Below are 115,343 nucleotides of genomic sequence, written 5' to 3'. Positions count from 1 at the left end.
CTGGCCCATTCATAGATACGATCGATGAATGCTGGATGTCGTGCGCCTTCGCGTTCTCGTCGCGGTCGCCCGCAAGGGCTCGCTGACCGCCGCCGCCAAGGAGCTCCACTACTCGCAGCCTTCGGTCAGCCACCACCTGGCCCGGCTGGAGGCGGAGACCGGGGCCCGGCTCGTCCAGCGTGTCGGGCGCGGCGTCAGGCTCACGGAGGCGGGCCGGCTGCTCGCCGAGCGGGCCGCCGAGATCATCAGCCGTCTCGACGCCACCGCCGAGGAGCTCGCCGCGCACGTGGGGCTGCGTTCGGGGCGTGTGCGGCTGGCCGCGTTCCCCTCGGCGCTCGGCACGTTCATCCCGAAGGCGGCGGGGCTGCTGTCGGCCGCCCATCCGGGGCTGCGCCTGCAGCTCACCGAGATCGAGCCGCCGGAGGCGCTCAGGCTGCTGCGGTCCGGACGCGTGGACGTGGCCGTGATCTTCCGGTACGACGACACCGCCCCCGAGGACGACGACATCCGCATGATCCACCTCCTCGACGACCCCAGCTACCTGGTGGCCAGGGGTCCGGCGGGCGGGCTGGCCGACCACGCGGACTCGGCCTGGATCGCGGGATGCGACCGGTGCCGGAGCCATCTGCTGGACATCTGCGAGAAGGCGGGATTCACCCCGCAGATCTCGTTCACCAGCGACGACATCGTGGCCGTGCAGGCCCTGGTGGCGGCCGGGCTGGGCCTGACCATGCTGCCGGGGCTGGCGCTGCGGGCCCACCGCAACCCGGACGTGCAGGTGGCCGAGGTGCCCGGCTCGACCCGGCACGTGTACGCCGCCGTCTACGGCGAGCCGCCCCACCCACCGGCCACGGAGGCGCTGCTGGCGGCGCTGCGGGAAAGTCTTTTGACGCCGCCTCTACGATGACCCCATGCCGGAAATTTCGACTCTCGCGCTCTTCTGCGTGGCCACTCTCACCCTGCTCGTGGTCCCCGGACCGGCGGTCCTCTACATCGTCACCCGGAGCGTCTCCCAGGGCCGTGGCGCGGGCGTGATCTCGGTGCTCGGCGTGCACACGGGCTCGCTCGTCCACATCGCGGCGGCGGCGCTGGGCCTCAGCGCGCTGCTGGCGGCCTCGGCCACGGCGTTCACCATTGTGAAGTACGTGGGCGTGGCCTACCTGCTCTACCTCGGCGTACGCAAGCTGATGCAGCGCGAAGAGGGCGAGCAGGTGCTGGAGCTGCAGGTGCAGTCGAAGCGGCGGCTGTTCTGGGAGGGCTTCGTGGTGAACGTCCTCAACCCCAAGACGGCCATCTTCTTCGTGACGTTCCTGCCGCTGTTCACCCACCCGGACGTGGGGCCCATCGGCCCGCAGATCCTGCTGTTCGGGGCGCTCTGGCTGGTGCTGGGGATGGCGTCGGACGGCGCGTACGCGATGCTCTCGTCGGCACTGGCGGGCCGGCTGCGCGGGTCCGCCCGTGCGCGCCGCCGCCTGAACGTGAGCAGCGGGCTGGTCTACCTCGGGCTGGCGGCCTGGCTCACAACCGAGAAGGCCTGACAAGCCAGGAAATTTCTGGCTCATAGTGCGATAGTGAGATCAGATCAGGGGGACGGCACGTCGGGACGTAGCTAAGAGGCGGACCTCATGGACACGCCACCGCACCGCCTCGGGCTCGAACGGGTCGTCGAGGTCTACTCGGGTCACGACGACCTCGTCGGCGTGACCGGCTCCGGCTATGCGATCGGTGCCGATCTGGTGCTGACCTCGGGCCTGGTGGTGGCCCCCGGCCTGCCGTGCCAGGTACGCGCGGCCGATTCGGGCCACTGGGCCGAGGCCGAGCAGGTATGGCGCGGGCGGGCGGGCGCGGTGCTCCTGCGGGTCGCCGGAGCCCCCTGGGCCGGCGTCCCCGGCATCGAACACGTCCGCTGGGCCAAGGTGGCCGCCTCCTCCGGCGCGGCAACGGGCTTCAGGGTGCGCTGCGTGGCCAGAGGGTTCCCGTGGCTGGGGCGGCGGGCCGGGATCCGGGACGCGGAGACCGTGACGGGCCTGGTCGACGCCCCCACCGGCGCGGTGTCGAAGGTCCTGGCGGTCAGCGTGCTGAGCCCCGGGCCCGAGTCGCCGCCGGGCGGGCTCACGCAGGGTCTGTCGGGCGCCGTCCTGCTCGCCGAGCCGGCCGGGCAGATCATCGGCGTGGTCGCCACCGGCCCGTCCGGGACCGCGCCGCACGAGCTGGACGCGGTGCCCGCGACCGCGCTGCTGGGCGACGAACGGTTCTGCGAGCTGGCGGGCGTGGCGCCCGGCCGGATGGAGGCCGTGGCGGAGGACGACCCCTCGGTGATCCTCGCCGACCTCCTGACCCCCGCCCGCGAGAGGCTGCCCCAGGACTGCTCGGACTGGACGCTGCTGATGGCGCGGCACGCGGTGGTGCCGTTCCTGGGGAGGGACGAGCAGCTGGCGGACCTGCGCGCGTGGGCCGCCGAACCGGCCGCCCTGTCGATCGCGGTGCTGACCGGCCGGAGCGGCACGGGCAAGACGAGGCTGGCGGGCGAGCTCTGCGCGGAGCTGACCGAGGCCGGGTGGGACACAGGGTTCCTGCCGCTGGACTCCGCCGGCCACCCGCTGGCCGGCCGGGCCCTGGAGGCGTTACGCCCGACACTGCTCGTGGTCGACCATCCTGACCCGTCCCCGCCCCTGGTGGGCGAGCTGGTACGGCGCCTGGCCAAGCACGGGCGCAACCCCCGCGTACGGCTCCTGCTGCTGGCCCGCGAGCTCGGCGAGGCGGACTGGTGGCGGCGGCTCGACACGGCGGCGGGCGGCTGGCTGAGACGGCTCACCTCCACGACGGTCCAGCTCAACGCCCACCCGCTCACCCTGGCGGAGCGCACGGACCACGCGCTCGCCGCCATGAAGGCCTTCGCCCCCAGCCGGGCCGCGCTGCCCGCCCCGCCGCGCCTCGACGACCCGGAGTACGGCCTCCCGCTCCACGTCCACCTGGCGGCCCTGCTCCGGCTGTGCGACGACGAGCGGCCCGCCCCCTCCCACGACGGCGAACCGCCCGCGCACGCACGCGACCGCGACGCCGACCTGCGCACGCAGCCGATGCGTCCGCACGGGGGCGGCCTGCTCCACCGGTTCCTGGCGCGGGAGAGCGACCAGTGGGCGCGGGTGTGGCCCGCCGAGCACGAACGCGTGGACGACGTGACGGCACGCCAGGCCGTGGCGGTGCTCACGCTCACCGCGCCGGCGCCTGCCGAGCTGCCGGGCCTGCTGACGGCCGTACCCGGACTGCGCGGCGGGACCGGGCTCCACGGGCACACCACGAACGCGGCCCGCTGGCTGGGCACCGTCTTCCCGAGCGGCGAGCTGGGCCCCGACCTGGTCGCCGAGGAGCTCCTGGCCGAGACGGAGGGTCTGGACGAGCTCGTGCTCGCCCTCCACGATCACGAGGGCCGCACGGTCCACCACCTCGTCCACCTGCTGCACGTCCTGCGCCTGTCCGCCGACCGGGCGCGGGTCGGGTCGGCGCTGCGCTCCCTGGTGGGGACCAGGATCGGCGCGATGGTCACCGAGGCCGCCGCGAACCCCGCCACCCGGCTCGGGGACCTGCTCAACGCCGCCCTCACGCTGTTCCCCGCCGACCGGGAGCTCGCCGAGGCCGCGTCCGGCCTGCTGGAGAGCGGGCGGGGCGCGGCGCTGGGGCTGCGGGCGTTGCACGTCACCCTCGGCGAGCTGGCCGTACGGCACCGCCGGGCGAGTGGCGAGCGGATCGCGCAGGCCGCGGGGTTGTCCTGGCTGTCCGGTCGGCTGGTGGCCGTCGGGCGGGTCGGCGAGGCGGTCGTGGCGGCGGCGGAGGCCGTCGAGATCTACGCGGCCGCTCCCCCGTACGAGGCGGCGGCCGGGCGGGCGGAGGCGCTGTTCAGCCTGGGGGCGTGCCTGCTGCTGGCGGGTGAGGCCGGTTCGGCGCTCAAGCCCGCGCAGGAGGCGGCGGCCAGGTTCCGCATCCTGGCCGAGGAGGACCCGGGGTACGCGGCGGAGGCGGCGCGGGCGCACCACAATGTCGCGTGCGCGCTGCTGGAGCTCGGGCGGCTGGACGAGGCCGTGGCGGCCTTCGAGGCGGCGGGCGGCGACCCGGACGTCGCGGCCCACCTGGCGGCACTCGCCTCCGCACCTCCGCAGTCGGGGCCGTCCGTCACCTCATGGCCGGGGCCCGAGCCGACCACGCGGCCCCAGCCGACCTTCTCGCCGGAACCGGGGGCCGGGTTCCGGCCGGACGACACGCCGCCGATGAGGTTGCTCGCCGCACCGGCCCTCGCGCCACTTCCCGGAGCACTCCCGGTCCCGACCGTCGCGCCGCCTCACGGCGCGCTCACCATCCCGACCGTCGCGCCGCCTCACGGCGCGCTCCCCGTCGCGGCCGTGGGGCCGCCCAAGGGGACTGCCGAGCCGGTGCCGGTGCCGGGGCCGCTGGTGCCGTTCGAGGAGGCGGACGGCGGCGCGCTGCCCGAGCTGGCCGCCTGTCTCGCCGTCGCCGCCACCGTGGCCGTCAAGGGCGTGGCCCCCACGAACACGGATCTGGCCCACCGCCTCCACCTCCTGGCCGCCTGGCTCGAAGGACAGGGCAGGCCGGCCGACGCGGTCGTCCCCGCCTCGGAGGCCGTCGTACGGCTGCGCGGCCTCGCCGCCCACGAGCCCGGCCTGCGGTCCATGCTCGCCGACTCCGCCGGGCTGCTGGCCGGGCTCCACACCCGGCTGGACGACCTGGACGCCGCCGTGCGGTCCGCCGCCGAAGCCGTTCGCAACCTGCGCGCCCTGGTCACCCTGGAGCCCGACGAGCACGGTCACACCCTGACCGGGCGGCTGCTGGAACTGGGCGAGCTGCTGCTGGTCGACGACCGGCCCGAGGCGGCGCTGGGGCCGTTGCAGGAGGCCATGAGCGTGGCGGCCGACCGGCGCCCGGCCACGGAGGCGCGGGCCAGGCGGCTGCTCGGCCTGTGCCTGGACGAGCTCGGGCGGCCCGCCGACGGCCGGGCACAGCTGGAGCTCGCAGCCGAGCTGTACGACGGGCTGAGCTCCGAGGACCTGACGGCCGAGAACGGCTCCCCCGCGCGGCACGCCTCCGAGGCGCGAGCGCGAGCCCGACGGCCGGAGCCGGCGGGCGGCCATATGGGTGGCCGGCCGTGGCAGCCGGAACTGGGAGCCGACCGCATGGGTGGCCGGCCGTGGCCGCCGGAGCCGGCGGCGGGCCGCGTGGGTGGGCGGCCGTGGCTGCTGGAGCTGGTCACCTCGCGGCCGGAGGAGGCCGTGGTCGGCGCGGAGCGGCGGCTGGTGGAGTGCCGGCAGGCCGCCGAGGCGGGCGGCACGCCGGAGATCCACGCCTACATCTCCGCGCAGGCCGTGCTCGCCCGGGCCTGGACGGACGTGGGACGGGCCGGGGACGGGCTCGTGCTCGCGACGCAGGCCGCCGAGCTGCTGCGCCGCCACCCCGTACCGGACGCGCCGCAGCGCGAGCCGGGCCCGGAGCGGCCGCACGCGATCGCCGTGGGGATGGTGGCGGCGGCGCTCGGCAGGGCGCTCGTGAGCCTGGGGCGGGCCGAGGAGGCCAGGCCGCACCTGCGCACCGCCGTCGAGTCCTACGAGCCGATGGCCGAGACGAGCGTCGTGTTCCGTACGGAGCTGGCCGAGCTGCTGATCCTGGAGACGGCCGCGCTACCCCGGGCCGGCGCGGAGGCTGCCGCCGATCGGCTCGTCGAGCTGTACGACGGGCTCGTGTCGGAAGGGCTCGCGGCCGCCTCCGCCCTCGCCGGGGCGCTGTGCCTGCAGGGCGGCGCCCGCCTCGCCGGGCAGGACGTCGAAGGCGCGCTCCAGTCGGCCACCCGAGCCCTCGATGTCATGACGCCGGCGGACGATCGGGTGCTCACCGCCGCCTGCCTGGAGCTCGCCGGCCTGTGCCTGGCCGAGCTGCACGAGCCGGGCGCGGCCGGGCCGAAGCTGGCCGAGGGCGTCGAGCTGATGACCGACCCGCCGCCGGAGCTCGCCGGCGTGCACCTGCCGGCCCTCGCGCGGCTGGCCAGGATGCGGGTCGAGGAGGAAGGACCGGCCGCGGGCATCGCCCTCTACCGCCGGATGCTCGACACGCGGCCGCTTCCCGGGACGGATGTGCTCGGAACGCTCATCGAGGAGGTCTCCGGCTATCCGGGCGACCCGTCCGAGCTGCTTGCGTCGCTCGCGTCCTTCACGGACGCGCTGGAGCGGGAGGTGCCGCTGAGCGGCGGTGGCGGCGCCGAGGTGCACGACCGGTACGGGCGCTGCCTGACGCGGCTCGGCGCCGCCACCGCCGCGAAGAAAGGCACAGCGCGGGAAGGCACAGCGCAGGAGGGCGCGGCTCGGGAAGACGCGGCGGTGCTGTGCGCGGAGCTGGCCGTCCAGGTCTACCGAGGGCTGGCCGCCTTCTCCGGCGACCACCGCGGACGGCTCGGCCTGGCGCTGGCCGCGCTCGCCCGGCACGGCCAGGCCGATCCCGCCGTCCTGGAGCAGGCCGTCCACCTCCTCGCCGGGCAGCCGGGCGACGTGCTGGCGGACGTCCTCAACCGCTACGCCGTCCTGCTGCTCGAACAGGGCCGCCCCGTGGAGGCGCTGGCGCACTGCGAGCGGGCCGCCGACCTCTGCGACGAGCTCGACGACCCGGCCCTGGCCGCCGTCACGTACGCCCGGCTCGGCGCCGCCCTGGCCATGCTCGAACGCCCCCAGGCCGCCCTGGAGGCGATCACCTGGTCCCTGGCCGAGCTGGACCGGGCCCCGGAAGCCGGCCCGGAGCTGCGCCGCGTCCGCGCTCAGGCGATCCAGGTGCGCGGGCGGGCGCTGCGGGCCGCCGGCAGGGAGCAGGAGGCGCTGGCGCACCTCATGGAGGCGTTGCGGCTCTACACGGACCTCTCGGAGCAGCGGGCGGCCGCCGAGACCGCCGCGGTGATCGCCGATGACCTGCTGGCCGCCGGGCGACCGGAGGAGGCCGCCGAGTACGCCGGGATCGCCGCCGCCGGACAGCCGCCGGGCACGCTCAAGCACACCCTGGCCACCCAGCGGCTCGTCCGGTGCCACATGATGCGCGGCGAGCTCGCCGAGGCCAACGCGCTCGTCGAGGAGCTGATCCCGCGGGCCCGGCGGTCGCCGGACGATCTCACGTACCGGGCCGTCCTCGCCGACTCCCTGGCGCAGAGCTCCGAGCTGCTGCCCCTGCTCGGGCTGGACGAGGGGAGCGAGGCCGAGGCCAGGGCCCGGGAGGCCATCGGCATCTACGACGAGCTGCTGACCACCGGCGTGAACGCGCAGGCCCTGCACACCAGCCGGGCGGGCGCCTGCCTCACGCTGGCCTCCGCGCTCAGGATGCGAGACCTGGCCGCCGAGGCGATCCAGCCGCTGCGGGAGGCGGTGGCGGCGCTGGAGCGGTTCGACTCAGGAAGCACCGTGGAGCAGCGCTCCGGCCAGGGGAACCCGACGCAGCGCGAGCTGCTGTCCAGGGCGATGCTCATGCTGGGCGACGCCCTCATGGAGGCGGGCCGGGCGCTGGAGGCGGGGCTCGTCTTCCACCGCGCCACGCAGGTGACCCGGGACGAGCTGTCCAGGGCCGTGGCGCACGCCCGGCTCGGCCTGTGCCAGCAGGAGCTGGGCAGGGACGACGCCGCCGACGCGGCGCTGCGCGTCTCAGCGGGGCTGCTGCGGGACCTGACGGCCCACGACGGCGTCCCCGACCTGCTCCGCGACGTGCTGCGGGGCAGGCTGACGCTGCTGGAGAAGACGGGCAGGCGCGACGAGACGGCGGCGATCGAGGAGGAACTGCAGCGACTCTAGGCGTCGTTGGCCTGGACCGTCTCGCGGGCCCACCGGTAGTCGGCCTTGCCCGCGGGCGAGCGCACCATCTCCTCCACGAACGCGTACGTACGAGGCACTTTGTACCCCGACAGCAGCGTCCTGCAGTGCGCGTCCAGCTGCTCGGCCGTGACCTCGACGCCCGGCCGCGGCTCCACCACGGCCGCGACCCGGTTCCCCCATCGCTCGTCCGGCACCCCGGTCACCACCGCGTCGAACACCGACGGATGCCCCTTGAGCACCGCCTCGACCTCCTCGGGGAAGACCTTCTCCCCGCCGGTGTTGATGCACTGCGAGCCGCGGCCGAACACGTTCACGGTCCCGTCGGTGTCCACGGTCGCCAGGTCGCCGGTCAGCAGCCAGCGGGTGCCGTCCGCGTCGGTGACGAACGTGCGGGCCGTCTTGTCGGGGTCGTTGTAGTAGCCGAACGCCACCCGCCCGGCCCTGGCGACGGTCCCGAGCTGTCCGGAGCCGGGCTCGACGGGCCGGTGCCGCTCGTCGAGGACGGCCAGCTTGACCACGGAGTTCGGCTGGTAGCGCAGGCCCTTCTCCGGCGAGGACCCGGCCACGCCGGACGCGGTGAAGCCGGACTCGGTGGAGCCGAAGTTGTCCAGGATCCCGATGTTCGGGAGTGCCTTCTGGAGCCGGTCGCGTACCGCGCCCGACAGGATCGCCCCGGTCGAGCTGACCACGAACAGCGAGGAGACGTCGTAACCGCCCTTCTCCAGCGCCTCGGCCAGGGGCCTGGCCATGGCGTCGCCGGTGATGTTCATGGTGAACACGCGCTCGCGCTCGACCGCCCGCCACACGTCCTCGGCGTCGAACTTGCGCACGTACACCATGGTCGCGCCCATCCACCAGGCGATGAACGTGGCCATCTGCGCGGCCCCGTGCATCAGCGGCGGCGCGGCCATCATCACCATCGGGCCGGCCTTGACGGCCTCGTCGATCACCTCGCGCGGGGTGGCGCGCGGCTCGCCGTACGGGTTGCCGCCGCCGAAGGCCATGAACAGGTCCTCGACGCGCCACATCGCCCCCTTGGGCATGCCCGTGGTGCCACCGGTGTAGATGATGTAGACGTCGTTGCCCGAGCGCGGCGGGAAGCCGCGTTCCGGCCGGCCGCGCTCCAGAGCGGTCTCGTACGGCACCGCCGAGCCGATCGCCGACGGCCCGCCCACCGAGATCAGGTGCTCCAGCAGCGGCGCCCGGTCCGCCACGGCGGCCACCCGCGCGTCGAACTCCACGTCGTAGACCAGCGCCCGGAGGTCGGCGTCGCGGTAGAGGTAGAGCAGCTCGGCCTCGACGTAGCGGTAGTTGACGTTGATCGGCACGGCCCGGATCTTCAGCGCGGCCAGCAGGCCCGCCACGTACTCGATGCCGTTGTAGAGGTGGAGGCCGACGTGCTCGCCGGGCTGGACGCCCAGGTCCATGAGGTAGTGGGCGAGCCGGTTCGACTCGGCCTCCAGCTCGGCGTAGGTGCGCCGGTCCGGGCCGCAGACGACGGCGGTCCTGTCCCCGATCGCGTCCGCGAGCCCTTCGAACAGGTCAGCATGGTTGAACTCCATCAGGGTCTCTCCCGTCCGACGATCCACATCGCGAAGAACTGGGCTCCCCCGCCATAGGCGTGGCCGAGCGCCGTGCGGGCGCCGTCCACCTGGTGCTCGCCCGCCATCCCGCGCACCTGCAGCGCGGCCTCGGCGAACCTGATCAGTCCCGACGCCCCGATCGGGTTGCTCGACAGCACCCCGCCCGAGGCGTTCCACGGGGTGTCACCGTCGAGCGCCGTCGCGCCCGACTCGGTGAGCTTCCATCCCTCCCCGTCCGCCGCGAACCCCAGGTTCTCCAGCCACATCGGCTCGTACCAGGAGAACGGCACGTACGTCTCGGCCACGTCGATCTGCCGCCGCGGGTCGGTGATGCCGGCCTGGCGGTAGACGTCGGCCGCGCAGTCCTTGCCCGCCTGCGGGCTGACCGTGTCGCGCCCGGCGCGGAAGATCGGCTCGGAGCGCATGGCGGTGCCGTGCACCCAGGCCGGGGTGCCGGTGACCTTCGACTCGGACGACAGCACCATCGCGCAGGCGCCGTCGCTGGACGGGCAGGTCTCCAGGTAGCGGATCGGCTCCCACAACATCGGCGTGGACTCGACCATCTTCTGGTCGATGCCGGGGATCTTGAGGTGCGCGTACGGGTTCTTGAGCGCGTTGAGCCGGTCCTTGACCGCCACCAGCGTCCCGATGTGATCGGGCGCGCCCGATCTGCGCATGTACTCGCGGATGTGGGGCGCGAAGTAGCCGCCCGCCCCCACGACCAGCGACGCGCTGAACGGCAGGTGGGTGGACAGCGCCCAGGTGGCGTTCGACTCCGACTGCTTCTCGAACGCCACCACCAGCACCCGGTCGTGCACGCCGCCCTGGATGAGGCTGGCGCCGACCAGCGCCGTGGAGCCGCCCACGCTGCCCGCCGTGTGCACCCGCATCATCGGCTTGCCCGCCGCGCCGAGGGCGTCCGCCAGGTACGACTCCGGCATCATCACGCCCTCGAACAGGTCCGGCGCCTTGCCGATGACCACGGCGTCGATGTCCTTGAACGACAGCCCGGCGTCCTCCAGCGCCCGCAGCGCCGCCTCGCGCACCAGCCCGGCGATCGACACGTCCCTGCGCTTGGTCGTGTAGTGCGTCTGCCCGACGCCGATGACCGCACAGCGGTTGCCCATGTCACGCCTCCAATACGGTGACGAGGTTGTGCTGCAGGCAGGGCCCGCCCGCGGCGTGCCCGACTGTGCGACTCGCGTCGCCGTCGAGGATGCGCCGCGCGGCCTCGCCGATGCGGATGAGACCCGTGGCCATGACGGGGTTGGCGGCCAACGGGCCACCGGACGGGTTGATCACCGTTTCGCCGGGCAGCTCCAGCGCGCGGCGCAGGATGATCTCCTCGTGCGGGAACTGGGCATGCAGCTCGGCCACCTCGACGGGCCCCTTGCCGACCCCGGCCGCCCGTGCGGCGTCGGCCGCGGAGGCCGAGGCGGAGAGATCGCGCATGCCCAGGTAGTGGGGCTCGATGCGGTGGGCGATGCCCCTGATGTAGGCCGGGTTCGGGCACAGCTCCCCGGCCAGGTCACCGGCCGCGAGCACGATCGCCGCCGCGCCGTCCGTGATGGGCGGCACGTCCGTCTTCTTGAGCGGTTGCACCGCGAAGTCCTCGCCGTCCGGATCGGGCAGGTCGAGCGCGTACGGGTTGGCCCGCCCGTCCGCCCGGCTCCTGCGGACGATCTCGTCGAGCTCCTTGCGGTCCGCGCCGACCGCGCCGGCCTGGAGCGCGGCGTAGGAGAGCAGGTCGAGGCCGAGCGGCGCCAGGTAGTAGGGGTCGAGCTGGATCGTCATGATCGTGTTCAGGTCGCCGAGCGACGACTTGCCGAACCCGTAGACCAGGGCCGAGTCGATGTCGCCGTGCTGGAGCCGGACCCACGCCTCGTACAGGGCCCAGGCGCCGTCCATCTCCACGTGGCTCTCCGAGATGGGCGGCCAGGCGCCCAGCGCGTCGAGGGCCGACACGAACGAGAACGGGGCGCCCGCGAGGTAGTCGCAGCTGCCGGAGCAGGTGAAGCCGAACCTCTTGAGCCCGGTGCGCTCTTTGACCTCGTCGATCACGGGCAGGATCAGCTCGGGCTCGGTCTGCCCGGCGTCGTGGTCGGTATGCCGGGTCTGGGCGAACGCGACGATCGCGACATCTCTCATGACAGCTCCACGTCGGGCTCGCCGGTGGGGGCGAACCAGCGGATGTTCGACATTGACGCCGTACGCTCGCTCTCCGGCACCCAGACCGCCCTGACCCGCATGCCCTGGCGCACCTCGTGAGCGGGTATGTCCCCGATGAGCGCGATCATGGGGATGTCGGCGTTGTCGAGCAGGATGTACGCCGACACGAACGGCACCTGCGGGGCCCGGGGATCGGGCAGGTTGTTGATGGCGAACGTGGTGATCGTGCCGGTGTCGGGCAGTTCGAGCGTCTCCGCGATGCCGCTTCCGCATTCGGGGCAGGACTGGCGGTAGGGCACGTACACCTTGTCGCAGGTCTCGCACCGCCCGCCGAGGAAGACGCCGCGCCGGACGCCTTCCAGGAAGACGCGGAGCGCGCCGCCCGCCTGGAGGCGGTATTCGGCGCGCACATTGGAGACGATCTTCGTGACCTCGGGGGCGAAATGGGAGATGTCGCGGATGTGGCCGGTGGGCCGGTCGCTCCAGACCGGCCAGACGCGCGCGCCCACGGCCAGCGCCTTGGCGTTGCCCGCGTCCACGGCGTGGAGCAGCGCGGTGTCGGCGCCGTCCAGCTTGATCAGGGCCCAGGCGAAGGGGCGGTCGAGCGGGTGGCCTTCGAGCGGCTCGTCCACCCACGCCCAGGTGGTGACCGTGCCGGCCGGGCCGACCTCGACGTACTCGGCGGTCACCGGCTCGCCGGTCGCGGGGTCGTACTCCAGGGGCGGCACGAGCACCTTGCCCTCGTTCGTCCGCACCCCGACGATGCGCCGGCCGCGCAACTCGCTCAGGAACCGGCCGATCACGGGGCCTGTGGTTCTCGTGTAGCCGCCCGGGAACTCCAGGACGTGCTGGGCGACCAGCGGATCAGATGGCACGGTCTCGTCCCTCCCAGTACGGGGCGCGGAGCTTGCGTTTGAGCAACTTGCCGTTGGGCTCTCGGGGCATCTCGGCGATGAAGTCGACGCTCTTGGGCCACTTCATCCTGGACAGGCGGCCCTCCAGCGACGCGAGCAGCTCGCGGGCCAGCTCGGGGCCGGGTTCGACGCCCGGCGCGGGCTCGACCACGGCCTTGATCTGCTCGCCCCACTCCTCGTCCGGGATGCCGAACACGGCCACGTCCGCCACCTTCGGGTGGATCATGAGCTCGTTCTCGATCTCGGCGGGGTAGATGTTCGCTCCCCCAGAGATGATCATGTCGGCCTTGCGGTCGCAGAGGTAGAGGAAGCCGTCCTCGTCCAGGTATCCGATGTCCCCGACGGTGAAGTACTCCTTGAGCCGGTTCGCGGCGGTCTTGGCGGGGTCGCCCTTGTACTCGAACGGGACGCCCATCATCTTCATGTAGATCGTCCCGGCGGTGCCGGTCGGCACGGACTCGCCCTGATCGTCGGCGATCAGCAGCTCGCTGATGGGCCAGGCGTTGCCGACCGTGCCCGGATGCGCCTTCCAGTCCTCGGGCGTGGCCAGGGTGCCGCCGCCCTCGGTGGCCGCGTAGTACTCGTACACGCAGTCGCCCCACCACTCGAGCATCGCCCACTTGACCGGGACCGGACAGGGGGCGGCGGCGTGGATCATCCACTTGAGCGAGGACAGGTCGTACCTGGTCCGGGTCTCCTCCGGCAGCGCGAGCAGCCGCTTGAAGTGGGTCGGGACGAGGTGGGAGTTCGTGACGCCGTGGCGCTCGCAGAGCCGGAGCAGCTCTTCGGCGTCCCACTTGTCCATGTAGACGAGGGTGTGTCCCATGTGCAGCGCGGTGCCGCCGAACTGGGTGACCGCGGTGTGGTAGTTCGGGGAGGTGACCAGGTGGGCGTTGGGGCGGCCCGGGGTGATGCCGAACAGTCCGAGCAGGAACGTCATGAGCTCAGCGGAGTCGTCCGGATCGAGGCCGTTCAGCCGGCGCTTGACCCCTTTGGGCTTGCCGGTCGTGCCCGAGGTGTAGTGCATGGTGGCGCCCGCTGTGCGGCCCTCGGGCGCGGTGTCCGGCTGGCCGTCGGTCAGCTCGCTCACCGGGCGGAAACCATCCGTCTTGTCCTCCCCGACGAGGAAGCGGCGGTGCGGCTCGATGGCCTCGGCCGCCCTGATGCCCTCCTCGAGGTAGCGGGGGTGCACGAAGAACGCCTTGGCCTCGCTGTCGGAGACGATGTACGCGATCTCGGGGCCGGTCAGATGCCAGTTGACCGGGGTGTAGTACCAGCCGGCCTGCATGGCGGCGAGATAGAGCACGAGCCCGTCCGCCCCGTTCGGCACCAGGCCGCAGATGCCGTCGCCGGGTTGGAGCCCGAGCCCGCGTAAGCCGTGGACGAGGCGGTTGGCCCGGGCGAGCAGATCGCCCGCGCGATGCTCCGTGCCGTCGGGGTCCACGGCCGCGATCCACTCGGGATCCGCCTGCGCGAGCCTCCAGAAACCGAGCGTGCCCATCTGCACTCCCTCGTGGCGCGAGCAAAAACAGGAACCTGTTCTCGTTTGCTGCTGGGAGCGTATCCTGGGGCCGAAGTTCGTAGCAAGCGCTTGATTAGACACTTCGGAGGCGTACGTGGAGCTCCTGCCGATCAGCACTCCCCACTGCCGGATCGAACGCGACGGCCATGTCCTGATCGTCACCATGAACCGGCCGGAGGCGCGCAACGCGCTCTCCTCGGACATGCTGATCGGCCTGGCCTCGGCATGGGCGTACGCGTCGGCCGAGGCCGGGATCAGGGTGGCGATCCTGACGGGCGCGGAGGGCACGTTCTGCGCCGGGGCCGACCTCAAGGCCATGGGACAGCCGTCCACGGACCCGGAGGTCCAGGCCAGGGCCGCGCAGATCCCCAACTTCCACTGGAAGGGCCTGCTCAGGGAGGAGCTGCCCACCAAGCCGATCATCAGCGCGGTCGAGGGCTACGCGGTGGCGGGCGGCACGGAGCTGCTGGTGGGGACGGACCTGCGGGTGGTGGCGGAGTCGTCCACGCTGGGACTGTTCGAGGCCAAGCGGGCGCTCTTCCCCATGGGCGGCAGCGCCGTACGCCTGCCCCGGCAGATCCCGTACTGCCACGCCATGGACCTCCTCCTGACCGGCCGCCCGATCACGGCGGCGGAGGCGCTGTCCATGGGGCTGGTCAACCGTGTGGTGCCCGACGGCCAGGCGCTGGCCTCGGCCCGGGAACTGGCCGAGGACGTCGTCTCCTCGGGGCCGCTCTCCGTGCAGGCGATTCTGCGTACATACCGGGACACCCTGGGCATGCCGGAGCCGGAGGCGCTGAAGGTGTCGGACGAGATCGGCTGGCCGGTGATCGGGTCGGAGGACGCCAAGGAGGGCACCCGGGCCTTCCGCGAGAAGCGCCCCCCGACCTACCACGCGCGCTAGTCGCCGGTGAGGCGCTCCAGCCGGTCGAGCGCCTCACCGTACTCCTCCACCAGGCCGAACATGACGTCCTTGGTCGAGCGGACCTGGTTGGTGATGCCGATGACCTGGCCGGCCGGGAAGGTGGCCAGGTCCGACACGTCGGAGCGGCCGATGCGCCGCAGGGCGTCCGACACCAGCATGAACTGCAGGGGCATCGGCAGCGTGCCGGGCGACTCCTCCGACTCCCACGCCTCCGTCCAGGCGTTCTTGAGCAGCCGCGCGGGCTTGCCGGTCCAGCTGCGCGAGCGGACGGTGTCGCGGGAGGTGGCCTCCAGGATGCGGCGCTTGGCCATCTCCGGGGTGTCTGCCTCCTCGACCGTGAGCCAGAGCGAGCCGGTCCAGACGCCCTCGGCGCCCAGCGCCATCCCCGCCGCCATCTGGCGGCCGTTGCCGATGCCGCCGGCGGCCAGGACGGGCACGTCCACCGCGTCCACCACCTGCGGGATCAGCACCATGGTGGAGATCTCGCCCGTGTGGCCACCGGCCTCGGTGCCCTGGGCGACCACGACGTCCACGCCGACCTCCACCTGCTTGAGCGCGTGCCGGGGCGTGGAGGCCAGGGCGGCGACCTTGACCCCGTGCTCGTGGGCGAGGTCCACCACGTCGGCGGGGGGCGGGCCGAGCGCGTTGGCCAGCAGCGCGATGGGGTGCCGCAGGGCGACCTCGACCTGGGGGCGCGCGGTGGCGTCCGTCCAGCCGAGCAGCACCTTGCCGGGGTCGGCGTCCGACGACAGCGGCGGGACCCCGTGCTTGGCCAGGAGGTTCTCGACGAACCCCCGGTGGCCGTCGGGGATCATCGACTGCAGGCGGCCCACCAGCTCCTCGGGCGCGAAGTCGGCGCCCTCGTAGGAGGCGGGCATGACGACGTCCACGCCGTACGGCTTGCCGTCCACGTGGTCGTCGATCCACTTGAGCTCGGTCTCGAGCTCCTCGGGGGTGAAGTAGAGCGCACCGAGCACACCCATGCCGCCGGCGCGGCTCACGGCCGCGACCACGTCCCTGCAGTGGCTGAAGGCGAAGATCGGGAGCTCGATTCCGAACATGTCCGTGACACGTGTCCGCATGAGCCGACCATAAGCCGCGAAACCAGCGAACTGCAACGCGTTCTACTCTAGAACCTTTGCTCTAGTCACGAGTTCGGCCCGGCTGCTCGCGCAAGCCGGGCCGAACTGCAACCTGTTCCAGCAGTTACGCGTCGACCGGCTCCTTGACGACGGCGCGCGGCGTGCGGCGGCGGGCGACCACCAGCGCGGCGCCGAACGCGAGCAGGCCGGACGCCAGCAGCGCGATCGGGATCGTGGTCTTCACCAGGGTGATCTGGTTCTTGGCGTCCCTGGCCGTGGCCACCAGGTTGGAGATGGTCTTCGGAGTGAAGGAGGCGGTGGCGACCAGGGCCTTGGCCCGCTCGACGCCGTCCTGGCTCTTGAGCGTCTCGTTCCTGCTCACTTCCTGCTTGACCGGCGCGCCGCTGGTGGGCTCCACCCAGTACGTGTCCACGCCCTCGTACCAGCGGTCGACCTGGACGTCACCGGTCCCCGTCATCCCCATCATCGAGGCGGGGGCGCTCAACGTCGCGATCTTGGTCGGCGGCACCTTCAGCTGGAACTTGTAGACGGGCAGCCCGTCCACGGTGTCCTCGCCGACGAACGTCGCGTCGAAGGCGTGCTTGGCCGTCTGGTTGAAGTACTTGTAGGTCTTCTTCTCCACGCCGAAGGGGAACAGGTAGATCTGCCCCTCCAGGGTCACGGGCTCCTTGTTGACGCTCACCCCGCAGCAGTTGACGCCCACGCCGGTGTGCCGGTCGAAGGCGCTGCGCCGCTCGGAGATGTTGATCTGCGGCTTGTTGTTGGTGACGTCGTCCACCACGGTGAACTCGTCCCAGACGACGCGCGAGTCGGTGGCCTGCGAGACGTCGCCGCGGGTGGTGACCAGCATCTTGAGGTTCGCGGTCAGCACCTTGCCGTCGGCGACGGAGAAGTACTGGGACGACGGGGCCTCAAGTTCGTAGGTGTTGTACTGGCCGGCGGGCGCGGAGATGATCCTTTCCGCCATCCAGAATTTCACCATTCCCGCCAGCACGACCAGGAACGCACCTACGGCGACGAGAGCGAGTACAGGTGTGCGCTGCATTCAAGATCCTCCTGGCGTCGAAGGTGCGAGAACCGGTTACATACTCAGCGCCCTGCCCCCCGGACTTCAAGTCGCGCGTGTGATGTACGTAACATGATCGTTACTGGAAAGTAGCATCCGGCGAGACGTCTTCACAGCCACATCCGAGTAACAAATCGGAACATGTTCTACGAACGGCGGCGCTCAGAGCGGGATGTTGCCGTGCGCCCCTCGGCGAGGCGCCGCCTCCGCCAGCGCCCGGCGGATCGCGCCCCGGGTCTTCTCCGGCTCCACCACCTCGTCCACCACGCCGAGCTCGAGCGCGCGGCCCAGCCCGCCGGCTCGTACGGCATGCTCCTCGGCCAGCCGGTGCTCCAGCGCGGCGCGCTCCTCCTCGTCCGCGGCGGCCAGCTCGCGCCGGTGCAGCACCCGCACGGCGGCGACCGCACCCATGACCGCGATCTCCGCCTCCGGCCAGGCGAACACCCTGGTGGCCCCGAGCGAGCGCGAGTTCATGGCGATGTACGCGCCGCCGTACGCCTTCCTCGTCACCAGCGTGACGCGCGGCACCGAGCACGCGGCGAAGGCGTGCAGCAGCTTGGCTCCCCTGCGGACCACGCCCTCGTGTTCTTGCCTGATCCCCGGCAGGTAGCCCGGCACGTCCACCAGCGCGATCAGCGGGACTCCAAAAGCATCGCACATGCGCACGAAACGGGCCGCCTTCTCGGCCGAGAGCGCGTCCAGGCACCCGCCCAGGCGCAGCGGATTGTTCGCCACCACACCTACGGTCCGGCCCGCGAACCTGCCGAGCGTCGTGACCACGTTCGGCGCCCATCGAGGCTGCAACTCCACGCCCGGCTCGTCCAGCAGCCTCGCAACCAGGGACCGTACGTCGTAGGCGCGGCGCGGCGACTCCGGCAGCAGCCCCGACAGGTCGCATTCCGGCACCTGCTCGCCGACCCCGCCCTGTGCCCCGAGCAGCGCCGCCAGACGGCGGGCCTGCCGGTACGCCATCTTCTCCGTGCCGGCGACCACGTGCGCCACGCCGCTGTGCCTGCTGTGGGGTTCGGGGCCGCCGAGCGTGGCCATGTCGTACCACTCGCCCGTTACGGTCTTGACGACGTCGGGGCCGGTGACGAAGACGCGGCCGGCGTCGGCCATGATCACGAGATCCGTCAGCGCCGGGCCGTAGGCCGCACCGCCCGCCGCCGGGCCCACCACCACGGAGAGCTGGGGGACGCGGCCGGACGCCCGCGTCATGGCGGCGAACACTTCACCCACGGCGTTCAGCGATTCGACCCCCTCGGCGAGTCTGGCACCGCCGGAATGCCAGACGCCGATGATCGGCACTCGTTCCCGCACGGCCAGGTCGTAGGCCTGGACCAGGCGCGCGCAGCCCGCCCTGCCCATGGCCCCGCCCTGCACCCGGGCGTCGCCGCAGAAGGCCACCACCGGCACCCCGTCGGCTCGTCCCCGCGCCACCTGGATGCCGCCGCCCGCCGGGTCGGCGGCGCGCACCGTGCCAGGATCCAGGAGCGCGGCCAGGCGGTCGTCCGGGTCGCGGGGATCGGCAGTGGGAGACCGATCCGCGAGGGTGTCACGCATGTGACTCCTCCAGGGGCGACAGCCGTACGGGGAGAGACCTCACGCTCCGCACGCCGCCGGTGTTGTGCCAGCGCAGCCGCTCCGGCGGACAGGCCAGGGCGAGGCCGGGGAAACCGCGCAACAAGGCGCTGAACGCGATCCGCGCCTGCAACCGGGCCAGCGGCGCACCCAAGCAGAAGTGGATGCCGTGGCCGAAGCTCAGATGAGGGTTGTCGGTCCTGGTGACGTCGAAGGCATCGGGGCGCGGGAAACGTTCCGGGTCGCGGTTGGCCGCGTTGATGCACACGGACACGACCTCGCCGGCCGGTACCGTGCCGCCGGGGAAAGAGACGTCCTCCGTCGCGAAGCGCAACGTGGCTCGATCCGCCGCACCGCCGACGCGCAGCAGCTCCTCGATGGCGCTGGGCATCAGGTCGGGTCGCGCCCGCAACAGGGCCGCCTGCTCAGGGTGGGCCAGCAGGGTCAGCACCCCGGTGGTGATGAGTCCCGCCATCGTTTCGTGCCCCGCGACCACCAGCAGGCGGATCATTCCGAGCAGCTCGCGTTCCGACAGCCCGCCCTCGCCCTCGGCGGCCAGGATCAGCGCGCGCAGCAGATCGGGCTGCTGGTCGGGCGGCAGGTTCCGATCGAGCTCCCGCCGCGCCGCGGCGATCAACTCGATCATGAAGCTCTCCATCGCCCGCCTGGCCCTGCGCCGCTCGGCGGTGCCACGCCTGCCCGGCGCGGGACTCAGCAGGGCCGCGGTCCACGCGTGCAGATCGTCGCGGTGAGCGGCGGGCACGCCGAGCATCTCGCAGATCACGATGATGGGCAGCGGGACGGCGAACGCCTTGACCAGATCCACTTCGGTCTGCACGGCCATCTTCGCGACGAGGTCGTCGGTGATCTCGCGGATCCGCGGCTCCAGCGCCTCCACCCGGCGGCGGGTGAAAGCCCTGCTGACCGACCGGCGCTGCCTGGTGTGATCGGGTGGATTGTTGTTGATCATGTTGGTGCCGGTCGGGCCCTCGCCGCCTGTCATGATCTCCATCCGGCGCACCCATCCAGGGGCGTGCCGCGGGTCCTTCGACAGCCTGGGGTCGGTCAGGGCGGCGCGGGCGTCGTCGTACCGGGTGATGATCCAGGTGCCGGGGCCGCCGGCCGAGTGGATCGGGGCCTCCTCGCGCAGCCTGGCGTAGACGGGGAACGGGTCGGCGTGAAACTCCTCGCTCCACAGGTCGGGGACGTTCACCGCTCCTCCTCGACACCGAAGCGCCGCACATAGCCGGCGAACTCCGCACGCCGCTCCGGGCCGTACCCGAGCTGCCGGGGGTCGTAGGCGACCCGGCCGTGCCGGCCCGGGGAGTGCCCGGCCACGTACGCGCCGACGGCCTGCCGCGCCTCGGCGGTGAACGGCTGCCCCGCCCGCTCGTAGACGGCCTCGGCAATGGCCAGGTTGTCCGCCGTCAGCTCGGCGAAGCGCACATCGATCGAGCGCTCGGCGGGAACGAGGTCCCGGTCGGCGGTGCAGGCGGTCAGGAAGTCCCTGGTCCGGCCGGCCCAGTACGCGCCCACCGCGGGCAGATCCACGACGTCGACGAACATGCGGGCGGTGTAGGCCACCATCGTGGCGAAGGAGGTGGTGACCGAGAACGGATCGCGATGGGTGACCACCACTGTGGCGTCGGGGAACACTGCGGTCAGCGGGCCCAGCTGCTCCAGGTGCTGGGGCGACTTGAGCACCCATCTCGTGCCGCCGCGCAGCCGGATGAGCACCTGCAGCACCTTGCGCAGGTAGCGGTAGGCGAAGGTCTGGTCCGCCGACCGGTACCAGTCCCGGTAGGTCGGCAGCCCGCCCGCCCACATCTCGAAGAAACAGGTGGAGAACACCATGGCCATGAGATGGACCTCCTCTGGCCGATGGCCGACGGTCATCTCGTGCATCTGCCGCAACCGCGGCATGCACGTGTTCAGCAGGCTCACCACTTGCTTGGTGCGCGCGATGCGCGGATCCGGGCGGCCGTTCAGCCCGCGCTCGGCCGGCGGCGGGACGGGCTCGTTGGCCTCCCAGAAGGGGACGGAGCGCAGCGCGGGGTCGGCGGCGAGCATGTTGTGCAGGTGCGTGGTGCCGGAGCGGGGCATCCCGGCGATGATGATCGGCCTTTCCACGGGGATGTTCAGGATGCCGGGGTCTGACCGGACCAGATCCTCGATGAGCAGCCGGTTCATCAGCAGCCGGGTCAGCTGGTTCCAGGCGTACACCCGGCCGAAGGGGCTGAGCGACACGTCCTGGCGCAGTGCCTCGCACAGGACGACCAGCGGTTCGAAGAACTCCGGAGCGCCGAAGTCCGACAGTCCCGTCTCGGCCATGGCCGCGTCCATCAACGCCCGCGGCTCCAGCGCCGGCGGGGGCGCGGTGCGGGCCATCTGCTCCCGTACCGGCTCGACCACCGGGGAGAAGCGCGGCCGTGCCAGGTCGGCGATGGCGGTGACCTCGGTCATATCGTCCTCACCTCGTCCTCATGATCGATCGGCGGTACAGAAGGAGCGCCAGGGACGTCACGGCGACCCCCATGACGGTCAGCACGGCAAGCGGCGTGGCCAGGCCGTCCAGGCCGCGCAGCGGCAGAGCGAGCAGCGCGTCCATCGCCCAGGCGTGCGGGAACGCGTGCCCAGCCGCCCGGAGGAACGGCGGAACGATGAGCAGCGGCCACATGCAGCCGCCGAGCATACCCAGGACGATGCCGACGGGCGGCGCGAAGGCCGCCGCCTGCAGCCCCGTCTTGACATAACTGCCCACCAGCATGGCGACCCCGGTCGAGACCAGGCAGAAGGCTGCCACCACGGCCAGCACGCCCAGTGGCGGCCCCCACTCCACTCCGAACAGCAACGCGGTCACCACGACGACGAGCAGGGCCTGCGCGAGGGCGATCAGATAGCGGCTCAGCGCCTCCCCCGCGAGCAACAGCGACGGCCTGACCGGTGCGGCGAGGCTGCGCCGGCTGACACCCAGTCGCCGGGTCTCCACCAGCGCCCCGGCCAGGGCCGCAGAGTTGATGAACGTGAACAGCACGAGATTGGCCGGGCCCGTGTAGGCGAAGCCGAGCCGCAGCGTCTCGGCGCCCTGGACGGTGCGCACTTCGGCGAAGATCGGGTCGGTCTCGGCCACCGCGGCGCCCACCCGCGCCGGGTCGGCGCCGGCTCGGCCGGCCGCCTGCCTGGCCTCCAGCACCGCGCTGTGCCGCCCGAGAACGGCGTACAGGTTGTTGCGCACCACCGCGGCTTCCCCACTGTTCTCCACCATGTAGAACGGCATCCGCAGCGAGGCGACCGAGTCGGCTCCTCCGGGCACCACCAGGCCCGCCACCAGCGAGCCCTGCCCGATCTGCCGGCGCAGCTCGGCCACCCCGGCGACCCGCGTGACGCTCAGGCCGGGGTGCTCCTCCAGTTCCTTGACCAGGTCCGCGGACCCGGACCCGGCCTCCACCAGGCCCAGCCGGAACCGCTGCGACTCGCCCGCGTGCCCGCCCAGCGCCAGGCCGACGACGGCGATGATGACGAACGGAAGGATCGCCACGAAGAACAGCCCGATCCGGTCCCGGCTCTGCCGACGCAGGTTGGCCGCGACCAGCGCAAAGATGATCATGTGAGCCCCTTACGGAAGCGGATGACGACCACACCGGCGAAGGCCGTCGCGATCGCCGCCAGGGCGAGCAACGGGACGCCGAGATCGGCCAGGCCGCCGTCGCCCGCGGTGAGGATGGAGAACCCCCGCGTGGCCCACCCGTTCGGGGTGAGCAGCGAGACCCACTGCATGAACTCCGGCATCCGGTAGAGGCTGATCATGTTCCCGCCGAGGATGGCGAACGTGAACGCCACCACGAGCAGCGAGCCCTCGGACTCCCCGCCCGTACGCGGCCCGGAGACCAGCGCCATCGTGATGCCCGTCGCCGCCAGCGCGAACACCGCGAACAACGCCACGACCGCCACCGGATCCCCCCAGTCAGCGCCGAACAACAGCACGGAGGACAACCAGGTCGTCAGCATGCTGAACAGCGCGAAGACGACACCCACCAGCGCCTTTCCGGTCAGCACGGCCAGCGGTGGCACCGGGGTGGCGCGCAGCCTGGCCAGCGTGCCCTGCCGCCGTTCGGCCAGCAGGCTGCGGGCGGCCGCGGCGACCGCGAAGAACCCGAAGAGCAGCGCCATGCCCGGCCCGTAGTACGCCGCCGCAACCGCGGATCCGCCGGGCAGGTTCTCGTTGACGAGGGAGAACCTGGAGAACTCGGCGTGGTTGCGCTCGACGAAGGACTTCACCTTGTCCTCCGGCATCCCGGCGGCCACGGCGACCTTGGCGGACAACGTCCTGGCGTACACCTCGGCGGAGATCCGTTCCACCACGCCTTTCGCGGCGATGCCGCCGCGCGCGCCCTCGGCCGGGCTGAGGATCCGCATCGTCTGCCCGCCCGAACGCTCCACGTTGCGGCTGAAGCCGCGCGGGAAGACCACCGCCGCGCCGACCTCGCCGGCCCTGAGCGCCTGCGCGGCCGCCTCCTCGGTGGGCAGCCGGCGCAGCTGGACGGCCTTGGTCAGCTCGGGCGAGCGGCCGAGCTCATCGATGATCGTCCGGGAGACCTCCCCACCGTCCAGGTCCACCACGCCGAGCACCCCGCCCAGCGGCGGGTCGGCGCGCCCGAGCGCGAAGCTGAACAGCGAAGCCAGGAGGACGGGCGCGACCAGAATGATCACGAGGGCGGTCCGGTCACGCAGCCGGGCGGTCAGCTCCCGGCCGGCGATGACGAGAATCGTACGCATCGCCTGCTCCGTTCAGTCGCGTAAGGAGGTGCCGGTCAGGTGCAGGAAAACCGTCTCCAGAGTGGGCCTGACCGCTTCGGTGCGGATCACGGTGGCCACCCCGTCCAGCGCGGACAGCACGCCCGCCAGCCGGTCCGCGCCCTCCGTCCAGGAGACCTGGAGCTGCGAGCCGTGGCCGGCGACGGAGACCCCGGGCAACTCGGCGACCGCCGCCGCGGCGATCTTCACGTCGCCCTCGATGTCGATCTCGACCCGGCCGCCCTCGGCCAGATCGGCCACCAGCTCGCGCGGGGTGCCCTGGGCGATGATCCGGCCCTGGTCGATGATGCCCACCCGGTCGCAGATCCGCTCGACCTCCTCCATGTAGTGCGAGGTGTAGAGGACGGTCATGCCGTCGGCCACCAGACGCTCGACGCTCTCCAGGATCGCGTTGCGGCTCTGCGGGTCGACGCCGACGGTCGGCTCGTCCAGGACCAGCACCGACGGCTCGTGCACGAGGCCCGCGGCGATGTTGACCCGCCGCTGCATGCCGCCCGAATACCGGCCGACCAGCTCGTCCGCCCTGTCGGCGAGCCCGATGAGGTCCAGCAGGGCCGTCACCCGGTCCTTCGCCTCGCGACCGCGCAGGCCGTAGAGCCGGCAGAAATACCGCAGGTTCTCCCTGCCGGTCAGGTCGGGGTAGAGCGCCACCTCCTGCGGCACGTAGCCCAGCAGGGTCTTGGCCTGCCGGGGATGCCGGTCCACGTCGTGGCCGTGCACGCGGACGGTGCCGGCGTCCGGGGTCAGCACGCCGACGATCATCGAGATCGTGGTGGATTTGCCGGAGCCGTTCGGGCCGAGCAGCCCGTACGCCTCCCCTCGGCCGATCGAGAACTTCAGGTCGTCGACCGCCAGCAGGTCGCCGTACCGTTTGGTCAGTCCCTCGCACTCCAGTGCCGATGTCAGCACGAATCCTCCTCTACGAGCACCGCGACGGCCACGATGAGATCGGCGTGCTCACCCCACAATGCCGCCCCCGACCTGGATCCGACAGCGCAGGCGGTCGAGTGGAATCGCGTGACGCCGAGAGCCGTCCCGAGCGCGCGCCCGGCCTCGGCCACGAGCGCGGCGGCCGCACCACCGGCCGGGCCGCCGACCCGGAGCGCGTGCCAGTCGAACGGGTGCGGCCGGCCGCCGACCGCCTTGATCAAGCACTCCTTGACGGCCAGGCAGGCGGCCACACGGACCGGGCCGGCCGCCCATTCCGCCCGCTCGGCCGGCGCGCAGATCCGCCCGGAGTAGGCCGCGCCCCAGCGGGACAGGGCGCGTTCGACGCGCTCGGTCCTGAGCGCGTCGATGCCCATGAGCACGTTCACGCGGCGGCCGGGGCGTACTCGTCGACGAAGCCGCGCAGGAGCTCGGTGTACTCGTACGGCTTCTCCACCATGGGCACGTGGCCGCACCGCTCCAGCAGGGCGAGCCGGTGATTAGGATGCGTCTCGACCACGTCCTTCCACACCTCCACCGGCGTGGTGCGGTCCTCGGCGCCCCAGATGTTCATGATCGGGCAGGTCACGTGCTTCAACGCGGCCTTGATGTTGTACCGCCTGATCGCCCTGATGCCGCGGCTGATGCCCAGCATGCTCTGCTTGTCGGTGAAGACGGCCTCGACCCGCTGGAACTCCTGCGCGCTGGAGGCGGCGACGCCTCCGTAGACGAGTGAGTCGGCCAAGCGCGTGGGGAAGTCGTCGGAGAACATGAGGCTGCCGCTGCGATGGTCGGGCGCGATGCCGAGATCGGGATCCGGCGTCAGTCCTGGCGTGCCGGTCAGCACCAGCGCCCGCACTCGGCCGGGCTCGGCCATCGCCAGGTCCAGCGCGACGGCGGCGCCCATCGAGACTCCGCACAGGATCATCTCCGAGATCCCCGCCGACGCGCACGCCTCCTGAAGCGCCGTTCGCACCTTGGCGACGGACCCGGAGATGTCGGGCAGTTCGGCGATCGGCTCGACGATGCGCGCGACCGGCCAGCCGTCGGCCGCGAGCGCTTCATAGGGCATCTCCCAGATCCATGACCCGGCGAACATGCCCGACATCAGGACGACGGCCGGCCGGTCGGCGTCGCCGGGCCGGTGCTCCAGGGTGAAGCCGTTCATCAGTCACTCCTTCGTTCACAGCAGGGGCCGCCCGTACGGGATCCAGCCGCAGGCGCAGGGCTCGGCGGCGGGCACCTGGCTCAGGGCGCCGCACTCGGGGCAGCGGACGTATTCGGATATGCGGATCGGGGTCCAGACGCTGACGGCGCCGCCCGTGCAGAGCCCCGAGTGGAAGAACCGCCGCACCGCCCGCTGGTGCGGTTTCAGGTTGACGGCTCGGGTGGACTCGGGCCGGTCGAAGGCGCTCAGCGTGTACATGCGCCCGCCGACGTTCATGGCGGCCGTACCGAGGAAGCCACGTGCGGCCCGCAGGCTGGCGGCCACCGCCGCGCTCAGCATGCCGACCTGCTCCTCCTCCTGCCGGTCCGCGGCGTCGAGCCGGGTCAGCACGAGCGCTCCCGGATGTTCCGTGCGGGTGGTGACCAGGCGGGAGCCCAGCCCGTTCTCCCATCCGCGCACCGGCACGGGCTGCAGCGCGACCTCGATGCCGAGCTGCCCGAGCAGGGCCATCCGGTCGAAGGCACGCAGCACGCGCACCTCGTCCCCGACGACGCGGACGGTGTCGGTGCCGCTGATCCTGACCGTGGCCCGGGTGGGCGGGGCGCCGAGGTAACGGCCGAGCTGCTCGGCGTCGAGGGCCCACGACAGCACCACGTGGTCGCGTCCCACCGCCTCGTCCTCGACGCCGAACTTCAGTCCCGGAAATGCCTCGAACAGCTCCTCGGCGTGATCGCGCAGCGCCTGGCCGGACACAGGCCCTTCGGTGCCCGGGGCGTCGAACGAATCCGCCGTGGCCACCACTGCGGCGGGGTCATGGCCGTTCCAGGCGTCCAAGTGCCGTGCGGCCGCCTTGTACGCATCCACCGCTCATCCTCCGTCCTTGACCCATGTCACCAGCGCGATCGCGACGGCGATGTCCGAGGTGTGGCTCACCGACACCTGAATCGACCGGGCCCGCGCCGCCCGCCTGGCCAGGGTCCCGGCGAGGGTGACCGCGGGCGGATGCCCGTGCGCGCACTCGTGCGACCGGCGGCACGCCGGTGACGGGCGGGGCAGGATCTCCACCTCGGTCAGCGGCCCCGGCGGGCTGTCATAGCCGAGCGCCCCGACCACCGCCCGCTTGGCCGCCAGCCGCCCCGCCCACGACTCCAGGGCCGTCCCGGCCTTCGAGCGCAGGCGTTCCCGGCGGGTGAAGACGCTTTCCAGGGCGGCCGGGCGGACGAGCTCGGCCGGGTCGCGGATGCCGGCGAAGGCCACCCGCGAGCACGACCACCCACGGCCTGCCGCCGCGCCCATCACGCCTCCGCCCGCGCCGCGGCGCCCGCGTCCGCCCGGACGTGCCGCAGGCCGGACACGAGGCGCGTCCAGGCCGGGTCCGACATGGTGACGCAGCGCAGGCCGGCGGCTCTGGCCAGGCCGGTGAGCGCCTTGCTGTCGCCCACCTCGACGCAGCCGCGCACGCCGGACTCCCCCATGGCGCGCAGCGTCGCCGCCCACATCACGCGGCCGGTGAGCTGCGCGATCAGCGCGTTCCTGATCTCCTCCCGGTCGGTCGAGGGCCGGCCCGTGACGTTGAGCAGGACCGGGCGGACCGGGTCACGTAGCGGTTCGGCCCGCACCCGGTCGGCCCACTCCTCGGCCACCTCGGCCATCAGCGGGCTGTGGAAGGCATGGCTCACGTTGAGCGGCACGATCTTCCTGGCGCCCGCGGCCCTGGCCAGCGGGGCGAAACGCCGCAGAGCGTCCGGCGTGCCGGACACCACGACGTGGTCGGGACCGTTCTCGACGGCCACGGCCAGCGACGAGGCGGGGGCGGCGGATCGGACGAGCGCGCCCACGGCGGTCGGGCCCAGCCCGATGACGGCCCACATGCCACCCTCGCGCCCGACCCGCGCCATGAGCGTGGCCCGGAAGTCGACCAGGCGTAGCGTGGCGGCGAAGTCCAGCACGCCGGCAGCATGCAGGGCGCTCAGCTCGCCCACGCTGTGCCCGGCCACCAGGTCTGGCTCCAGCCCCTGGGCTTTGAGCGCGGCCAGGCCGGCCAGGTTGCACGCGGTCACGGCAGGCTGAGCGTTCTCGGTCCTGACCAAGGCGGCCAGCGGGCCGTGAGCGCACAGGCCGGCCACGTCCCTGCCGAGCACGTCCGCGGCCTCGGCCAGCGCGGCCGCGGCGGCGGGATGCCGGCGGAACGCCTGGCCCATGCCCACGCGCAGCGTGCCCTGCCCGGGAAAGAACCATGCCAGCATGACGTTTCCTTTCTCTTCGTGATCGGCTCCATGCCACCCGTTCGCCCCGCTTCGCGGGCTCAGCGGCGGCGCCGGGGCACGGGCGCCGTCCGGTGGCTGCCGAGGAAGCCCAGCAGCAGGCCGGTGACGAGATCGGGGGCGTCGAGCGGGATCCAGTGGCCGCAGCGGTCGATCCGCTCGTAGCGCCAGGGACCGCGGACGAAACCGGCCGAGCCGGTCATCGTCTCCTCCGTGAGCAGGTGGTCGCCCGACGACCAGACGCCCATGGTGGGGGCGTACACCGGCAGGTCGGGTGGGGCGGGCCCGAGCTCCAGCTCGGGGGCGAGGTTGGCGCGGTACCAGTTGAGTGCCGCGGTCAGCGCCCCCGGCCTGGCAAGGTCGGCCAGATACCGCTCGGCGTCGCCCGCGCCGCCCAGAATGTCCCTGAACAGCCTCCAGTCGTCGGCCCGCAGCAGCTCCTCGCTCACGCCGGCGAACTGGAAGAGCAGCACGTACCACGACCTGGCCCGCTGCTCGGGCGACGGGAAGGCGCGGGCGGCCGGGTGACCCACGGACATCGCGACCAGGTGGTCCACCCTGCGCGGCCGGAGCGCGGCGTACATCCAGGCCACGGCGGCGCCCCAGTCGTGACCCACCACGTGCGCGCGGTCCACCCCGAACGCGTCGGCGACCCCCGCCACATCGCTCATCGCCAGCGCCAGCCGGTACGCCGGCACGCCTGCTGGCCTGTCCGACGCTCCGAACCCGCGCAGGTCCGGCGCGATGACCTGGTATCCGGCGGCCACCAGGGCGGGGATCTGGTGCCGCCACAGGGCCGCGGAGTCGGGGAACCCGTGCAGCAGGATCACCGGCATCCCCTCCCCCGCGACGGTGACCGCGAGACTCAGCTTGTTGACCTCGACCGTGCGCACGCTGCCGCTCATGGCACCTCCTCGGACCCCCATCTGTTCCAGAAGGTGCGTTCGGCGGCCGGAGTTCGCTGGGCCGGCTTGAAGTCGGTGCCGATCGTGTAGGCGACCGGCAGCACGCAGATCGGCGTCACGACGTCCGGCAGCTGGAGCAGCTCCGCGAAGGGCCGCGGGAACATCAGGTTCATGCAGGTGATCGTGCTGCCCAGGCCCCTGCTGCGGAGCGCGAGCTGGAACGACCACACCGCCGGGTAGATGGAGCCGTAGAAGTTGCTGGCCATCATCTCCCCCAGGCGGGCGTGCGAGCGCACGTCCTCCCGCTCGAACCGGGCGGCCCGGCGGCGCCAGTCGCTATCGATGCGCCCGATGTCCGGCGCCTTGCCCATGACACAGGGCACCACCAGCACGGGGACCTTGGCGATGGTGTCCACCAGGGCGGCCACCGACTCCTCCAACCGCTGGATGTCGGCGGTGTGCCGGCGCCGGCCCGAGCGGCCGGAGATCCGCGTCTGGTTGAAGTACCACGCCTTGCGGAACAGCTCGGCGATCTCCAGCCGCACCTTCTCCTCGGTGATCACCATCCAGCGCCAGCTCTGGTGGTTCTGCGAGGTGGGCGCCTGGATGGCCAGCTCCAGGGCCTGCTGTATCACCTGCACCGGCACCGGCCTGCTGATGTCCAGGCGCTTGCGCACCGAACGGGTGGTCGTCAGCAGGCGATCGACCTCGTCGAGGTCGAAGGGCGCTGGTTCCTGTCGGTACACGGTCATCCCAGCCTTCCGAGTAGGACGGCTCCGCGGACGGAGCCGGTCGCGGCGGTCAGCGCCAGGGCTGAGTCGACGCGCGGGACGGAGCGGGACCGGGTCACGTAGCGGGACAGCGCGCCGACCACCGGCTCAGCCAGTGCGTGGATCGGCGGGACCACCCCTTCCTTGACGGCCAGCGCCGCCACCGCGAGGTTCATGGCGCCGGAAGCGGCCTGGCAGTCGCCGCTCAGCGCCGCCGGCGCGGTCACCGGCGCCGCGGACAGGTACATCTCCAGCACCGCGGCCTCCAGGGCGTCCTCCGGGCTGCCGTCGGCGGCGCCGACGACCAGCCCCGGCCGCCCGGCGCCGGGCCGGAGCGCGGCCACCACGCTGCGTCGCACGGCCTCGCCTTCCCCGTCCGGCCCGCACCGGGCGTGGGCCGTGCTCGCGACATGCGCGTACGAGGTCCCGCCGCGCGCCGCGCAGTGCTCGGCCGACTCCACGATCAGCGCGACGGCGGCCGTTCCCGGTACCGTCCCGTCCCTGCCCCGGTCATAGGGCAGGACCCGGCCCCGGGCGGAAAGCCGGCCGCCAGCGGCCAGACCGCCGAACATCAGATCGTTGAAGCTGTCGGCGGCCAGCACCACGACGACCTCGGCTTTGCGGGCCTGGATGAGCTCGAGCGCGCAGTCCAGGGCCAGCGAGGCGGACACACCGCCGTGGCAGATCGTGGTGGTCTCGCCGCGCAGGCCCAACGCCTGGCAGACGGCCCCGCCGGTGGCGTTGAGCACCACGCTGGAGAAGTCCAGGACGGAGGCGTGCCGAGGGTCGGACTCCACGCTGCGGTCGAAGTTCTGCACGCTCTCCATCGACCCGCCGGCCGTGGCGAAGATCAGGCCGACGTCGTCCAGCTCGGACCTGCGCAGCGCGAGCCCGGCGTCCTCCCAGGCCAGCCTGGTGGCGGCGGTGGAGAGCCTGGACAGGGTGTTCATGTGCCGCCACACGCCCCTGGCGGCGTACGTACGGCCCGCCAGCGAGGGTGCCTCCGCCCCCATGCCCGAGGGGAAGCGGGAGGTGTCGAAGGAGGTGATGGGACCTATGCCCGACCTGCCCTCCAGCAGGGCGGCCCGCCACGCGTCCACGCCCACACCCATCGTGGACACGGGGCCGAGCCCGCTGATCACCGCCGGTCTCGGCGGCGGCGCCGGCCGCCCGCCGCCGCGTGGCTTGGAGAGGATCACCGAAACGTTGTTGCCGCCGAAGGCGTAGTTGTTGGAGACGACGACGTCGATGCGCATGGCGCGCGGCGCGTTCGGCACGAAGTCCAGGTCGGCGGCGTCAATGGCCTCCTGGTCGAACCCGGCCGTGGGCGGCGCGGTGTCCTCGTTGAGCGCGATCACGCTCGCCAGCGCCTCGACCGCGCCGGACGCGCCGAGCGTGTGCCCGATGAACGATTTGACGCTGCTCAGCGGCACGGAGGCGGCGCGCTCGGCGAAGACCGCGCGCATCACCTTGCGTTCCATGGCGTCGTTGGCGGGGGTGCCGGTCCCGTGCCCGCAGACGTAGTCGACGTCCTCGGTGGCCAACCCGGCGTCGGACAACGCGCGTCGCACGGCGCTCGCGCCGCCCCGGCCCGAGGGGTCGGGAGCGGTCGGATGGTGGGCGTCGGCCGACAGGCCGTAGCCCGCCACCTCGGCGAGGATCTCCGCGCCTCTGGCCCGTGCGTGTTCCTCGGACTCCACCAGGAGGAAGGCCGCGCCCTCGCCCAGGCTGAGCCCGTCGGACCTGCTGTAGGGCCTGGTGGGCCCGGGGCTGAGCGCCTGCAGGCCGTTGAACCCCGCCGTCACGTCGAACAGCAGCGGGTCCAGGCCGCCCGCCAGCATGACGTCCGCCTCGCCGGTGAGGATCTTGTCGCGGGCCAGGCCGACGGCGTTGCCACCGGCCGCGCACGCGGTCGAGACGAGGACGCGCGGGCCGAATGCCGCGACCCGGCCCGCGATGAGGTCGAGCGAGGCGTGCATCGGCCGGTACTTCCAACCGCCCTGCTCGTCGCGCGCCTTGAGGTTGCGGGCCGCCACGCACCTGCCCAGCACGACGCCGAAGCGGTCCGCGGCCGCCTCGTCCGGGAGGAGGCCGCCGTGCGCGATCGCCTGGCGGGCGGCGACGAGGCCCATCTGCGAGTCTCTGTCGAGCTCCAGATCAGCGCCGGACAACTGGTCGAGCAGCCATTCGTCGGGGATTTGCCCGGCGTAGGCGGACTCGAAGACCGCATAGGCCGGGTCGCGGACGGGCGTGATGCTGGTCTCCCCTGAAAGGAGTTGCGACCAGAACTCCTTCGGGTTCCTGCCGCCCGAGCAGATGATCCCGAGGCCGGTCACCACAACGGATCGAGACTCCACGAGTGGCCCTTCCTACACGATGGGGGTGATCCAGCTCTTCGGCAGGACGTACGGGGTGCTCAGCGTCTCGACCTCGAGCGTCGTGCCGTCCCCGCACTCCACGGCGAACGGCAGGCCGGCCGCGGCCAGCGAGGCGTCCATTCTGATGAGGCCGAGCACGGCGCCCAGCCCGAGGCTGTCGACCGCGTGCACCACCGAGCCCACCGCCTGCCCGTCGGCCAGCACGCGCGCGCCCACGGAGGGGAGCCCGCCACCGGACTCGCCGGCGAAGCCGATGGTCCGGATCACGGCCGGGCCCTCGAACTCGGCCATCAGCGCCGCGCGCCCGACGAACGACTCCTTGGCGCTGTCGACCAGCCAGCCCAGCCCCAGCGCGATCACGCCGTGCTCGGCCGACACCTCGCGGTGCATGATCGGCTGGCGGACCTCCAGCATCGTCATCTCCACCGCGGCCATGCCGACCGGGGTGGCGTCCTGGGCCGCGGACCGCCAGAACTCCCTGGCCGTAGCGTGGCCGGTGACCACCTTGTACCCGTACTCGCCGGTCACGCCGGTCCTGGCGAGCAGCACGTCGGCGCCGTCGAGATCGACGTCGGCCATCGACTCGAACGGCATCGCCGTCAGCTCCTCGCCGAAGACGCGGCCGATGATCTTCCATGAGTTGGGGCCCTCCAGGCCGACGACCGTGAGATCGGCGCTCCGGTCGATGATCTCCACCTCGTCGCCGGCCAGCTTGGTCACGTGGGCCCAGAGCCGGTCGCCGCCGCCGGTCGAACTCTCCAGCAGGACGCCCTCGTCGCGGCCGTACACGGTGACGATGTCGACCACCCGGCCGCTCTCGTCCAGGACCAGGCTGCAGACCGAGCGCTCACTGGAGAGGTACTCCACGTCTCTGGTGAGCAGGTTCTGGAGGAAGTCGGTGGCCTCGCCGCGGACCTCCATGACGCGCGAGGCCCCCCAGTCGATGAGGCCCGCGTCCTGGCGCAGGGCCTCGTACTCGGCCTCCGTGGTGGAGAACCGCCAGGCGACCCCCGCGCCGGCGACAGTGCGCGACTCGGCGCCCTCGGCGTACGCCTGCCGCAGCGGCGATACGTCCTTGATCACGATGGTCATCTGCTGCCTCCTTCAGAGGTCATGCTTTGGATGTGGTGGGCGTACTCGGAGTCGGCCGCGGTGAGGGCCCCGGTCACCGCGACGATTCCGTTGACCGTGGCCTCGCCACGGAACTCGCTCACGCCGGAGGCGCCGGCCGTGCGCTCGACGGTGAGGATCATCCGGTCCCCGGGCACGACCAGCCGGCGGAAGCGGAAACTACGCAGGCCCGTGAGATAGCCGATCGTGCCGGGCCGGCGGCCGCGCCGCACGCCTTCGGCCGCGCAGACCAGCAGCGCGAGCTGGGCCAGGGCCTCCACCGCCAGGACCCCGGGCAGGACGACCTTGCCCGGGAAGTGGCCGACGGTCCACGGCTCTCCGTTGGAGACGTTCTTGATCCCCGTGGCCCGGAGGCCGGGCACCACCTCGGTGACGGCGTCCAGCATGAGCATCGGCCACCGGTGTGGCAGCAGCACGGCGATCTGATCGGCGTCGAGAGACTGCACTGTCAGGGTGTCGTTCATGCCTGCGGCTGGGGCTCGGGCTGCCAGCGGCTGCGCAGCAGCTCGGGGTGGACCGCGTTGGCCAGGGTGGAGACGGAGCCGAACACCGAGATCTGGCTCTCGTACAGCGCCACGTCGAACTCGACCTCGACGCCGACGGCGAGCTCCAGGAAGTCGAGGCTGTCCAGCTCCAGGCCGCGGCCGAACAACGACTGGTCGTCGGTGATCCACTCCGGGTCCATGGTCAGGTCCAACCGGTGAACGATCATCTTCTTGATCCGGGAGCAGGTGTCGCGCCGCCGTTCGACCTCGGCGCGCATCTCCTCGATGTTCATGGGTGTACTCCTTGTCTGCGGTGCCTCTACTGGGGTCGCGCTACTGGATGTCGCCCGCCTCGAAGCCACCGCCGTGCACCTCGAAGACAGAACCGGTGATGTACGAGCCGCGGCTGGAGGCCAGGAAGCTCACCAGGTAGGCGACCTCCGCGGGCTGCGCCATGCGGCCCAGGCCGATCCGCGACGTGTATTCCTTGCGCCGCTCGACGGGGAGCGCGTTGGTCATCTCCGTCTCCACGAATCCCGGGGCAACGGTGTTGACCCTGATCCCGCGCCGGCTGACCTCGTGTGCCAAGGTCTTGGAGAAGGCGATGATGCCTCCCTTGGAGGCGGCGTAGTTCGTCTGGCCGGGCAGCCCGCCGTAGATGCCGATGGCGGAGGAGATGGTGACGATGGAGCCACAGCGGCGGCGCTCCATGAGGCGCACCGCCTCCCGGCAGGTCAGGAACGTGCCGATCAGGTTGACGTCCATGACCTCGCGGAACCGGTCCACCCCCATCGTGATGAGGTGGCGGTCGCGGGCGACGCCGGCATTGGCCACGAGCACGTCGAGCCGCCCGTACTCCTGCCTGATCCGCCGGAACATCTCGCTGACCGACTTCTCGTCGGAGATGTCGGCCCGTAAGGCGGTCGCCTGCCCGCCCGCGGCCTCGATGAGACGCACGGTCTCCTTGGCGGCTTCCTCGTCCTGCCGGTAGTTGACGATCACGTTGGCGCCCTCATGGGCCAGGTCCACGGCGACGGCCCGGCCGATCCCTTTGACCGCGCCGGTGACCAGCGCCACCGTGTCCGCTGGGAAGAGCATCGAGACTCCCCTCGATTGCTGGAAGATCGAATGTGCGCCCGGCACGGGCGCCGGGCCGGGGGTGGGTGCAGCGATCGCCCACTGCACCCACCCGGCGAGCCGCAGGATGCCTCGACGGTCCCGGTGCGAGCGCGGAACCGCCTGGCCGGCCTAGCGCCTGTAGATCACGGTGCTGCTCAGCACCGGGCTGGGCGAGGGGAAGCAGCTGGACGGGGCAATGATCGGCGGGTCCGGGTCCAGCGGAACCACCGACGTGACCCGAAGGCCGGGGTCGGCGTAGCTGGTGCCCGCCACCCGCAACTCGACGGTGCCGGTCGTACTGGCGGCCACCGCGTTGATCGTGATGGTGGGCAGGGTGACCCAGGTGCCGGCGGTCAGCGGTCCGGGAACCTTGAGTGTCACGGTGGTGGCCGTGGTGGTCACCGAGGGGATGCCGGGTCCCAGGTTGGCGCCGCCGGAGTAGGACGCGCCGGTGACGCTGGCGGGTCCGGAGAGCTGCATGGTCAACGTGAAGTCACGCAGCTCCCGGTTGGCGATGCCGTTCACCTCCGTGGGCACGTAGTAGGGGTCCGCGGTGCCGGAGCCGGAGAACGCGGTCCCGACACGGACGCGCGACGGCACGTTCGTGGTGATCGTCTGCTCGGTGGCGAAGACGACCGACTCGAACGGCGGATCCGCCCGGCAGTCGAACGTGACGGGGACGGTGGCGGCGGTGAGAGCGGGACTGGCGTCCGCGGCGGACGCTCCGCCGGCCACCAGCGCCATTCCCAGCGCCATGCTTGCGATCATGCGCGATTTGACTATTCGCATTTCTACCTCCTGCGAAGGAGCATGCGAGGGCGAGATCCACGCGGTGTACACACGCAATCCACAAGCGGTCCACGGCCGATACACGCCAATAGAATGCGATTCTGCCGGAGCTAATATGCGCTATGGATATTTTTGAAGCGCTTTACACGACGCGAGCGATGCGCCGGGTCAAACCGGAGCCGATTCCGGCGAAGGTCCAGGAGAGCATTCTCGACGCCGCCGTCCGGGCGCCGAACGCGGGCAATCTCCAGGACTGGCGATTCCTCCTGGTGGACGACGCGGCGACCAAGGCGCAGCTCGGGCCACTTTACCGGGACGCGCTGGCCCGGTTGTTCAACGGCCCGTACCGGGAGGTCAGAACAGCCCCCGCGGAATCGGGCGCACCTGCGATGCTGGCCTCCGCCCAATATCTGGCCGACAACTTCGAGACCTATCCCCTGCTGTTGTTCGCCTTCTCCACCGACCCCTCCGGGGCGTCCGTGATGCCCGCGGTGTGGAGCGCCCAGCTCGCCGCCCGGGCGCATGGCGTGGGCAGCACGTTGACCACCGTGCTCTCGCGCTACCACGCCACCGCGGTGATGCGGATCATGAGCGTGCCGAAGACCGAGGGCTGGCGGCCGGCCTGCATGGTGACCTTCGGCTACCCCTCCGGCCGCTGGGGGCTGGCCGTGCGGCGGCCGGCCGGCGAGGTGAGCTACCGCAACCGCTGGGGCGTGGGCACCGGCCTCGATCTCGCCGCCCCGCGCTGGGAGGAGTTGTGAACCGGCTGGCCGGCGCGCACGCGGTCGTCACCGGGGCGGCCTCGGGCATCGGCTGGGAGATCGCCCGGCTCTTCCACGCCGAAGGCGCCCGCGTCGTCCTGCTCGACGCCAACGCCGAGTCGGTCCAGGCCCGCGCCACGGAGTTGGGCGAGCAGGCACTGGCCCGGACGGTGGACGTCACCGACGAGGACGGCCTGGAAAAGGCGCTCGACGACGCCGTGGCGGCCTTCGGCCCGGTGCGGGTCGCCGTCAACTCGGCCGGTGTGGGCGCCTTCGGCCCGATCACCGAGCTGGCGCTGGACGACTGGCGGCGGGTGGTGGACATCTGCCTGACCGGTGTCTTCGTGTCGGTCAAGCACCAGGCGCGGCGCATGCCCGAGGGCGGCTCCATCGTGAACATCGCCTCGCTGAACGCCCGTCAGCCGGCGGAGGGCTTCGCCGCCTACTGCGCCGCCAAGGCCGGGGTGGAGATGCTGACCCGGGTGGCGGCCATGGAGCTCGGGCCGGCGCGCATCCGGGTCAACGCCCTGGCGCCCGGCCTGGTGGAAACCCCGCTGTCGGCCGCCTTCACGAACTCCTCACTGCGCCGCGAGTTCGAGGACAACATCCCGCTCGGCCGCATCGGCGAGCCCGCCGACGTCGCGGCCGCCGCGCTCTTCCTCGCCTCGGCGGAGTCGTCCTGGATGACGGGCGACCTGCTGATGATCGACGGCGGAGCGCACACCAAGCGTTACCCCGAGCTGATCAGGCACTTCCAGGGCAGGGACCGCAGGCGGCGTAGATAGGACCGCGTGATCGTTTCACCTCTTCACGCCGCAAATCAGCTCTGGGGCAAGGCTGTCATGCGCTCCTGCACGAAAAGAGCCTCTTTCACCCGTCGCTGAGCGTGGAGCAGGTCGAGCGATTGCTGCCAGGCATGGCAGGCGTCGGCATAGTGGCCGAGGGCCGCGTAGACCTGGCCGAGACTGTCAAGGGATTCGGCCTCTCCTCTTGTGTTGCCGACTTCCCGATACATCCCTAATGCTTGCTGGTAGTACGTCATTGCTTGGGCGTGTTTGCCGTTCTGGTGGGCTATGAGGCCGAGGCTGTGCAGGGTGTCGGCTTCGCCGTCCGGGTGCCCGTGTCGGCGAAAGAGGCCCAGGGCGTTCTGACAGTTCGCCTCAGCCTCGTCGTAGCGGTGCAGCTTGGCCTCCAGCCAGCCGATCGCGTTCAAGGCCCGGGCTTCCTCCACGGGGTTGGCGAGACCCTGGAACAGTGTCAGAGCCTGGCGGGCGTGTGGGAGCGCCTGGTGGAGATCGCCGTGTCGTTCCCAGCCGACGGCCAGCGCATAGTGGGTGCGTGCCTCCTCGCCTGTGTCACCGCCCTGTCGAGCGCAGCGTAGAGCCTGGCGAAGGTGGTCGAAGGCGTCGTCGTCGTGGCCTTCCGCCGTGTACGCCTGGCCCAGATACCGGTGTGCGAGTGCCTGCGCGGCCACGTCCTTCGAATCCAGCGCTGCGGCCAGGCCGGCATGCCAGACGGTCAGCTGATCCCGGCTTCGCCTGCGACGCGCGTGGAAGGTGACCAGCGTGCGAGCGAACTGCCAGACCTTCGGATACCACCGTTGTCGCATGGCGACCTGCTGCATCTCAATGAGCTGGGCATGCTCGAGGTCGAACCAGACCATCGCCTGGGCGGCGTCGCCAAGGGGATAGGCCGCGCATCCCGCCTCCGGTGCCTCCAGCGCCACCGGTGGGCGGCGCGGATCCAGCAGCCGGTCCGCGGCATAGGCGGTGTGCAGGTAGAAGTCGGCCAGCCGTCGCAGCGCCGCGTCCATGCGCTTGCGCCGTGACCGCGAATGAGCCTGCTGCGCACTGTACAGGTGGACCAGGTCGTGCATCCGGTATCGGCCCGGCACAGGCTGCTGCACCAGCGAGGTGTCTTCCAGTTGCCGCAGCAGCTCCCGGCACCTGCCCACGGGCGTAGCGGCCAGACTCGCCACGGCGGCAAGGCCGAGATCCACGCAGGGAGCCATGCCGAGCAGGTCGAAAATCATCCCCGCCGGCGACTGCAACGCACGAAGAGACCAGGAGAAGACCGCGCGCAGATCGGTTGTCGCGTCGCCCGCACTCAGGGCGTCGAGCCGGGCCGTGGTGTCACGCAGTTCCGCAGCCAGCGCGTCGAGCCGATGGTCGGGATGCGCGACGGCTCGCGCGGCGACGATGGCGAGCGCCAGCGGCAACCCGCCGCAGTGCTCGATGAGTGCGTCGAGTGCCCGCTGCTGGTCGGCGACGCGGTGCCGGCCCAGACGTCCGGCCAGCAGTTCACGGGCTTCCGCGGCTGAAAGGCGGTCCAGAGCGAGCAGGCGCGCGCCGTGTGTGACAGCCAGGCTGCGAAGCGGATGGCGGCTGGTGACCAGCACGGTGCAGGTCGGGCTCCCGGGCAGGAGCGGGACGACCTGGCTGGTGTCCCGGGCGTTGTCCAGCATGATCAGCATGCGGCGTCCGGCTATGACGCTGCGAAAGAGCGCCGCCTGAGCGTCGAGGTCTCGCGGCATGGAGGCCGGCGGAACCCCCAGGGCCTCAAGGAAGTTGCGCAAGGGCACATCCGGTGGCAGCGGTGCCGGATCCGGACCGAAACCGCGCAGGTCGGCGTACAGCTGACCGTCCGGAAAACGATCGAGGCGCATATGCGCCCAGCGCAGCGCGAGCGACGTCTTACCGATCCCGCCGACGCCACCGATCGCCGAGATCACCACAGTCTGACCTGGCGCGTCCCGGTTCTCGGCCGCCGCATCGAGATGGGCGAGCTCATCAGCCCGGCCCGCGAAGATCGCGGGGCGGGCGGGAAGCTGGCGGGCAACGATCGCCTGCCCGAACGGCGCGTCGCCGGTCCCGGTGTGAGATACCTCGCCTGGCGCGGGTGAGGTTGCGGTGGTCGTGCGAGGCCGCGTGGGCGCCGCCCGGCCTGCGAGCCGGTCTCTGACCTGAAGCCAGGCCTGAACTTCCTCCTCCGGTGCGCAGGCGTGCAGGAAGGCGACCAGCGTCTCAGGCCGTGGCAGTGCCTGCCTGCGCAGCGTGTCGGCGATGGTGCTGCGCGCCAGCACATCGCCTCGCCGCGCGGCGCGTTCCTCCAACTGGCGGTACGTGTAGCCGGATCGTTCCTTGAGCTGACGCAGGAGAGCGATGAAGCCAGCTACATCGTGTGCCCGGCGCGGGTCACCGGTTGCCGCGGTCATTTGCATCATGATCTTGGGCAGCCGGACGGCCGTCAACCGTCTGACACGTTGTCCTGTCCCGGTGAGCGCGAACGATCCCGGACAACGCCAGGACCAGGGCTTTCGCGGCTTCGTGTCCGGGACAATCCGCACTTCTTGTCGCCGCCCCAGGACCACGCGGAAGCTGGCACCTACATGATCGATCGACGTGGGAGCGACGATGGCAGGTCCATGGAAACGAACGGCGGTCTTGGTGGCGATGGTTCTGAGCGTCTACGGTCTGCCGTGGCCGCAGGCAACGCAGACAGGACTGCAATCCAACTGCGATCAGCCGCTGCTGAATACGTTTACGACGGTGCAACATGCGCCAACGTGATTGCAATCGAGCCAATCCGGCCGGGAATCGCCAGGAAGAGCGCCGGTGACGGACACTTCAACCCCTTGACGCCTCCCCATTGGGCCAATATCTTCATGATCGGATGATCATTGGAAAACATTCGACATTACGGCGAATGTTTCTCGGGAGTGGCGCACTATATACCGGCCTTTCCGTTTTGCGCCATTCCTCGGCTCCATCAACCCCTCAGCGGCTCGCCCCCTTCCAGTGGCATGCGTCCAGTCTGGTCGTGGCAGCGAGATATGTGCACAGGGAAGGAGAGGTGCGGTGCTCACACTGCCGTCATCAAACGACCCGAAGAAGCAGCACCCCGCGTTTCCCAGAAAGATCGAGTTCCAGCTGCTGGGAAATCTTGATGTTCGCCTGGACAACGGCGACTACCTGCCGATCTTGCGTCCGAAGCACCGCCAGCTGCTGGCGCTGCTGCTGTTGCAGGCCAACGTGGTCGTGCCGGTCGACGCGCTGATCGACCGCCTGTGGGACGGCACGCCCCCCGCTTCGGCTTTCGGCAATCTGAAGACCTACATTTGGGAACTGCGCAGATCCATGTCGCCGGACGTACCGGCCGACTCTCCGATCGACACCGTCTCCAACGGCTACCGAATCCGGGTGGAGCCCGACGGCCTGGATATCACCCGCTTCAAGCGGCTGGCCAAGGAGGGACATCGGGCGCTGCACCAGAAGGAGCACGAGACCGCGTGGGACCACTTCGAGCGGGCGCTGCGGACTTGGCGCGGGCGGGCACTCCAGGACACCCGGGCGATCAGGACCCTGCGTAACGCGGCCGCGCACCTGGAGGAGCAGCGGATCAGCGTGGTCGCCGAGCTCGTCGAGCTGTTGATCGCCCGTGGCGAGCATGCCGAGGCCATCGAACAACTGCGGTCCGTCATGGATCTCGTGGAAGTCGAGGAGCCCAGGGAACGGCTCTGGGGTCAGCTCATGCTCGCCCTCTACCTCGACGGCCGGCAGGCCGAGGCGCTGAGCACCTACCAGCGGCTGCGGCGGCTGCTCATCAACAACGTGGGGGTCGAGCCCACCAACGCGATCCAGGAGCTCCACCAGCGCATCCTGTCCGCCGATTTCTCTCTTGACGTCACCTGCTGATTGCCTGTACCCAGACATTGGAACACGTTCTATTCTGGATGCCTTCGCTACGAACGGAGTCGTGGGCATGCGTGCCGATCTGGCCAGGTCCATCCGGCTGTTCCGCGCGTTCAGGACAGAGCAGGCCAAGCCGGACGCGTACTACACCACCCTCGCCACCGACACCGCCGCCCAGCTCGCGGACCGCGTGTCCCTGGCCGGCGCCACCGTGCTCGACGTGGGCGGCGGTCCCGGATACTTCGCCGACGCCTTCAGGCGGGCCGGCGCCCGGTGCGTGTGCGTGGACGTCGACGCGGGAGAGCTGACCGGCCAGGGCGCACCGGGCTCCGGCGTGCTGGGCAGCGCCCTGGAGCTGCCGCTCGCCGACGGGTCGGTCGACGTGTGCTTCTCGTCCAACGTGCTGGAGCACGTTCCGGACCCGTGGCGGATGGCGGCCGAGATGGCCAGGGTCACCCGCGAGGGCGGGGTGATCTTCCTCGCGTACACGAACTGGCTCTCCCCGTGGGGCGGGCACGAGACCTCGCCCTGGCACTATCTGGGCGGCGAGCACGCCGCCCGCCGGTACGCGCGGGTGCACGGCAGGCAGCCCAAGAACCGCTACGGACGCTCGCTCTTCCCCGTCTCCGTCGCGCACGGCCTGCGCTGGGCGCGGTCCGCACGGGACGTCGAGCTGGTCGACGCCTTCCCGCGCTACCTGCCGTGGTGGTGCCGTCCGCTCGTCAAGGTCCCCGTCGTCCGGGAGTTCGTCACGTGGAACCTCGTCCTGGTGCTCAGGAAACTCGGGTGACGGCCGCCGTAGAAGGCCCCGGCACCCAGCGGGACGCCGCGCTCGACGGCATCCGGGCCCTGGCCGCGCTCGGCGTCTGGGTCCTGCACGTGGGCGGCAACACCGGGATGATCTACCAGGAGGGCATGTTCGCCTGGATGACGTCCCGGCTCGGCATCGCCGTGCCGATCTTCTTCCTGCTGTCCGGGCTGCTGCTCTACCGGCCGTGGGCCCGTGCCGTGCTGGAGGACGCGCCGTCGCCGCGGGTGGGCCGCTACCTGTGGCGGCGGGCGATGCGCGTGCTGCCCGCCTACTGGCTGGTCACGGCGGTGGCGCTCTGGGCCTGGGGGCAGCTCGACTGGACGGGCTGGCTCAAGTGGCTGTTCCTGCTGCAGAACTACTTCGAGCAGGGGCGGGCGCCCGACGGGCTCTACCAGATGTGGACGATGCCCATCGAGATGGCCTTCTACCTGGTCCTGCCGGTGCTCGCCTGGCTCCTGCACCGGTGGGCGCGCGGCGGCAACCGGCCCCTCCGGCTGCTCGGCGGCATCGCGGTGCTCCCGGTGATCTCGCTGGCCGGCGTGGTCGTCTCGCACGTGCTCGACCAGCCGGAGCTGGCGCTGTGGCTGCCGAACCACCTGATCTTCTTCGCCGCCGGCATGGCGATGGCCGTGCTGTCGGTGTGGATCAAGCGGCGCGAGGTGGTGGACGCGCTGGCTCCGCAGCTCCTGGTGCTGGCGCTGCTGGCGTTCGCAGTGCTGAGCACGGAGCTGGCCGGGCCGCGCACCCTCACGCTGCCCAGCCTGTCGCAGTCGCTGTGGCGGATGATCCTGGAGACAGCGGTGGCGGTGCTGCTGGTGGCCCCGTTCGCGCTGGCCTCCCGGCGCGACACGCTGCCGCACCGGGTGCTGGGCAACCCGGTGACCGCCTATCTGGGACGCATCTCGTACAGCTTCTTCCTGTGGCACGCGCCGGTGATCACGCTCTTCTACAAGCTCACCGGCCGCCCGGTGTTCAGCGGCGACTTCGTGGGCGTGGCGGTGCCCACGCTCGTCGGCTCGCTGCTGGTGAGCGCCTTGAGCTACCACCTCGTCGAGGAGAACGCGCTGCGGGTCAGCCGCCGGTGGCGGTCAGCACCTCCTGCTCGGCCGGAACCTCAGGCTCCGGTGTCGGCTCCGGCGCCGTGACGAGCTGGCCGAACAGCGACCCCATCGCCGCGCACGACAGGAGCTGCGGCACCTGGTCGAGCAGCGGATCGACGTCGACGCCCCGGTTGCGCAGGAACACCCCGGCGGCCAGCGCCACCGTCGCCGCGCCGAACAGGCCCGCCGTCGCCCAGTGCGTGTGCGGCCGGCGTACCCGCAGCCAGAGGGTGGCCACGACGGCGGCGAGCGCCACGAGCATGCCGGGCCAGTTCGCCACCCAGCCGCCGAACGCCAGGCCCAGCACCACGACGTAGGGCACCCGCCAGCGCGACAACCGCGACTCCGCCGCGGCGGCGGTCTCCTTGACGTGCTCGGGGCGGGGTCCGTGCATCACCAGGGAGAGGAGCGCGAGCAGCGCGATCCCGGCCAGGCCCAGCCCGAGCGCGAGCCGGTAGGGCTGGTCGGGCTCGTACGTCAGCCGCACCGTCCCCGCGGTGCCCGCGGGCAGCTGCCAGCCCTGCTTCCACCCGTCGATCCGGATCGGGCGCAGTTGCCGGCCGTCCAGCTCGGCCCGCCAGCCGGCGTTGAAGTTCTCGTTGACCACGAGGAAGGAGTCCTCCGGCGCGCTCACCCGTACCTCGCGCTCGACGGAGGACCAGGCGCCGCGGGCGGCGGAGCTCTCCACGGCCTCGCGCCGGGGCGGGAACGCGCCGATCGCGAGGTTCTCCACCGCGAACGGCTCCCAGCCGGCCGCCCGCACCCGGTTGTCCCCCGCCCGCAGCGTGACCCGGTCGCACGCGGTGATCTGCACGGGCCGCCCCTCCAGCAGGTCGGCATAGACGCCGGTGACCTTGGTCCGCACGGCCGCGCCGTTCACCTGGAGGGTCGGGCCCAGCCCGCAGGCCAGCCGGAACTCCGGCCCGGCCGGCCGGCTCGCCGGGCTGACGCCGGGGATCACCAGCTCGGTGACCTGGAGCCGGCGCGAGGCCGGGTAGAAGCGCAGCTTCAGCCGCGTCGTGGTGAGCGGCTTGAACCGCAGCGTCCCGCCGGCGTCCACCCGGCCGCCGCGGACCTCGCCCTTGGCGCCGGTCACGACCACGTCGAGCGCCTGCCGGTCGCCGCCGGGGCGGGCGACCTGGATCTGCGAGACGGTCCGCCGGCCCTTCCAGCCCAGCGTGAGCGTCGGCTCGGCGTCCTCCGGCGAGGGCACCCACGTGGTGGCGGAGTCGGCGTCGAACGCCGACCTCGGCGCGACCACCGCGTCCTTGCTCATCGCCGACGAACCGGTCACCGTGGTCAGGTCGCCGCTCAGCCGGGTGAACCGGTCGACGAGCGCGACGTCCCGCAGCACCGCCGAGCCCCGGAGGGTCGTCTTCCGGCCGGAGTCCGAGGTGAACGTCCGGTCGAACCCGGCGCCCTCCTCACCCGACCTGACCAGCAGCGGGTTGCACACCCAGCGGGCCCAGTTGCGCATGCAGCGCGGCCGTTCGTCCAGCCCGCGGTCCATGACGAAGACGTCCCCGTCCCGGCCCGGCATTCTGATGGTGCGGCCGGGCAGGACCCCGGGGATCGCGACCTCGGTGATGCCGACCCGCTGCACGAAGCTCCACTCCGCGTTGTACGTGCCCAGCACCCTGATCCGCACCCAGCTCGTCGGCCCGGCGGGGACGCGGAGCGTCTGAGCGTCGTTGGTCTTGGCCACGTCCTGGACCAGCCGGCCGCTCTCGGTCTCCACGGCCACCTTCCTGACCGACTGGCTGATCAGCAGGTTGTTGGTGAAGGTCACCCGCAGCCGGGGGATCTCCCGGGGCTGGCGGAGGTCGATGCGGAGCCATTCGTTCTCCGGCCGCTTCCAGCCGCCGCTCTCCCAGCCGGTGTCCAGGTCGCCGTCCAGCGCGGCCCAGGGGCCGCGGCCGGGGGTGCTGAGGCCGGGCACGGCGTCGGCGTCGGCGACCGAGGAGGAGGCCGTGACGTCGGCGATGCCGTCGTACTCGGCGGTGGCCGTCTCCTCCAGCCAGCCGTCCTCCAGCAGGTCGAGCTCCTTGACGCCGGTGAAGTCGTCGCGCCGGTCCGCCGTCAGGGTGGGCGACCAGTTGGACCTGATCTCGCCGAACTGCCGCTCGCGCAGCCGCAGCCCGTCGCTGACCACGGTGGGCAGGCCGGAGTCGGCCCCGTCGCCGTTCACCAGCGCCGGGCCCTCGCCGAGCAGGCCGAGGTCACCCATCGTCAGCAGCGAGTCCGGGCCGCCGCGCACCTCCAGCGCGTCCGCGGCGGGCTCCACGCTGACCATGTCGGTGCTCTCCGACACCTTGTACAGCTCCAGCGCAGGGAAGGGCCAGTCCACCGACTCGATGGCGTCGTCGGTGCCGGTGTCGCCCACCTCGCCGCCGAACGAGGTGACCTTGGTGATGCCGGGCGACTCGCGCAGCGCCTCGTAGACGCGCGACGGCCAGGCTCCCTGCAGGTTGGCCCGCATCAGGTCGTTCCTGACGAGCAGGTAGTGCACGCCCATCCTGCGCAGCACCTCGGTCAGCCCCACCGAGCCGTGGCCCGCGGTGAGCCGCTGGTCGATGACGTCGAGCAGCCTGGTCATGCCCACGGAGCCGGCCGCCGTGACCTGCCGGGCGGTCCAGCGGACGGCGGACAGCGGCTGCAGGGGGTCGTCCATGGGCCGGCCCCACAGGTACTCGCCGAACTTGGAGCCGGGCACGACGAGCACCCCGTCGTCGCCGGCGTTCTGGTTGAGCCACGTCGCGGCCTGCCGCCAGTAGAGCGGCACCTCCTTGAACTCGCCGGGCGGGGCCAGGCCCTGGTTGAAGACCGGCAGCACCAGCGCGGCGAGCGTCGCCACGGCCACCGACCGGATCGGCAGCCGCGCCCGGGCCGTCACGTGGGCCAGCAGGTGCGCCAGTCCGAGCGCCAGCGGCAGCCGGACGAGGGGGTCGAACTTGCGCAGGTTGCGCAGCGGCGCGAGCGGCCCGTCGAGCAGCCAGCGCACGGGCTCGGCGACGACCGGCTCCAGCGCGCTCATGTGCCCGGCGACCAGCGCCGCCGTGCCGATCAGGAACAGGGTGACGACGAACCCCTTGGCGGGCAGGTCGCGCCGGGCCAGCCCGGCCAGGCCGAGCGCGGCGAGCAGGCCGGTGACCAGGACCATGGCGGCCGCGGTGGCGATCTCGTACCCGGGCGGCTGCGTGGCGACGCCGTTGACGGTCAGGTAGCGCACCCAGTCGGAGGCGCCGCGCAGCACGTTCGTCAGCGAGGTGACCTGCGTGGTGGTGGAGGCGGTCTCGGTGTACGGCAGGAAGGAGAACGCGTAGCGGCCCACCAGGAGCAGCGGCAGCCACCAGAACAGCGTGGCCACCGACACGGTGCCGGTCCACCAGGCGAGCAGCCGCCAGCGGGGCACCGGGCGCGGCCGGGTGAGGATGTAGACGACGGGGGCGACCAGCACGGCCAGCACGGCCACCGCGTTCACGCCGCCGCACAGCGCCACGGCCAGCCCGGACCTGATCGCGCCGCGGGCGCGCTGACCCGTCTCCGCGGCGGTGAGCAGCGGGATCAGGATCCACGGCAGCATCGCCGCGGGCAGCCACTCGATCGAGATCTCGCCGAGGATCGACAGCGTGCGCGGCGCCAGCGCGTACGCCAGCGCGGCGGCGATCGCGGTGCCGGGCCTGCCGACGCCGAGCTGCCTGGCCAGCCGCTCCACGCCCAGGAACGCCAGGCAGAGCAGCGCCGTCAGCCAGAGCCGCTGGATCACCCAGGCGTCCAGCCCGGCCAGCTCGCCGAGCGCGAAGAACGGCCCCATCGGGAACACGTAGCCGGCGGCCTGGTTCTGGAGCTGCCCGAAGTGCTGGAGGTCCCACAGGTGGGCGACCCGCTCCAGCCAGCCGATCGGGTTGAGCGCGAGGTCGAGCTTGGTGTCGGAGATGATGCTGCCGGGCTTGGTGGTGAACGACAGCACGGCGAAGCCGAGGCAGCAGATCGCCAGCCAGAGCCGATGCCTGGCCCGCTCGGTCACCGTTCCTCCCACTCAAGGACGACAGAGGTGGCGGGAGCGCCGGGGGGACGGCGGACGAGGGCGGAGAGCCGCTCGGCGCTGCCGTCCCAGGAGAACTGAGCCGCCCATTCCCGACATTTCGCGCTATAGGTGTCGGAGGTCACCGCGAGCTCGTCGAGGGCCGCGGTGATGCCCTTGGCCAGGTCCCCGCCCTCGGGCAGCAGCCAGCCGGTCTCGCCGGGCCGCACCGCGTCCCGCAGCCCGTCCACGTCGTACGCCACCGTCGGCACCCCCAGCGCGGCCGCCTCCAGCACGCACAGCCCCCACCCCTCGCCTTGAGAGGTGTTGACCTGCAGCCAGGCTGCGGACACCAGCCGCTCCTTCTCCTCCTCGGTCAGGTAGCCGTGCAGGACAACGCCCTCGGGCGCCGCGGCGCGCAGCCGCGCCTCCTCCGGCCCCCTGCCGACGACGTCCACGACCAGGTCCGGCCAGCGCTTCCTGAGCTCGGGCACGGCCTCCAGCAGCAGCTCCACCCGCTTGTGCGCGACGAGCCTGCCGACGCACACGAGCCGCGGCCGCCGGCTCCGCCCGGCCCTCGCGCGCGGCGCTCGCAGCCGGCCGGGCACCCCGTTCGGGACGAGGTGGATGGGCCCGCGCCAGCCGAGCCGCTCCCGCATGGCGCGCACGGTCGACGGCGAGACGGCCACGCACTCGCGCCCCCGGTACGCCCACCGCGACACCGGCCCCTCCAGGAACCGGCCGAGCGCGGCCAGCCACCACGGCAGGTGCACGTCGAACTGCCGGTCGTGCACGTGGTGCACCACGCACAACACCCTGGTACGCCGCCCCACGACCAGCGGCGTGAAGAACGGGATGCCGTTCTGGCAGTCGAGGACCACGTCGAAGCGGTTGCGCCGGACCGACATCCAGAGCAGCACCAGGGGGTAGACGGTGAACGGCCCGCCCATGCGGACCAGCCGCACCCCTTCGACGGTCTCCTCGCGGGCCTGCCCGGGGGCGCGGGCCGTGACGAACCACACCCGGTCCCCGTCGGCCGCGAAGCGCCGGGCCAGCTCCCAGGCGTAGACCTCGGCGCCCCCCGCGGCCGGATGCCACGGGTCGCGCCAGTTGACGATGGCGATGTTCACGGATATCCGAGGGAGTCCAGCGGTTGCTTCACCCTGAGCGCGCCGCGCGACTCCGCGCGCAGCCGCGCCCAGATCCGGCAGAGCTCCAGCACTATGCCCAGGCTGTGCCGGGCCGGGGAGAACCGCGAGCCCGGCATGTCATGCCACGTCACCGGGATCTCCAGGACCGAGGCGCCGTCCGCGACGCAGCGCGCGAGCAGCTCGACGTCGAAGGCGAAGCCGTCGGTACGCAGCCGGGCCGCCATCTCGCGGGCGAGCAGCCCGTCGAAGAACTTGAACCCGCACTGCGTGTCGCTCACCCCGGGCACGAGCACTCTGGCCAGCGCGCGGAATCCGAACGCGCCCAGCTCGCGGATCGGGCTGTGCCGGTGCTCCACCTCGGCCAGGGGATGCGCGCGCGAGCCGATGACGATGCGCTCGCCGGAGAGCAGCAGCCCGAAGGCGCGCTCGACGGCCCGCAGGTCGGTGGCCATGTCGGCGTCACAGAAGCCGACGAAGGGCGCGGTGGTCTCCAGCAGCCCGGCGCGCACCGCCGCGCCCTTGCCGGGCGTGGGGCACTGCGCGAGGCGTACCGGGACCGGCTCCTGCGGCCAGGTACTGACGATCTCCGCGGTGCGGTCGGTGCTGGCGTTGTCCACGACGATGACGGCTGTCGGGAACGGAAGGCGGGCAAGCTTCGCGCACAGCTGCAGGAGCCCCCCAGGAAGTCGCCGTTCCTCGTTGTACGCGGGAACGATGATCTCAAGCAGTGTCGGTCGGCTCGTCCTCTCGTTCCCTTGACGGGAGGGCGGCATGGCCCGTGTTACCGGTCGCCGTAGTTGTAGAGCGGCCGGTTGACCGGTGTCGCCGTGGCACCGGTGAGTGACACGGTCGTGACGGTCGCCACCAGTGCGGCCAGGGCGACGCCAATGATCGCTGCTAAGAGGATCTTTATCACCGGGAATTCCTCCTTTGAGGCGGCAATGACCCGGGCGCACCCAACTTAGAACCAATTCTCCTTACTCGCTAGTAGCCAGGCTGAATTTTCACAAAGTCGCCGATCAAGTAGGGTGATCGTTCCCGGCAGGCGCTTGAATTCTGTACAACCGCAGCTCAGGCCGATCGACGACCAGGGTGGCCCCCTCGGTCCACCGGGCGAACCCGGCACGCTCCTCGAGCGTCCCCGCGTCCACCACGACGTACCGGAAGCCCGCTGCCGCCAGGTCCGGTGAAGATCCATCTAGTACGCGTTCCACCTCGCGCACCCGGCGGTCCTCGGCCGCGACGACCATGCTGCCGACCCGCACGGAGTCGTTGGCCACCACGTCGCGCCCCGGCGCGGCGAAGAAGCGCTGGGCCGGGTCGAGCACCGCCCGCCCGCCGTTCCAGGGGAACCTGCGATAAGACTCGAACGGTAGCACCAGGACGTCCCCCCGTGCCCCGTCCGCCAGGATCGCCGCTCTGGCCTCGTGCCAGCCGCGCGGATACTCCACCGCCTCCAGCCGGCCGAACGCCCCCCAGGCCAGCGTCGGCAGCACCGCCACCGGCGCCAGCACCAGAAGCGACACCGCGTACGGCGCCAGGCGCCCGCCCTCGGCGGTGGCCCGCGCGGCGAGCAGGCCGAGCCCCACGGCGGCCAGCAGCGCGAGCGGCGCCAGGAACTGCTGCGCGTCACGCAGCACCCCGAACCCGCCCCACAGCTCCACCAGCCACCTGAGCGCCGCCCGGCCGGCGGCGGTGACGCCGAGGCAGGCGATCGCGAACCCGGCGGCCGACGCCACGGCGAGCCCCGCCCGGCCGGGCAGGTCCCGGGCGCGCGCCACCGCCGCGATCCCGGCGATCACCAGCACGAGCCTGGCCAGGGCGGCCACCGGTGCGTCGTAGCCGGCGGGCACCGCGCCGGCGTTCCAGATCCCGCCGAGCGACAGCAGGCTCACCACCGCGCCGAAGGGGCCGTCCGCCCGCGCGGCGAACGCGTCCACGCCCACGCCGTCCCCGTTCAGCGCCTCCGGCCGGGCCAGCGCGGGCACCAGCCAGGGCAGGCTGAACGCCAGGACGAGGCTCGCCGCCAGCACGGTGTCCGCCACCCGGCGTCTGTGCTCGGCGGGCGCGCTCCGCGCGTACCAGGCCGAGGGGATGACGGTGATCGCGGTGACGGCCATCGCGGCGAACCCGCCCACCGCGGCCGGCACCATCGCCACGGCCACGCGGCGGCGCGCGCACGCCGCCCGGACCACCCATGGCAGCCCGGCGTACCCCAGGAGCAGCGCCCACTGCCCCATCAGCAGCCGCTCGGCGACGTACGGGTTCCAGACGTAGAACGCTCCCGCGACCAGCCGGGGCCCCAGCACGGCCGACGGGACGAGCAGCCCCGCCCCCGCGCAGCCCAGCGCGAACACCCCCAGCAGGACCGCCTTCTGCACCAGCTCCGCGGGAACCACCGAGGCCACCGCGGTCACGACGGCGTCGCTCGGCACGACCCGCGGCGCCCCGCCGGCCAGCCCGAAGGTGAAGCGCGAGAAACGCGGCTCCGGCACGAACACCATGTCCTGGACGAGGACGAATCCCCACCCCAACCCGGGCCCCAGCGCGAGAGCGCCCAGGACGAGTCCGAGCAGCGCGCAGGCTGCTCCGGCCCTCCTGGTCTGCGGCATCCCGCTATGACATCACAACCCAGCCACAGACATTCCCGGCATGTCCCCCGATTGTTAGTCTTTCCGCAGATCCAGGTGCTCTCTCGGTGACACGACGCCGCGCAAGGGAGCGGCGCGGGACCGATCCACGCGAGCGACGGGGCCAGAGGGACCGGTGACGACGAGCGAGACGACGGCCGAGAGCCGCCCGCGGACGCGTGGCGCCGAAGGTCGCCCGTGGACGCGCGGCGACGCCGTGCTGGCCGCCGGACTGGTCATGGTGGCCGTCCAGCTGGTCTGGAAGTTCGACCTGGTACGGCGCTCCTACTTCAGGCAGGACGACTTCACCTTCATCGCCCGCGGCCTGGAGCACGGCCTGACCTGGGACTACCTCATGCGGGTGGACTACGGCCACCTCGTGCCGGGGCCGTTCGCGATCCAGTGGGCGCTGGGCCGGCTGGGGGTCTACAACGACGTGCTGGCCCACGCCGTGGCGATGACGTTGCTCGGCGCCGCGGGACTGGCGCTCCTCCGGCTGCTACGGCTGCTGTTCGGGCCGCGCCCGGCCATCCTGGTGCCGCTCGCGTTCTACCTGCTGACCCCGATGACGATCTCGTCGCTGTCGTGGTGGGCGGTGCTGATCGAGACGCTGCCGTTCCAGATCGCGCTGCCGATGGCGCTGAGCTCGCACGTCCACTATGCGCGGACCGGCCGCTTCGGGCACGCGCTGGCCGCGGCGGCGTGGACGGCGGCCGGCATGGCCTTCTTCGTGAAGGCGCCGTTCATCCTGGTGCTCGCGCTCGCGCTGAGCGTGGGGTGGCTGCGCCGCCCCCGGCAGTGGCCGGCCTGGGTGCTGTACGCCGGAGTGGTCGCGGTCTACGCGGTGATCTTCTTCCGGCAGCTCTTCACCTCCGTGCAGCTCACGGACGACACCGTGCGGCCGAGCCTGCCGAGCCTGTCGGTCGCGGCCAGGTTCGCCTGGACTCTGCTGTGGGGCTCGCTGGCGCCCGGCGCGTTCGGCGGGCCGTGGAAGTGGCTGCCCATCGGGGACGACTACGCCATCGCCGCCACGCCGCCCGCGCTTGCCTGGGCCGCGCTCGGGCTGGCGGTCGTGGCCGTGGCGGCGTCGATCCGCTACCGCAGGCGGGCCTGGCTGGCCTGGCTGGTCCTGCTCGGCTACGTGCTGCTCGCCGACGTGGTGCCGGTGCTGATCGGCCGCGTGGAACAGCTCGGCCCCGACCTGGGCGGCTACGAGCTGCGCTACATCTCCTCCACGTCCATGGTGCTGGCCCTGGTGATCGGCCTGGCGTTCATCCCGCTGCGGGACGAGGAGCGACCCTGGCTCCGCCCCGCGCCCCGGCTGAGGCTCGTGTGGGTGCCGCTGGCCGCCGTCGTCGCGGCGGGCTCGATCTGGTCGGTGACGGCCTACGGCCGCCTGCCCCTCGGGCAGCACGTCAAGAGCTACGTGGAGACGGCACGGGTGGCGCTCAAGCGCACGCAGCCCGGCGCCGTCATCGTGGACGCGTACGTGCCGCCGAAGGTGGTCGTGGCCACATTCTTCTACCGGTACGCGCTGACGTCCAAGGTGCTCGGCCCCATCGCCGAACACCCGGTCACCTGGACCGGCCGGCTGAACGGGCCGGTCAGCGGCCCGCTCATGTTCGACGACCAGGGCCGCCTGCGCCCGGTGTCCATCGAGGGCGTCGTCGTCCCCGGGCGCTCCCCCTGCACGCGGGTGGGTCCCGCGGGGGTCCGCTTCCGCCTGCCCCTGCCCCTGCCCTGGGGCAAGTGGACGGCCCAGATCGGCTACCTGAACCCGGTGGAGACCACGCTGTCCGTGCGGCTCGGCGGGGCCGAGACGCGGGTGCCCGCGGGCAAGGACCTGGGCTCGACGTACGCGGCCGTCGAGGGCGGCGGGACCGACCTGGTCCTGCGCACCCTGGACGGCCGGTCCGCGTGCGTCGGCGAGATCAGGGTCGGCATCCCCAGACCGGCCGTGAACGCCACCGCCGTCCCCCCGCAGCCCGTGGGGGGATGACGCTCACTTGCCGGGCTCGGGGTCCCTGGGCAGGCCCAGCATGCGCTCGCCGATGATGTTGAGCTGCACCTCCGTGGTGCCGCCGTAGATGGTCATCGCCCTGGTGGCGAGCACCGCGCGGTTCCAGTAGCCCGCGTCGCCGAGCTTCATGTCGGCCCCCACGACCGCCGCCGCGCCCAGCAGGTCCACCGCCGTCTCGGAGACGTGCTGGGCGTGGGAGGTGGACAGCAGCTTGCGTACGGACGCGTCCGCGCCCGGCTCGGCCCCGGCGAGCTGCTTGAGCGTGACCCGCAGCGACAGCGCGTTGATCGAGTGGCCCTCGCAGATCACCGCGGCCACCTGCTGCGCCTCGGCCGGCGTCAGCTCGCGGCCGAGGCGGCCGATCAGGCCCAGCAGGTCGGGTACGGACGCGCCGGTGCCGCCGGAGCCGGACGACAGCGAGACGCGCTCGTTCGAGAGCGTGTTGCGGGCGACCTTCCAGCCGTCGCCGACCTCGCCCACGACCAGGTCGTCGGGGACGAAGACGTCGTCGAGGAAGACCTCGTTGAACAGGTTCTCGCCGGTCATCTCGGTCAGCGGCCGGACCGTGACGCCCGGGGCCTTCATGTCCACCAGGAAGTACGTGATGCCCTGGTGCTTGGAGCCCTCGCTGGAGTTGCGGGCGATGCAGATGCCCCACTCGGCCACGTGGGCGACGGAGGTCCAGATCTTCTGCCCGGTCAGCTTCCAGCCGCCCTCGACCTGCTCCGCCTTCATCTGCAGCGAGGCCAGGTCGGACCCGGCGCCGGGCTCGGAGAACAGCTGGCACCAGATCGTCTCGCCGCTGAGCGTCCTGGGCAGGAAGCGCTCCTGCTGCTCCCGGGTGCCGTACGCGGCGACGGACGGCACCACCCACGCGCCGATGATCATCGCGGGCAGCTTGACCCTGGCGGCCTTGAGCTCCTGGGCGATCAGCACCTGCTCCAGCGGCTTGGCGTCGCGGCCCCACGGCCGGGCCAGGTGCGGCATGACGAAGCCGCGGTCGGCCAGGGCCCGCTTCTGCTCCTTGCCCTCCAGCCGGGCGATCTCCGCGATCTCGGCCCGGATCGACTCGCGCAGCTCCTCGGCGTCCTCGGGCAGGTCGATCTGCATCTCGCGGGCGACGCCCGCCAGGGCCAGCCCGGTCACCTTGGCCGCCCACTCCGACGAGGAGCCGAGCAGGGCGCGCAGGGTGAGCGCGCGGCGGTAGTAGAGGTGGGCGTCGTGCTCGAAGGTGTAGCCGATGCCGCCGAAGGTCTGGATGGCGTCCTTGGCGCACTGGACGGCGGCGTCGGGGGCCATCACGCCCGCGATGGCGGCGGCGTATTCAAGCTCCCTCCCGTCCACCCTGGTGGCGTCCCAAACGGTCGCGCGCGCCTGCTCCAGCGCGACCAGCATGCGGGAGAGCTTGTGCTTGATGCCCTGGAACTGGCCGATCGGGCGGCCGAACTGCACGCGCACCTTGGCGTACTCGGCGGCGGCGGTGACGCACCACGAGGCCAGGCCCGCGGCCTCGGCGCCGAGCAGGATCGCGGCGAGGTTCAGCACGTCGGGGCGCTGGACGCCGCCCAGGATGCCCTCGGCGGGGACCACCAGCTCCGCCAGCTCCACCTTGGCCACCGGCCTGGTCAGGTCCAGCGACTTGATCTCGGTGACGGTGACGGCGGAGGCGTCGACGAGGATCCACTCCTCGCCGTCGTCCGTGGCGACCGGCAGCACGAGCGCGTCGGCCAGCGAGCCGCCGAGCACGGGGTCGGCCGTGCCGGAGACGACCAGGGAGCCGTCCTCGGTGCGGGTGCCGGTCAGCGAGCCGGTCAGGGCGACGGCGCCGGTGAGGGTGCCGTCGGCGAACGACTCGAGGTGCTCGGGGCGCTTGGAGGCGCTGATCACGGCACTGGCCAGCACGGTCGGCAGGTAGGGCCCGGGGGCCATGCGCTCGGCCAGCGCCTCGACGGCCACGGCCGTCTCCAGCAGCCCGTAGCCGGAGCCGCCGTACTCCTCGGGCACGTGCAGGCCGAGCAGCCCCTGCTCGGCGAGGCCCGCCCAGAACGGCGGACGCCCCTCTGTCCCGGCGCGCAGCAGCTCGGACGGGATGTTCCGCTCGGCCCAGCCGCTCACCGACTCACGGAGCGCCTCGTGCTCCTCGCTCAACCCGATCGCCATGCTCATCCTCCATGCCAGGTCCGACCCATACCTAGAACCATATTCTAGAGGATGCTTCTGGCCTAGAGCGGTCGAACCCGTTGGACGAGGGTGTTGATGTCCGCCCAGCGCTTCTTGTTCGGCTCGGGGATGGAGGCCAGGAGCATCGCGGGCTTGGTCTTGCCCACCTCGACGATCGTCACCATGGCCTGGGCGACCTGCTGCTTGCCGTTGAAGGTGTAGGTGACCTGGTAGCCGAGCGTCCAGCCCTTGCCGACCGGGATCTTCTGGGAGGCGGTCCAGGCGAGCGTGGCGCCTGCGGGGTACTGCGTGCGGAGCGACCAGCGGGCGGCCTGGGTGGCCAGCTCACGGTAGTCGGCGTCCTTGGAGGGCTTCGTCGTGGGCGAGTCACCCGGGAACATGGCCGAGGCGACCACCGTGTGCGGGACGGCCACCTTGCCGATGCGCTGCGCGATGGAGAACGGCGGGAACGACTTGGCCTTCCACGGCGTGGCCAGCCTGGGGTAGCTGATCCCGGCGTTCTTGTCGCTGATGATGCCGGTGACCACGGCCGCGGTGCCCGCCAGGGTCGGGTACGCCTTGCTCTTCGGCACCGGCGGCAGCACGATCGGGCTCTCGGTGGCGGTCGGGGTGGCCGACGCCGAAGGGGCGCCGGAGCTCGGCACGGGGGCGACGGAGGCCACCTGCTCGGCCGACTTGTTGGTGGGAACGTCGCCGGAGAAGACCACGAAGATCAGGAACACGGCGAGGACGGTGACAAGGATCGCACCGAGGAGATAGACGACCTTGATCGGAATGTCGCCGACGCCGCGCCTCGGCGGCTTGGGGATGGGCAGGGGCGGTGACGGGGGCGGATACAGCGGCTGCTGCTGCACCGGAGGCTGCGGGAGCGGGCCGGGGAGCGGGCCGGGACCGCCTCGCTGGGCAGGAGGCTGCGGGGGAGGCGCCTGCTGGGGAGGGGCCTGCTGCACCGGCGGGCCGCCCGCCGGGGGCCTGAGAGGGACGGACGGACCCGCCGCCGGCGGGCGGGGGATCTGGACCGTCTCCTCGGCAGGCAGGACGACCTTGCGGAACGGAGTGGTGGGTGAATCGTATGAAGGTCTCTTGTCGCCGACGTCCGCCATGGCCATGAGGTTACGTCACAAGAGAGCTGGATAATTCCTCCAATACCCCTGCAGAATCTAATTCTGTAAGGTCTGCGAACATGAGGGGTTTTTACGAGATCGCAGCCCATGACCCTGAACGTCCCGCGCTCCTCGGTGACACCGGCGCCACCTACGGTGAACTTCTCGCCCGGGTGAACCAGGTCTCCAACGGCCTGACGGCACGTGGAGTCGCCCCCGGCGACCGCGTCGTCACCGTGCTGAAGAACGGGCTCGACGCCCTCACCATGATGCTCGCGACGTACCAGACCGGCGCCTACCTCGTGCCCGTCAACTGGCATTTCACCGCCGAGGAGATCGACTACATCGTGGCCGACTGCGGGGCCGGGATGGTGATCTCGCCGGATGCCCGCACGGTCGCCGAGCTCGCCGACGGGCAACCCGCCACCGCACCGCCGCACCGGCGGGCCGGGTCCATGATGCTCTACACTTCCGGGACGACGGGACGCCCCAAAGGGGTACGTCGGCGGCTGCTGGACCTGACGCCGGAGGAGCTGTACCCGATCCTCGTGCGCAAGAGCTGGCGCCACTTCGGGCTGCCGTTCGGCGGGGTGCACCTGGTGTGCTCGCAGCTCTACCACTCGGCGCCGTACGGGCAGGCCATGATGGCGCTGCAGTTCGGGCACGCGATCGTGGCGCCGGAGCGGTTCGAGGCCGTCGAGGCGCTGCGGCTGATCGCGCGGCATCGGGTGACGAACGCGTTCATGGTGCCGACGATGTTCCACCGGCTGCTGGGGGTGCCGGATCGGGAGTCGTACGACCTGTCGTCCCTCACCCACCTGTACCACGGGGCGGCCCCGTGCCCGCCCGCCACCAAGCAGGCGATGATCGACTGGCTCGGGCCCGTGCTGTGGGAGTACTACGGGTCCACCGAGGCGGCCGTGGCGACCATGGTGTCCTCGCAGGAGTGGCTGGCCAGGCCGGGCACGGTCGGCAGGGCGCTGGACGGGATGTCGTTCACGATCGTCGGGGAGGACGGCCAGGAGGTGGGGCCGGGCTCGCCGGGGCTGGTCTACATCGGCGGGATCAACCGGTTCGAGTACCACCGCGACCCGGACAAGACGGCGGCGGCGATGCGCGGCCAGGCGTACACACCCGGGGACATCGGCTACCTCGACGACGACGGTTACCTGTTCCTGCTGGACCGGCGGACCGACCTGATCATCTCCGGCGGGGTCAACATCTACCCGGCCGAGATCGAGGCGGCGCTGCTCGAACACCCCGCCGTGGCGGACGTGGCCGTGATCGGCGTACCGGACCCGGAGTGGGGGCACAAGGTCGTCGCGCTCGTGCAGCCGGCGGCCGGCGCGGTGGCCGGGGACGAGCTCACGGCGGAGCTGCTGCGGCACTGCGCGCCCCGGCTGGCCAGGCTCAAGCATCCCCGGCTGATCGAGTACCGGGAGTCGCTGCCGCGCACGCCGACCGGCAAGCTGAGCAGGCACAACGTGCGGGAAGCGTATCTTTCGGGCTGAGCTGGGAACAGTCCTCCCATGAGGAGGATCGCCGCGGGACTGGCCACCGCTTCCGTGCTGCTGCTCGCGGGCTGCGCTCCTCCTCCCACGTCCAGCGCCACGCCGTCGACCGCGACCCCGCACAGCTCGCCGACGGCCTCTCCCTCGCCGCCGTCGCTGCACTCGCTGGAGTCGGCGTACGAGGACGTCATCGCCGACGTCCTGCCGTCCATCGTCCAGATCACCACAAAGGTCGGGCTCGGGTCCGGCATCGTGCTCGACACCGCGGGACACATCATCACCAACGCCCACGTCGTCGGCCAGGCCGGCAAGATGGAGGTCACGATCGCCACCGGCGGCCCGCCGCGCTCGGCCAAGCTGGTCAGGTCCTTCAACGCGGGTGACCTGGCGGTGATCAAGGTGGACAACCCGAACGGGCTGCGGCCCGCGCGGTTCGGGGACTCGTCCAAGCTGCGGGTCGGGCAGATCGTGCTCGCCATGGGCAACCCGCTGGGCCTGTCGGGCAGCGTGACGAACGGGATCGTCTCGGCTCTCGGCCGTACCGTCTCCGAACCTCAGGAGGCGGGCTCCCCCGGGGCCACGATCGCCGGCGCCATCCAGACCTCGGCCGCCATCAACCCGGGCAACAGCGGTGGTGCACTTGTGGACCTGTCGGGCAACGTGATCGGCATCCCCACGCTCGCGGCCACCGACCCCGAACTGGGCGGGGGCGCCGCGCCGGGCATCGGGTTCGCGATCCCGAGCAACACCGCCAGGGACATCGCCACCCAGATCGTCAGGTACGGCAAGGTCACCAACAGCCACCGGGCCGCGCTCGGCATCCAGGGCAGCACGGTGATCAGCACGGACGGGCAGGAGATCGGGGTGGGCGTCATCCGGGTCGAGCCGGGCAGCGGGGCGGACAAGGCGGGGATCGCGGCCGGTGACGTGATCGTCTCGATCAACGGCAGGAACACGCCGACGATGGCGTCCCTCGCGGAGGCCCTCGCCACCCTCAGGCCCGGCGACCAGGCCAAGGTCGGGGTGCAACACTCCGACGGCACCACGAGCACGGTCACCGTAACCCTGAGCCAACTCCGAACCGACTGACCCCGCCCACGGCACCGGCGGGGGTCACTGCTTGGCGGTGAAGACGATCTCGACCCGTCGATTCTGCGCCCGGTTCTTCTCGACCGGCTTCCCGCCCACCATGTTGGGCCGCCGCGGCCGGCTCTCGCCGTACCCCCGCGCCTCCAGATTCACCCCCGCCCCCGTGAGCAGCCCGCGCATGGCCGTCTCCACCGCCTGCGCCCGCCGCCGCGACAGCGCGAGGTTGTACGAGTCGCTCCCCTGATCGTCCGTGTGCCCCTCGATCCTGACCGCCCCGCCCGCCCTGTCGGCGTTCACCTTCGCGGCCACCTCCCGCAGCCGCTGCCTCGCCTTCGCGGTCAGCTGCCACTTGTCCAGCGCGAACAGCACGTCACTGGTGAGCGAGACCGTCACCTGGCGCCCCTGCTTGGTCTCGGTCTCGGTGCCGTCCAGCGACTCGACCTCGCCGATGATGTCCTCGACGGGCAGCACCAGGTCCTCCACCGCCCCCACGGCGTCGGACGGCGCGCTGGGCGCCGGGGTGGGCGACAGGACGAGGGCCAGGGCGACGCTAAGAGATCGGAACATCGGTGAGCACGCCGATCATGGGCATCTCGATGTTGATCTTCGTGACGTCCGCCGGAGGCGCCGCGAAGACCGCGTAGAGCGTGGAGGCATCCCCCTTGTCCAGGAACTGGCCCTGGGTGTCGGAGCAGACGCACTTCGCGTCCTGGTCGGTGCCGTTGCGGGCCACGCGGTAGCGCTTGGCGTTCACCGGGTCGATCAGGGATACGGCCGAGACCGTGTAGTCGAGCGTGGCCGTGCTCAGGCCGTTGTGGACGTTGACCTTGCCGTCGAGCGCGGTGATCGTCCACTGGAGGCTGAGGGTCCTGCCCTGGCGCTTGAGCGCGGTGATGTCGACGCGGGCCTTGCCGCGCTTCCCGGCCCCGTACACGTCGGCCTCGCGGCTGGCGATCACCCTGGTCTCCTGCGGGGGCGCTTGTTCCGCCGGGGCCGTCGCCGGGGGTTCGCTGGTGGTTTCCGCGACGGCCTGGGGCTGCTTCTCCTCGCCGCCACCGCCGGCCTGCCGCCCCGGGAGCGCACCGCAACCGGCCAGCGCGACGGCCGCGACAGCCAGCGCGATCGTCTTTCGCATTCTGAGATCACCTTCGTTGTCGGGGATGTGGCCCTCACCGTAGACAGGCGGCGTTCAGGATCCGCATAGTCCGCTATATCCGCCGACCACGCCGTCTACGGGCCTCCTGCGCGAGCCGGTCGGCCTCGGCTCTGCCCTGCTCGTCACTGAGGCGGTCAAACTCTCCCATAGCACGCGTAAGCGCCTCAACCGCTCCGTCAATGTCGTCGAGGTCCAGCGCGGCCCGGGCGAGCGCCATCAGGGCCTGCGCGGCGCCCCGCCGGTCCCCGTACGCGACGAACGTCTCCAGCGCTTCCCTCGCGGAGCCGGCCGCGGCCCCCGGCGCGCCTTCCGCCCTGGCGACCTCGGCCAGGACGAGCAGCGCCCCCGCCTCGGGCAGCCGGTCGCCCAGGCGGCGGTTGATCCGCAGCCGCCGCTCCACGCACCCGCGGGCCTCCGCGAGCCTGCCCCCGCCCAGGTACAGCCTGCCCAGGTCCAGCAGCGCCTCCGCCTCGCCACGCGGGTCGCCGAGGTCCTGGTACGCGCTCAGGCTCTCGTTGAGCCGGCCCTCGTCCCGGCGCAACGCCCCCAGCGCCCGTAAGGCATCGGCCCTCCCGCGCCGGTCGCCCGCCTCCTCGAAGACCCGCAGGGCCCGTACGAACGCCTGCTCGGCCTCCGCCGGGCGGGCCTGGACCAGCCCGAGCCGGAGCGTGATCCTGGCCAGCTCCAGCCCTTCCACCAGCGGCTGGGCCGCCCGCAGCGCCGCGGCCGCCGACTCCGTGCGCCCTTCGGCCCGGTGCAGGTCGGCCAGGCCGCGCAGCAGGAGCGCCTCGCCGTGCCGGTGGCCCGCCGCCCTGGCCGCGTCCAGCCCGGTCGCCGTGGTGGCGTGCCAGTCGTCGTGGTGCGCGCCCAGCTCGAACAGCGGGGTGAGGTAGAAGGCCAGCCGCCAGGCGGCCTCGTGCAGGCCCACGCGGAAGAAGTCCCCGACGGTCGCCACCAGGAAGCGGCGCTCGGCGCTCAGCCAGCGCGCCTCGTGCCGCAGCCACCCGGTCTCCAGCCGCTCCGCGCCGGGCAGGTGGACCTCGGTGCGGCCGGTGCCGGGCTCGGCGGGCAGGAGGGAGGCTCTGGCCTGCCGGGTCCGTTCGAGGATCGCGCCGGCGATGACGGCCAGCACGCGTTCCGGGCCGCCTTCCTCCCCGGCGAGGCGTTCGGCGGCGTAGAGCCTGGTCAGGTCGTGCCAGCCGTACCGCTCCTGGCCGGCCTCGTCCAGGCCGCGCGACTGCAGCAGCCCGGCCTCCGCGAGCGGCTCCAGGTCCGTGCCGAACACCCACGGCGCGAAGTCGGGCGCCGACAGCGCGCCGAGCCCGCGCAGCAGCCGCCGTTCCGGGTCGGCCAGGCCCCGGTAGCCGAGCGCGAGGCTGCCCCGCACGGCGAGGTCTCCCGCGCTGAGCTCGTCGAGCCTGCGCCGCTCGTCCCCCAGGCGGCCCGCCAGGTGGTCGAGCGTCCAGCCCGGCTTCCTGGCCAGCCGGGAGCCGGCGATGCGCAGGGCCAGGGGCAGGTGGCCGCAGAGCCGTACGATGCGCAGGGCGGCCTCGGGCTCGGCCCGCACCCGCTCGTGCCCGGCCACCTCGCCGAGCATCGCCACCGCCTCGTCCCCGTCGAGCACCCCCATCTCGTACGCCCGCGCCGCCTCCAGCCCGGCCAGCGGCGACCGGCTCGTCACCAGGGTGAGGCTGCCGGGCCCGGTCGGCAGCAACGGGCGCACCTGGGCCTCGTCGGCGGCGTCGTCCAGCACGACGAGCAGCCGCTTGCGGGCCGTCATGCTCCGGTAGAGCCGCACCCGCTCGTCCGGCGCCGGCGGGACCGCGCCGTCCGGGCAGCCCAGCGAACGGAGCAGGTCCTCCAGCACGGCACCGGGCGGGCGGGCGCCCAGCGAGGCGTAGAGCCGGCCGTCCGGGCGTTCGAGGCCGGTGGCGGCGTGCACCGCGACGGCCGACTTCCCGCAGCCGGGCGGGCCGTGCAGGACGAGGTGCACGGGGGCCGACGCGTGCTCGCGGGCCGTCCGGACGATCCAGTCGATCACGGGCGATCGGCCGACAAAATCGGAAATGTCGGGTGGCAGCTCGTCGACCGGGCCGCGGTCGGCACCGGCCGGTGCCGCGGGGCGGTCCTCGCCGGCCAGGACCCGCTGGTGAGCGCCCGCCAGCTCGGCGCCCGGCTCCAGGCCCAGCTCGTCCACCAGCGTCCGGCGCGCGTCCTGGTAGGCCGCGAGCGCCTCCGACCGGCGTCCCGCCTGGTGGAGGGCTTCGATGAGACGCACCCAGGCACGTTCGCGCAGCGGATGCGCTCCGACCAGCGCCCGCAGCTCCCCGATCACCTCCGCACCCCGGCCCAGCCGCAGGTCCAGCTCCACCCGCTCCTCCAGCGCGGTCAGGCGCAGCTCCTCCAGCGGTACGGCGTGCGTCCGGCGCAACAGGGACGACTCGACGTCGGCCAGCGCCTGCCCCCGCCACAGTCCCAAGGCCGCCCTGAAGCCGTCGGCCGCCTCCGCCACCCGGCCCGCCGCCCGGGCCTGCCGCGCGCCGCCGACCAGCCGCTCGAACCGGTGGCAGTCGACGTCGTCCCGCTCGACGTCGATCAGGTAGCCGCCCGGCACCGTACGGATGCCGTCCACGAGCTTGCGCAGCGCGCTGACGTACACCCGGAGCACCGACCCCGCCGAGGCCGGCGGCCGGTCGTCCCACACCACGGACATCAGCCGCTCGACCGGCACCGTCTCGCGGGCCGACAGCAGCAGCGCGGCCAGCAACGTGCGGTGCTTGGCCGGTCCCGGCACCTGATCGGACTCGATCCGCAGCGGACCGAGCACGCCGAAGCGCACGCTCACGCACCTCTCAGCATCACGTGCCCGCCGGCCTGAGCGCGAAGGAGTCGAAGCGGACGCGTGCGGATCCGGTGGCGCCGGAGGCGGCGTGGACGCCGGACTCGCCGGGGCCGTAGGGCGCGTCGGAGTCGGTCGCCTGCGCGACCAGGCGTTCGTTCAGCCACATGCGCAGCGTCACCTTGCCCCCGCTCTCGCCGCACTCCGCAACGACGCGGTTGACGGCCGCGCCCTGCGCGTCCGCCGGGCCGTACAGGGTCGTGCCCCGGGTGCCCGTGCGGCGCTTGACGATCGTGACCTTGCCCGAGCCGCTCACCCCGAACTCGTAACGATCGCCGGAGCGCGCCGAGCCGTGGCACCACACACCGTACTCCCCGCTCCCCTCCTCAAGGGTGGCCTTCGCGCTGACGACCACGCCGCCTTCCGGCTCCTGCCTGGGGGCCGACTTCCACAGCCGCCAGCCCGGCTTGACGGTCAGCTCGTAGCCGGAGCCCGCCTGCCGCGCGCTCCCGCCCTCCGACGCGCCGATCGCCCAGGAGTCGCCGAAATCGGCCTCGTACGGCCAGCTCTCCTGCGACAGCGCTGGCACGGTCACGGCGGCGACAGCGGCGGCGAGCACGAGCCCGGTGGCCCCCGCGACCCACGGCCACCGCCTCCGCTTCGGCTTCGCCCCAGACGCAGGCACAGACACAGACGGAGGCACAGACACAGGCGGAGCGGACGGCATCGCGGGCGGGGGCGGCATACCGGACGCGGGCCGCAGGTCGGGTCCGGGTCGCAGGTCAGGTCCGGACCGCACGTCGGGTCCGGGTCGCACGTCGGCCGTCGTGGTGCCCGTCCAGGTGCGCTCGACCCTTTCGGTGGCCGTGGCCAGGCGGGTGCCGCCGACCAGGTCGGCCAGCAGCCGCTGGGCCGTCGGCCGCAGGCGGGGGTCCTTGGCCAGCGCCCGCTCCACGACCTGCCTGATCCCCTCGTCGAGCCCGTCCAGCTTGGGCCCGTCCTGCGTGATCCGGTACAGCACCTCCGCGGGCGCCCCGCCCCCGAAGGGCAGCCGCCCCGTCCCCGCGAACGCGATCACCCCGCCCCACGCGAACACGTCGGCCGCGGGCGTCAGCGGCTCCCCGCGCACCTGTTCGGGCGCCATGAACGCGGGCGTCCCGAGTATCGCCTGGCTGACCAGGCTGTCGTGCTCCACGAGCTGGGCGATGCCGAAGTCGATCACGCGGGGCCCGAGCGGCGAGAGGAGCACGTTCGACGGCTTGAGGTCGCGGTGGATCACCCCGGCCCCGTGGATGGCGCTCAGCGCGGTGGCGATGCCCACCGCGAGCGCCTCCAGGTTCCCGCCCGACAGCGGCCCCTGCTCATTCACGGCCTGCGCCAGGTCGGGCCCCTTGACGTATTCGGTGACAAGGTAGGCGATATCGCCGTCGATCCCCGCGTCCAGCACGGGCGCGGTGCAGAACCTGGCCACCCGGCGGGCCGCCGCGACCTCCCGCTCGAAGCGCCGCCTGAACGCCGGATCGCGGGCCAGCGCCGGATGGATGACCTTGAGCGCCGCCAGGCCGCCGGTGGGTGTCGAGGCGAGATGCACCTCGCCCATGCCGCCGCGCCCGAGCAGGCGCCGCAGCGTGTACCCGCCAATGACCTCGTTCATCGCAGACAGACTAGCCAGCTCCCGACATTTCCCTGGATCGGGTCACCCGGCCGCCTGGGTCAGCCGGTAGCGCGACGGCGGGATCCCGTACCGGTCGACGAACGCCTGCCGCAGCGTCTCCGCCGTCCCGAACCCGCACCGCACGGCCACGGACGCCATCGGCAGCGACGTGGACGCCAGCAGGTGCGCGGCGGCCTCGGTGCGGGCCTGCCGGACATATCGCCCGGGCGTCAGCTGCAGGTGCTGGAGGAAGAGCCGGGTGAGGTGCCGCTCGCTCACCCCCGCCTCGTTCGCCAGCGCGGACGTGGTGAGGTCGTCGCGCAGGTGCGCGGCGATGTACTCGATGGTCCGCCTGACCAGGTTGTTCGCCGGGACGGGCGCGCTGACGAACATGCTCATCTGCGCCTGGTCGCCGGGCCGCTGCAGGTAGGTGACCAGGTTGCGGGCCACCGTGCGGGCCAGCTCGGGGCCGTTGTCCTCCGCCACGAAGGCGAGCGTGAGGTCGAGGGCCGCGGTGACGCCGGCGGACGTGGCGACGTTGCCGTCGCGGATGAAGATCGGGTCGGCGTCCACGGCCACCGCGGGATGCCGGGCCGCCAGGTCGTGCGCCAGCTGCCAGTGCGTGGTGGCGCGCCGCCCGTCGAGCAGCCCCGCGGCGGCGAGCACGTACGCGCCCGTGCAGACGGAGGCGACGCGGCGGCTCTCGCGGGCCAGCCTGCGGACGTGTCCGACGATCAGCGGGCTGGCCGCGGCGTCGTCATGACCGACCCCGCCGGACACCACCAGCGTGTCGAGCGGCCCGTGGATCCGCTCCAGCGCCAGCTGGGCCTGGACGGTCAGCCCGGTGCCGCAGGTGACGGGGTGCCCGCCCGGCGTGGCCACGCGCACCTCGTAGCAGGGCGCCGCGCCGTGCCAGTTGGCCTCCTCCAGCGTCGAGGTGACGCAGGCGACGTCGAGTAACCCCACCGCCTCGTACGCCACGACGACGACCCGTCGTACCTCCATGGCCATGACTGTAGGGCCGAAGGACAGAGAGCCCAAGTTTCCGGACCTCCCCGGCCCACCTCCCTTGGCACGCGGCGGCCCTCCGGCAACAGTCGAGGCATGACAACGACAAACACCGGCACCGGCCGCCGCTGGGGCAGGTTCGCCGTTCACTATGTCGAGACGCCACAGGTTCGTCGGGATGTTCGCGCTCGGCATGCTGCAGTCCGCCCTGGGGATCGGCTTCTCCCACGAGCAGCAGCCCGAGCTCGCGTACCTGCTCATGGCGGTCGACATGTCGATCGGCATGGCCGCGTGGATGCGGATCCGCGGGCACGGCTGGGCCTCGACGCTGGAGATGTGCGCCGCGATGTTCGTCCCGGTGGTGCCGTTGTTCCCCTTGCTCTGGCTGGGCGCCATCGACGCCGGGGCCATGATGACGGCGGCGCACGTGGCGATGCTCCCGCTCATGCTGGCGGCGATGCTGCGCCGCCTCGACGAGTACGCCGGCTGCGCTCACTGAGCGCCTTGCGGTAGCCGTCCAGGACATCCTGACGCAGCAGGTGCCCGAACCCGGCCCGTTCCAGCCGCAGCCCCAGCTCGGCGGCGCTCACCCGCAGGCTCTCCGCGGCGGCGGGCAGGCTCCAGTCGTGCTCGGCCAGCGTGCTCAGCAGGTGACCGCGCCTGACCTGCGCCTCCGACAGCCTGAACGTCTTCAGGTAGGCCGTCCGCCCGTCCCCGTCGGTGATCGTCTCGCCGATGTGGTTCTCGCTCTTCCGCTCGAACGCGGGCAGGAACCGGCTCAGCGTGAACCCGCCCATCCGGTAGACCTCCTCCACCCGCGCGGGGGCGCGGAGGAGGCCCGCGGCCATCACCGAGTCGTGGAAGCCGGCCCAGTCCCGCTCGGCGCGTACGGCCTCGGCCCGCAGGTCGGACAGCGAGGCGACCACGCTCTCGTCAATCACCGCGGGGAAGTCCCTGGCGGGGTAGAACAGGGCATAGTCGTGGATCAGCTCGCCGTACATGTCGCGGACCAGCGTCGGGTGCAGCGCCCGGTAGTCCTCCGGGTGCGGCACCACGAAAGCACTGGCCAGCGTGTCACCGGCGTACAGCAGCAGCCCGCACTGCCCGGGGTAGATCTCGAAGATCTTGAGCGCGTCCTCCAGCCCGCGCACCTCCGCCCCGGCGTAGGCCTCCTCGGAGCGGGGGGAGAGCCCGTGGACGAGCGCCTGCCGCGACCACTCCTCCCACGCGACCACGGGGCCGCCGAAGTGCAGCGCGAGGTAGCCCTCCACGGCCAGGTGCAGCGGCAGGAACCGGAGCCGGTTCTTGTCCACCCGCCGGGCCATCCTGCGCCTGGTCCTGATGCACATGTGGCGCAGCGGCTGCCCGAGCTGCGTGCCGTAGGCCGCCGCCGGGGTCCCGTCGCCGGTCCACGACGCGACGAAGGCGTGCGGGATGTACGCCGTGTAAAGGGTCTTGTCCGGCAGGTGGACCATGGACAGCTCGTCGCCGTACACCTTGGCGTGCAGCCGCAGGTCCTCGATGGGCTCGCGGCGCACGAGCGGCACCAGCCGCAGCCCTCCCCAGGTCTGCGCGGGCCGGGTGTCCAGCCCCGTGAGGTCCGTCATCGGCGTGCCGCCCGATCTTCCAGGTACGTCCTCAGCTCTCCGAGCCCGGTGCGCCCCTCCGCGAACCGGGCCAGCTCCACCAGTGCGGGCAGGTCCTCGGCGTCGCGGATGCCGGCCGTCGGCACCATGGGCGACAGCCGCCGCACGTCGAACCGGTCGGCGTCGTAGACCGGATTGATGTGCACGATGCCCACCTCGCCTCCGGGATCGAGCTTGCGCCGCCAGACGCGCAGCACCTCGCCCGCCAGTCCCGGCGGCGCGTTGTCCCAGCCGTCGGAGACGATGACGAGCAGGCCGGGCCGGTGTTCGAGCGCGTCGAGGATCCGCTGCCCCAGCGGCGTGGGCCCGTACGGCCGCACCTGGAGCGGGTCGGTCCGGCGCGACAGCCACAGGCTGCGGTAGTCGCCGGCCAGGGCCTCCAGCAGGTAGTGGCAGGCCAGCGCGACCGCCAGCGGCCGGCGGCGCTTCACCGGCGAGCCGAACGAGGAGAAGCTGTCGTCCAGCACCGCCGCGACGCTCCCCCACGTGCCCGCCCGCGCCCCGGCCACGCGGGCCGCCGCCGCCCGCAGCGCGCCCACCAGCTCGGCACGACGGCTCGCGCGCGCGTCGGCACGCAGCGACAGGATGTACGAGGCCAGCCTGGCCAGCGGCATCGCGGCCAGATCCGGCTCGGTGTCCACCTTGTCCCGGCTCGCGGACTCCGTCAGCCGCAGGCGCTCCAGCCTGGTCAGCCGGGGCGCGATGCGCTCCAGGAAGATCTCCCTCCCGATGCCGTGGCGGGCGGCGAACCCCTCGGCGACGGTGTACGGGAGGTCGTACAGGGCGCTCTTGTCGAAGTGCGCGCGGCGCCACGCCTCCAGGACGGGCGTCTCGTAGCGGGCCCGGCTGAACGGCGCGAACAGGAAGTCGCCCAGCTCTCCCGGCAGTCGCAGGTGGGCGTGGCGCACGGCGGACTTCACCTGCGCGCGGTACTTGACCGCGTCGAAGGCCAGGTCGGGGCGGCCGGTGAGCCAGTCGCGGACGACGGCCCTGGCGCGCCGGTTGTTGACGCCGTCGCGGCGCAGGCGCCGGAAGAGCCGGTAGACCCTCGGCGGGCTCATCCGCTCCAGCCGCCAGGCGATCAGCCGGCCGTCGCCCGCGCGCCCGCTCAGCAGGTTGGCGATGATCAGGGCGGCGTTGTGGTCGTTGATGTCGAGCGCCAGCGCGGCGGCGTACAGGTCGGGATAGTTGCCCTGGACGTAGCGGTGCAGGAAGTCGAGGGAGAGCCGCTGCTCGCCGGCCGTGCCGTGGAACTCGCGCTGGCCGGTGGAGGTGATGGCCGCGTTCGCGAAGATCAGGACGTCCTCGCACTCGATCAGGTCGGCGTAGGTCTCCATGGGCTCCCCCGGGGGTCGGCGGACTGGCCGGGGAATGGGGGCACGAGCTGCGAAGCATCGCTGTACAGGCGGGTTCCGGAAGTCGTACCTGAGTCCCGCGGCCAGTCTGGTCCGGACCTTACCGGGCCTTTCGCACCGATGCGACGGTATTTACCGGGCTTCGGTGCGCGCCGAGCGGGCCTTGATCTCGCCGAGCGTGGTGTGGTTCTCCCGGATGACGGAGATCAGCACGTACGAGACCAGCATCAGCCCGAGACAGAGCGCGTCGGCGGCCCACCAGGGGATCTCGGCGAGCAGCAGATAGCCGTCGCCGTCGCTCAGCGACCTGATCACCGCCGTGACCACGGCCACCACCAGGGTGACCAGCAGCCAGCTTCGCAGGCGCGGCAGGTTGCCCTTGTTCCACAGCCGGATCCGCCAGTCCATGAAGACGGCGAGCACGCCGAGCAGGGCGCAGAACCCGATCAGCCACCAGGGCAGCGCGAAGGCGGTCTGGTCGGCGATCTGCCGCTGCGTGGTACGCAGCTCCGTCTCGGCCTTCCGCTTGGCCTCCACGGCCGCGTCGAGCTGCTTCTTCAGCTGGGCGACGCTCCTCTCCTGGCGCGGCGGAGTCGCGGGGGTGTCCGTCGGGAGCATCCGCGCCACGACGGTCAGCATGATCGCGACGAACGACAGCGCCAGGACGATGGCCATGAACAGGTCGATGAAGCGCAGATCGAGCGGCGGGGCGAACGCTCGGGCGGGCCGCCGCCTCACGGCTCCCTCACCAGCGTGTACTTATGCGGGCGGCTCTCGGCCGCGCTCAGCCGCTCCACCGCCGTACGCAGCGCGTCCAGGCCCTTGACGAGCTCCTCGGTCCGGCCCCTGGACTGGGCCAACTCCTGGGTGAGCCCGTGCATCGCGGGGGCCGCCTGCTTGGCGGGCAGCCGCGCGATGTAGATCAGGAACACCTCGTCGGCGGCCACCACGTTGGCCCGCTCGCCCCGCTCGACCAGGGCCATCGCGCTGAACGCCAGCACGCTCAGGAACAGCGCGATCAGCGTGACGCCGAACGCGGAGGCCAGCTCGGGCAGCACGTGCTGCTTGAGCGCGGCGATCAGCACCCCGGGGTCGCCCTCGCGGTCCAGGGCGTTCGAGAACGAGTTGACCATCGCGCCCATCGTCAGCGCGGTGCCGATGAACCCGAAGACCGGCAGCGCCCAGATGAGCGCGTGGTCGAGATGGTGCTTGTTGGCCATCTCGCTCTCGTCCAGCGCGGACCGCGCGCTCAGCACCGCCTCGCAGTCGTTCCCTGCCTCGGCCGCCTCCCTGAACAGCTTGAGCCGCCGCGCCACCAGCGTGTCGTCGGTCGGCTTCACCGCCTGGACGTTCGACACGGCCCGAGCAGTCGCGGCGTTCTCACGCCGGATGTCCGGAACGGCCCTGACGATCCTGAGCACCGCGGTCAGGAACACCGCGATGATCAGCGTGACCACAAGCTCCGCTGCCACGGGGGCCGTGGTCGCGCCCACGGACACCAGCAGAGCCTCCACCATTCCGGCCGCCATCAGCAGCGCGGAGAACACCACACCCAGCACAGGCGCGAACACCGAGTGACGCCAGCCGTACCTTGACACCCTTTACCCTCACTCCGGCCCGCAAAATGTCAGAGACCCACCTAAGCACATGTAAAACACGCGTTGGTTACGGTCTGCGGTGTCAGCGGTACCAAATGTTGTCAGCGAAGGTGAGCGCCGGCGCTCCGCGGGCGCCTTCTCACAACCAGAACCACCGGACCTCCGACGTACGCCGCCGCTCGTCCAGCCACGCCCGGAACGCCGCGTCCCGCGCCGCCTCCAGCACCTCGGGAGCCTCGGGATCGGGCGGGACGACCTCGTGGACGGCCCCCGCCAGATAGCCGCCGTCGTACGGGACGGGCCCGGCCGACGCCTGTTCGGGCAGCGCCCGCAGGGGCCCCTCGGCCCTCCGGGGGCCTGTGGCATCCTTGAGGACCCTGAGGCCCTTGGGGCCTCTGAAGGCGCGGGGCGATCGGGCGCCGACGGTATCCGCCGGCCCATGCCGCCGCGAACACAAAAAACCGCCCCTGCCTGCCGAGGTCTCGGCAGATCAGAGGCGGTCTGATAGGGGTTCCAGGGGGTTCCCCTGGACAGCACAAAGGCCCGCGGGAGGAAGCGCAGCTTCCGACCACACGGGCCTTCCAGTGGAGGTGGCGGGAATCGAACCCGCGTCCTTCAACCCCAAGTCAGGGCTTCTCCGGGCGCAGCCTGCTGTGCTTTTCTCAGCCCCGGCGATCACGCAGGCGAGTCGCCGACGGGCTCAGCCACTGTTAGATTTCCCGCTCTCCCCCGTGGCCGGGTCGAGCGGTTGAGCCTTCTAACGATGCCAGACACCGGGCCGAAGGCACTCCCGGGCTGACAGTGGTTTCGCTACTTAGGCAGCGAGGCCCAGGGAATCCTGGGCAGCCACAGTGCGCTTGGAATTGGCACTTGTTGTTTGCGGTCACAGGATTAACGAGGTTATGTCCGCAGTCCTCGGCCCGCTTCACCTGGCTTGCAAAGTCGAAGTCGAAGCCAGTCACCCCCTGTGCAGTTGTCAACACACCTCCGCGGAGGTGAGCAACAAGAATCTACAGGGAACAACGCCCCCAACGCCAACTTGATTCCCCATGACGAAACCCCCGGGAGCGCGGCTCAGCGGCTCGCGCTCCCGGGGGCCGACCGGCAGGGTCGAGCCGGTCCGGACGGCAGGACTTCCCCCGAGATGAAGTCCTGATCTCATCACGGCGACTGGATCCGCAACCCCCCGAGCGGGTCCAGTCACTCAGTAAGACGCAGCCGGACCCTCGAATGGTTGCTCAGAGTGACGACAATTTCACGGAGAGTTGCGGAGGGCCGAGAAGAAGCTGCCCGCGACCGCTCCGGCGTCGTGGTTGCGTGCCAGCACGGCGACCGCCACGTCCCCCTGCCAGCCCACGAACCACTTCAGCTGGTTGCCTGCCGTGGCCGTCACGCCGTAGACCCTGCCCTTGCCCGCCTGGGCGGGCGTGCCGGTCGCCCCGGCCGCCATCATCCGCTTCAGCGTCGCGAGGACCTTGGGGTCGACGGGTACGGGGGCGGGCTGCGGGGCCTGCGCGGCCTCCACCGTCGGGTCGGGCGACTTGGGGTCGGTGACCAGCACCGGCGGGCGCCAGGTGCCCGACGCGACCGCGGCGGCCACCAGCGCCATGCCGAGCGGGCTGACCTCGACGTTCTGGCCCGCGATGGCCTTGGCCTTGTCGGCGTCGCCGGCCAGCTGCGGCAGCGCGCCGCTGAACGACTTGAGCGGCAGCCGCCACGGCTGGCCCACGCCGAACGCCTTGGCACTCCCGGACAGGTCGTCGGCCGTGACGCGGCGGGCCAGCGAGGCCAGCGCGGTGACGCAGCCCTTGGCGAAGTTTTCCTGGAAGGTGGCCGAGGGTGTGACCCCGGTGGACTCCGCGGCCTGCACGAACTTGGCGCCGCCGACCGTGCGCTCGTCCGGGCAGGCCAGCCGCAGCTTCGGGCTGACGTCCTTCTTGAGCAGCGCGTTCGCGGCCACGATCGAGAACGCCGTGCCCGCGGGGAAGCGGCCGGCCAGCGCGCCCATCTCCTGGTTCAGGTCCTTCTGCCGGGTCAGCTCGCCTTGCGATCCGACCGCGAGGATCTGACCGGTGTCGCGCTGCACCGCCACCAGCAGGCTGGCCTCCGTGTCGCCCAGCGCCTGCTCGGCCGCCGCCTGGACGGACCGGTCGATGGTGGTCTTCACCGAGACGTTCTCCCGGCCCAGCCACTCCTTCAGCAGGGCGACCTGCTTGCCGGTCTTCAGGTCGAGCGTGATCACCTTGGTCTGCGTCGAACCGGTCAGGTAGTCCTGGTAGGCCTGCTGGAGGCCGCTCCTGCCGACCGAGTCACCGGCCCGCTCGGGCCCGCCGAGCTTCTGCTCGGTCTCGGGGGTGAGCGCGCTGACGCTGCCGACGATCTGCTGCGGCGGCTCGGGGTTGACCGGCTGATCCTGCTGCACGGTCTCGATCCCGTCGATGGCGTCGAGCTTCGACTGCATCGTCTGGTAGCGCGAGCGGCCGAACGTGACCAGCGGCACGAACTTGTCGGGCGGCGACGACCTGATGCGGCTCAGCAGGCGGTCCTGCGCGTAGTCGGTGATCTTGGACAGCTTGGCGGCGACCTCTTCCGCCTTGTCGCCGAGCTTGGCCGGGTAGACGCCCGCGCTGTAGAACACGGTGTTGCCCTGCAGCGGCTCGCCCGTGCGGTCGACGATCGGCTTGCGCGGCCTCGGGTCGGTGTCGACGGCGAACCGCTGCCCCTCCTTGAGTTGTGGATGCAGCACCGAAGGCGACCAGCGCACCTTCCAGGTGCCGTCCACGAGGTGGAGCGGGAGCAGCCCGTCGTACTCCCAGAGGGGGTTGTTCTCCCCCAGGTCGACCTCGGCGCGGAAGTCGGCCTTCGCCTCCTCGCCCGTCATGCTGAGGCTCTTGATCTTGAAGCGGAAGGAGGCCGCGTCGAGCTCCAGCTTGGCGTCGGACAGTGTCTTGCGCACGGTGGCCTGATCGCCGTCGGTGCGGCCGGCGGCGAGCTCGTAGTCGCCTGACTGCCAGCCCACGAGGAAGTCCCGCACCGCGTCGTGCGGTGAGGGCTCCTCGAAGCAGCCGGTCAGGGTTGTGCTCGCGACCGCCAGGGTGGCGGCCGCGGAGAGGATGCGGCGAGCGCGTGTCATGGGGTGCGGTGCCGCCGTCTCATCGGTTGCGGTGCCGCAGGGCCCGGGCCATCTCCCGCTTCGCCTGCTGCTCCGCCAGCGACTGCCGCTTGTCCCAGTCTTTCTTGCCCCGGGCGAGCGCGATCTCGACCTTGGCCCTGCCGTCCTTGAAGTAGAGCGTCAGCGGCACGATCGTGAGCCCGCCCTCCTTCGTCTTGGCGGCGAGCTTGTCGATCTCCTTGCGGTGCAGCAGCAGCTTGCGCTTGCGGCGGGCGGCGTGGTTGGTCCACGTCCCCTGGGAGTATTCGGGGATGTGGACGTTGAGCAGCCACGCTTCGTCGCCGTCGATGCTGGCGTAGCCGTCGACGAGCGAGGCGCGGCCCTCACGCAGCGACTTCACCTCGGTGCCCTGGAGCACGAGACCCGCCTCGAACGTGTCCTCGAGGAGGTAGTCGTGCCTGGCACGCTTGTTCTGGGCGATGACCTTACGCCCGGTCTCACGTGGCATGCTTCGACTTTACCGGCGATCCCTAGACCCTCAGGTAGCGTCGGAGCGTCACGAACGATGCCAGCACACAGATGACCACACCGATGACCATGGTGATGGTGATGGTCTGGGCCACATCGTTCCAGCCCAGCTGCGCCGTGGCGTCGCCCAGGTACTTCCCGAGCTCCTCGAAGAGGAAGACCTTCGTGACGATCAGGATGACCGCCGCGAACACCCCGCCGATCAGGCCGGCGATGACGCCTTCCATGACGAACGGGAGTTGGATGTAGAGATTGGACGCGCCGACCAGGCGCATGATGCCCGTCTCTCTACGCCGGTTGAAGGCCGAGAGCCGTACCGTGTTGCCGATCAGCAGCGCCGCCGCCAGCACCAGGATGATGGCCACCGCGAGCGCGTAGAACGCGAGCTTGTCGAGCATCTCGAAGAACGGACCGACCAACTGGGCCTGGTCCAGCACCTGCGACACGCCCGGCTGCCCCTGAAGGGCCTGCACGACGGCCTTGTAGTTGTTGGGGTCTGCCACCTTGATGCGGAACGACTGCGGCATGTCCTCGACCTTGGCGGTGCTCACCAGGGCCTTGTTGGTCGCGTACAGCTTCTGGAAGTTCTGGTACGCCGCCGACTGGTCCTCGAAGAACACCTCCTTGACCCCGGGGGTGCCCTTGATCAGGGTGTTGAGGGCCTCCTTCTGGGCGTTGGAGACCTCCTTGCCCTTGCAGGACTCCATGGCCGAGCCCTTGGTGCACAAGAAGACCGAGACCTCGACCTTGTCGTCCCAGTAGCCCTTCATCATGCCGACCTGGGCGTTGATCATCAAGCCGACGCCCAGCATCGCCATGCCGACCGCCACGGTGATCACCACCGCGATCGTCATGGTCAGGTTGCGACGGAGGCCGATCCAGACCTCGGAGAAGATGAAATTCGCCCGCATGTTCTGTCTGCAGCTCCCTGTCAGTACGCCTGGCCGTACACGCCACGCGACTGGTCACGGACGATCTTGCCGTCCTCCAGCTCCACCACGCGCTTGCGCATGGAGTCGACGATGGCCGCGTCGTGCGTGGCCATGACGACCGTGGTGCCAGTCCTGTTGATGCGGTCGAGCACCTTCATGATGCCGATGCTCGTCGCGGGGTCGATGTTGCCCGTGGGCTCGTCGGCCAGCAGGATCATCGGCCGGTTGACGAACGCGCGGGCCATGGCGACGCGCTGCTGCTCGCCGCCGGACAGCTCGTCGGGCATGCGGTGGGCCTTGCCTTCCAGGCCGACCAGCTCGATGACCTCGGGCACCACCTTGCGGATGAACCGCCGGGGCTTTCCGATGACCTCGAGGGCGAACGCCACGTTTTCGTAGACGTTCTTGTTCGGGAGCAGCCTGAAGTCCTGGAACACGCAGCCGATGCGGCGGCGCAGGTGCGGCACCTTGAAGTTGGAGAGGCGGGCCAGGTCCTTGCCGGCGACATGGATCGCACCGGAGTTGGGCCGCTCCTCCTTGAGGACCAGACGCAGGAACGTGGACTTGCCTGATCCCGAGGGACCGACGAGGAACACGAACTCGCCCTTGTCCACGTCTACGGACACGTGGTCGAGGGCGGGCCGGTTCTGGTTCGCGTAGACCTTGGTGACATTATCGAAATGGATCACGAGAGCATCACGGCATGCCAGTCTAGGGGTCAGGACGGAAGCGAGGGTGGCACATGCCCACTTCCCGCCACCGGCCGATCGGGTTACGCGGTCTTTACTGTTGATCGACGTTCCGATTGGCCAGACGACAGTCTAGGGGGAAGACTGGCATGGAAAGTCCATAACGGAAACAAAACGATTGTGCGGCTAGACTTGGGGCTGTCATGAGTTGTGAACACCTCGTATGCGCGCAGTGCGCCCACCCTGTGATCGAGGGACGCTGCCCCACCTGCCGAGCCAGCAGGGAGCGGATGCACCAGCACGGCTTCGCCGGGCTGTCACCCGCTCTGATCGCCCTGCTGCTGCTCGTCCTGCTCTTCGTGAGCCTGGTGCTCAAGCACCTGAGCGGGCTCTAGTCGGCGGTCCCCGACTCCTGGCGGCGCATCCAGCGGATCTCGGACTCGATGAACTCATCGAGGTCGCCGTCGAGCACGGCCGACGGGTTGCCCGCCTCGGTGGCCGTGCGTAGATCCTTCACGATCTGGTACGGGTGCAGCACGTAGTTGCGGATCTGCGTGCCCCAGGACGTCGTGGTGGCGCCGCGCAGCTCCGACATCTTCTCCGCCTCCTCCTGCCGCTTACGCTCCAGCAGCTTGGCCTGCAGGACGTTCATGGCGGTGGCGCGGTTCTGGAGCTGCGAGCGCTCGTTCTGGCAGGAGACGACGATGCCGCTCGGGAGGTGCGTGATGCGCACCGCCGAGTCGGTCGTGTTGACCCCCTGGCCGCCCGGGCCGCTCGACCGGTAGACGTCGACGCGGATCTCGTCCTCAATGATGTCGATGTGGTCGGTCTGCTCGACTACCGGCACGACGTCGACCCCGGCGAACGAGGTCTGCCTGCGGCCCTGGTTGTCGAACGGGCTGATGCGGACCAACCGGTGGGTGCCGTGCTCGCCACGGAGCGTGCCGTACGCGTAGGGAGCCTTGATCGTGAACGTGGCCGACTTGATGCCGGCCTCCTCCGCGTAGGAGGTGTCGTAGACCTCGGTCGAGTAGCCCTTGCGCTCGGCCCAGCGCAGATACATGCGCAGCAGCATCTCGGCCCAGTCGGCGGCGTCGACCCCGCCCGCCTGGGAGTTGATCGTGACGAGCGCCTCACGGGCGTCGTACTCGCCCGAGAGCAGCGTGCGCACCTCGAGAGCCCCGATGTCGGACTTGAGCGTCTCAAGCTCCTTGTCGGCCTCGGCGCGCGTGTCGGCGTCACCCTCCTCGGCCGCCAGCTCGTAGAGGACGTTGAGATCGTCGAGGCGGCGCGCGACGCCCTCGACGCGGTTGAGCTCACCCTGGAGGTGCGAGAGCTTGCTGGTGACCTTCTGCGCCTGGTCGGGGTCGTCCCACAGGTCCGGTGCGGCAACCTGCTGCTCCAGCTCCTCGATCTGCTTGCGCATCGCGTCGAGGTCGAGCACGTCCTGGATGCTGCGGAGCGTGCCCGCGAGCTCGTTGATCTCTTCTGCCGGATCGATGCCTGCCACGTCTCCCAAGCCTACTTCCCCCGGAGGGCTGCGCCCCCCATCCCGCCCACGTCGTCAAAAGGCGGCTTCTGTTCGGGCACCGGAGGGCCCGTCGCCCCGCGGTCGCGAATAACATGGCGAGGTGCGTGCATACGGTCGGCGGAAGGTGCTGGCGCTCGCCGCCGGCGTACTGGCCGCGGCGACCGCCTGCACGGGCAATGCTCCGGCCGAGCCGTCCAAGGCGGCCGCGACCTCGTCGGCGTCTCCGTCCCCCTCGCCCTCCGCGCGCGCGACGGCCGTCACGCAGGCCGAGGCCGCGGAGGAGTTCTCCAAGTTCACGGCCACCGACGACACGCTGCGGGCTCCGAGCGAGCTCCAGGGACGCCTGGACATGGAGCTGAAGGACGTCGTGACGGGCGGGCAGTTGCCGATCACCGCGGCGGCGTTCCTGTCTCATGACTTCGCGCCGCCCCGCTACAGGTGGGGGACGCCGAAGCTGTTCGTGCCGAGGTTCGCGCCGACGGAGCAGGCGCCCTGGTTCAGCGTGCTGGCGACCCGCGACGGCAGCCCGACCCTGCTGACGTTCGCCAAGTCCCCCGACCGGTGGCGGCTCAGCTCCGCGGCCGAGCTCCTGCCCAGGCAGGAGGTGCCGGAGATCCAGCTCGACGCCGACGGCTACGCGACCGCCGTGGCGCCCGACGACAAGTCGGTCACGATCAGCCCGCAGTTCATGGGTCCGGTGCACGCCAGCGTGGCCGAGACAGGGGCGGCCGGGCCCACGGCCGGGCTGCTCGCGCCGGGGCCGTACACGACCGAGGTGGCCGCGCAGATCGCCCATCTGCGGGATGTTCTCAAGAACAGCACAGAGCAAGGCGGTTACAGCTACGACTCGATCTTCAGCGCCGACAACTTCCCTGTGTACCCGCTGCGGACCAAGGACGGCGGGGCGCTGATCCAGTATTCGCTGTCGCGGACGTCGACCACGACCGCCGTGACGAAGGCGGCCGAGGACGAGGGGATTTCGGTGCCCGAGCCGGCCCAATGGGCGCTCGGCAAACCGAAGGTGCGGAAGACGCTGCGACTGATCGAGACGCACCAGTACGCCACCGTGGTGCCTCCCCTGAAGGCCCCGGCCGCCGCCGACGTCATCGCCCACGACGGCGCCCTGACGCGCACCTCGGGCCAATAGCAACTTGAGTTGACTAATTCGCCTGTAGGCAACTATGGTTGCTTGCATGCCGGCCGACATTCCCGAACCCCAGGAGCCCGCTGACGCGCTGGCGGCCGTGGTCGCACTGCGGCGCCTGGCCGATCAGCTGGAGGACGCCGCCGTCGAGCAGGCGATGCGGGCCGGCTGGAGCTGGCCGCAGGTCGCCGAGGCGCTCGGAGTCACCCGTCAAGCGGTGCACAAGAAGCACGTCAAGCGGCTCATCGCCGCCGGCGTCACGCTGAGGAGACGACAGTGAGCGCGATCGACCACTACATCCAGGCCGTCATCCTGCACGGCCAGACCGAGGCCAGGCAGGACGGGTCCGCCGCGATCGAGGCGCACCACCTGCTCCTGGGCATCGCCGCCCAGGAGGGCACCGCCGCCCGCGAGGTCCTGACCTCGGCGGGGCTGGACCGCCAGGCGATCCGCGACGCGCTGGACCGGGAGTTCGAGCACAGCCTGGGCACGGCGGGGGTGTCGGCCGCCTCGTTCGGCCTCCCGGCGCCGACCCCTGACCCGGACCGCCGCCTGAACCTGGGGGCCTCGGGACGGCTCTGCCTCGAACGCGGCTTCGCCACCGCCACGGGCAAGAAGGACCTCAGACCCGGCCACCTGGTGCTCGGGATCCTGGAGGCCGAGCTCGGCACCGTGCCCCGCGCGCTCACCCTGGCAGGGGTGGACCGGGCCGCGCTGGCGACCCGCCTCCGGGAGGTACTGGCGGACGGGAGCTGGTGACCCCCTGGAGCGCCCTGGAAGGCGCCCCACGCCACGCGGCGCTCCGGCCGCACCACCGGGGCACGGCCGGGCCGCCGTAGAAACAGCGGCCGGGCTCAGGCCGCCGTAGGCACTGCGGCAGGGCCCAGGCCGCCGAAACCACGGCGGCCGGGCTGTCGCCGCGGCGCGGCCTGGCTACGCCTCCGTGTGCGGGAGGTTGCTGGCCGCCACCAGGGTGCGGATCGCCCGCAGCGCGACCGACAGGGTGGCCAGGTCGAAGTGGTCGCTCTCCCAGATCTCCGAGAGCGTCTGCCGCGCCCTGGAGACCGCCGCCGAGTTGGCCTCCGACCACCGGGCCAGCCGCTCCTCCGGCGGCAGCCCCGGCGTGCTGTGGGCCAGCACGTCGCGGGTCAGCGAGGCGTGCGCGGCGTAGAGGTCGTCGCGCAGGGCGGAGCGGGCCATCGAGTTCCAGCGGTTGTCCCGGGGCAGCGCGATGATGCGCTCCCGGAGGCGGGCCAGCTGGAGCCGGTCCGCCAGGTCGAAGTAGACCTCCGCCACCTCGGCGACCGGGCGGCCCGTCAGCGACGCCACCTCCACCAGGTCCAGCATGGAGTACGCGGGCACCATGGCGGCCGCCCGCTCGGCCAGCTCCAGCGGCACCCCCCTGGCCACGAACGAGTCGCGGCGCTCCTCGTAGGCGGCCAGGTCGGGCCCGGTCAGCAGCTTGGGGATGTGGGTCAGCAGGCCGTTGACGCCCTTCACGAAGAAGGCGACCGACCCCGCCAGGTCCAGCGGCGGGCGGCGGTTGACCAGCAGCCAGCGGGTGCCGCGCTCGGCCAGCTTGCGGGCCTCCAGCAGCATGGCGATCTGGGTGGCCGTGTCGACCTTGTTGTCCAGCGCCTCCACGGCCCGGTGGAAGCTGGGCAGGTCGAACACCTCGCGCGCCACGAGGTAGGCACGCACGATGTCGGGGGTCGAGGCCCCGGTCTCCTCCCCGAAGCGGTACATGAACGTGGTGCCCATGGAGTTGACCAGCTCGTTCACCACGCAGGTGGTGATGATCTCGCGCCGCAGCGGGTGGGCGTCCATGTAGGGGCGGAAGCGCTCGCGCAGCGCGGACGGGAAGTACGACACCAGCCACGAGGCCAGGTAGGGGTCGTCGGGCAGGTCGGAGCCCAGCAGCTCGGCGTCGGCGACCAGCTTGGTGTAGGCCAGCAGGACGGAGAACTCGGGCGCGGTCAGGCCGAGCCTGGCCTGGCGGCGCTCGGCCAGCGTCTTGTCCGAGGGCAGGAACTCCAGCTCCCGGTTGACCAGGCCGTCCCGTTCGAGGCGGCGCAGGTAGCGGGAGTGGATGTGGAGCATCTCGACGGCCTGGGTACGGGTCGCGGCGAGGACCACGTTCTGCGCGTAGTTGTCACGCAGCACCAGGTCGGCGACCTCGTCGGTCATCGAGGTGAAGACCTGGTTGCGCTGCTTGTCGGTCAGCTCGCCGTCGCGGACGACCTGGTCGAGCAGGATCTTGATGTTCACCTCGTGGTCGGAGGTGTCGACCCCGGCCGAGTTGTCGATGAAGTCGGTGTTGACCAGCCCGCCGTTCAGCGCGAACTCGATGCGGGCGAGCTGGGTGAACCCCAGGTTGCCGCCCTCGCCGATGACCTTGCAGCGCAGGTCCGCGGCGTTGACCCGCAGCCCGTCGTTGGCCTTGTCGCCCACGTCCGCGTTGGACTCGGAGCCGGCCTTGACGTAGGTGCCGATGCCGCCGTTCCACAGCAGGTCGACGGGGGCCCGCAGGATGGCGCTGATCAGGTCGTTGGGGGCCAGGGAGGTGACCCCGGCGGGGATGCCGAGCGCCTCGCGCATCTGCGGCGTGATGTGGATGGACTTGGCCGTACGGGGGAAGATGCCGCCGCCGGCCGAGATCAGCTTGGCGTCGTAGTCCTCCCAGGAGCTGCGCGGCAGCTCGAAGAGGCGCTGCCGCTCCGCGTACGAGGCGGCCGCGTCGGGCGAGGGGTCGACGAAGATGTGCCGGTGGTCGAAGGCGGCCACCAGCCGGATGTGGCGGGACAGCAGCATGCCGTTGCCGAACACGTCGCCGGACATGTCGCCGATGCCGGCCACCGTGAAGTCGGTGCTCTGCACGTCCAGGCCCGTGGTCCGGAAGTGGTACTTGACCGACTCCCAGGCGCCGCGGGCGGTGATGCCCATGGCCTTGTGGTCGTAGCCGATCGAGCCGCCGGAGGCGAACGCGTCGCCCAGCCAGAAGCCGTACTCCTTGGCCACGCTGTTGGCGATGTCGGAGAAGGTCGCGGTGCCCTTGTCGGCGGCGACCACGAGGTAGGTGTCGTCGCCGTCGTGCCTGACCACGCCGGGCGGCGGCACGACCTTGCCGTCCACGAGGTTGTCGGTCACGTCGAGCAGGCCGGAGATGAACGTCCGGTAGCAGGCGACGCCTTCGACGAGCATCTCCTCCCGCGTTCCGGACACAGGCGGCTGTTTAACGACAAATCCACCTTTAGACCCAGTGGGGACGATGACGGTGTTTTTCACCATCTGTGCCTTTACCAGGCCGAGAATCTCCGTACGGAAGTCCTCCATCCGGTCCGACCACCGCAGCCCGCCTCGCGCCACTTTCCCGAAGCGCAGATGCACGCCCTCGACCCGAGGCGAATAGACGAATATTTCGTACTTCGGCCGCGGCAGCGGCAGCACGCTGATCGCCTGCGGGTCGAACTTGAGAGATATGTACGGTTTGCGGTGCCCATCGACCGTTTGGAAGTAATTCGTGCGCAATGTCGCCTGAATCATCTCCAGGTACGCCCGCAGGATCCGGTCCTCGTCCAGCGAGGCTACCTCGTCGAGCGCGCCCAGGATCTCCTCGTTGAGCGCCTCGGCGAGATCGAGCCGCACGTCCTCGCCGCGCCGCGGATCGAGCTTGGCCTCGAAGAAGCTCACCAGCAGCCGCGCCAGCCGCACGTTCGCGGCCAGCACCCGCTCCATGTAGGTCTGCGAGAACGTGCCCCCGGCCTGGCGCAGGTACTTGGCGTACACCCGGAGGATCTCGACCTGCTCCCAGGTCAGCCCGGCGCTCAGGATGAGCGAGTTGAAGTCGTCGGCCTCGACCTGCCCCTTCCAGAGGGCGCTGAGCCCGTCCTGGAACAGCCGCTTGAAGTCGTCCCTGCCGACCTCCTCCGTCGGCGTGTACCGCAGGCCGAAGTCGTAGATCCAGGCGTTCTTGGTGTTGGGGTCGTTGTCGCGGTCGATCTCGTACGGGCGCTCGTCCACGACCTCGACGCCGAGCCGCTGGATCAGCGGCAGCGCCTCGGAGAGCGAGATGGGCGAGCCGACCTTGTAGATCTTGAGCCGCCGCTCCCCCTCGGCCGCGTCGTACGGCTCGTAGAGGTTGATGTCCACCTCCGCGCCGTCGCCCACGGCCACGAGGTCCTCCAGGCGGCGCAGGTCCACGACGGCCACCTTGGGCGGGAAGTCCGCCTTGTAACCCTCGGGGAACGCGGAGGCGTACCGCCTGATGAGCGCGGGCGCCTCGTCCTCGGCAGCCCTCCGCCCCAGCTCGGTGGCCAGGTCGTCCTCCCAGGAGCGGGTCAGGGCGGCCAGCCGCGCCTCCAGCTCCTCCACGTCCACGCTCGGCGGCGGGAGCTGCTTGCCCCGCTCGCCCCGCACGACCACGTGCAGCCGGGCCAGCACCGACTCGCCGATCATCGCACTGTAGTCGAGCGACTTGCCGCCCAGGGCCTTCAGCAGCACCTCCTGCATCTTCAGCCGCACCTTGGTGGTGTAGCGGTCGCGCGGCAGGTAGATCAGGCAGGAGATGTAGCGGCCGTAGTCGTCGCGGCGCAGGAAGAGCTTGACCTGCTTGCGCTCGCGCAGCCGCAGCACGCCCAGCGCGATCGGCAGGAGCTGGTCGATCGAGGTCTGGAAGAGCTCGTCGCGCGGGAACGTCTCGAGGATCTCGATCAGGTCCTTGCCGTCGTGGCTGTCGGGCGCCAGCCCGGCCCTGTCCAGCACCTCCGCCAGCTTCCGGCGGAGCACGGGGATCCTGGAGATCGACTCGTTGTAGGCGACGTGCGTGAACAGGCCCAGGAAGCGCCGCTCGCCGATCACCTCGCCCTCGGGCGAGAAGATCTTGACGCCGATGTAGTCGAGGTAGGTCGCCCGGTGGACCGTGGCCCTCGAGTTGGCCTTGGTGGTGATCACGAGCTGCTTCTCGCGCGCCTTGGCGCGCACCTCGGCGGGCAGCGCCGAGAAGCTCTCCGAGCCGACCTTGTCGTCACGAAGGATGCCCAGCGCCGCGCCCGGCAGCGCCCGCAGCGTCTCGCCCTCGTCGGTGTGCTCGAGCCGGTACTCGCGGTAGCCCAGGAAGGTGAAGTGCCCGTCGGCGAGCCAGCGCAGCAGGTCGATGCTGTCCTCGACCTCCGCGGGCTCCAGCGGCGGCGGGCTCATGCCCAGGTCCTCGGCGGTCTGCACGGCCAGCGCCCGCATCTTCCTGAAGTCCTCGACCGCGTGGCGCACGTCGGTGAGCACCCGCTGCAGGTCGGCCTCGAGCTCCTTGAGCGCCTCGGGGTCGGCCTGCCGGTCGACCTCGATGTGCATCCACGACTCGACCAGCATCTGGCCGGTGACGTCCTCCTGGCCGCGGCCGAGCATCCGGCCCGTCATGTCGCGGCGCACCCGCATCTGGGGGTGGACCAGCAGGTGGATGCCCAGGTCGTGGCGGTCGAGCTCCATCGTGACGGAGTCGACGAGGAACGGCATGTCGTCCGTGACCACCTCGACGACCGAGTGGCCCGGGTCCCAGCCGTTCTCGTCCAGCGTGGGGGTGTAGGCGCGGACGACCGCCCGGCCCTGGGGGCGGACCTCGGCCAGCTGCCGCTGCGACATCGCGGGGCCGTACACGTCAACGGGGTTGCGGTCGAGCAGGTCCTCCGGCGCGACGTGCCGGTAGTAGAACCGGAGGAAGGACAGGGCCTCCTCGGGGCCCACATGTTCGCTGCTCGCCGCGCAACTTTCCGCGGCTCGCTGGAGCAGCTCGTCCTTGGCCTCGTCGAGGGGCATTTCGGTCTCACTCCTTTGTGAGGGTTTGCCAAAGCTGTTCATAGCCAGGCCCTTAGCTCCCACAGCAGCGGGAAGTAGTGCAAACGCGTTCTGCCGCGTAGATAGGGGGCGCCTGTCGAGCCGCCGGTGCCCGACTTGGTGCCGATTTGGCGTTCGACCATCTGGACATGACGCGTCCGCCACTGCGCGGCGGTCGCGTCGTGCGTCAGCAGGTCTTCGGCCAGTTGCCACAGGTCGTCGTACGACCCGCGGTCCCTCGCCACGGCCAGCAGCGAGCCCATGATCTCGTCGTCGGAGACCGGCAGGCCACGCTGGGAGAGGGCGGTGAGGTAAGCATCCCACAGCGTGGGCTCCTCCAGCCTGCGGCGCAGCCGTGCGAGCTCCGTGTCGCTGGCGTGCCTGAAGCTGCCGAGATAGCGCTCGTCCTTCAGCCCGGACAGGAACTCCAGCTCCCGGAACTGCACCGACTGGAAGCCGCTGGCGGGCGCCAGCTTCTCCCGGAACATGAGGAAGTCCTGGGGCGTCATCGTCTCCAGCACGTCCACCTGCTCGATCAGCACCTTCTCGACCGCGTGCACCCGTCGGAACAGGTGCCTGGCCCGCCAGAGCTCGCCGGCGAACATGGCCTCGCGGGCGTTCTCCAGCTCGTGGAGCAGCAGCTTGAACCACAGCTCGTAGACCTGGTGGATGGTGATGAAGAGCAGCTCGTCGGGCGCTTCCGACTGCGGCCGTTGCTGTGCGAGCAGCGCGGGCAGGCGAAGATAGCCGCCGTACGACAGCTGGCCGCCTTCCTCGCCGAACCGCCGCTGCGGGGGAACGGGCGCATCTCCGTCGATGCCCACCGAACACCTCCCCCTGACCGTCCGGTCACGCTACACCGGACGCAACGCCTCGCCGTACCGATACCACCCGAAAAGGGCACAGACGTCAACGTACAGACGTCAGCGTGACATCGACCTCGGGGGGTCGTCATCGGAGGCTGCGGGAGCGTTCTTGAGCTCGTCGAGCTCTTCCGGAAGCTCGGCAAGCTCAATCAGCTCCGCCTGGCATCTCTTACACGTATCGAGGTGGCGTTCGAAGGCCTCGTGCTCGTCCTCATCGAGGACTCCGAGGACATAGGCAGCCACCTCGTCATGCATCAGCCGGCTACCCCCTTGTCCCGCAGCAGTTCGCGGAGAGCCCGGATCCCGTAATAGAGCCGGGACTTCACCGTGCCCGGAGGTATCCCCAGTATCTCCGCCGCTTCACTAATCGTACGGTCTCGGAGGTAGGTCTGCTCTATGACTTCGCGGTGTTCTTCAGAGAGGCTGCGAAGGGCGTCGGCGACGACCATCCGCGACAGAGCTCGCTCCGAGCCGTCGGGTACGGCCATCATGTCGACTTCGGGCGGCTCGACCTCTTGAGGCCGGACGCTCTTCCGTCGACGTCCATCGATAACGATGCGGCGGGCTACCGTCAGTAGCCACGCCCATATAAGGCTTGGTTCCCACTGCAGTCTTGCCGAGTTTTTCCAGGCTCGGACGAGCGTCTCCTGCACCACGTCTTCGGCCCATTGAAGGTCGTTACCTGTCGATTTGCGTACGTGGCGCAGCAGAGGGCCGCCGAACTCCTGGTAAAGCACCGCGATGCGATGCTCCGCCTCGGCATCCGCACTCTCGAACCTGCCGTCGAGGTGACCTAGCACGGGGCACATCTTTACACCTTCGTTATCTCGGCGGTAGCCACTCCGATAACTCCAGTCATTTCTAACTATCTCCGGCCATGTGCTGAACCAAGCCCGAGAGACCCGCGTACCTCCGACCATGCACAGGCTTTTGCGCGGTGGCGAGCTGTTCATGCTCGGTGGCTTCGTCGTGGCGGCCGCGGTGACGATCGTGCTGGTCATGCCACCTTCGATCGATCCCGCCGCCACTGCGGCGACCCAGACATCATCGGGGCCCGTCACGGCCGCCGACCGTGACCTGCTCATCAAGGTGCGGCAGGCCGGTCTCTGGGAGATGCCCGCGGGCGACTATGCCCAGACCCGCGCCGAGTCCCAGCGCGTCAAGGAAGTCGGCAGGCTGATCATGCAGGACCACCAGAGGCTGGACCTGCTGACACGGCAAACCGCCAAGAAGCTCGGTGTGGCACTGCCCAGCGAGCCCAACGCCGACCAGCAGAGCTGGATGGCCCAGCTCGCTGCGGAGCGCGGACCCGCCTTCGACCAGGACTTCGCGAACCTGTTGCGTGCCGCGCACGGCAAGGTCTTCACCGTCGTGGCGGCTGTACGGGCCGGTACGCGCAACGCGGAGATCAGGAAGTTCGCCCAGGAAGGCATCAACTTCGTCATGCGCCACATGACGCTCCTGGAGTCCACCGGCCTGGTCGATCACACGCAGTTGCCCGAGCCTCCGACGCCCTCACCAGCTCCACCCGTCGCGATGGCGGTTGAAAAGAGGAGAGACGCATGACGAGATCTAGACGCATGGCCTCGGCCGTGTCCGCATTGGCCGTGGTGGCCGGCGGATTGGTGTCCGCGGCCGTCATCGGCGTCGGCCCCGCGCGCGCCGACCACTGCGACCCGGCAAAGGCCTCCCAGGAGCAGCAGCAGGGTCAGCGGAACCGGAACAACAACCAGAACCAGAACCAGGATCAGCAACAAGATCAAGATCAGCAGGGACAGGATCAGAACCAGCAGGACCAGAACCAGAACCAGGATCAGAACGGGCAGAACCAGGACCAGAACAACAACCAGAACCAGCAGGACCAGAACAACAACCAGCAGAACAACAACCAGCAGAACGGCCAGCAGCAGAACAACCAGCAACAGGGCCAGCAGCAGGACCAGAACGGCGACCAGCAGCAGAACGCCGACCAGCAGGGCCAGAGCGGCGGGCGCGCCGTGCTCGACCCGGCCCAGAACCCCGACGCCCAGAACCCCGACCCGGAGCAGACCGCCGAGACGTTCGGCCGCCGCAACCGGCCGACCCAGAACCCGGGTCAGGGCAACAACGGAAACAACGGCAATAACGGGAACAACGGCAACAATGGGAACAATGGGAACGGAAACGCCTCCCCCAGCCCGTCCCCCACGGCGTCCGAGGAGCACAACGAGAACGAATGCGCCGACCTGGGCCCGTTCGTCCAGGACTTCGTCGACATCCGCCAGGTAGCGCCGCGTCAGCTTGACGCCCGCATCGGCAGGGGCGGCTCGCGCGGCACCTTCGTCTCCGCATGCGGGACGAACCGCAACGGCCACAACAACCCGGACAACTTCATCGTCGCCCCCGGCGTGAGCAACGGAGCCCACCACCTCCACGACTACGTGGGCAACCTGTCAACGGACGGCTTCTCCACGGACGAGAGCCTGGCCGCCGCCGGCACCACGTGCCGGCTGGGCGATAAATCCACCTACTTCTGGCCGGTCCTCAGAGACCGCAAGGTGGACGTGAACACTCAGGACGCGGACGGCAACGTCGGCCAGGTGCTGCGTGCACGCTCCGTGACGCTCCAGTTCCGCGGCAACGCCAGCTCCCAGGTCGTCGCGATGCCGAGGTTCCTCAGGCTGATCACCGGTGACGCCAAGGCCGCCACCAACGGCGCCGGCAACGCCAGGGCCGCCTGGAGCTGCACGGGATTCCAAAACCGCATAAGTCCCGACAAATATCCGCTTTGCCCGCGCGGCAGCCAAGTCGTTCGTATTCTGGACTTCCCTAGCTGCTGGGACGGCCAGAACACTGATAGCGCCAATCACCGAACGCACGTGGTCTTCCCTGGACAGGGTGGCGCCTGCCCGCAAGGAACTAAGGCGGTGCCGGCTTTGCGCATGACCCTCACGTACACCGTGCCGCAAGGCCCGTCATTCGCCGTGGACGCCTTCCCTGAACAGAAGCACAACCCCATCACCGACCACGCGGACTTCGCGAACGTGATGCCCGACCGGCTGATGCAGTTCGTCGTCTCTTGCATCAACCGGGGCCGCCGATGCTGATCTGCTGAAAGCCCTCGCGGGCTACCCAGCCTTCCGAGTCGCACCCTCACCCGACCTTGGAGGGAACCTTAGATGCTCCACAGACGACACCCCCGGCACACTCCCACCAAGTTAGACACCCGCAGTGTCCGACTGGGAGCCAGCGCCATGGTCATGGCAGTCGTGCTGTCGGCGTTCGCGCTGACCAGGACAGACCGTGGCATAGCGATCCTCGGCCGGGTGGTCGGCTTCCTCGAGTTCTACGTGGGCGTGATGGCCCTGGTGACCTTCACCGCGACCGTCGCGCTCGGCATCGTCACCACCGAGCGGGTCTTCCTGTCCCCGGTCAACCGGGTCAGGTCGCAGCTCGCCCACAAGGCCTTCGGCCTTCTCGGGATGATCTTCCTGATCACGCACATCTCCCTCATGATCAGCCTGGGCCACGTGCCACCGGGCGCGGCGGTCGTCCCGATCGCCGGAATCAACAAAGGTCTCGGCATCCTGGCCTTCGACATGATGATCGTGGCCGTGGCCACGGGACTGCTCAGGAGGCGCTGGGCGGCGAAGGCCAGGCCATGGATGTGGCGGGTGATGCACTCGGTCGCGTACCTGGGCTGGCCCGTCGCCATCATGCACGGCCTGACGGCCGGCCGTCCGCCGGCCGGCTGGGTGGCCTGGTCCTACGTGGCCAGCATCGCGGCGGTCGGCGGAGCGCTGGTCATCCGCGTGCTGGCCACGGCCTTCCGTCCGCCGGTCACGCTCGAGAAGATCCAGGGGCCGGCGGTGACCAACCCCGCCGCCATGGGCGTACCCGCCGAGCAGCCGCAGAAGGTCGCGGCGGGGAACGCCGCCGCCGCGGCAGCCGCGGCAGCGGCCGCGGGCCCGGGCCCGGCCCAGAGAAGGAACGCACCGGTAAGCCTCGCCGAGCGGCGCAGGTATCGGGAGGCCGGATGAGACCGCCTCAGGAGACCCGGTTGACCCCCGCAACCCGACAGGAGCGATCGTGATTCCGGCCCGAGTGCCGCGGGTCTTACGGATGGGTCCGGCCCGGCTGACCGCCGGGCTGGACCAGACCCGCCGACTGGACCTGCCCGCCCACCGCACCCTCCACGGTTCCCCCAAGCCGCGCGACCTGGATCAGCTCATCTCGATGGCCAACGAGGTGGACATGCGCGGCCGGGGCGGCGCGGCGTTCCCGTTCGCGCGCAAGCTGCGGGCCGTCGCCGACGCGGTGGGCTCGAGCGGCGAGTGCGTCGTCCTCATCAACGGCGCCGAGGGCGAGCCGGCCAGCTCCAAGGACGCCATGCTGCTCACCCGCAACCCCCACCTGGTCCTCGACGGCGCCGTGCTGGCCGCCGAGGCGCTGGGGGCCCGCGAGGTGGTTCTCGCCACGGCCGGCGGCGAGGTCGCCGAGGCGTCCGTCAACGCCGCCGTGGACGAGCGCCGGGCCGCGAACGTCGCCGGCGGCGCGGAGAGCCGCATCCCGATCCGGGTGGTCGGGATCAAGGAGCGGTTCATCTCCGGCGAGGGTGGCGCGCTCGTCAACGCCGTCAACGGCGAGATAGGCATCCCGCCCGGCCGCAAGAGGCGGGCCGCGATCAGCGGCGTGGACGGGCTGCCGACCCTGCTGTCCAACACGGAGACGTACGCGCAGCTGGCGCTGCTGGCCGAGCTCGGCCCGGAGAGGTACGCCGAGGTCGGCACCCCCAAGGAGCCCGGCACCATCCTGCTCACCGTCAGCGGCGGCGCGGCCAACGGCGCGGTCATCGAGGCGCCGACCGGCACGTACCTGGCGGACGTGCTCGCGCTCACCGAGGCCGAGATCGGCGACGGGGTGCTCATCGGGGGCTACCACGGCGCCTGGCTGTCGGCCGAGGTGGCCCAGACGGCCGTGATCTCGCGCGAGGGCATGAAGCTCGCCGGCGCGACCCTGGGGGCCGGGATCATCGTCCCGCTCGGCGAGTCGACGTGCTCGCTGGGCGAGGCCGCCCGAGTCACCTCCTACCTGGCGGGCGAGTCGGCCGGCCAGTGCGGCCCGTGCCGGCTCGGCCTGCCGGACCTGGCGTGGGCCATGAACGCGCTGGTCGAGGGCAGCGGCTCCGTGGACGCCGTACGGCGCTGCGTGCGCGGCGTCGAGCGGCGGGGGGCGTGCTTCCACCCGGACGGCACGGCCAAGTTCGTGCTGTCGGCGCTGGACGCGTTCGAGAGCGAGATCGCACTCCACCTGGAGCACGGTTCGTGCGGCCGGCCGGTCCGCGGCGCGCTGCCGATGCCCGAGCCCGAGAAGGACTACGTGGAGTACCGGCTGGAGGTCGACTGGTCCCGCTGCGCGGGACACGGACTCTGCGCCCATCTGCTGCCGGAGTTCGTGGAACTGGACGACTACGGGTTCCCGTCGTTCAGGACCGTACCGGGCTGGATGGCCAAGGAGGCGCGGCGCACGGTCGAGATGTGCCCCGCGCTGGCCCTGCGGATGGTCCAGACCACGGGAGACGGTCACGGTGGTCCGGCTCCGAAGCCGGCCGCCTCGCCGCTGCGGCTGGTCAAGGACGGAGCCCTCAAGAAGTCCGAGAAGAGCGGCCCGCCCCGGCTCACCCGGGTGGGCGGCGCCACCCCCAGGAGCGCGTTCGGAGGAAGCGCCGGCTGAGCCCTGAAGTGATGGAGATGTGACCAAACCTGGCGGGTCATCCGGACGTCTCACCGAGCGGCTCAACACCGATCACACGGAGGCGTCCATGGACCGCCGGGACTTTCTGCATGTCGCCGCGCTCGCCCCGCTGGCCGCCACCGCGCGGTCCACTGGGCGGTCTACCGGCACGTCCGGGCTCTCCGCGCCGCCGCCCAACTGGGCGAGGCTGCGGAGACAGCTGAAGGGCACGCTCGTGCTGCCGGGCGACGCCGGGTACGACACCGCGCGCCGCCTGTACAACCCCGCCTACGACCGGATCCGGCCGGGCGGGGTCGCTTACTGTGCGAGCGCGGCCGACGTGTCGGCGTGCCTGACGTTCGCGCGCACCGGCGGCGTGCCGGTCACCACCCGTTCGGGCGGTCACTCCTACGCGGGCTGGTCCACGGGCCCCGGGCTGGTGATCGACGTGTCCAGGATGAGCTCGGTCGCCTATGCGGGCGGCCGGGCCACGATCGGCGCGGGCGCCAAGCTGATCGACGTCTACGACAAGCTCGCCCGCCACGGTGTGAGCATCCCCGCGGGCTCCTGTCCCACGGTCGGGGTCGGCGGTCTCACGCTCGGCGGGGGCATCGGCGTGGTGTCCCGGAAGTACGGGCTCACCTGCGACAACCTCCAGTCGGTACGCGTCGTCACGGCCGACGGCCGGACGCTGGACTGCGACGCCGCGCGCAACGCCGGCCTCTACTGGGCCTGCAGGGGCGGTGGCGGCGGGAACTTCGGCGTGGCGGTGTCCTTCACGTTCAGGACGTTCGCGGCACGCGACGTCACTGTGTTCTTCCTGCACTGGCCGTGGGCCAAGGCGGGGGCCGCGGTCAAGGCGTGGCAGTCGTGGGGGCCTTCGGCGCCGGACGAGCTGTGGTCCTCGCTGCACCTGGGGCGCTCGGGCGGCGGCCTGGACGTCGCGATCGTCGGCACGTACGTGGGCGGCAGGCCCGCGCTCGACCGGCTGCTGGCCCCGCTCGTCGGCAAGATCGGGCAACCCTCCTCCCGCTCGGCCCGGACGGTCCCCTATCTGGACGGCATGAAGATCATGGGCGGCTGCGCGGCCATGTCGATCGCCGAGTGCCGGCGGATGCCGCGGGAGGCGTTCGCGGCCAAGTCGCACATGGCGTACCGGAAGCTGCCGGCGGACGGCGTGCGGGCGCTGGTGGACGGGGTGGCGCGCGGCGGGCGGCACTCGGTGCTGCTGGACGCCATGGGCGGGGCCATCGGGCGGGTCGGTCCGGCGGACACGGCGTTCCCGCATCGGGCGGCGCTTTACAGCGTGCAGTATTACGCGGAGGGGACGGATCGGCGGTGGCTGCGCGGGCTACATTCCGACATGTCCCCATTTTTCGGGGATCATGCTTACGTTAATTACATCGACCCCGATTTGAGTAATTGGCGGAATGCGTACTACGGGCCCAATGCAGCCCGGCTGGCCGAGGTGAAATCCACGTACGACCCCGGCCGGCTGTTCCGACTGCCCCAGGGCATCTAGATCTGTCCGCGTACGTACACCGGCTCCCCCTCCTTCACCATGTTGAACACGCGCACGGACGTCGACAGCGGCATGCGTACGCAGCCGTGCGAGGCGGGCCTGAGCGGCACCTCCGTCGAGCCGTGCATGGCGATGCCGCCGACGAAGTAGAGCGAGTTGAACATCGAGCCCAGCAGGCCCGTCGTCCAGCCGGGCGCCTTCCTGGTCACCCGGAAGTCGCCCACCGGCGTGACCGCGTTGCCGCAGTGGCCCTTCTCGCAGTACTGCACCTCGGCGCCGGTGGAGACGTGAGTGACCAGCACCGGGCGGTTGTCGCGATAGATGGTGAGCAACTGGCGGGTCAGGCTGATCTCGATCCGGTCCGCGCCGCCCTGCGGCACCAGCGGGCGCAGGCCCTTGCTCCGCCTGAGCGCCGCCCACGTCTTCGGCCCCACCTCGCCCCTCGGCACCATCCCCCTGCTCTTGTGCAACCCCCAGACCGCGTACCTCGTCTGCTCGTCATAGACGCCGTGCGCCTGGCCGAAGTAGAAGCCGCCGTCGTGCAGGCGCCGCTGGAGCTGCCTGACCATCTCGCCCCGGTCGCCCGGCCGCAGCACACCGATCTTCCCGGCGCGGGCGCCCTTGACGCCCTTGACCGCCCGGACCTGCTTCACCGGCTCCGGCACCGTCTCCACCACCGGCACCGCCTCCACCGCCGGGAGCGGCATCACGTCCGGCACCGCCTCCACCGCCGGAACGCCCGTGTCGGTCTGGACGCCCGGGTCCCCCTGCGGGAGCTCGTCCGCCAGGGCGGGCGCCGCGGCCAGCAGCGGCAGAAAACATCCCGCGGCCAGCGCCGCCATTCCCCTTATCCTCATAAATCGACGCGTACCCAGATCGCCGATAATTCACATCCAACGGGAGGTTTTGTCAAGCAAAGTCCGCGAGAATATCAATTCCGGTAAATACCGGCATTTCAGCTTTATTCGCTATTCGATCACGCATCGCGGTACCGGAGGAGCAGACCGCCTCCCACGAGGGAGGCGGCGGACCACGCGGCGAGGACGCCGAGGCCCGCCCACGGTCCGATGGGGAGGGACGCGAGATCCACGGTCGTCTGGACGGCCAGCCCGGCGTTCGTCGGGGACAGCGTCCACAGGAGCCGCCGCGCCTCGGGGTCCGCGACCATGAGGATCACGACCGGGAACACGTACAGGAGCCCGATCACGGCCCCGGCGGCCGCGGCCGAGTCGCGGACGGCGGTGGCCAGGCCGAGGCTGAGCAGCGCGATCAGCACCAGGTAGAGGACCGAGCCCACGGCGGCGCGCAGGGTCGGCCCGTCGGCCAGGGACAGCGGCGGGTAGCCGTGCGCGGCCGTGAAGCCGCTGCCCGGCAGCAGGAGCCGCCCCGCCAGCACGGACCCGAGCACGGCGAGGGTCCCCGCGCCCAGCGTGAGCCCGCCGACCACCACCGCCTTGGCGGCCAGGGCGGTGGTCCGGCGCGGCATCGCGGTGAGGCTGGTGCGGATCATGCCGGTGCTGTACTCGCCGCAGACCGCCACCACGGCCAGCAGGGCCACCATCGCCTGGCCCAGCTGGACCCCGACGAGGCTGATCCTGGCCGCGTCCTGCCCGCAGCCCGCCGTCGCGCAGGACACGACGGCCGCCGCGAGGGCGCTCAGGGCCACGGTCAGCACGACGGCCCCGGCCAGCAGCCACGCGGGCCCCGCCACCGTCCGCAGCTTGGTCCACTCGGCGTGTATCTCGCGTCTCATACGTCCCTCCGGCGCAGCCGGTGGGCGGCCAGGGCCAGGGCGAGCGCGGCGTACGCGCACAGGACCGCGAACCCCGCCCAGGGCGGCAGCGGGAAGAAGCCCTCCGCCGGGGCGAACCGGGCGGTCATCTGCTCGTACGTGACCGTGCTCTGCTGGATCGCGAAGCCCGCCGCCGGGGTGAGCCGCAGCAGCCACCGCGCCACCTCGTCGGGCAGCAGGGACGCGGTCGCCAGCAGGTACGGGACCACGATCGCCACGATGGCCGCGATGACGGCCACGGCGCTGCGCCGGAACAGCGACCCGAGAGCGAGCGCGAAGACCGCCACCACGGCGAGCAGCGCGGCGGTCCCAGCGATCACCCGCAGCCCGGTGAGCGGTGCCAGAGGCGCGAGGACGTTGCCGTTGCCCGCCAGAAGAGCCCGTCCGACCGGCACCGTGACGGCGGCGGCGACCAGCCCGAAGACGAAGACGGCCACGGAGATCACGACGGCCTTGGCCACCAGCGCCCGGCCGCGCCGCGGGGCGGCCAGCAGGGTCGTGCGGATCAGCCCGCGCCGGTACTCCGCGGTGACGAACGACACCGCGACCACGATGACGACGACCAGCCCCGCCAGCACCCCTGTCAGGACGCGCTCGGCGGGCATGCCCTCCAGGGCCGGCGCGATGTCGCCGACCCCCGTGATCCGGAACGTGTCACCGGAGCGCACGAGCCCGCCCGGATGGTGCGGGGTGCCGTCGGCCTCGAGCGTGACGCCGATGTCGTCGCGGGTCCACGAGCCCCCGGGGGCCACGCCCCGCACGCTGACCTGGTCCATGTCGGCGGTGACCTCGGCGAAGCGGGAGGCCGTCGCGGCCCCGCCGATCACGTTGGAGGTCACGGTCAGGTCGCCCGGAGAGGCCGCGAACAGCCCGACGCGGACCCTCCCGGTCGCCATCCGGGCGGTCCCCACCCTGGTCCACCGCGAGCCGTCGGCCGACTCCTCGCCGACGATCGTCTCGCCGGTACGGGTCAGCCGCAGCCACCGCGGAGCCCCGCCGGGCCGCCCCGCCACGTCCTCGGTGAAGTCGTGCTGCATCCGCACCCCGTGGCTCCCGGTGACCATCACCGCCGCGTACGCGGCTCCCTGGCGGACGCTCTGCTTGATCATGACCCCCGCCTTGGCCCACGGCGTGACGCCGGGGACGACGTTCCGGACCCCGGGGGTCACGTCGGGCTTGCGGAGCTGCCCGGTCAGGTTGTTCACGCGTACGGTGATGCTGCCGTCGTCGTCGAGCTGCTGGTGCACGAAGTAGAACCGGTCCTCCACGGCCTCGCCGCCGGGCCCGGTCGGCGGCGCGGGACAGGGCACCTCGATCGGCCCGTTCATGCAGGAGGAGCGGCTGCCGGTCGCGAAGAGCACCCCGAGCAGGACGATGAGCAGCGTCGTCAGCGTCAGGCCCGCCATCCAGCCGCGTACCGTGCGGAGCTTGGTCCACTCGGCCCGCAGCAGCTGCGCGAAGCCGTCGCGCCCGGCCCGCAGGCCCGAGCGGTAGGGGGTCACGGCGGTCATCGCGCCGCCCCCTTGAACTCGACCGCGTCCCTGGTCAGGTCCAGGTACGCCTCCTCCAGCGAGGCCCGGTGGGCCGCCACCTCGGAGAACGGCACCGCCCGCGAGGCGAGCAGCCGCACGATGTGCTCGGACGCCAGCCCGGAGACGACCAGCGTGTCGCGATCGGTGACGGTCACGGTGCCTCCGGCCGCCGCCAGCACCGACATCGCCTCCGGACGCGCCTGCGTACGCAGCGTGACCCGGTCCCGTGAGGCGGTCGCGATCAGGTCGGCCACGCTGGTGTCCGCGACGACCCGGCCCCTGCCCACCACCACGAGATGGCCGGCGGTGTCCTGGAGCTCGCTCATCAGGTGGCTGGACACCAGCACGGCCCGCCCCTCCGCGGCCAGCGACCGCAGGAACCCCCGGATCCACACGATGCCCTCGGGGTCGAGGCCGTTGAACGGCTCGTCCAGCATGAGCACCGGCGGGTCGCCGAGCAGCGCGGCGGCGATGCCGAGGCGCTGGCGCATGCCCAGCGAGTAGCCGCCCGCCCGGCGCCGGGCCGCCGGCGTCAGCCCGACCTGCTCGATCACCTCATCCACCCGCCCGGCGCCCAGCCCCTGGGAGTGGGCCAGCCACAGGAGGTGGTTGCGCGCGGTGCGGCCCGGCTGCAGCGCGGCCGCGTCCAGCAACGCGCCGACGTGGCTCAGCGGGCTGCGCAGGCTCGCGTACGGGCGCCCGCCGACCAGGGCATGGCCCTCGTCGGCCGCGTCCAGGCCGAGCACCACCCGCATGGTGGTGGACTTGCCCGCGCCGTTCGGCCCGACGAACCCGGTGACCTGGCCGGGCAGCACGGTGAACGTCATCCCGTCCAGCGCCCGGGTCTGGCCGAACCGCTTGCGCAGGCCGTTGACTTCGATGGTTGCTTCCACGGCAGGCAGACTAGGCAGCGGGCCCGGCCCGGGTCGTCACGCGGCGGAGCGATCTGCGGCGTCACTGGCGCCAGCTACGCCTCGTCCCTCTTACGAGGGATGCCACAATTGCCCGCGCCCGGGACAATGACCTGGTGGAACGAGTGCAGGACCGGAGGTGGAGCCGTATCGTCGCGGTGCCGCTCGCATGGGCGCGCCGGATCGGGGCGGCCGTGCCGTACGGTCCCGCCGCCGCCCGGCAGCTGCCGGTCGTGCTCGGCGTGGCCCTGGCGGTGCTCGCGGTGGCCGAGTCGGTCGTGCAGTCCGGGAGCGCGCCCGCGCTCTCGGAGACCGTGAGCGCGCCGGTGGGCGGTCAGCCCGTGAGCCCCGATGCGCTGCCGCCGGCCGGTGACGGCACGGCTCCGCTGCTCCTCATGGTGTTCCCCCTGCTCGCGCTGGCCACCACGCTGCCGCTGCCCCTCCTGTGGGCCCAGCCGTCCGTTGCCGCGCTCCTGGCGACCGGGGCGGGCGCGCTGTCGGTCCTGGCCTTCCACACGCTGACCGTGGCGGGCGCGGCGGCGCAGCTGATCGCCGGCTACCGGGCCGGCCGCCACGGTGCGCCGGCGACGGCCGTGCTCGTCGCGGTGCCGTACCCGGTGCTGGCGGTGGCGATCGGGCCCGGCGAGCGCGTGCGGGCGCTCACGCTGCTGCTCGCCTGCCTGGCCCCGGCACTGGCGCTGGCCATGATCGCCGTACGGGCCCGCCGCCGGGCCCGGGCCGACACCGCCGCCCGGCAGGTCATGGCCGACAGCCTGGTCGAGCACACGGCCCGCGGCGAGCGCGCCCGCATCGCCCGCGAGCTGCACGACGTGGTCGCCCACCACATCTCCATGGTCGCCGTCCAGGCGGAGACCGCCCGGCTGGCCGTCCCGGGCATGCCGGAGGCGGGTGCGGAGCGACTGCTGGCCATCGGCGACACCGCGCGGGCGGCACTGACCGAGATGCGGCGGCTGCTCGGCGTGCTGCGCGAGGACGCCGAGGCCGACTCGGCCCGGCATCCCCAGCCCGGGCTGCGCCTGCACGAGCTCAACGAGCTGCTCGACGAGTCGCGCGAGGCGTCGGGCACGACCACCCGGCTCGTCCTGCGGGGCTCGCCGGTGGAGCTCGATCCCGGCGTGGAGCTGGCCGCGTACCGGATCATCCAGGAGGCGCTCACCAACGCGCGCCGCCACGCGCCCGGGGCCGCCGTGGACGTGGAGCTCGACTACACCGGCCCCGACCTGCGCCTGCTCGTCCGCGACAACGGCCCGGGGCCGTCGGACACGGAAAAGGGAGGACACGGCCTGTCCGGGATGCGCGAGCGGGCCGCGGCCGTCGGCGGCGAGCTCCGCACGGGCCCCGCCCAGGGCGGCGGGTTCCTCGTGGAGGCCCGCCTGCCCGGACGGGACGAGGAGGGCGGATGAGCGAGCCCGGCAGGCTCAGGATCGTGATCGCCGACGACCACCTGGTGGTGCGGACGGGGTTCGCCGAGTTGCTCGACACCCAGCCGGACTTCGAGGTCGCGGGCACCGCCGCCGACGGGGCCGAGGCGGTGCGGGTCTGCCGCGAGCTATCCCCCGACGTGGTGCTGATGGACGTGCGCATGCCGGTCATGGACGGCATCGAGGCCACCAGGCGCCTCGACGGCGGGCCGAGGGTGCTCATCCTGACCACATTCGACCTGGACGAGTACGTCTACGACGCCCTGCGCGCCGGAGCCAGCGGCTTCCTGCTCAAGGACGTCACCGCCGAGCGCCTCTTCGACGCCGTACGCGTGATCGCCGCCGGCGAGGCGCTGCTGGCCCCGGCCGTCACCCGCCGCCTCATCAGCGAGTTCGCCCGCATGGGCGGCCCGAGGCCGGCGGCGGAGGCGCTGTCCGCGCTGACCCCGCGCGAGACGCAGGTCCTGCGCCTGGTCGCCGAGGGCCTGTCCAACCCCGAGATCGCGGCCAGGCTGGTGGTCACCGAGGAGACGGTCAAGACCCACGTGAGCCGGGTGCTGAACAAGCTCGGCCTGCGCGACAGGACCCAGGCCGTCGTCATGGCGTACGAGACGGGCCTGGTCGTGCCGCGCGGCCGGACGTGAGCGTCAGAAGTCGAACTTGTCGATGTTGTCCTTGTTGAACACGGTCGGCTTGCCCAGCAGCACCTCGCCCTTGGCCCCGATCGTGTACTCGCCGAGCTTGCCCGCCTTGAACTTCTCCCCTTCGGCCCCGGTGATCTGCCCGGACGCCAGCGCGGCCGCCGCGTACGAGGCCAGGTAGCCGAGGTCGGCCGGGTTCCACAGCTCGAACGCCTCGATGGTGCCGTCCTTGACGAACTTCCTGAGCTGGTTGGGGGTGCCGAGCCCGGTCAGCTTGACCTTGCCCTTGGACGGCGAGTCCGACAGGTAGCGGGCCGCCGCGGCGATGCCCACGGTCGTGGGCGAGATGATGCCCGCCAGGTCCGGGTACGAGCGCAGCAGCCCCTGCGTCTCGGTGAACGACTTCTGGTCGTCGTCGTTGCCGTAGGCGACCTTGACCAGCTCCATGTCCTTGTACTCGGGCTTCTTGAGCTCGTCCTTCATGAAGTCGATCCAGGTGTTCTGGTTCGTCGCGTTGGGGGTGGCGGAGAGCACGGCGATCTTGCCCTTGTGCCCGATCTGCTCGGCCAGCAGCTGCACCTCGGTCCGGCCCAGGTCCTCGGGGCCGGCCTGGTTGACGAACACGTCGCGGCCCTCGGGGGCGGTGTCGGAGTCGTAGCTGACGACCTTCACCCCGGCGGCCCTGGCCTGCTTGAGCGCGGGCACGACGGCGTTCGGGTCGTTCGCGGAGATGACGATGGCGTCCTGCTTCTGCTGCATCAGCGTGTTGATGTAGGAGACCTGCGAGGACGCGCTGGCGTCGGACGGCCCGACCTCCTTGCCCTCGCCGCCGAACTCCTTGGCGGCCGCGATCCCGCCGCCGTCGGCGATCGTGAAGTACGGGTTGTTGACCTGCTTGGGCAGGAACGCGATCTTCAGTCCCTGCTTGAGCGGGGCGTTGGGATCCACGGCCGGGGCCGAGGAGGCGGCGGCCGTGGCGGAGGCGGAGGACTGTTGTGCCACGTCGCTCTTGGTGGTGCCGCCGCAGGCGGCCGTCAGCAGGACGAGTCCGGCGAGGAGCGCCGTCGGCCGCCAAGGGGTGCGCGTTGTCATGAAACGGACTTCCCTTCCACTTGTGGTGAGGTGCGCCGCCGCCATACCGCCCCCAGGTTCGGCGCCAGCACGGATGCGACGAGCAGCAGGCCCGTCACGAAGTTCAGGACCTCGTTGGCCACGTCGGCGAGGATGAGCGCGTTGCGCACGACGCCGAGTAGCAGCACCGCCATGAGGACTCCGGGCAGCGTGCCGCGCCCGCCGAAGATCGACACGCCGCCGAGCAGCACGGCGGCCACCACGGCCAGTTCGAGCCCGACGCCGTTGTCCGCCCTGGCGCTGGCGTAGCGGAACGTGTAGACGAGCGAGGCCAGCGACGCCATCACCCCGGAGGCCACGAACAGCCAGAACTTGATCCGCTTGACCCGGACGCCCGCGAAGTAGGCGGCCTCCACGTTCGAGCCGAGCGCGACGATCGAGCGGCCCAGCCCGGTCGCGTGCAGCAGCGTGGCCGCCACCACCGCCAGCACCCCGACCAGCACGGACGCCAGCGGGATCGGGCCGATGGACGCGGTGGCCAGGCTCGTGTACGCGGGCGGCAGGTCGGCCACCGCCTGGTCGCCCAGCATGACGTACGCCAGGCCGCGGAACAGCGCGAACGTCCCGATGGTGACCGCCAGCGAGGGCAGGCCGAGGCGGGTGACGAGCAGCCCGTTGAACGCGCCGCACAGGGCGCCCACCAGCAGGCAGATGGGCATGATCGCCTCGATCGGCAGGCCCGCGTTCCACAGCCGGCCGAGCACCGCGCACGACAGGCCCAGCGTGGAGGCCACCGACAGGTCGATCTCGGCCGCCACGATGACCAGCGTCATGGTCAGGGCCATGAGGGCGATCTCGGTGGTGTCGAGGAGCAGGAAGGAGATGTTGGACCCGTTCGCGAACCCGTCCACGCCGAGCGAGGCCCAGACGCTCACGCCGACGAGCAGCACGAGGATGAGCCCCTCCCAGCGGCGCGCCGTCCGAGCGAGATCAGCTGCCATCGGCGGTCCTCCCGGGAGCGGGATCGGCGGGGTCTGGGCGGTCGGCGGGGTCGTCCGGTTCGGCGGGGTCGTGGAATCTGCGGCGGCGCAGGGCCGCGGCGACCCGGAGCGCGAGCGCGCGGTCGAGAACGATGGCGGCCAGCAGCAGGGCGCCGTTGATGGCGGTCTGGGCGAGCGCGTCCACCCGGAGCACGGCCAGCGCGCTGGTGATGCCGGTCAGCAGGAGCGCCCCGAGCGCCGCCCCGTACACCGTGCCGCTGCCGCCGAAGATGGCCACCCCGCCCACCACGACGGCGGCGATCACGTCGAGCTCCTTGCCGGTCGCCACGGTGGCGTCCACGGTGCCGAAGCGGGCCGCCCACATGACCCCAGCCAGCCCCGCCAGCGCCCCGTTGGCCACGAACGCCGCGACGATCCTGCGCCGCACCCGGATCCCGGCCAGCACGGCCGCCTCGGGGTTGGAGCCGATGGCGTACAGCTCGCGGCCGGCGCGCAGGTTGCCCAGCATCCACCCGACCGCCAGCAGTACGACCAGGGCGACCAGCGCGAGCAGCGGCACGCCGAGCACCGAGCGCGTCCCCAGGGACAGGAAGCCGTCGGGCATGTCGGCCGCGTTCACCTGGCGTCCGCCGGCCCAGGCGAAGTCGATGCCGCGGAAGGCGTACAGGGTGCCGAGGGTGGCCACCAGCGCGGGCACCTTGGCCGCCCCGACGAGCAGCCCGTTGACCGCGCCGCACAGGGCGCCGAGCACCACGCAGCCCGCGATCACGACCGGGATCGGCACGCCCGGGTGGTCGGCCAGGATCAGCGCGCCACCGAACGCCGACAGCCCCACCACGGAGCTGACGGACAGGTCCACGTTCCTGGTGATGACCACGAGCGTCTGGCCGACGGCGAGCATGGCGACGATGGCGGAGTTCAGCAGGATGTCGCGCAGGCCGGCATAGGTGAGGAAGGACGGGTTGACGGCGCCGGTGACGCCGAAGAGGAGGCCCAGCGCGACCACGATGCCCAGCTCGCGCACCCGCGCGACGCGGTCCACGAGCCGCCGCCCGCCGTTGCGCCGCACGGCCTCGGTCCTGGTGGCGGTGGCGGTCACGCGCGGCTCCTTCCGGTGGCGGTCACGCGCGGCTCCTTCCGGTGGCGGCGGCCATCACGCTCTCCTCGGTGGCGTCCGCGCGCGGGATCTCCGCGGCCAGCCGCCCCTCGTGCATGACCAGCACCCTGTCGGCCATCCCCAGCACCTCGGGCAGCTCGGACGAGATCATCAGCACCGCCACCCCGCTCCCGGCCAGCTCCGACAGCAGCCGGTGCACCTCGGCCTTGGTGGCCACGTCGATCCCGCGGGTCGGCTCGTCCACGATGAGCACCGACGGCCGGCGCGCCAGCCACTTGGCCAGCACGACCTTCTGCTGGTTGCCGCCGGACAGCACGTTCACGGCGTCCGTCAGCCGCGCGAACTTCAGCCGCAGCCGCACCGCCCAGTCCCTGGCCCGCTCCCGCTCGGCCGCCCGGGAGACCAACGGCCCCCGGCGCACGTCGGCCAGGCCGGCGAGCCCGATGTTGCGCTCGATGGACAGGTCCATGACGAGGCCCTGCTGCCGCCGGTCCTCGGGCACGAGGGCCAGCCCCGCCGCCATGGCCGCCGTGGGGCTGGCGGGCCGCAGCCGCCTGCCGTCCACCTCGACGCTCCCCGCGTCCCACCGGTCGATGCCGAACACGGCCCTGGCCACCTCGCTGCGCCCGGCCCCGACGAGCCCGGCCAGCGCGACGATCTCGCCCCGCCGCACCTCGAAGGAGACGTCGGTGAAGGCGCCCTCGCGGGTGAGCCGGCGCACCTTGAGCGCGACCTCGCCGGCCTCCGTCTCCTGCTTGGGGAACAGGGCCTCCAGCTCCCTGCCGACCATGCGGCGTACCAGGTCGTCGGGGGTGATGTCGGCGACCAGGTCCTCGGCCACGTACGCGCCGTCACGCAGGGTGGTGACCCGCCGGCACAGCTCGAAGATCTCTTCCAGCCGGTGCGAGATGAACAGCAGCGCGCAGCCCTGCGCGCGCAGCGTCCGGGCCACGCCGAACAGCCGGGCGACCTCCGTGCCCGACAGGGCGGCGGTGGGCTCGTCCATGACGAGCACCCGCGCCTGCCGCGAGAGCGCCTTGGCGATCTCCACGAGCTGCTGGTCGGCGATCGACAGGCCGCGGGCCGGCTGGTCGGGGTCGAGGGGCACGCCGAGCCGCTCGAACAGCTCGGCGGCGCCGGCGCGCATGGCCCGCCGGTCGATGCCGAGGCGGCCGCGGGGCTGGCGGCCCATGAAGATGTTCTCCATGACCGACAGGTCGGGAAAGAGGGTCGGCTCCTGGTAGATGACGGCGACCCCGGCCCGCTGCGCGTCCGCGGGCCCGCCGAACTCCACCGGCTCGCCGTCCAGCAGGATCCGGCCCGAGTCCGGCCGGTGCACGCCGGACAGGATTTTCACGATCGTCGACTTGCCCGCGCCGTTCTCCCCCGCGAGCGCGTGCACCTCGCCGGGGAAGAGATCGAGAGAGACCTCGCGTACGGCACGCACCGCACCGAACGCCTTGCTGACCTGGGAAAGGGATAGAACGGGAGTCTCATTCATTGCCGCACTCCCGGCAAAATCGTTTTAAGCGGTGGGAGGACGGTAAATCAGCGAGTGGCGAAGCGTCAATGCCTGGCTATTACAAGATTCCCAAGCACCCTAAGTCGTTCGGAAATTGTTACGTTTTAACCTATTTATGCAGGGGCAAGAAGTCAGGCCGGACAGATCTCGCGGCGATATCTGCCGGGCGCCACGCCGTACTCCCGTTTGAAGGCGTTGGCGAAGGCGAACTCCGAGGTGTAGCCGACCCTGGCGGCGATCTGGCCCAGCGGGGCGTCCGACGCGCGCATGAGGTGGGCCGCCGTGGCCAGGCGCCACCAGGTGAGGTACGCCAGCGGCGGCCGGCCGATCAGCTCGCCGAAACGGCGCGAGAAGGCCGACCTCGACAGCCCCGCCCGCGCGCCCAGCTCCTGGACCGTCCACGGGTGGGCGGGATCCCGGTGGACGGCGTCCAGCGCGGCGCTGATGCCGGGATCCGCCAGCGCCTGCGCCCACCCGCCGACCGAGCACTGGCCGTGCTCCCCCTCGAACCAGGCCCGCAGGATGTAGAGCAGCAGCAGGTCCAGGAGGGACGACACCACCGTGTCGGCGCCCAGCCGCGGGCGCTGGATCTCCGCGCCCAGGGCCTCGACGGCGGCGCGCAGCTCGGTGTGGAGGCCGACGCCGGCCGGGAGGTGGATCAGGTCGGGCAGATCACGCAGGATCGGGTGGGCCCGGCCCGGATCGAGGCGGTAGCCGCCGCACAGCAGCACCGTCGCCGGAGGCCCGTCAATCGACGCGGAGGCGAACAGGCCGGGGCCGTCGTCCAGCGGGTCGCAGTCGGGCTCGGCGAGCGGGGTGGACGGCGAGTCCGCCATGGCGTAGCCGTGGCCGTGGGGGAAGAAGACCACGTCGCCCACCGACAGCGCGATCGGATCGCCGTCCGGCCGGATCAACCAGCCCGACCCCCGCAGGACGACCTGGAACCCGGCGGAGCCGGGAACCGTCGGGAACCGCTGACCCCAGGGGGCACGCCATTCGACGCGGGCCGATCGGGGGCTGCCGGTGCGCATGAGGGCGATCACATCACTGAGCACGTCCACAGAGGAAGCTTAAGGGAGGACGATCGCGTATGAAATCCGGCCCGATGACGCATTGGTTGTCTCGCGGACGGCCCATACGGTGGCCTGCATGAGAACAGTGTTGGTGACGGGCGCGACCGGCACGGTCGGCAGGCTGGTGGCGGCGCGGTTGGCGGAGGCGGGGGCCGAGGTCAGGCCCTTCGGCCGGGCCCAGGGCAACCTGGCGGACCCCGGGTCGCTGCCGCTCGACGGGGTGGAGTCGGTGTTCCTGGTGTGGCCGTTCGCCACGGCGGATGGGGCGCGGGCGGTGATCGACGCGATCGCGCGCCGGGCGCGGCGGGTGGTCTACCTCTCCTCCGCCGCGGTACGCGACCACGAACGCGAGGTCGAGCGGCTGATCGAGAAGTCGGGCCTGGAGTGGACGGTGCTGCGCCCGCACGCCTTCGCGGCCAACGCGCTGCGGTGGGCGGCGCGGGTGCGGGCGGGGGTGGTGCGCGGCTCGTACGGCCGCGCCGCCATGCCTGTGCTGGACGAGCGGGACCTCGCCGCGGTGGCGGCACGGGCACTGCTGGAGGAGGGACACCACGGCACCGTCTACGACCTGACCGGCCCGGAGTCGATCACCCAGGCCGACCAGGTCCGCATCATCTCCCAGATCACGAAATTTCCGGCGCGCTGGGAGGAGGTCCCACCCGACCGGACCCGTACGGAGCTCCTGGCCACGGGCTGGCCCCCGCCGGCGGTGGACGGCGTGCTCCAGGCCCAGGCGGACCTCGTCCGCCACCCGGCCCCCGTCACGCCGGCGGTCGAGGAGGTCACGAAGGCCGCACCCCGCACGTTCGGCGCCTGGGTGGCCGACCACGCCGAGGAGTTCCGCGTTCCCGGCGAACCGCCCGAGACCATGCGTGCCGCCCGCATCCACGAATACGGGGACGAGATCCGCTTCGACCGGATCCCCACGCCGCGCCCGGGCCCGGGACAGGTCCTCCTCGAAGTGGCCGCCACCTCCTTCAACCCGTCGGAGGTCGGCCTGCGCGCGGGTCTGCTGCGCGAGGTGCTCCCGGTGAGCCTGCCGTACACGCTCGGCGCGGACGTCTCGGGCACGGTCGTCGCGCTCGGCGAAGGCGTGACGGGCCTGGCCCCGGGCGACCGCGTGTTCGGCCTGGTGGACGGCGCCGCCGCCGGATACGCGGCCGTGCCCGCGAGCGTCCTGGCCAGAGCGCCGCGGAGCATCCCGCTCGCCCACGCGGCCGCCGTCCCGGTGGCCGGGCTCACGGCCTGGCAGGCGATCCACGAGCACGCCCGCCTCGCCCGTGGCGAGCGGGTGCTGATCAACGGGGCGGGCGGCGGGGTCGGCATGTTCGCCGTCCAGCTCGCCAAGCTCGCCGGCGCGACCGTGTCCGCCACGGCGAGCCCGCGCAGCGCGGCGGCGGTCGAGCGGTACGGCGCCGACGAGGTGATCGACTACACGACCACGCCGCTCCCCGGCGGCATGGACGTGGTGCTGAACCTGGCCGCGCTCCCCCAGGAGGACGCCGCCGCCCTGGCCGGGCTCGGGCGCAGGACGATCACGATCGCCACCCCGATCGAGGGCGGCACCCACTTCGTGGCCCGCAACGACCCGGCTCAGCTGGCCGAGCTGGCCGAGCTCGTCGACCGGGGCGAGCTCACGGTCGAGGCGGCCGGGTATCGCCCCCTGACCGAGCTGGAGGAGGTCCACCGCGCGGCCGGGCAGGGCCGGACGCGCGGCAAGATCATTCTGCTGCCGGACTGAAGTGGCGCAGCACCTCGGGGTTGGCCATGGCGTCGGGATTGGCCGCCTGCTCGACGGGCGTGCCCAGCAGGATCTTGCGTACGGGCACCTCCAGCTTCTTGCCGGAGAGCGTACGGGGGATGCCGGGGACGGCGTGGATCTCGTTGGGCACGTGGCGGGGCGACAGCTCCTTGCGCAGGGCGTCGCAGAGGGTCCGCTGGAGCGACTCGGTCAGCGTCGCGCCCTCGGCGAGCGTCACGTACAGCAGCAGCCGCCCCTCCTGCCCGAGCTGCCCGGTGTCGATCACGAGGCTGTCGGCGATCTCGTCGAACCGCTCGACGACCCGGTAGAACTCGCTGGTGCCCATCCGGACGCCGCCCCGGTTGAGGGTCGAGTCGGAGCGGCCGTAGATCACGCAGCTCCCGTCCTCGTTGATCTTGATCCAGTCGCCGTGCCGCCACACCCCGGGGTAGACGTCGAAGTAGCTCTCGAAGTAGCGCCGGCCGTCGGGGTCGTTCCAGAACATCACCGGCATCGACGGCATCGGCGCGGTCAGCACGAGTTCGCCCACCTCGCCGACGACCGGCTTGCCCGCGGGGTCGTACGACTCGACCTTCGCCCCCAGCGACCGGCACGGGATGATGCCCGCCCTGATCGGGTGGAGCATGGTCGCCCCGACGAACCCCGTGCACACGTCCGTGCCTCCGGAGAACGACCCCAGCGGGACCCCGGGCAGCTCCGAGGCCACCCACGAGAACCCCTCCGGCGGCAGCGGCGACCCGGTCGAGCCGACGCCGCGCAGCCGCTCCAGCCCCTGGGGGTGGATCCCGGCCTTCAGCGAGGCCATGATGTACGGCGCCCCGACCCCGAAGTAGGTCACCTTCTCGGAGTCGGCGATCCGCCACAGCGCGGCCGGCGACGGATAGGTGGCCGCGCCGTCGTACAGCACCGGCGTGGCCCCCACCAGCAGGGCGCCGATGAGGTAGTTCCACATCATCCAGCCCGTGGTGGTGTACCAGAAGAACACATCGCCTTCGCCGATGTCCTGCTGGAAGGTGAGGGACTTGAGGTGCTCCAGCACCACGCCGCCGTGCCCGTGCACGATCGGCTTGGGCAGCCCGGTCGTGCCGCTGGAGTAGAGGATCCACAGCGGGTGGCCGAACGGCACCCGCTCGAACTCCAGCGGCCCCTCCTCGGCCCGCAGCCCCTCCCAGCCGATCACCTCGCCGTGCGGCACCTCCCGGGTGTGCGCCTCGGCGGGCCCGGCCTGCTGGGGCGCCTGGCCCTCGTCGAGCGCCGCCAGGTAGGGGATCCACACGGTCGCGCGCAGCGTGGGCAGCTGGGCGGCGATCTCGTTGACGGCGTCGGAGCGGTCGTAGGTCTTGCCGTTGTAGTGGTAGCCGTCGACCGCGATGAGCACCTTGGGCTCGATCTGCTTGAACCTGTCGACGATGCTCGGCACCCCGAAGTCGGGCGAGCCGGCCGACCAGATCGCGCCCAGGGAGGCGGTCGCCAGGAAGGCGATCAGGGCCTGCGGGATGCTCGGCAGGTAGGCGGCCACCCGGTCGCCGCGCCGCACGCCGAGGCGGGCCAGCCCCGCCCGGACGCGGGCGACCTCATCGCGCAGTTCGTCCCAGGTCAGCTCCTGGCGGGCGCCGTCCTCGGACACGAACACCACGGCGGTGCCCTCGGCGCGGCGCAGCGCGTTCTCGGCGTAGTTGAGCGTGCTCCCCTCGAACCACGTGACGTCCGGCATCGTCCCGGAGAGCACCGGCCCGTCGCCCCGGTCGCCGACCACGTCGAAGTAGTCCCAGATCGACGTCCAGAACTCGCCCGGGTGCTCGACGGACCACCGCCAGACGTCCTCATAGGGTCCCGGCCGTCCCAGCCACTCCAGGTAGCGGGTCAGCCCGGCCTTCGCGATGACCTCTTCGCTCGGCTCCCAGAGAAGCTCGCCCTCAGCAACCATGTGCCCATCCTGTCGCCCGTCGGGGGGAAAGTCATACCCGGACCCCCACATAACTTGCTATCTCCGTAGGTGGTCCACCGCCATACGCGCCGCCGTGCCGATCACCGCGTCGGCACGCGGCTGGTTGAGCGCGGTGCTGAACGAACGCGTGCACACGGCCACGGCGTAGCGCCGGCCGTCCGGATACTCGACGACCCCGGACTCGCTGCGCAGCGTGGGCAGCGTGCCGGTCTTGCCGCTGACCGCGACGTCGTCGTACGGGAAGCCGGAGGCCAGCCGGTGCGGCCACACCTGCATGTTGAACACGCCGCGCATCCAGGCGCACGACTCCTGCGAGGCCGCCTCGTCCCGCCAGATCATCCCGAACAGCGCGGCCAGCTCGCGCGGGGTGGACCGGTTCGCCCGCGCGGGGTCGAGCACGCTCAGCCGCGCGATGTCCTCCGGATCCACGAACGGCCACGCGTGCCCGGCGTCGATCGCCATGCTGCCGAGGAGCTCCCGGGCGCTCTGCGTCACCCGCGTCCCGTCGAGCCCGAACCCGGCCAGCATGGTGTTGATCGCCTCGAACCCGACCCGGCCCAGCAGCACGTCGGCCGAGGTGTTGTCGCTCACCGCGATCATCAGGTACGCCAGGTCGCGCAGCGAGATCGTCACGTCGTCGAGCATCGCCGAGAGCCCGGTCGGCCCCGAGACCCTGTCCCTTGCCGTGACGGTCACGCGTTCGGAGAGGTCCAGGAGCCCGGCGTCGGCCTGCCCGCAGAGCGCCACCAGCAGCGGCACCTTGAACATCGACGCCGTGGGCACCGGCTCGTCCGGCCCGTGCCCCACCTCGCGCCCCGAGTCGATGTCGGCCGCGCACAGCCAGCCCCGCACCCCCGCCGCACGGAACAGCGCCTCGAAGTCCGGCGTGCTCATGCGAGCATCCCCGGCCTGCGGCTGATCCGCCGCACGGACACCGCGCCCTCGTCCGTCATCCCGGCGCTCTCCTTCAGCGTGCGTACGGCGACGGCCGAGAAGTCGTCGACCAGTTCGTCGATCGGGGCGGCCACCGCCTGGCGCCAGGCGGTGGAGACCCGGCACGTGATCGGCGAGCCTAGCAGCGGCCGCCAGACCAGCCCTGGGAGCTCCACCTTCGGCCCGAACGCCACCGCCGCGCCCGCCAGCACCAGCCCGAGCCCGGCGCCCTCGTGCACCTGTACGGGGACGTAGCCGTGGCGGCGGCACTCCGAGAGCATCTCCGCGTACAGCCCCGGCTCGCCCTCCTGGGGCGGCATCAGCAGCTCGCGCCCCGCCAGGTCGGCCAGGTGCACCTCGCCGACGCCGGTGAGCGGGTCGCCCTCGGCCAGCAGCACCCCTTGCGGCTGCGCCAGCACCTGGCCGAACCGCAGGCCGGGCGCGGCGACCGGATGGCGGACGAGGCCGACGTCGATCGTCCCCTCGGCCAGCGCCGTCACCTGGTCGGCGGTCCAGATCTCGGCGGGCGCGAGGCGTACCGCGGGATTGGTCTCGCGGAAGCCCGCGACCAGGGCGGCGATGGCGGCGGCGGCCAGGTCGGGCGGGAGGCCGACCTTGAGCACCGTGCCCTCGCCCTGCCTGGCCAGCTCGTGCAGCCGGTCCACCCGGGCCACGATCTCGCGGGCCTCGCCCAGGAGCAGCCGGCCCGCCTCGGTGAGCCGCACCTGGCGGGCCGAGCGGTCGAACAGCCGCACGCCGAGCTCCTCCTCCAGGCGCTTGATGCGCTGGCTGAGGGGCGGCTGCGCCATGCCGAGCCGGATGGCGGCGTTGCCGAAGTGGAGTTCCTCCGCGACGACGGTGAAGTAGCGAAGGTGCCGGACGAGGTCCACGACCAGCCACTATATCCAGATTTATATACGTAAGGCGCTCATATCAGTATTGGACACCCTTGCCGTCCCTCTGGTGTCCTCTGCTCCATGGCACCGCAAACGGGGACAATATACGCACGGCGCCGCCGCTGGCCGTGGATCGTTCCGGGGCTCCTGATCCCGGTCGTGGCGGCGGGAGGCGTCATCTGGGCGCTGCGCACGGAGGGCTCGCCGGAGGAGACGGCCGACAAGTATCTTTCGGCCTGGTCCGCCCAGGACTATGCGGGGATGCGCGCTCTGGTGGCCGATCCGCCCGCCGACTTCGAGGCCTGGCACCGGCGCTTCCGCACCGACCTCAAGCTCACCGAGGCGTCCTTCAACCGCCCCAGGCCGACGGGCGTCTTCGCCTCCTCCTCGGGGGACGAGGTCGGCTTCCAGGCCAGGCTGCTCGGACAGCAGGACTGGACCTACGACGGCGAGCTCAAGCTCGTGGAGCGCGACCGCAGGTGGAAGGTCGCCTGGACGCCGGCCGCCATCCACCCGCTGCTCAAGAAGGGGCGCTCGCTACGGGTGATCTCCCAGCAGGGCGACCCGCTGCGGGTCCTGGCCGCCGACGGCACCGCGATCAACACGCCGTCCGCGCCCGGCTCGGTGCAGCAGCTCGTGGAGGGCATCAGGCAGACGTTCCCCGACCGCTTCAAGAAGCCCGCCCGCTCCCGGATCGATCTGTACGAGGGGGACAAACCCATCCAGACGGTCGTCCGCGCCAGTGGATACCGCCCGCTCCAGACCACCATCGACCTGAAGGTCCACAGCGCCGGGGCCAAGGCCCTGGAGGACGTGTCGGAACCGGCGTCCCTGGTGGCGCTGCGCGCCTCGACCGGCGAGATCCTCGCGGTGGTGAACAAGCCGGGGGGCTTCAACCGGGCCCTGCTCGGCAAGTATCCGCCCGGCTCGACGTTCAAGGTGGTGACGGCCTCCGCGCTGGTCGCGGACGGGGTCGAGCCGTCCCGCCAGGTCACCTGCCCCGCCGAGAAGAACATCGGCGGCTTCCCGTTCCACAACGCCGACTTCGAGGACTTCGGCACGCTGTCGTTCCAGGACGCGTTCGCGCATTCGTGCAACACGACGTTCGGGGAGATGAGCGTGGGCCGGCTGAACGGCGGCCGGCTGGCGCAGGTCGCCCGCAGCTTCGGCTTCGGCACCCCGATCACCCCCGGCGTGCCCGCGGTCCGCGCCGAGTTCCCGGACCCGAAGGACGACACGGACCTCGCCTCCGCCGGCATCGGCCAGGGCCGCGTCCTGGCCAGCCCGCTCAACATGGCCTCGGTCGCGGCCGCCATCGCCTCCGGCGCCTGGATCTCCCCGACCCTCGTCAAGGAGGAGCTGATCCCGGACGCCCAGCCCACCAACCCCCGGCCGCTGGAGGACGGCGTGGTGGCGGCCCTGCGCAAGCTGATGCCGGCCGTGGTGACGGACGGCACCGCCCACGCCGTCCAGTTCCCCAAGGGCACGGCCGGCAAGACGGGCACGGCGGAGTTCGGGTCGGGCAAGGAGCCGCCGACCCACTCGTGGTTCATCGGCTACCGCGGCGACCTGGCCTTCGCGGTCATCGCCGAGGGCGCGGGCACCGGCGCCGGCGTGGCCGCCCCGGCCGCCGCCCGCTTCCTCAACGCTCTCGGCGGCGGCGGCACGTGATGCTAGGCGGTGCGGCCGACCGGGGAGGTGAGGCCCGCCACGGCGGCGACGACTTCGGAGGCGTTGGAGAGGTCGGGCAGCACCACGTCGGCCCCCGCCTCGCGCAGCTCGGCCGCCATGGACCGGCCCGAGGCGACCCCGATCATCGCCGCACCGCCGATCTTGGCGGCCTGGACGTCCCGCGTGGAGTCTCCGATCACCACGGTGTTCGCCGCGGTGAACGGCGTGCCCAGGCGCTCCTTGGCCCGGGACTGCGCCACCTGCAGCAGCGTCGCCTTGGGGTAGACCTCCTCGCCGTACCCGCCCAGCGTGAAGTCGATGTGCTTGTCCAGCCCGAACGCCTTGAGCTTGTGCACGGCGTTGCTCCTGATGGTCCCGGTCAGCACCGTCTGGATCACGCCGTCGAGCCTGGACACCGACTTCAGCGCGTCCTTGGCCCCCGGCAGCGCCCGCCCCTCCTTGGCCAGCCGCCCGCGCCGGTCGGCGAAGGCCACGGCCAGCGCCGCCAGGAACTTGGGCAGATGGTCGTCCTCGGCCAGGATGCCGTTGACGGCGAGCGTCTCGAAGACGATCTCGGAGTCCGGGCGCCCCAGCGGGGGCACGAGTTTGACCAGCGGTCGCCCGGTGACGACGCGGAACGCCTCCGCGTAGGCGTCTCTGGTCACGATGGCGACGTCGACCAGCGTGAGGTCGATGTTCCACAGCACAAGGCGATTGATGGCAGCCTCCTGGGGGGTGACCCTGCATAGGGTACGGCGGGCGCCGCCGTTTGTGTTCACATACGGTACGGCCGGCGCGATACGCGGGGCCGACGCCTTGGCGATTCGGGCATGAAGGTTTTACGCGAAATTCAGCGCGTCCGACAGCGTGTCGACCACGGGAAAGCCGATGCTCGCCAGCTCGGCGCGGGTCGTCATGCCGCCCGTGTACAGCACCGCCCTGGCCCCCACGTGCCGCGCGGCGAGCCCGTCGTCCACGCTGTCGCCGATCACGAGGACCTCGGCGGGATCGATCCCGAGGGCCGTGATGTGCGCCGTCATGTGCGCGGCCTTCTCGCCGCCCGTGGTGCCCAGCAGCCCGTCGATGCGGGTGAAGTGCCGGGTGATGCCGAACGAGTCGACCTTGGGCACGAGGTGCGCGTGCGGCGCCATCGAGCAGAGCGACTGGGTGCCCGTCCAGTTCGCGAGGACCAGCTCCGCGTCGGCGGCCAGCGCGCAGGCGTCGCTCAGCCGGAAGTAGTGCTCGTGGAAGCCGTCGTCGAGCAGCTCCCACTCCCCCTCGGTCAGGGGGCGGCCGAGCATGCGCTCGTAGGCGACCCAGATGGGCCGGGTGTAGACCGCGCGGAATCCGTCGGCGGTCATCTCAGGAAGCTCGTACGGCCTGAAGACCTCGTTGGTGGCCCCCACCACGGCGTCGATGTCGTGGAAGAGCGTGCCGTTCCAATCCCAGATGATGTGCTTTGTCATGTTGCGACAAGCTTAGACGGCACGTGTGACGTTTCGATGAACGCCCAGAACAGGGGCCGCGACCATCCGGCCACGGCCCCCGAGGAACTACTTGCAGGCCTTGCCGGTGGTGCCGGCGCCGTTCTGGCCGCCGCGGCCGCCGTTCCACTGGACCGAGGCACTGCCCCAGGCGCACATGTTGTTGGCCCAGATCATGTTGCCCCAGTGCCGGCCCTTGTTGCCCTTCTTATAGCGGAACTGGTCGTACCGGCCGTCCTTCGCGGTCACGGTGATGATGCCGCTCCCCGAGGTCGGCACCCGGACCTCGACCCAGTTGGTCTTGCACTTGAAGGACCACCAGAGCTTGATCGTCCCGACCTCGCCGTCGACGCGGCCCTTGATGGGGGCCGTCCGCACCACCTTGGCCGAGTTCCAGCAACCCGACTTGGCCGGGTCCTGGTGGTCGTACGGCTTGGCCTGAGCGTTCGCGGGCCCGCCCGCCAGCAGGACCGCTGCCAGGGCGCCCACGGCGGTGGCCACGACTCGAAGCTTCACTTGGACCGACTCCTTGCGTAAACAACACTTGCTAGATCGGGACCCTAGCGAGGTTCGGCTCGAAACGGTCAAGGAAGTGTGATCGATGTAACGCCTCCGTTATGTGCCCAGAAGGTCGGGAACCTCCTGTGTCGCGTACCACATGAGCTCGTGCGCCTCGGCCCCGTCCACGGTGAATCTCGCGTCGTCGTCACCCTCGTCCGCGGCCGGCAGCGCGGCGACGGCGGCCTCGATGTCGGTGATCGCCTCGTGGTCGTCGATGTGCACCGCGGCCACCTTGGCCAGCGGGATCGGGTCGGCGAGGCGCACTCTCGCCCGTTCCTCCAGATCGACTCCGGCGGCGACCGAGCGCTCCGGCACCTCGGCGGCGACCACCACGCGCCGGAACGCGGTCTCGGCGCCGTCGGCGCGGTCGGCGGCCAGCATCCGCAGCGACGCGCGGGCCGCCTCGGTGAGTGCCACGTATTCGAGCTCCTCGGTGTCGCCCGAGGCATACCACTCGGTCAGCGCGGGGGTCACCGCGTAGCCGGTCAGCGGGGCCGGACCCAGCTCTCCCGACTCGACCGCCTGGGCCAGTGCCGGGAGAGTGCACGGCAGATAGACGCGCATGACGAACCTTTCGTGCTTTCTTTCTGGCCGAGCTCAGCTCGGCGTGCCGAGATGGAGGTCCGCACTCGGCGGCGGCCCTGTCTCGGCGTACAAGGGCTCTATCATGCCCGTCGCAGCGTGAGACGGAGGAGAGACTCGAGTTCCTCGATGGTCGAGTTGGCATCTTTGTGATGGATGCCGGCGATGCCGAGCGCGCGGGCGGCCAGGATGTTGGCCTCGATGTCGTCGATGAACACGCACTCCTCGCAGGCCAGGCCGATCAGCTCGACCGCGTGGTGGTAGATGCGCGGCTCGGGCTTGCGCATGCCGACCTCGCCGGAGATCACGACCGCGTCGAAGAGCTCGTCCCAGTCGGCGCGGGGATACTCATTTGACCAAGAGTTAGATACCAAACACGTTTTGACACCATTTTCCCGTACGTCGCGGAGCATGTCGTACATTGCGTCAACGCGTTCGAATCCCGCGAACATCCGCTCCAGCAGCCCCTCGGCCACGGGCGGCACCCCGTCGACGGTCAGCAGCCGGGCGGCGAGGTCGCGCTCGAAGGCGGAGCCGTCGATCTCGCCCCTTTCCAGCGCGTGGACGACGCTTTCGCCGACACCGTCGCCGTAAGCGTGGTCGACCATCTTCCGCATCACCTGGCGGTAGTGGTCGCCGTCGATCCTGTCCGCCGCGATCCAGCGCGCGATGGAGTCGGAAAGGCTGGTCGTCAGCACCCCGCCCCAGTCGATGAGTACACCCGTAAGCACCGTTCCAGAATAGAACGTCATCGCCACTTATAAACCGTTAAAACCCTATAAAAAGGTCGCCCGATATATCCGGTTAAGGTGTGCTTCCAGCGATAGTCGCTACCCAGAAAGGACCGCCGTGCGGACGACGATCCTGATCACCTCCAATGGCCTGAACGCCTCCCCCGACCGATGGACCGCCCCGGGACTGGAACTCTTCGAGTTCGCGCCGATCTTTCCCGGCGGCCCGGAATGGTTCACCAAACCGGTCCTCATCGCCCTGCTCAGCTCGGTCATCGCCATCGCCCTGTGCTGGGCCGCGTTCGCCAAGCCGAAGATCATCCCACGCGGCTGGCAGAGCATCGGCGAGTACGCGTACCTGTTCGTACGCGACCAGATCGCCCGCCCCAGCCTCGGCGCCGACTCCGACCGATGGATGGGCTTCCTCCTCACGATCTTCCTGACCGTGCTCATCTGGAACCTGATGGGCATCGTCCCGCTCATCCAGTTCCCCGTCGCCGCGCACATCGCCTTCCCCCTGGTGCTGGCGCTCATGGTGTACGGCATCAAGGTCTACCTCGGCGTCCGGCACCACGGCGTGCGCGGCTACCTGAGGGGCATCGTGCACCTCCCGGGCCTGCCCGGCTGGGCGTACGGCCTCTATGCCCCGCTGATCCTGGCCGAGGTGTTCATCACGTCGCTGTTCACCCACTTCGTGCGGCTGTTCGCGAACATGTTCGCCGGCCACATCCTCGTGGCCTTCTTCAGCTCGGTGGGCTTCTGGTTCCTGTTCGAGCGGCTCACCCCGCTGGGCGCGGGGCTCGGCGTCCTCGGCGTGCTGATGACGATCGTGATGACCGCGTTCGAGATGTTCATCCAGTTCCTACAGGCGTTCCTGTTCGCCATGCTGGCCGGGATGTTCATCGCCAGCGGCCTGCGCGGCGCGCACTAGTGGGCCGTCCCGGAACGTTGACCGGGTAATTGATCTCGGCTGGTGAACCCGTCAGGCTGGCTGCCTCTGAAGCTGGGAGGTAGTCGTGGCT

Annotated in this window: 96 protein-coding genes and 1 other RNA gene; 26 read left to right on the top strand and 71 right to left on the bottom strand. The window is 71.4% G+C overall.

All coding sequences use genetic code 11. The features are described from left to right. The first annotated feature begins 28 nt into the window (after positions 1 to 28). The 3 genes from AB0L65_RS13015 (at position 29) to AB0L65_RS13005 (ending at position 7,826) form a co-directional block, all read left to right on the top strand. Positions 29 to 907 (top strand): LysR family transcriptional regulator, encoded by an 879-nt coding sequence (locus tag AB0L65_RS13015; RefSeq protein ID WP_364244046.1) that lies wholly within the window; start codon positions 29 to 31, stop codon positions 905 to 907. 4 nt (positions 908 to 911) lie between these two features. Further along, on the top strand, positions 912 to 1,538 hold the full coding sequence (locus tag AB0L65_RS13010; RefSeq protein WP_364244043.1) for a LysE family translocator: 627 nt from the start codon (positions 912 to 914) through the stop codon (positions 1,536 to 1,538). 87 nt (positions 1,539 to 1,625) lie between these two features. After that, positions 1,626 to 7,826, top strand: a complete 6,201-nt coding sequence (locus AB0L65_RS13005) for a tetratricopeptide repeat protein (RefSeq protein ID WP_364244040.1) — start codon at positions 1,626 to 1,628, stop codon at positions 7,824 to 7,826. On the opposite strand, the gene AB0L65_RS13000 is transcribed toward AB0L65_RS13005, so the two are convergent. Genes AB0L65_RS13000 through AB0L65_RS12980 form a run of 5 tightly spaced genes read right to left on the bottom strand, consistent with a single transcriptional unit; the run spans position 7,823 to position 14,014 of the window. Beyond that, positions 7,823 to 9,409, bottom strand: coding sequence for an acyl-CoA synthetase (locus AB0L65_RS13000; protein ID WP_364244038.1), 1,587 nt, complete (start codon positions 9,407 to 9,409; stop codon positions 7,823 to 7,825). The two genes, AB0L65_RS13005 and AB0L65_RS13000, sit on opposite strands and share 4 nt — an antisense overlap. After that, a complete protein-coding gene (locus tag AB0L65_RS12995) occupies positions 9,409 to 10,557 on the bottom strand; it encodes a thiolase domain-containing protein (protein WP_357726686.1) in 1,149 nt (382 codons plus the stop codon). Before AB0L65_RS12995 ends, AB0L65_RS13000 begins: the two co-directional genes overlap by 1 nt. A gap of 1 nt (position 10,558) precedes the next feature. Continuing rightward, positions 10,559 to 11,578, bottom strand: a complete 1,020-nt coding sequence (locus tag AB0L65_RS12990) for a thiolase domain-containing protein (protein WP_350728485.1) — start codon at positions 11,576 to 11,578, stop codon at positions 10,559 to 10,561. Further along, positions 11,575 to 12,474: an OB-fold domain-containing protein gene (locus tag AB0L65_RS12985; protein WP_364244035.1), complete on the bottom strand. Its 900-nt coding sequence runs from the start codon at positions 12,472 to 12,474 to the stop codon at positions 11,575 to 11,577. Before AB0L65_RS12985 ends, AB0L65_RS12990 begins: the two co-directional genes overlap by 4 nt. Then, positions 12,464 to 14,014 (bottom strand): acyl-CoA synthetase, encoded by a 1,551-nt coding sequence (locus AB0L65_RS12980; RefSeq protein ID WP_364244032.1) that lies wholly within the window; start codon positions 14,012 to 14,014, stop codon positions 12,464 to 12,466. Before AB0L65_RS12980 ends, AB0L65_RS12985 begins: the two co-directional genes overlap by 11 nt. Positions 14,015 to 14,129: 115 nt before the next feature. Between AB0L65_RS12980 and AB0L65_RS12975 the strand changes: the two genes are divergently transcribed. Continuing rightward, complete coding sequence (locus AB0L65_RS12975; protein ID WP_364244029.1) at positions 14,130 to 14,939, top strand: crotonase/enoyl-CoA hydratase family protein; 810 nt, start codon at positions 14,130 to 14,132, stop codon at positions 14,937 to 14,939. On the opposite strand, the gene AB0L65_RS12970 is transcribed toward AB0L65_RS12975, so the two are convergent. From AB0L65_RS12970 to AB0L65_RS12870, 21 genes are all read right to left on the bottom strand, one after another. Beyond that, the gene (locus tag AB0L65_RS12970) at positions 14,936 to 16,042 is read right to left on the bottom strand and encodes a nitronate monooxygenase family protein (protein WP_364244026.1); all 1,107 of its coding nucleotides are present in this window, start codon (positions 16,040 to 16,042) and stop codon (positions 14,936 to 14,938) included. The two genes, AB0L65_RS12975 and AB0L65_RS12970, sit on opposite strands and share 4 nt — an antisense overlap. Positions 16,043 to 16,166: 124 nt before the next feature. Further along, positions 16,167 to 17,108, bottom strand: a complete 942-nt coding sequence (locus AB0L65_RS12965; protein WP_364244024.1) for a DUF3068 domain-containing protein — start codon at positions 17,106 to 17,108, stop codon at positions 16,167 to 16,169. Between the two features lie 183 nt (positions 17,109 to 17,291). Continuing rightward, positions 17,292 to 18,692, bottom strand: a complete 1,401-nt coding sequence (locus AB0L65_RS12960; RefSeq protein ID WP_364244021.1) for a carboxyl transferase domain-containing protein — start codon at positions 18,690 to 18,692, stop codon at positions 17,292 to 17,294. Further along, positions 18,685 to 19,923: a cytochrome P450 gene (locus tag AB0L65_RS12955; protein ID WP_364244018.1), complete on the bottom strand. Its 1,239-nt coding sequence runs from the start codon at positions 19,921 to 19,923 to the stop codon at positions 18,685 to 18,687. Before AB0L65_RS12955 ends, AB0L65_RS12960 begins: the two co-directional genes overlap by 8 nt. Continuing rightward, positions 19,920 to 21,173: a sulfotransferase gene (locus AB0L65_RS12950; protein ID WP_364244016.1), complete on the bottom strand. Its 1,254-nt coding sequence runs from the start codon at positions 21,171 to 21,173 to the stop codon at positions 19,920 to 19,922. The genes AB0L65_RS12955 and AB0L65_RS12950 overlap by 4 nt, the downstream gene beginning before the upstream one ends. A 7-nt stretch (positions 21,174 to 21,180) precedes the next feature. Then, a complete protein-coding gene (locus AB0L65_RS12945) occupies positions 21,181 to 22,317 on the bottom strand; it encodes an ABC transporter permease (RefSeq protein ID WP_364244013.1) in 1,137 nt (378 codons plus the stop codon). Then, the gene (locus AB0L65_RS12940) at positions 22,314 to 23,486 is read right to left on the bottom strand and encodes an ABC transporter permease (protein WP_364244010.1); all 1,173 of its coding nucleotides are present in this window, start codon (positions 23,484 to 23,486) and stop codon (positions 22,314 to 22,316) included. Before AB0L65_RS12940 ends, AB0L65_RS12945 begins: the two co-directional genes overlap by 4 nt. 12 nt (positions 23,487 to 23,498) lie before the next feature. Continuing rightward, positions 23,499 to 24,434: an ABC transporter ATP-binding protein gene (locus AB0L65_RS12935; protein ID WP_364244007.1), complete on the bottom strand. Its 936-nt coding sequence runs from the start codon at positions 24,432 to 24,434 to the stop codon at positions 23,499 to 23,501. Then, positions 24,428 to 24,841: a hypothetical protein gene (locus AB0L65_RS12930; RefSeq protein ID WP_364244005.1), complete on the bottom strand. Its 414-nt coding sequence runs from the start codon at positions 24,839 to 24,841 to the stop codon at positions 24,428 to 24,430. The genes AB0L65_RS12935 and AB0L65_RS12930 overlap by 7 nt, the downstream gene beginning before the upstream one ends. After that, positions 24,838 to 25,620: an alpha/beta hydrolase gene (locus AB0L65_RS12925; RefSeq protein WP_364244002.1), complete on the bottom strand. Its 783-nt coding sequence runs from the start codon at positions 25,618 to 25,620 to the stop codon at positions 24,838 to 24,840. Before AB0L65_RS12925 ends, AB0L65_RS12930 begins: the two co-directional genes overlap by 4 nt. A gap of 15 nt (positions 25,621 to 25,635) precedes the next feature. Further along, complete coding sequence (locus tag AB0L65_RS12920) at positions 25,636 to 26,484, bottom strand: ester cyclase (RefSeq protein WP_364244000.1); 849 nt, start codon at positions 26,482 to 26,484, stop codon at positions 25,636 to 25,638. A gap of 3 nt (positions 26,485 to 26,487) precedes the next feature. Continuing rightward, positions 26,488 to 26,916 carry a phosphopantetheinyl transferase gene (locus tag AB0L65_RS12915; protein ID WP_364243997.1) on the bottom strand — a complete coding sequence of 143 codons (429 nt, stop codon included), beginning with the start codon at positions 26,914 to 26,916 and terminating at the stop codon, positions 26,488 to 26,490. Then, positions 26,916 to 27,866 carry an ACP S-malonyltransferase gene (locus AB0L65_RS12910; protein WP_364243994.1) on the bottom strand — a complete coding sequence of 317 codons (951 nt, stop codon included), beginning with the start codon at positions 27,864 to 27,866 and terminating at the stop codon, positions 26,916 to 26,918. Before AB0L65_RS12910 ends, AB0L65_RS12915 begins: the two co-directional genes overlap by 1 nt. 59 nt (positions 27,867 to 27,925) lie before the next feature. Next, positions 27,926 to 28,789, bottom strand: a complete 864-nt coding sequence (locus tag AB0L65_RS12905; RefSeq protein ID WP_364243991.1) for an alpha/beta fold hydrolase — start codon at positions 28,787 to 28,789, stop codon at positions 27,926 to 27,928. Next, positions 28,786 to 29,541, bottom strand: a complete 756-nt coding sequence (locus AB0L65_RS12900; RefSeq protein WP_364243990.1) for a nitroreductase family protein — start codon at positions 29,539 to 29,541, stop codon at positions 28,786 to 28,788. The genes AB0L65_RS12905 and AB0L65_RS12900 overlap by 4 nt, the downstream gene beginning before the upstream one ends. Then, a complete protein-coding gene (locus AB0L65_RS12895; RefSeq protein WP_364243988.1) occupies positions 29,538 to 31,916 on the bottom strand; it encodes a beta-ketoacyl-[acyl-carrier-protein] synthase family protein in 2,379 nt (792 codons plus the stop codon). Before AB0L65_RS12895 ends, AB0L65_RS12900 begins: the two co-directional genes overlap by 4 nt. Positions 31,917 to 31,928: 12 nt before the next feature. Further along, positions 31,929 to 33,029 carry an aminomethyl transferase family protein gene (locus AB0L65_RS12890; RefSeq protein WP_364243985.1) on the bottom strand — a complete coding sequence of 367 codons (1,101 nt, stop codon included), beginning with the start codon at positions 33,027 to 33,029 and terminating at the stop codon, positions 31,929 to 31,931. After that, positions 33,026 to 33,532 carry a 3-hydroxyacyl-ACP dehydratase FabZ gene (gene fabZ / locus AB0L65_RS12885; RefSeq protein WP_364243983.1) on the bottom strand — a complete coding sequence of 169 codons (507 nt, stop codon included), beginning with the start codon at positions 33,530 to 33,532 and terminating at the stop codon, positions 33,026 to 33,028. Before fabZ ends, AB0L65_RS12890 begins: the two co-directional genes overlap by 4 nt. Continuing rightward, positions 33,529 to 33,846, bottom strand: a complete 318-nt coding sequence (locus AB0L65_RS12880; RefSeq protein WP_364243980.1) for a phosphopantetheine-binding protein — start codon at positions 33,844 to 33,846, stop codon at positions 33,529 to 33,531. The genes fabZ and AB0L65_RS12880 overlap by 4 nt, the downstream gene beginning before the upstream one ends. A gap of 40 nt (positions 33,847 to 33,886) precedes the next feature. Next, a complete protein-coding gene (gene fabG / locus AB0L65_RS12875) occupies positions 33,887 to 34,651 on the bottom strand; it encodes a 3-oxoacyl-ACP reductase FabG (protein ID WP_364243977.1) in 765 nt (254 codons plus the stop codon). A gap of 150 nt (positions 34,652 to 34,801) precedes the next feature. Continuing rightward, a complete protein-coding gene (locus tag AB0L65_RS12870; protein ID WP_364243975.1) occupies positions 34,802 to 35,428 on the bottom strand; it encodes a hypothetical protein in 627 nt (208 codons plus the stop codon). Positions 35,429 to 35,619: 191 nt separating this feature from the next. Between AB0L65_RS12870 and AB0L65_RS12865 the strand changes: the two genes are divergently transcribed. Beyond that, on the top strand, positions 35,620 to 36,222 hold the full coding sequence (locus AB0L65_RS12865; RefSeq protein ID WP_364243972.1) for a nitroreductase family protein: 603 nt from the start codon (positions 35,620 to 35,622) through the stop codon (positions 36,220 to 36,222). Continuing rightward, positions 36,219 to 37,007 carry an SDR family oxidoreductase gene (locus AB0L65_RS12860; protein WP_364243970.1) on the top strand — a complete coding sequence of 263 codons (789 nt, stop codon included), beginning with the start codon at positions 36,219 to 36,221 and terminating at the stop codon, positions 37,005 to 37,007. The genes AB0L65_RS12865 and AB0L65_RS12860 overlap by 4 nt, the downstream gene beginning before the upstream one ends. A 35-nt stretch (positions 37,008 to 37,042) precedes the next feature. Here AB0L65_RS12860 and AB0L65_RS12855 read toward each other — a convergent pair whose 3' ends face one another. Beyond that, positions 37,043 to 39,436, bottom strand: a complete 2,394-nt coding sequence (locus tag AB0L65_RS12855; RefSeq protein WP_364243968.1) for a tetratricopeptide repeat protein — start codon at positions 39,434 to 39,436, stop codon at positions 37,043 to 37,045. Between the two features lie 643 nt (positions 39,437 to 40,079). On the opposite strand from AB0L65_RS12855, the gene AB0L65_RS12850 reads away from it, so the two are divergent. From AB0L65_RS12850 to AB0L65_RS12840, 3 genes are all read left to right on the top strand, one after another. Then, a complete protein-coding gene (locus tag AB0L65_RS12850) occupies positions 40,080 to 40,916 on the top strand; it encodes an AfsR/SARP family transcriptional regulator (RefSeq protein WP_364243965.1) in 837 nt (278 codons plus the stop codon). A 67-nt stretch (positions 40,917 to 40,983) separates the two neighbouring features. Next, complete coding sequence (locus tag AB0L65_RS12845; RefSeq protein WP_355190908.1) at positions 40,984 to 41,703, top strand: class I SAM-dependent methyltransferase; 720 nt, start codon at positions 40,984 to 40,986, stop codon at positions 41,701 to 41,703. Further along, positions 41,700 to 42,869 carry an acyltransferase gene (locus AB0L65_RS12840; RefSeq protein ID WP_364243963.1) on the top strand — a complete coding sequence of 390 codons (1,170 nt, stop codon included), beginning with the start codon at positions 41,700 to 41,702 and terminating at the stop codon, positions 42,867 to 42,869. The genes AB0L65_RS12845 and AB0L65_RS12840 overlap by 4 nt, the downstream gene beginning before the upstream one ends. On the opposite strand, the gene AB0L65_RS12835 is transcribed toward AB0L65_RS12840, so the two are convergent. From AB0L65_RS12835 to AB0L65_RS12815, 5 genes are all read right to left on the bottom strand, one after another. Beyond that, positions 42,796 to 46,851, bottom strand: a complete 4,056-nt coding sequence (locus AB0L65_RS12835) for an alpha-(1->3)-arabinofuranosyltransferase family protein (protein ID WP_364243961.1) — start codon at positions 46,849 to 46,851, stop codon at positions 42,796 to 42,798. The genes AB0L65_RS12840 and AB0L65_RS12835 overlap by 74 nt on opposite strands. Then, the gene (locus tag AB0L65_RS12830; protein ID WP_364243958.1) at positions 46,848 to 47,978 is read right to left on the bottom strand and encodes a glycosyltransferase family 4 protein; all 1,131 of its coding nucleotides are present in this window, start codon (positions 47,976 to 47,978) and stop codon (positions 46,848 to 46,850) included. Before AB0L65_RS12830 ends, AB0L65_RS12835 begins: the two co-directional genes overlap by 4 nt. Continuing rightward, a complete protein-coding gene (locus AB0L65_RS12825) occupies positions 47,975 to 48,772 on the bottom strand; it encodes a glycosyltransferase (RefSeq protein ID WP_363962543.1) in 798 nt (265 codons plus the stop codon). Before AB0L65_RS12825 ends, AB0L65_RS12830 begins: the two co-directional genes overlap by 4 nt. A gap of 8 nt (positions 48,773 to 48,780) precedes the next feature. After that, positions 48,781 to 48,915, bottom strand: a complete 135-nt coding sequence (locus AB0L65_RS12820) for a hypothetical protein (RefSeq protein ID WP_318787313.1) — start codon at positions 48,913 to 48,915, stop codon at positions 48,781 to 48,783. A 103-nt stretch (positions 48,916 to 49,018) separates the two neighbouring features. Next, positions 49,019 to 50,611 (bottom strand): hypothetical protein, encoded by a 1,593-nt coding sequence (locus AB0L65_RS12815; RefSeq protein WP_364243955.1) that lies wholly within the window; start codon positions 50,609 to 50,611, stop codon positions 49,019 to 49,021. A gap of 154 nt (positions 50,612 to 50,765) precedes the next feature. Between AB0L65_RS12815 and AB0L65_RS12810 the strand changes: the two genes are divergently transcribed. Then, positions 50,766 to 52,628: a hypothetical protein gene (locus tag AB0L65_RS12810; RefSeq protein ID WP_364243952.1), complete on the top strand. Its 1,863-nt coding sequence runs from the start codon at positions 50,766 to 50,768 to the stop codon at positions 52,626 to 52,628. Positions 52,629 to 52,631: 3 nt separating this feature from the next. Here the strand turns inward: AB0L65_RS12810 and AB0L65_RS12805 are convergent, their stop codons facing one another. After that, positions 52,632 to 54,809 (bottom strand): acyl-CoA dehydrogenase, encoded by a 2,178-nt coding sequence (locus AB0L65_RS12805; protein WP_364243949.1) that lies wholly within the window; start codon positions 54,807 to 54,809, stop codon positions 52,632 to 52,634. A gap of 62 nt (positions 54,810 to 54,871) precedes the next feature. After that, positions 54,872 to 55,933, bottom strand: coding sequence for a hypothetical protein (locus tag AB0L65_RS12800; RefSeq protein WP_364243946.1), 1,062 nt, complete (start codon positions 55,931 to 55,933; stop codon positions 54,872 to 54,874). 80 nt (positions 55,934 to 56,013) lie between these two features. On the opposite strand from AB0L65_RS12800, the gene AB0L65_RS12795 reads away from it, so the two are divergent. Continuing rightward, the gene (locus tag AB0L65_RS12795) at positions 56,014 to 57,444 is read left to right on the top strand and encodes an AMP-binding protein (RefSeq protein ID WP_364243943.1); all 1,431 of its coding nucleotides are present in this window, start codon (positions 56,014 to 56,016) and stop codon (positions 57,442 to 57,444) included. Positions 57,445 to 57,462: 18 nt separating this feature from the next. Continuing rightward, entirely contained in the window at positions 57,463 to 58,533 is a 1,071-nt protein-coding gene (locus AB0L65_RS12790) for a trypsin-like peptidase domain-containing protein (RefSeq protein ID WP_364243940.1), read from the top strand. A gap of 24 nt (positions 58,534 to 58,557) precedes the next feature. Here AB0L65_RS12790 and AB0L65_RS12785 read toward each other — a convergent pair whose 3' ends face one another. From AB0L65_RS12785 to AB0L65_RS12765, 5 genes are all read right to left on the bottom strand, one after another. Next, positions 58,558 to 59,100, bottom strand: coding sequence for an OmpA family protein (locus tag AB0L65_RS12785; RefSeq protein ID WP_364243938.1), 543 nt, complete (start codon positions 59,098 to 59,100; stop codon positions 58,558 to 58,560). Continuing rightward, a complete protein-coding gene (locus AB0L65_RS12780) occupies positions 59,084 to 59,668 on the bottom strand; it encodes a hypothetical protein (protein WP_364243935.1) in 585 nt (194 codons plus the stop codon). Before AB0L65_RS12780 ends, AB0L65_RS12785 begins: the two co-directional genes overlap by 17 nt. Positions 59,669 to 59,741: 73 nt before the next feature. Beyond that, positions 59,742 to 62,534: a BTAD domain-containing putative transcriptional regulator gene (locus AB0L65_RS12775; RefSeq protein WP_364243932.1), complete on the bottom strand. Its 2,793-nt coding sequence runs from the start codon at positions 62,532 to 62,534 to the stop codon at positions 59,742 to 59,744. Between the two features lie 13 nt (positions 62,535 to 62,547). Beyond that, complete coding sequence (locus AB0L65_RS12770; protein WP_364243929.1) at positions 62,548 to 64,182, bottom strand: serine/threonine-protein kinase; 1,635 nt, start codon at positions 64,180 to 64,182, stop codon at positions 62,548 to 62,550. Between the two features lie 42 nt (positions 64,183 to 64,224). Then, positions 64,225 to 65,187 (bottom strand): GlxA family transcriptional regulator, encoded by a 963-nt coding sequence (locus AB0L65_RS12765; protein WP_364243926.1) that lies wholly within the window; start codon positions 65,185 to 65,187, stop codon positions 64,225 to 64,227. A gap of 154 nt (positions 65,188 to 65,341) precedes the next feature. Here AB0L65_RS12765 and AB0L65_RS12760 point away from each other — a divergent pair, with 154 nt between their 5' ends. Then, on the top strand, positions 65,342 to 65,689 hold the full coding sequence (locus AB0L65_RS12760) for a hypothetical protein (RefSeq protein WP_364243923.1): 348 nt from the start codon (positions 65,342 to 65,344) through the stop codon (positions 65,687 to 65,689). Here the strand turns inward: AB0L65_RS12760 and AB0L65_RS12755 are convergent. The 11 genes from AB0L65_RS12755 to prfB form a co-directional block, all read right to left on the bottom strand. After that, a complete protein-coding gene (locus tag AB0L65_RS12755; protein ID WP_364243921.1) occupies positions 65,634 to 66,797 on the bottom strand; it encodes a hypothetical protein in 1,164 nt (387 codons plus the stop codon). The genes AB0L65_RS12760 and AB0L65_RS12755 overlap by 56 nt on opposite strands. Beyond that, complete coding sequence (locus tag AB0L65_RS12750; protein ID WP_364243919.1) at positions 66,794 to 68,173, bottom strand: hypothetical protein; 1,380 nt, start codon at positions 68,171 to 68,173, stop codon at positions 66,794 to 66,796. Before AB0L65_RS12750 ends, AB0L65_RS12755 begins: the two co-directional genes overlap by 4 nt. A gap of 150 nt (positions 68,174 to 68,323) precedes the next feature. Continuing rightward, a complete protein-coding gene (locus tag AB0L65_RS12745) occupies positions 68,324 to 68,929 on the bottom strand; it encodes a hypothetical protein (RefSeq protein ID WP_364243917.1) in 606 nt (201 codons plus the stop codon). Continuing rightward, entirely contained in the window at positions 68,926 to 69,762 is an 837-nt protein-coding gene (locus AB0L65_RS12740) for a hypothetical protein (RefSeq protein ID WP_364243914.1), read from the bottom strand. The genes AB0L65_RS12745 and AB0L65_RS12740 overlap by 4 nt, the downstream gene beginning before the upstream one ends. Before the next feature lie 166 nt (positions 69,763 to 69,928). Further along, a complete protein-coding gene (locus AB0L65_RS12735; protein WP_364243912.1) occupies positions 69,929 to 70,246 on the bottom strand; it encodes a hypothetical protein in 318 nt (105 codons plus the stop codon). 125 nt (positions 70,247 to 70,371) lie between these two features. After that, positions 70,372 to 70,755: a transfer-messenger RNA gene (ssrA, locus tag AB0L65_RS12730) on the bottom strand. Positions 70,756 to 71,044: 289 nt separating this feature from the next. Further along, positions 71,045 to 72,922 carry a penicillin-binding transpeptidase domain-containing protein gene (locus AB0L65_RS12725; protein ID WP_364243910.1) on the bottom strand — a complete coding sequence of 626 codons (1,878 nt, stop codon included), beginning with the start codon at positions 72,920 to 72,922 and terminating at the stop codon, positions 71,045 to 71,047. A gap of 19 nt (positions 72,923 to 72,941) precedes the next feature. Next, on the bottom strand, positions 72,942 to 73,409 hold the full coding sequence (gene smpB / locus AB0L65_RS12720) for an SsrA-binding protein SmpB (RefSeq protein WP_350728456.1): 468 nt from the start codon (positions 73,407 to 73,409) through the stop codon (positions 72,942 to 72,944). A 22-nt stretch (positions 73,410 to 73,431) separates the two neighbouring features. Continuing rightward, a complete protein-coding gene (gene ftsX / locus AB0L65_RS12715; protein WP_350728455.1) occupies positions 73,432 to 74,340 on the bottom strand; it encodes a permease-like cell division protein FtsX in 909 nt (302 codons plus the stop codon). A gap of 20 nt (positions 74,341 to 74,360) precedes the next feature. After that, complete coding sequence (gene ftsE, locus AB0L65_RS12710) at positions 74,361 to 75,050, bottom strand: cell division ATP-binding protein FtsE (protein WP_020541427.1); 690 nt, start codon at positions 75,048 to 75,050, stop codon at positions 74,361 to 74,363. Between the two features lie 391 nt (positions 75,051 to 75,441). After that, entirely contained in the window at positions 75,442 to 76,560 is a 1,119-nt protein-coding gene (prfB, locus tag AB0L65_RS12705) for a peptide chain release factor 2 (protein WP_364243905.1), read from the bottom strand. A 121-nt stretch (positions 76,561 to 76,681) separates the two neighbouring features. On the opposite strand from prfB, the gene AB0L65_RS12700 reads away from it, so the two are divergent. From AB0L65_RS12700 to AB0L65_RS12690, 3 genes are read left to right on the top strand one after another with little or no spacing between them, the layout of a single operon-like run. Next, a complete protein-coding gene (locus AB0L65_RS12700; protein ID WP_364243903.1) occupies positions 76,682 to 77,728 on the top strand; it encodes a hypothetical protein in 1,047 nt (348 codons plus the stop codon). 46 nt (positions 77,729 to 77,774) lie between these two features. After that, positions 77,775 to 78,005, top strand: coding sequence for a hypothetical protein (locus tag AB0L65_RS12695; RefSeq protein ID WP_350728452.1), 231 nt, complete (start codon positions 77,775 to 77,777; stop codon positions 78,003 to 78,005). After that, complete coding sequence (locus AB0L65_RS12690; protein WP_364243900.1) at positions 78,002 to 78,484, top strand: Clp protease N-terminal domain-containing protein; 483 nt, start codon at positions 78,002 to 78,004, stop codon at positions 78,482 to 78,484. Before AB0L65_RS12695 ends, AB0L65_RS12690 begins: the two co-directional genes overlap by 4 nt. 174 nt (positions 78,485 to 78,658) lie before the next feature. On the opposite strand, the gene AB0L65_RS12685 is transcribed toward AB0L65_RS12690, so the two are convergent. The 4 genes from AB0L65_RS12685 to AB0L65_RS12670 all read right to left on the bottom strand — a co-directional run bounded on the left by AB0L65_RS12685 (position 78,659) and on the right by AB0L65_RS12670 (position 85,418). Then, positions 78,659 to 83,533, bottom strand: coding sequence for an NAD-glutamate dehydrogenase (locus AB0L65_RS12685; RefSeq protein ID WP_364243897.1), 4,875 nt, complete (start codon positions 83,531 to 83,533; stop codon positions 78,659 to 78,661). 38 nt (positions 83,534 to 83,571) lie between these two features. After that, entirely contained in the window at positions 83,572 to 84,375 is an 804-nt protein-coding gene (locus AB0L65_RS12680) for a tryptophan 2,3-dioxygenase family protein (RefSeq protein ID WP_364243895.1), read from the bottom strand. A 99-nt stretch (positions 84,376 to 84,474) separates the two neighbouring features. Next, a complete protein-coding gene (locus tag AB0L65_RS12675; protein WP_363962518.1) occupies positions 84,475 to 84,672 on the bottom strand; it encodes a zf-HC2 domain-containing protein in 198 nt (65 codons plus the stop codon). Beyond that, entirely contained in the window at positions 84,672 to 85,418 is a 747-nt protein-coding gene (locus AB0L65_RS12670; protein ID WP_364243893.1) for a sigma-70 family RNA polymerase sigma factor, read from the bottom strand. The genes AB0L65_RS12675 and AB0L65_RS12670 overlap by 1 nt, the downstream gene beginning before the upstream one ends. Between AB0L65_RS12670 and AB0L65_RS12665 the strand changes: the two genes are divergently transcribed. The 5 genes from AB0L65_RS12665 to AB0L65_RS12645 all read left to right on the top strand — a co-directional run bounded on the left by AB0L65_RS12665 (position 85,399) and on the right by AB0L65_RS12645 (position 91,651). After that, positions 85,399 to 85,983, top strand: a complete 585-nt coding sequence (locus AB0L65_RS12665) for a DUF4142 domain-containing protein (RefSeq protein ID WP_364243891.1) — start codon at positions 85,399 to 85,401, stop codon at positions 85,981 to 85,983. The genes AB0L65_RS12670 and AB0L65_RS12665 overlap by 20 nt on opposite strands. Positions 85,984 to 86,009: 26 nt before the next feature. After that, positions 86,010 to 87,503, top strand: coding sequence for a DUF1996 domain-containing protein (locus tag AB0L65_RS12660; RefSeq protein WP_364243888.1), 1,494 nt, complete (start codon positions 86,010 to 86,012; stop codon positions 87,501 to 87,503). Positions 87,504 to 87,650: 147 nt separating this feature from the next. After that, positions 87,651 to 88,436 (top strand): hypothetical protein, encoded by a 786-nt coding sequence (locus AB0L65_RS12655; protein ID WP_364243886.1) that lies wholly within the window; start codon positions 87,651 to 87,653, stop codon positions 88,434 to 88,436. 49 nt (positions 88,437 to 88,485) lie between these two features. Further along, complete coding sequence (locus AB0L65_RS12650; RefSeq protein ID WP_364243883.1) at positions 88,486 to 90,129, top strand: NADH-ubiquinone oxidoreductase-F iron-sulfur binding region domain-containing protein; 1,644 nt, start codon at positions 88,486 to 88,488, stop codon at positions 90,127 to 90,129. An 88-nt stretch (positions 90,130 to 90,217) separates the two neighbouring features. Then, complete coding sequence (locus AB0L65_RS12645) at positions 90,218 to 91,651, top strand: FAD-binding oxidoreductase (RefSeq protein ID WP_364243880.1); 1,434 nt, start codon at positions 90,218 to 90,220, stop codon at positions 91,649 to 91,651. Here AB0L65_RS12645 and AB0L65_RS12640 read toward each other — a convergent pair. The 4 genes from AB0L65_RS12640 to AB0L65_RS12625 all read right to left on the bottom strand — a co-directional run bounded on the left by AB0L65_RS12640 (position 91,648) and on the right by AB0L65_RS12625 (position 95,868). Continuing rightward, the gene (locus tag AB0L65_RS12640) at positions 91,648 to 92,493 is read right to left on the bottom strand and encodes a L,D-transpeptidase family protein (RefSeq protein ID WP_364243878.1); all 846 of its coding nucleotides are present in this window, start codon (positions 92,491 to 92,493) and stop codon (positions 91,648 to 91,650) included. The two genes, AB0L65_RS12645 and AB0L65_RS12640, sit on opposite strands and share 4 nt — an antisense overlap. Positions 92,494 to 92,627: 134 nt before the next feature. After that, positions 92,628 to 93,404, bottom strand: a complete 777-nt coding sequence (locus tag AB0L65_RS12635) for an ABC transporter permease (RefSeq protein WP_364243876.1) — start codon at positions 93,402 to 93,404, stop codon at positions 92,628 to 92,630. Beyond that, entirely contained in the window at positions 93,401 to 94,954 is a 1,554-nt protein-coding gene (locus AB0L65_RS12630) for an ABC transporter permease subunit (protein WP_364243874.1), read from the bottom strand. The genes AB0L65_RS12635 and AB0L65_RS12630 overlap by 4 nt, the downstream gene beginning before the upstream one ends. Continuing rightward, complete coding sequence (locus tag AB0L65_RS12625) at positions 94,951 to 95,868, bottom strand: ATP-binding cassette domain-containing protein (protein ID WP_364243871.1); 918 nt, start codon at positions 95,866 to 95,868, stop codon at positions 94,951 to 94,953. The genes AB0L65_RS12630 and AB0L65_RS12625 overlap by 4 nt, the downstream gene beginning before the upstream one ends. 134 nt (positions 95,869 to 96,002) lie before the next feature. Here AB0L65_RS12625 and AB0L65_RS12620 point away from each other — a divergent pair, with 134 nt between their 5' ends. Beyond that, positions 96,003 to 97,310: a sensor histidine kinase gene (locus tag AB0L65_RS12620; RefSeq protein WP_364243868.1), complete on the top strand. Its 1,308-nt coding sequence runs from the start codon at positions 96,003 to 96,005 to the stop codon at positions 97,308 to 97,310. Further along, positions 97,307 to 97,972, top strand: coding sequence for a response regulator transcription factor (locus AB0L65_RS12615; RefSeq protein WP_364243865.1), 666 nt, complete (start codon positions 97,307 to 97,309; stop codon positions 97,970 to 97,972). Before AB0L65_RS12620 ends, AB0L65_RS12615 begins: the two co-directional genes overlap by 4 nt. Before the next feature lie 3 nt (positions 97,973 to 97,975). On the opposite strand, the gene rhaS is transcribed toward AB0L65_RS12615, so the two are convergent. The 5 genes from rhaS to AB0L65_RS12590 form a co-directional block, all read right to left on the bottom strand. Beyond that, positions 97,976 to 99,061, bottom strand: a complete 1,086-nt coding sequence (gene rhaS / locus AB0L65_RS12610; protein ID WP_364243863.1) for a rhamnose ABC transporter substrate-binding protein — start codon at positions 99,059 to 99,061, stop codon at positions 97,976 to 97,978. Next, positions 99,058 to 100,041, bottom strand: a complete 984-nt coding sequence (locus AB0L65_RS12605) for an ABC transporter permease (RefSeq protein ID WP_364243861.1) — start codon at positions 100,039 to 100,041, stop codon at positions 99,058 to 99,060. The genes rhaS and AB0L65_RS12605 overlap by 4 nt, the downstream gene beginning before the upstream one ends. Continuing rightward, on the bottom strand, positions 100,031 to 101,140 hold the full coding sequence (locus tag AB0L65_RS12600; protein ID WP_364243859.1) for an ABC transporter permease: 1,110 nt from the start codon (positions 101,138 to 101,140) through the stop codon (positions 100,031 to 100,033). Before AB0L65_RS12600 ends, AB0L65_RS12605 begins: the two co-directional genes overlap by 11 nt. A gap of 22 nt (positions 101,141 to 101,162) precedes the next feature. After that, on the bottom strand, positions 101,163 to 102,659 hold the full coding sequence (locus AB0L65_RS12595; RefSeq protein WP_364243857.1) for a sugar ABC transporter ATP-binding protein: 1,497 nt from the start codon (positions 102,657 to 102,659) through the stop codon (positions 101,163 to 101,165). A 152-nt stretch (positions 102,660 to 102,811) separates the two neighbouring features. Further along, entirely contained in the window at positions 102,812 to 103,741 is a 930-nt protein-coding gene (locus AB0L65_RS12590) for an AraC family transcriptional regulator (protein ID WP_364243854.1), read from the bottom strand. An 88-nt stretch (positions 103,742 to 103,829) separates the two neighbouring features. Here AB0L65_RS12590 and AB0L65_RS12585 point away from each other — a divergent pair, with 88 nt between their 5' ends. Beyond that, on the top strand, positions 103,830 to 105,494 hold the full coding sequence (locus AB0L65_RS12585) for a zinc-binding dehydrogenase (protein WP_364243852.1): 1,665 nt from the start codon (positions 103,830 to 103,832) through the stop codon (positions 105,492 to 105,494). Here AB0L65_RS12585 and AB0L65_RS12580 read toward each other — a convergent pair. Genes AB0L65_RS12580 through AB0L65_RS12570 form a run of 3 tightly spaced genes read right to left on the bottom strand, consistent with a single transcriptional unit; the run spans position 105,475 to position 109,286 of the window. Then, on the bottom strand, positions 105,475 to 107,442 hold the full coding sequence (locus AB0L65_RS12580; RefSeq protein ID WP_364243849.1) for an acetoacetate--CoA ligase: 1,968 nt from the start codon (positions 107,440 to 107,442) through the stop codon (positions 105,475 to 105,477). The genes AB0L65_RS12585 and AB0L65_RS12580 overlap by 20 nt on opposite strands. Before the next feature lie 57 nt (positions 107,443 to 107,499). Then, the gene (locus tag AB0L65_RS12575) at positions 107,500 to 108,357 is read right to left on the bottom strand and encodes a serine hydrolase (protein WP_364243846.1); all 858 of its coding nucleotides are present in this window, start codon (positions 108,355 to 108,357) and stop codon (positions 107,500 to 107,502) included. Continuing rightward, positions 108,354 to 109,286, bottom strand: coding sequence for a LysR family transcriptional regulator (locus AB0L65_RS12570; protein WP_355190818.1), 933 nt, complete (start codon positions 109,284 to 109,286; stop codon positions 108,354 to 108,356). Before AB0L65_RS12570 ends, AB0L65_RS12575 begins: the two co-directional genes overlap by 4 nt. Positions 109,287 to 109,373: 87 nt before the next feature. Between AB0L65_RS12570 and AB0L65_RS12565 the strand changes: the two genes are divergently transcribed. After that, positions 109,374 to 110,963 (top strand): penicillin-binding transpeptidase domain-containing protein, encoded by a 1,590-nt coding sequence (locus tag AB0L65_RS12565; RefSeq protein WP_364243843.1) that lies wholly within the window; start codon positions 109,374 to 109,376, stop codon positions 110,961 to 110,963. A gap of 2 nt (positions 110,964 to 110,965) precedes the next feature. Here the strand turns inward: AB0L65_RS12565 and AB0L65_RS12560 are convergent, their stop codons facing one another. From AB0L65_RS12560 to AB0L65_RS12540, 5 genes are all read right to left on the bottom strand, one after another. Further along, positions 110,966 to 111,670 carry a haloacid dehalogenase-like hydrolase gene (locus AB0L65_RS12560; protein WP_364243841.1) on the bottom strand — a complete coding sequence of 235 codons (705 nt, stop codon included), beginning with the start codon at positions 111,668 to 111,670 and terminating at the stop codon, positions 110,966 to 110,968. Between the two features lie 132 nt (positions 111,671 to 111,802). Continuing rightward, positions 111,803 to 112,429: an HAD hydrolase-like protein gene (locus AB0L65_RS12555; protein ID WP_364243838.1), complete on the bottom strand. Its 627-nt coding sequence runs from the start codon at positions 112,427 to 112,429 to the stop codon at positions 111,803 to 111,805. 87 nt (positions 112,430 to 112,516) lie between these two features. Beyond that, positions 112,517 to 112,963: a DUF2690 domain-containing protein gene (locus tag AB0L65_RS12550; protein ID WP_364243835.1), complete on the bottom strand. Its 447-nt coding sequence runs from the start codon at positions 112,961 to 112,963 to the stop codon at positions 112,517 to 112,519. A 99-nt stretch (positions 112,964 to 113,062) separates the two neighbouring features. Then, the gene (locus AB0L65_RS12545) at positions 113,063 to 113,572 is read right to left on the bottom strand and encodes a hypothetical protein (RefSeq protein ID WP_364243833.1); all 510 of its coding nucleotides are present in this window, start codon (positions 113,570 to 113,572) and stop codon (positions 113,063 to 113,065) included. A 101-nt stretch (positions 113,573 to 113,673) separates the two neighbouring features. Then, complete coding sequence (locus AB0L65_RS12540) at positions 113,674 to 114,342, bottom strand: HAD family phosphatase (RefSeq protein WP_364244803.1); 669 nt, start codon at positions 114,340 to 114,342, stop codon at positions 113,674 to 113,676. Between the two features lie 97 nt (positions 114,343 to 114,439). Between AB0L65_RS12540 and AB0L65_RS12535 the strand changes: the two genes are divergently transcribed. Then, a complete protein-coding gene (locus AB0L65_RS12535) occupies positions 114,440 to 115,252 on the top strand; it encodes a FoF1 ATP synthase subunit a (RefSeq protein WP_364243830.1) in 813 nt (270 codons plus the stop codon). Positions 115,253 to 115,343: the final 91 nt, after the last annotated feature.

It is taken from the genome of Nonomuraea sp. NPDC052116, assembly GCF_040680035.1.
In the GTDB taxonomy this organism is placed as follows: Bacteria; Actinomycetota; Actinomycetes; order Streptosporangiales; family Streptosporangiaceae; genus Nonomuraea; species Nonomuraea angiospora_A.
Note: the sequence above shows the minus strand (reverse complement) of the source record. Positions and strands in the feature narration are given on the sequence as shown.

Bases quoted from the DNA above. Each gene is read 5' to 3' on its own strand.
- AB0L65_RS12855 (WP_364243968.1), bottom strand. From the start codon at position 39,436: ATGACCGCGGCAACCGGTGACCCGCGCCGGGCACACGATGTAGCTGGC.
- AB0L65_RS12960 (WP_364244021.1), bottom strand. From the start codon at position 18,692: ATGCGTGACACCCTCGCGGATCGGTCTCCCACTGCCGATCCCCGCGAC.
- AB0L65_RS12575 (WP_364243846.1), bottom strand. From the start codon at position 108,357: ATGAGCACGCCGGACTTCGAGGCGCTGTTCCGTGCGGCGGGGGTGCGG.
- AB0L65_RS12915 (WP_364243997.1), bottom strand. From the start codon at position 26,916: ATGGGCGCGGCGGCAGGCCGTGGGTGGTCGTGCTCGCGGGTGGCCTTC.
- AB0L65_RS12800 (WP_364243946.1), bottom strand. From the start codon at position 55,933: ATGGCGGACGTCGGCGACAAGAGACCTTCATACGATTCACCCACCACT.
- AB0L65_RS12880 (WP_364243980.1), bottom strand. From the start codon at position 33,846: ATGAACATCGAGGAGATGCGCGCCGAGGTCGAACGGCGGCGCGACACC.
- AB0L65_RS12905 (WP_364243991.1), bottom strand. From the start codon at position 28,789: ATGAGCGGCAGCGTGCGCACGGTCGAGGTCAACAAGCTGAGTCTCGCG.
- AB0L65_RS12725 (WP_364243910.1), bottom strand. From the start codon at position 72,922: ATGACACGCGCTCGCCGCATCCTCTCCGCGGCCGCCACCCTGGCGGTC.
- rhaS (WP_364243863.1), bottom strand. From the start codon at position 99,061: ATGACAACGCGCACCCCTTGGCGGCCGACGGCGCTCCTCGCCGGACTC.
- AB0L65_RS12780 (WP_364243935.1), bottom strand. From the start codon at position 59,668: ATGCGAAAGACGATCGCGCTGGCTGTCGCGGCCGTCGCGCTGGCCGGT.
- AB0L65_RS12965 (WP_364244024.1), bottom strand. From the start codon at position 17,108: ATGCAGCGCACACCTGTACTCGCTCTCGTCGCCGTAGGTGCGTTCCTG.
- AB0L65_RS12790 (WP_364243940.1), top strand. From the start codon at position 57,463: ATGAGGAGGATCGCCGCGGGACTGGCCACCGCTTCCGTGCTGCTGCTC.
- smpB (WP_350728456.1), bottom strand. From the start codon at position 73,409: ATGCCACGTGAGACCGGGCGTAAGGTCATCGCCCAGAACAAGCGTGCC.
- AB0L65_RS12870 (WP_364243975.1), bottom strand. From the start codon at position 35,428: ATGGCGCTGGGAATGGCGCTGGTGGCCGGCGGAGCGTCCGCCGCGGAC.
- AB0L65_RS12940 (WP_364244010.1), bottom strand. From the start codon at position 23,486: ATGCGTACGATTCTCGTCATCGCCGGCCGGGAGCTGACCGCCCGGCTG.
- AB0L65_RS12630 (WP_364243874.1), bottom strand. From the start codon at position 94,954: ATGACCGCCGTGACCCCCTACCGCTCGGGCCTGCGGGCCGGGCGCGAC.
- AB0L65_RS12615 (WP_364243865.1), top strand. From the start codon at position 97,307: ATGAGCGAGCCCGGCAGGCTCAGGATCGTGATCGCCGACGACCACCTG.
- ftsX (WP_350728455.1), bottom strand. From the start codon at position 74,340: ATGCGGGCGAATTTCATCTTCTCCGAGGTCTGGATCGGCCTCCGTCGC.
- AB0L65_RS13000 (WP_364244038.1), bottom strand. From the start codon at position 9,409: ATGGAGTTCAACCATGCTGACCTGTTCGAAGGGCTCGCGGACGCGATC.
- AB0L65_RS12970 (WP_364244026.1), bottom strand. From the start codon at position 16,042: ATGCGGACACGTGTCACGGACATGTTCGGAATCGAGCTCCCGATCTTC.
- AB0L65_RS12765 (WP_364243926.1), bottom strand. From the start codon at position 65,187: ATGGAGGTACGACGGGTCGTCGTCGTGGCGTACGAGGCGGTGGGGTTA.
- AB0L65_RS13015 (WP_364244046.1), top strand. From the start codon at position 29: ATGCTGGATGTCGTGCGCCTTCGCGTTCTCGTCGCGGTCGCCCGCAAG.
- AB0L65_RS12755 (WP_364243921.1), bottom strand. From the start codon at position 66,797: ATGACGGACCTCACGGGGCTGGACACCCGGCCCGCGCAGACCTGGGGA.
- AB0L65_RS12980 (WP_364244032.1), bottom strand. From the start codon at position 14,014: ATGGGCACGCTCGGTTTCTGGAGGCTCGCGCAGGCGGATCCCGAGTGG.
- AB0L65_RS12635 (WP_364243876.1), bottom strand. From the start codon at position 93,404: ATGAGACGCGAGATACACGCCGAGTGGACCAAGCTGCGGACGGTGGCG.
- AB0L65_RS12645 (WP_364243880.1), top strand. From the start codon at position 90,218: ATGGACCGCCGGGACTTTCTGCATGTCGCCGCGCTCGCCCCGCTGGCC.
- AB0L65_RS12605 (WP_364243861.1), bottom strand. From the start codon at position 100,041: ATGGCAGCTGATCTCGCTCGGACGGCGCGCCGCTGGGAGGGGCTCATC.
- AB0L65_RS12890 (WP_364243985.1), bottom strand. From the start codon at position 33,029: ATGACCATCGTGATCAAGGACGTATCGCCGCTGCGGCAGGCGTACGCC.
- AB0L65_RS12865 (WP_364243972.1), top strand. From the start codon at position 35,620: ATGCGCCGGGTCAAACCGGAGCCGATTCCGGCGAAGGTCCAGGAGAGC.
- AB0L65_RS12795 (WP_364243943.1), top strand. From the start codon at position 56,014: ATGAGGGGTTTTTACGAGATCGCAGCCCATGACCCTGAACGTCCCGCG.
- AB0L65_RS12675 (WP_363962518.1), bottom strand. From the start codon at position 84,672: ATGCATGACGAGGTGGCTGCCTATGTCCTCGGAGTCCTCGATGAGGAC.
- AB0L65_RS13005 (WP_364244040.1), top strand. From the start codon at position 1,626: ATGGACACGCCACCGCACCGCCTCGGGCTCGAACGGGTCGTCGAGGTC.
- AB0L65_RS12565 (WP_364243843.1), top strand. From the start codon at position 109,374: ATGGCACCGCAAACGGGGACAATATACGCACGGCGCCGCCGCTGGCCG.
- AB0L65_RS12640 (WP_364243878.1), bottom strand. From the start codon at position 92,493: ATGGCGGCGCTGGCCGCGGGATGTTTTCTGCCGCTGCTGGCCGCGGCG.
- fabG (WP_364243977.1), bottom strand. From the start codon at position 34,651: ATGCTCTTCCCAGCGGACACGGTGGCGCTGGTCACCGGCGCGGTCAAA.
- AB0L65_RS12685 (WP_364243897.1), bottom strand. From the start codon at position 83,533: ATGCCCCTCGACGAGGCCAAGGACGAGCTGCTCCAGCGAGCCGCGGAA.
- AB0L65_RS12950 (WP_364244016.1), bottom strand. From the start codon at position 21,173: ATGACCGAGGTCACCGCCATCGCCGACCTGGCACGGCCGCGCTTCTCC.
- AB0L65_RS12770 (WP_364243929.1), bottom strand. From the start codon at position 64,182: ATGAACGAGGTCATTGGCGGGTACACGCTGCGGCGCCTGCTCGGGCGC.
- AB0L65_RS12815 (WP_364243955.1), bottom strand. From the start codon at position 50,611: ATGCCGCAGACCAGGAGGGCCGGAGCAGCCTGCGCGCTGCTCGGACTC.
- AB0L65_RS12785 (WP_364243938.1), bottom strand. From the start codon at position 59,100: ATGTTCCGATCTCTTAGCGTCGCCCTGGCCCTCGTCCTGTCGCCCACC.
- AB0L65_RS12805 (WP_364243949.1), bottom strand. From the start codon at position 54,809: ATGGCGATCGGGTTGAGCGAGGAGCACGAGGCGCTCCGTGAGTCGGTG.
- AB0L65_RS12750 (WP_364243919.1), bottom strand. From the start codon at position 68,173: ATGGAGACCTACGCCGACCTGATCGAGTGCGAGGACGTCCTGATCTTC.
- AB0L65_RS12825 (WP_363962543.1), bottom strand. From the start codon at position 48,772: ATGCCGCCCTCCCGTCAAGGGAACGAGAGGACGAGCCGACCGACACTG.
- AB0L65_RS12545 (WP_364243833.1), bottom strand. From the start codon at position 113,572: ATGCGCGTCTATCTGCCGTGCACTCTCCCGGCACTGGCCCAGGCGGTC.
- AB0L65_RS12540 (WP_364244803.1), bottom strand. From the start codon at position 114,342: ATGACGTTCTATTCTGGAACGGTGCTTACGGGTGTACTCATCGACTGG.
- AB0L65_RS12925 (WP_364244002.1), bottom strand. From the start codon at position 25,620: ATGAACGGCTTCACCCTGGAGCACCGGCCCGGCGACGCCGACCGGCCG.
- AB0L65_RS12670 (WP_364243893.1), bottom strand. From the start codon at position 85,418: ATGACCAGCACGATCGTCACCGCGGCCGCCACGACGAAGCCACCGAGC.
- fabZ (WP_364243983.1), bottom strand. From the start codon at position 33,532: ATGAACGACACCCTGACAGTGCAGTCTCTCGACGCCGATCAGATCGCC.
- AB0L65_RS12900 (WP_364243990.1), bottom strand. From the start codon at position 29,541: ATGACCGTGTACCGACAGGAACCAGCGCCCTTCGACCTCGACGAGGTC.
- AB0L65_RS12990 (WP_350728485.1), bottom strand. From the start codon at position 11,578: ATGAGAGATGTCGCGATCGTCGCGTTCGCCCAGACCCGGCATACCGAC.
- AB0L65_RS12995 (WP_357726686.1), bottom strand. From the start codon at position 10,557: ATGGGCAACCGCTGTGCGGTCATCGGCGTCGGGCAGACGCACTACACG.
- AB0L65_RS12760 (WP_364243923.1), top strand. From the start codon at position 65,342: ATGTCGAGACGCCACAGGTTCGTCGGGATGTTCGCGCTCGGCATGCTG.
- AB0L65_RS12695 (WP_350728452.1), top strand. From the start codon at position 77,775: ATGCCGGCCGACATTCCCGAACCCCAGGAGCCCGCTGACGCGCTGGCG.
- AB0L65_RS12945 (WP_364244013.1), bottom strand. From the start codon at position 22,317: ATGATCATCTTTGCGCTGGTCGCGGCCAACCTGCGTCGGCAGAGCCGG.
- AB0L65_RS12585 (WP_364243852.1), top strand. From the start codon at position 103,830: ATGAGAACAGTGTTGGTGACGGGCGCGACCGGCACGGTCGGCAGGCTG.
- AB0L65_RS12595 (WP_364243857.1), bottom strand. From the start codon at position 102,659: ATGAATGAGACTCCCGTTCTATCCCTTTCCCAGGTCAGCAAGGCGTTC.
- AB0L65_RS12910 (WP_364243994.1), bottom strand. From the start codon at position 27,866: ATGCTGGCATGGTTCTTTCCCGGGCAGGGCACGCTGCGCGTGGGCATG.
- AB0L65_RS12555 (WP_364243838.1), bottom strand. From the start codon at position 112,429: ATGACAAAGCACATCATCTGGGATTGGAACGGCACGCTCTTCCACGAC.
- AB0L65_RS13010 (WP_364244043.1), top strand. From the start codon at position 912: ATGCCGGAAATTTCGACTCTCGCGCTCTTCTGCGTGGCCACTCTCACC.
- AB0L65_RS12845 (WP_355190908.1), top strand. From the start codon at position 40,984: ATGCGTGCCGATCTGGCCAGGTCCATCCGGCTGTTCCGCGCGTTCAGG.
- AB0L65_RS12655 (WP_364243886.1), top strand. From the start codon at position 87,651: ATGGTCATGGCAGTCGTGCTGTCGGCGTTCGCGCTGACCAGGACAGAC.
- AB0L65_RS12580 (WP_364243849.1), bottom strand. From the start codon at position 107,442: ATGGTTGCTGAGGGCGAGCTTCTCTGGGAGCCGAGCGAAGAGGTCATC.